At 45.5% G+C, this 110,448-nt stretch carries 71 protein-coding genes; 34 read left to right on the top strand and 37 right to left on the bottom strand.

Going from position 1 to position 110,448, the window contains the following annotated elements:
- The 3 genes from QUA03_RS04065 to ppsA all read right to left on the bottom strand — a co-directional run.
- A partial coding sequence (locus tag QUA03_RS04065) for a DUF4347 domain-containing protein (protein ID WP_333209885.1) occupies positions 1-4,910 on the bottom strand: 4,910 nt, incomplete at its 3' end.
- A 1,513-nt stretch (positions 4,911-6,423) separates the two neighbouring features.
- On the bottom strand, positions 6,424-6,744 hold the full coding sequence (locus tag QUA03_RS04060) for a DUF6464 family protein (RefSeq protein ID WP_333209883.1): 321 nt from the start codon (positions 6,742-6,744) through the stop codon (positions 6,424-6,426).
- 257 nt (positions 6,745-7,001) lie between these two features.
- Positions 7,002-9,479: a phosphoenolpyruvate synthase gene (ppsA, locus tag QUA03_RS04055; RefSeq protein ID WP_333209881.1), complete on the bottom strand. Its 2,478-nt coding sequence runs from the start codon at positions 9,477-9,479 to the stop codon at positions 7,002-7,004.
- A gap of 889 nt (positions 9,480-10,368) precedes the next feature.
- Here ppsA and QUA03_RS04050 point away from each other — a divergent pair.
- The 3 genes from QUA03_RS04050 to QUA03_RS04040 all read left to right on the top strand — a co-directional run bounded on the left by QUA03_RS04050 (position 10,369) and on the right by QUA03_RS04040 (position 24,027).
- Positions 10,369-16,857, top strand: coding sequence for a PAS domain S-box protein (locus QUA03_RS04050; RefSeq protein WP_333209879.1), 6,489 nt, complete (start codon positions 10,369-10,371; stop codon positions 16,855-16,857).
- A 266-nt stretch (positions 16,858-17,123) separates the two neighbouring features.
- Positions 17,124-18,329 (top strand): hybrid sensor histidine kinase/response regulator, encoded by a 1,206-nt coding sequence (locus QUA03_RS04045; RefSeq protein ID WP_333270584.1) that lies wholly within the window; start codon positions 17,124-17,126, stop codon positions 18,327-18,329.
- A 679-nt stretch (positions 18,330-19,008) separates the two neighbouring features.
- Entirely contained in the window at positions 19,009-24,027 is a 5,019-nt protein-coding gene (locus tag QUA03_RS04040) for a PAS domain S-box protein (RefSeq protein WP_333209875.1), read from the top strand.
- A gap of 339 nt (positions 24,028-24,366) precedes the next feature.
- Here the strand turns inward: QUA03_RS04040 and QUA03_RS04035 are convergent, their stop codons facing one another.
- The 9 genes from QUA03_RS04035 to QUA03_RS03995 form a co-directional block, all read right to left on the bottom strand.
- Complete coding sequence (locus QUA03_RS04035; protein ID WP_333209873.1) at positions 24,367-26,028, bottom strand: diguanylate cyclase domain-containing protein; 1,662 nt, start codon at positions 26,026-26,028, stop codon at positions 24,367-24,369.
- Between the two features lie 128 nt (positions 26,029-26,156).
- The gene (locus QUA03_RS04030; protein WP_333209871.1) at positions 26,157-26,609 is read right to left on the bottom strand and encodes a response regulator; all 453 of its coding nucleotides are present in this window, start codon (positions 26,607-26,609) and stop codon (positions 26,157-26,159) included.
- Positions 26,606-26,776: a hypothetical protein gene (locus QUA03_RS04025; protein WP_333209868.1), complete on the bottom strand. Its 171-nt coding sequence runs from the start codon at positions 26,774-26,776 to the stop codon at positions 26,606-26,608. Before QUA03_RS04025 ends, QUA03_RS04030 begins: the two co-directional genes overlap by 4 nt.
- 686 nt (positions 26,777-27,462) lie before the next feature.
- Positions 27,463-29,370: a PAS domain S-box protein gene (locus tag QUA03_RS04020; RefSeq protein WP_333209865.1), complete on the bottom strand. Its 1,908-nt coding sequence runs from the start codon at positions 29,368-29,370 to the stop codon at positions 27,463-27,465.
- Positions 29,371-31,311: a response regulator gene (locus tag QUA03_RS04015; protein ID WP_333209863.1), complete on the bottom strand. Its 1,941-nt coding sequence runs from the start codon at positions 31,309-31,311 to the stop codon at positions 29,371-29,373.
- A 296-nt stretch (positions 31,312-31,607) separates the two neighbouring features.
- Positions 31,608-34,766 (bottom strand): PAS domain S-box protein, encoded by a 3,159-nt coding sequence (locus tag QUA03_RS04010; protein ID WP_333209860.1) that lies wholly within the window; start codon positions 34,764-34,766, stop codon positions 31,608-31,610.
- On the bottom strand, positions 34,763-35,161 hold the full coding sequence (locus QUA03_RS04005; protein ID WP_333209857.1) for a response regulator: 399 nt from the start codon (positions 35,159-35,161) through the stop codon (positions 34,763-34,765). Before QUA03_RS04005 ends, QUA03_RS04010 begins: the two co-directional genes overlap by 4 nt.
- Positions 35,162-35,220: 59 nt before the next feature.
- The gene (locus tag QUA03_RS04000) at positions 35,221-37,764 is read right to left on the bottom strand and encodes a CBS domain-containing protein (protein WP_333209855.1); all 2,544 of its coding nucleotides are present in this window, start codon (positions 37,762-37,764) and stop codon (positions 35,221-35,223) included.
- 159 nt (positions 37,765-37,923) lie between these two features.
- Positions 37,924-38,091, bottom strand: coding sequence for an ATP-binding protein (locus QUA03_RS03995; RefSeq protein ID WP_333209853.1), 168 nt, complete (start codon positions 38,089-38,091; stop codon positions 37,924-37,926).
- Positions 38,092-39,729: 1,638 nt separating this feature from the next.
- Here QUA03_RS03995 and sds point away from each other — a divergent pair.
- Entirely contained in the window at positions 39,730-40,701 is a 972-nt protein-coding gene (gene sds, locus QUA03_RS03990; RefSeq protein ID WP_333209851.1) for a solanesyl diphosphate synthase, read from the top strand.
- 97 nt (positions 40,702-40,798) lie between these two features.
- Here the strand turns inward: sds and QUA03_RS03985 are convergent, their stop codons facing one another.
- Positions 40,799-41,263: a hypothetical protein gene (locus QUA03_RS03985; protein WP_333209849.1), complete on the bottom strand. Its 465-nt coding sequence runs from the start codon at positions 41,261-41,263 to the stop codon at positions 40,799-40,801.
- Positions 41,264-42,226: 963 nt separating this feature from the next.
- Between QUA03_RS03985 and QUA03_RS03980 the strand changes: the two genes are divergently transcribed.
- From QUA03_RS03980 to QUA03_RS03970, 3 genes are all read left to right on the top strand, one after another.
- Positions 42,227-42,577, top strand: coding sequence for a hypothetical protein (locus QUA03_RS03980; protein WP_006635783.1), 351 nt, complete (start codon positions 42,227-42,229; stop codon positions 42,575-42,577).
- A 107-nt stretch (positions 42,578-42,684) separates the two neighbouring features.
- Positions 42,685-44,205, top strand: a complete 1,521-nt coding sequence (gene ycf46 / locus QUA03_RS03975) for a stress-responsive protein Ycf46 (protein WP_333209848.1) — start codon at positions 42,685-42,687, stop codon at positions 44,203-44,205.
- 130 nt (positions 44,206-44,335) lie between these two features.
- Positions 44,336-44,689 (top strand): DUF1257 domain-containing protein, encoded by a 354-nt coding sequence (locus QUA03_RS03970; RefSeq protein WP_006635781.1) that lies wholly within the window; start codon positions 44,336-44,338, stop codon positions 44,687-44,689.
- 169 nt (positions 44,690-44,858) lie between these two features.
- Here the strand turns inward: QUA03_RS03970 and QUA03_RS03965 are convergent, their stop codons facing one another.
- The 10 genes from QUA03_RS03965 to QUA03_RS03920 all read right to left on the bottom strand — a co-directional run bounded on the left by QUA03_RS03965 (position 44,859) and on the right by QUA03_RS03920 (position 55,019).
- The gene (locus tag QUA03_RS03965; protein ID WP_333209846.1) at positions 44,859-46,109 is read right to left on the bottom strand and encodes a glycosyltransferase family 4 protein; all 1,251 of its coding nucleotides are present in this window, start codon (positions 46,107-46,109) and stop codon (positions 44,859-44,861) included.
- Positions 46,110-46,169: 60 nt separating this feature from the next.
- Complete coding sequence (gene epsE, locus QUA03_RS03960) at positions 46,170-47,414, bottom strand: exopolysaccharide biosynthesis GT4 family glycosyltransferase EpsE (RefSeq protein ID WP_333209844.1); 1,245 nt, start codon at positions 47,412-47,414, stop codon at positions 46,170-46,172.
- Positions 47,415-47,462: 48 nt separating this feature from the next.
- The gene (locus QUA03_RS03955; protein WP_333209842.1) at positions 47,463-48,758 is read right to left on the bottom strand and encodes a glycosyltransferase family 4 protein; all 1,296 of its coding nucleotides are present in this window, start codon (positions 48,756-48,758) and stop codon (positions 47,463-47,465) included.
- A gap of 46 nt (positions 48,759-48,804) precedes the next feature.
- Positions 48,805-49,818, bottom strand: a complete 1,014-nt coding sequence (locus QUA03_RS03950; RefSeq protein ID WP_333209841.1) for a glycosyltransferase — start codon at positions 49,816-49,818, stop codon at positions 48,805-48,807.
- 92 nt (positions 49,819-49,910) lie between these two features.
- Positions 49,911-50,432, bottom strand: a complete 522-nt coding sequence (locus QUA03_RS03945; protein WP_333209840.1) for a serine acetyltransferase — start codon at positions 50,430-50,432, stop codon at positions 49,911-49,913.
- Positions 50,433-50,569: 137 nt separating this feature from the next.
- On the bottom strand, positions 50,570-51,151 hold the full coding sequence (locus QUA03_RS03940) for a serine acetyltransferase (protein ID WP_333209838.1): 582 nt from the start codon (positions 51,149-51,151) through the stop codon (positions 50,570-50,572).
- 195 nt (positions 51,152-51,346) lie between these two features.
- Entirely contained in the window at positions 51,347-52,357 is a 1,011-nt protein-coding gene (locus tag QUA03_RS03935) for a glycosyltransferase family 2 protein (protein ID WP_333209836.1), read from the bottom strand.
- Positions 52,358-52,571: 214 nt separating this feature from the next.
- Positions 52,572-53,618 (bottom strand): glycosyltransferase, encoded by a 1,047-nt coding sequence (locus QUA03_RS03930; RefSeq protein WP_333209834.1) that lies wholly within the window; start codon positions 53,616-53,618, stop codon positions 52,572-52,574.
- A gap of 87 nt (positions 53,619-53,705) precedes the next feature.
- Positions 53,706-53,927, bottom strand: a complete 222-nt coding sequence (locus QUA03_RS03925) for a hypothetical protein (protein WP_333209832.1) — start codon at positions 53,925-53,927, stop codon at positions 53,706-53,708.
- Between the two features lie 186 nt (positions 53,928-54,113).
- Positions 54,114-55,019, bottom strand: a complete 906-nt coding sequence (locus tag QUA03_RS03920) for a histone deacetylase (protein ID WP_333209831.1) — start codon at positions 55,017-55,019, stop codon at positions 54,114-54,116.
- A 77-nt stretch (positions 55,020-55,096) separates the two neighbouring features.
- Between QUA03_RS03920 and QUA03_RS03915 the strand changes: the two genes are divergently transcribed.
- The 4 genes from QUA03_RS03915 to QUA03_RS03900 all read left to right on the top strand — a co-directional run bounded on the left by QUA03_RS03915 (position 55,097) and on the right by QUA03_RS03900 (position 64,129).
- A complete protein-coding gene (locus QUA03_RS03915; RefSeq protein ID WP_333209829.1) occupies positions 55,097-55,606 on the top strand; it encodes a hypothetical protein in 510 nt (169 codons plus the stop codon).
- A gap of 674 nt (positions 55,607-56,280) precedes the next feature.
- On the top strand, positions 56,281-60,981 hold the full coding sequence (locus tag QUA03_RS03910; RefSeq protein ID WP_333209828.1) for a response regulator: 4,701 nt from the start codon (positions 56,281-56,283) through the stop codon (positions 60,979-60,981).
- Positions 60,947-62,974 carry an adenylate/guanylate cyclase domain-containing protein gene (locus QUA03_RS03905; RefSeq protein ID WP_333209827.1) on the top strand — a complete coding sequence of 676 codons (2,028 nt, stop codon included), beginning with the start codon at positions 60,947-60,949 and terminating at the stop codon, positions 62,972-62,974. The genes QUA03_RS03910 and QUA03_RS03905 overlap by 35 nt, the downstream gene beginning before the upstream one ends.
- A 264-nt stretch (positions 62,975-63,238) precedes the next feature.
- Positions 63,239-64,129, top strand: coding sequence for an alpha/beta fold hydrolase (locus QUA03_RS03900; RefSeq protein WP_333209825.1), 891 nt, complete (start codon positions 63,239-63,241; stop codon positions 64,127-64,129).
- 562 nt (positions 64,130-64,691) lie between these two features.
- Here QUA03_RS03900 and QUA03_RS03895 read toward each other — a convergent pair.
- Positions 64,692-65,573 carry a Cof-type HAD-IIB family hydrolase gene (locus tag QUA03_RS03895; RefSeq protein ID WP_333209823.1) on the bottom strand — a complete coding sequence of 294 codons (882 nt, stop codon included), beginning with the start codon at positions 65,571-65,573 and terminating at the stop codon, positions 64,692-64,694.
- 373 nt (positions 65,574-65,946) lie between these two features.
- On the opposite strand from QUA03_RS03895, the gene QUA03_RS03890 reads away from it, so the two are divergent.
- From QUA03_RS03890 to clpP, 7 genes are all read left to right on the top strand, one after another.
- Positions 65,947-71,478, top strand: a complete 5,532-nt coding sequence (locus QUA03_RS03890) for an ATP-binding sensor histidine kinase (protein WP_333209821.1) — start codon at positions 65,947-65,949, stop codon at positions 71,476-71,478.
- Between the two features lie 48 nt (positions 71,479-71,526).
- Positions 71,527-72,939 (top strand): adenylate/guanylate cyclase domain-containing protein, encoded by a 1,413-nt coding sequence (locus QUA03_RS03885; protein WP_333209818.1) that lies wholly within the window; start codon positions 71,527-71,529, stop codon positions 72,937-72,939.
- Between the two features lie 114 nt (positions 72,940-73,053).
- Complete coding sequence (locus tag QUA03_RS03880; RefSeq protein WP_333209816.1) at positions 73,054-74,274, top strand: heparan-alpha-glucosaminide N-acetyltransferase domain-containing protein; 1,221 nt, start codon at positions 73,054-73,056, stop codon at positions 74,272-74,274.
- Positions 74,275-74,380: 106 nt separating this feature from the next.
- A complete protein-coding gene (locus QUA03_RS03875; protein WP_190741010.1) occupies positions 74,381-74,602 on the top strand; it encodes a hypothetical protein in 222 nt (73 codons plus the stop codon).
- On the top strand, positions 74,602-74,961 hold the full coding sequence (locus tag QUA03_RS03870; protein WP_333209812.1) for a type II toxin-antitoxin system PemK/MazF family toxin: 360 nt from the start codon (positions 74,602-74,604) through the stop codon (positions 74,959-74,961). The genes QUA03_RS03875 and QUA03_RS03870 overlap by 1 nt, the downstream gene beginning before the upstream one ends.
- A gap of 17 nt (positions 74,962-74,978) precedes the next feature.
- Complete coding sequence (locus QUA03_RS03865) at positions 74,979-75,194, top strand: DUF433 domain-containing protein (protein ID WP_333209810.1); 216 nt, start codon at positions 74,979-74,981, stop codon at positions 75,192-75,194.
- A 200-nt stretch (positions 75,195-75,394) separates the two neighbouring features.
- Positions 75,395-76,003: an ATP-dependent Clp endopeptidase proteolytic subunit ClpP gene (clpP, locus tag QUA03_RS03860; RefSeq protein WP_006635758.1), complete on the top strand. Its 609-nt coding sequence runs from the start codon at positions 75,395-75,397 to the stop codon at positions 76,001-76,003.
- 212 nt (positions 76,004-76,215) lie between these two features.
- Here clpP and QUA03_RS03855 read toward each other — a convergent pair whose 3' ends face one another.
- A complete protein-coding gene (locus QUA03_RS03855; RefSeq protein ID WP_333209807.1) occupies positions 76,216-77,193 on the bottom strand; it encodes a hypothetical protein in 978 nt (325 codons plus the stop codon).
- 876 nt (positions 77,194-78,069) lie between these two features.
- On the opposite strand from QUA03_RS03855, the gene QUA03_RS03850 reads away from it, so the two are divergent.
- The 5 genes from QUA03_RS03850 (at position 78,070) to QUA03_RS03830 (ending at position 83,965) form a co-directional block, all read left to right on the top strand.
- Positions 78,070-80,436: a ribonuclease R family protein gene (locus QUA03_RS03850; protein ID WP_333209805.1), complete on the top strand. Its 2,367-nt coding sequence runs from the start codon at positions 78,070-78,072 to the stop codon at positions 80,434-80,436.
- Between the two features lie 431 nt (positions 80,437-80,867).
- Positions 80,868-81,491 (top strand): flavin prenyltransferase UbiX, encoded by a 624-nt coding sequence (locus tag QUA03_RS03845; protein ID WP_333209804.1) that lies wholly within the window; start codon positions 80,868-80,870, stop codon positions 81,489-81,491.
- Between the two features lie 178 nt (positions 81,492-81,669).
- Positions 81,670-82,551, top strand: a complete 882-nt coding sequence (locus tag QUA03_RS03840; protein ID WP_333209803.1) for a LapA family protein — start codon at positions 81,670-81,672, stop codon at positions 82,549-82,551.
- 22 nt (positions 82,552-82,573) lie between these two features.
- Positions 82,574-83,125, top strand: a complete 552-nt coding sequence (locus tag QUA03_RS03835; protein ID WP_333209801.1) for a shikimate kinase — start codon at positions 82,574-82,576, stop codon at positions 83,123-83,125.
- A 711-nt stretch (positions 83,126-83,836) separates the two neighbouring features.
- Positions 83,837-83,965, top strand: coding sequence for a hypothetical protein (locus QUA03_RS03830; RefSeq protein ID WP_333209799.1), 129 nt, complete (start codon positions 83,837-83,839; stop codon positions 83,963-83,965).
- A 105-nt stretch (positions 83,966-84,070) separates the two neighbouring features.
- Here the strand turns inward: QUA03_RS03830 and QUA03_RS03825 are convergent, their stop codons facing one another.
- Both QUA03_RS03825 and QUA03_RS03820 read right to left on the bottom strand, forming a co-directional pair.
- A complete protein-coding gene (locus QUA03_RS03825; protein ID WP_333209797.1) occupies positions 84,071-84,514 on the bottom strand; it encodes a hypothetical protein in 444 nt (147 codons plus the stop codon).
- A 63-nt stretch (positions 84,515-84,577) separates the two neighbouring features.
- The gene (locus QUA03_RS03820; RefSeq protein ID WP_006635751.1) at positions 84,578-84,982 is read right to left on the bottom strand and encodes an NIL domain-containing protein; all 405 of its coding nucleotides are present in this window, start codon (positions 84,980-84,982) and stop codon (positions 84,578-84,580) included.
- Positions 84,983-85,160: 178 nt separating this feature from the next.
- Between QUA03_RS03820 and QUA03_RS03815 the strand changes: the two genes are divergently transcribed.
- The 4 genes from QUA03_RS03815 to QUA03_RS03800 all read left to right on the top strand — a co-directional run bounded on the left by QUA03_RS03815 (position 85,161) and on the right by QUA03_RS03800 (position 90,969).
- The gene (locus QUA03_RS03815) at positions 85,161-85,763 is read left to right on the top strand and encodes a thioredoxin family protein (protein ID WP_333209795.1); all 603 of its coding nucleotides are present in this window, start codon (positions 85,161-85,163) and stop codon (positions 85,761-85,763) included.
- 63 nt (positions 85,764-85,826) lie between these two features.
- Positions 85,827-86,036 carry a hypothetical protein gene (locus tag QUA03_RS03810; protein ID WP_333209793.1) on the top strand — a complete coding sequence of 70 codons (210 nt, stop codon included), beginning with the start codon at positions 85,827-85,829 and terminating at the stop codon, positions 86,034-86,036.
- 204 nt (positions 86,037-86,240) lie between these two features.
- Positions 86,241-89,465 (top strand): efflux RND transporter permease subunit, encoded by a 3,225-nt coding sequence (locus QUA03_RS03805; protein ID WP_333209792.1) that lies wholly within the window; start codon positions 86,241-86,243, stop codon positions 89,463-89,465.
- 322 nt (positions 89,466-89,787) lie between these two features.
- The gene (locus tag QUA03_RS03800; RefSeq protein WP_333209790.1) at positions 89,788-90,969 is read left to right on the top strand and encodes an RtcB family protein; all 1,182 of its coding nucleotides are present in this window, start codon (positions 89,788-89,790) and stop codon (positions 90,967-90,969) included.
- Between the two features lie 117 nt (positions 90,970-91,086).
- On the opposite strand, the gene QUA03_RS03795 is transcribed toward QUA03_RS03800, so the two are convergent.
- Complete coding sequence (locus tag QUA03_RS03795; RefSeq protein ID WP_333209788.1) at positions 91,087-91,452, bottom strand: DUF4278 domain-containing protein; 366 nt, start codon at positions 91,450-91,452, stop codon at positions 91,087-91,089.
- A 242-nt stretch (positions 91,453-91,694) separates the two neighbouring features.
- On the bottom strand, positions 91,695-92,039 hold the full coding sequence (locus QUA03_RS03790) for a BON domain-containing protein (protein ID WP_333209786.1): 345 nt from the start codon (positions 92,037-92,039) through the stop codon (positions 91,695-91,697).
- Between the two features lie 181 nt (positions 92,040-92,220).
- Between QUA03_RS03790 and QUA03_RS03785 the strand changes: the two genes are divergently transcribed.
- Entirely contained in the window at positions 92,221-92,421 is a 201-nt protein-coding gene (locus tag QUA03_RS03785) for a chemotaxis protein CheW (protein WP_333209784.1), read from the top strand.
- Here the strand turns inward: QUA03_RS03785 and QUA03_RS03780 are convergent.
- From QUA03_RS03780 to purC, 8 genes are all read right to left on the bottom strand, one after another.
- Positions 92,418-93,680 carry a DNA cytosine methyltransferase gene (locus QUA03_RS03780; RefSeq protein WP_333209782.1) on the bottom strand — a complete coding sequence of 421 codons (1,263 nt, stop codon included), beginning with the start codon at positions 93,678-93,680 and terminating at the stop codon, positions 92,418-92,420. The two genes, QUA03_RS03785 and QUA03_RS03780, sit on opposite strands and share 4 nt — an antisense overlap.
- A 136-nt stretch (positions 93,681-93,816) precedes the next feature.
- A complete protein-coding gene (gene lpxB, locus QUA03_RS03775) occupies positions 93,817-94,989 on the bottom strand; it encodes a lipid-A-disaccharide synthase (protein ID WP_333209781.1) in 1,173 nt (390 codons plus the stop codon).
- Positions 94,990-94,998: 9 nt separating this feature from the next.
- On the bottom strand, positions 94,999-95,601 hold the full coding sequence (locus tag QUA03_RS03770) for a Uma2 family endonuclease (protein WP_333209780.1): 603 nt from the start codon (positions 95,599-95,601) through the stop codon (positions 94,999-95,001).
- A gap of 41 nt (positions 95,602-95,642) precedes the next feature.
- Positions 95,643-96,437, bottom strand: coding sequence for an acyl-ACP--UDP-N-acetylglucosamine O-acyltransferase (gene lpxA / locus QUA03_RS03765; protein ID WP_333209778.1), 795 nt, complete (start codon positions 96,435-96,437; stop codon positions 95,643-95,645).
- 114 nt (positions 96,438-96,551) lie between these two features.
- Positions 96,552-97,073, bottom strand: a complete 522-nt coding sequence (gene fabZ / locus QUA03_RS03760) for a 3-hydroxyacyl-ACP dehydratase FabZ (protein WP_333163518.1) — start codon at positions 97,071-97,073, stop codon at positions 96,552-96,554.
- An 86-nt stretch (positions 97,074-97,159) separates the two neighbouring features.
- Complete coding sequence (lpxC, locus tag QUA03_RS03755; protein ID WP_333209776.1) at positions 97,160-98,017, bottom strand: UDP-3-O-acyl-N-acetylglucosamine deacetylase; 858 nt, start codon at positions 98,015-98,017, stop codon at positions 97,160-97,162.
- Between the two features lie 211 nt (positions 98,018-98,228).
- Positions 98,229-100,610 carry a BamA/TamA family outer membrane protein gene (locus QUA03_RS03750; RefSeq protein WP_333209774.1) on the bottom strand — a complete coding sequence of 794 codons (2,382 nt, stop codon included), beginning with the start codon at positions 100,608-100,610 and terminating at the stop codon, positions 98,229-98,231.
- 185 nt (positions 100,611-100,795) lie between these two features.
- A complete protein-coding gene (gene purC / locus QUA03_RS03745; RefSeq protein ID WP_333209772.1) occupies positions 100,796-101,524 on the bottom strand; it encodes a phosphoribosylaminoimidazolesuccinocarboxamide synthase in 729 nt (242 codons plus the stop codon).
- A 393-nt stretch (positions 101,525-101,917) separates the two neighbouring features.
- Here purC and QUA03_RS03740 point away from each other — a divergent pair, with 393 nt between their 5' ends.
- From QUA03_RS03740 to QUA03_RS03715, 6 genes are all read left to right on the top strand, one after another.
- A complete protein-coding gene (locus tag QUA03_RS03740; RefSeq protein WP_015177949.1) occupies positions 101,918-102,349 on the top strand; it encodes a response regulator in 432 nt (143 codons plus the stop codon).
- Between the two features lie 118 nt (positions 102,350-102,467).
- On the top strand, positions 102,468-105,884 hold the full coding sequence (locus QUA03_RS03735; RefSeq protein ID WP_333209771.1) for a response regulator: 3,417 nt from the start codon (positions 102,468-102,470) through the stop codon (positions 105,882-105,884).
- Positions 105,885-106,086: 202 nt separating this feature from the next.
- Positions 106,087-108,387: a DNA phosphorothioation-associated putative methyltransferase gene (locus tag QUA03_RS03730; protein WP_333209768.1), complete on the top strand. Its 2,301-nt coding sequence runs from the start codon at positions 106,087-106,089 to the stop codon at positions 108,385-108,387.
- Between the two features lie 119 nt (positions 108,388-108,506).
- Positions 108,507-108,992, top strand: a complete 486-nt coding sequence (locus QUA03_RS03725) for a GNAT family N-acetyltransferase (protein WP_333209765.1) — start codon at positions 108,507-108,509, stop codon at positions 108,990-108,992.
- Positions 108,993-109,281: 289 nt separating this feature from the next.
- The gene (locus QUA03_RS03720; RefSeq protein ID WP_333209762.1) at positions 109,282-109,698 is read left to right on the top strand and encodes a hypothetical protein; all 417 of its coding nucleotides are present in this window, start codon (positions 109,282-109,284) and stop codon (positions 109,696-109,698) included.
- A 90-nt stretch (positions 109,699-109,788) separates the two neighbouring features.
- The coding region (locus tag QUA03_RS03715; RefSeq protein WP_333209760.1) for a transposase at positions 109,789-110,448 on the top strand (660 nt) is incomplete at its 3' end.

The following is a 110,448-nucleotide window of genomic DNA, read 5'->3' as shown; positions in this document are numbered from 1 at the left end:
ATGCGTGGTGTGGGTGTTGGTTCTGGGATGCGTGGTGTGGGTGTTGGTTCTGGGATGCGTGGTGTGGGTGTTGGTTCTGGGATGCGTGGTGTGGGTGTTGGTTCTGGGATGCGTGGTGTGGGTGTTGGTTCCGGGACGGGTGGTGTGGGTGTTGGTTCCGCTGCAGGTGTGGGTGTTGGTGGTATCGGCGCGGGTGTGGGTGTTGGTGGTATCGGCGCGGGTGTGGGTGTTGGTTCCGCTGCGGGTGTGGGTGTTGGTGGTATCGGCGCGGGTATCGGCGCGGGTGTGGGTGTTGGTGGTATCGGCGCGGGTATCGGCGCGGGTGCCGGTGTTGGTGGTGTCGGCACCGGTGTCGGCGTCGGTATCGGTCCCTTAAGGGGAATGAGAGAGACAGTGGCGACTGCCGCACTGGTGGCGCCGAGGTTATCTGTAGCGCTGTAGGTGAAGTTAGCCCCTATGAAATTGCCCGATGCCTGGAAGAACAACTGGGTAATTTGCTCGGCTGTAAGGGTTTGACCTGCCGTGACCCGCACTCCTTGGCTGGGTTCGCCTAAGAACAGCGTACCTTCATTGGGTGGCGGCAAGGTGTTTACGGTAAAGGAAACCACCGTCCCGTCTGGGTCGGTTCCTCCGAGTCCGGGGATGTTCACGGTTGTTTCCAGCAACAAAGCGACGCTGGAGTTGTTGGCGACGGGTGGCTGGTCGATGGGAGGTAATAGTGCTAGCAGGGAGGCTGTAGCGGGGGCTGGACTGATGGCGCCGCGGCGGTCTGTGGCGCTGTAGGTAAAGTTGGTGGCGGCGAATTCGCTGGTTGCTTGGAAGAATAACTGGCTGATTTGAGTTGTGCTAAGTCTTTGGCCTGCCGTGACCCGGATTCCCTGACTGGGGTCGCCCAAGAACAGGACGCCTTGATTGGTCGCCGGTAGGGTGTTGATAGTGAAGAATTCGATCGAGTCGTCGGGGTCTTTGGCCGTCAGCCCTGTGAGGTTGACTGTGCTGTCTGGCGCCAGGGTCTTGCTGAAGTTTGTGGGTACCGGCGGGTAGTTGAACGCCAGCGACAGCAGAGAAACTGTGGCGGCAGGACTGCTGCCACCGAGATTGTCCTGGCTGCTGTAGGTAAAATTAGCTCCTGTGAAATTGCCGGCCGACTGGAAGAATAACTGTGTCATTTGCTCGGCTGTCAGGATTTGACCTGCTGTGACAGCGATTCCCCCCGTTGCGGGGTCGCCCAAGAACAGGACGCCCTGATTTGTCGGTGGCAGGGTGCTGATGGTGAATGTAACCACTGTGCCGTCAGAGTCTCCGCCTCCGAGTCCGCTAATTTGGACAACGCTGTTTGGCGCTAGCGCAGCGTTGCTGCTGTTGGCTGATGGAGGTTTGTTGGGTGTGGGCTGGGCGAGTAAAATGGCGGTGGTGACGGTGGCTCTGGACTCGGAACCGTTGTTATTGCTGGGTTCGGGGTCAAAAGTGGTCGATCGACTCTGGGAAGTATTGCTAATAGTGCCCGTCGCTGGAACGACTAATGTTACCTCGCGGTTGATGTTGCTGCCGCTAGTCAAACTGGGAATTGTTGGGAAGGTGACAACCCCTGTCACCGGGTCGTAAGTGCCGTTATCGGATGCGCTGACTCCCGTTAAACCGGGAATGATGCTGTCTGTAATCACTACGTTTTCAGCAGCATTCGGCCCATTGTTGGCAGTAGTTATAGTATAAGTCACGGAACTACCAGCAGGAGCAGATGTGAGACCGCTCTTGGACGTAACCAGGTCGGCCACAGGCTCGATCGAGGTAATGACTTGACCCCCCGCTTCACCCGGCACTGCGACTGTCGAGCCGTTGTTGTTTGTTAAGTCCGGGTCAAAAGTGGACGATCGACTTAATACAATGTTGGTGATGCTCGTCAGGGTAGGCGGGGGTACAAAAATTAGGCGGCGGGTGACACTGCTGCCGCTGGCTAAAGTCGCGATCGCTGGGAACTCGATCACTCCTGTGGCAGCATTGTAGGTTCCGCCATCGAACACGCTGACATTACTTAAGCCGGGAATCAGGCTGTCGGTGATGACTACGTTGGTCGCAGGACTCGGCCCGTTGTTGGTAGTAGTAATTGTATAAAGGAGGGTGTCGCCCACCTTGATGCTGGCCGGAGCCGTTTTTTGGGTGACAACATCGGCCACAGGCTCGATCGATGTGGTGACGGTGGCGTTGGGGTTTGTACCGTTGTTGTTGGCCGGAGTTGAGTCGGAAGTGATGGAGGTACTTCTGGCCGTGTTGCTGATGGAAGTTAGGGTGGGCGGTACTGTGAAGTTGAGCGTTCGGGTGACAGTCTCCGCGTTGGCGATTGCCACGGGCGCGAAGGTGACAATGCCGGTTAGTGGATCGTAAACGCCGCCGTTCGATGCCGTGACTCCGGTTAACCCAGGAACTATGCTGTCCGTGATGGTTACAGCTTCTGCAGGACTCGGTCCTAAGTTGACTGTGGCGATCGTATAGCTGACCGAACTACCAGCATTAGCACTCGTAGAGCCCGTTTTTGTGGTTGCGAGGTCGGCGTTGGGCGCAATACTTGTCGTAACCGTAGAGTTAGTGGGAGTGCCGTCTTTGTTGGTTGTCGAACCGTTGTTGTTAGTGACGATCGGATCGAAAGTCGCCGCGCTACTCCGGGCCGTGTTGCTGATGGCAGTAACGGTGGCTGGGGCACTGAAACTGACAGTGCGGGTCGCAGTAGCCGCATTTGCCAGCGCCGTCAGTGCTGGAAAGGTGACAATGCCCGAAACACGGTCGTAAGTCCCGCCGTCCGATACGCTGACTCCTGTTAAACCCGGAATAATGCTGTCAGTGATGGTCACATCGGCAGCCGGGTCGGGGCCTATGTTAGTGGTAGTCAATGTGTAGGTGACGCTTGACCCGGCCGAGGTAGTCACAGGGCCACTTTTGGTAGTAACTAAATCCGCGACTGTATCAACCACTGTGGTAGAGACTACACCAGGCCCCTCGATTTGCCCTGGCGCAAGTACACCGCTGTTGTTACTGAGGTCGGGGTCGAAAGTCGAGCTAGTGCTGAATGCAACGTTGGCAAAACTGCTACCGCTGGTTAAACCGGGCGGCAAATCAATTGTCAGGGTGTAAGTCACAGTCTCGCCGGCATTGAGAACCGGAATTAACGGCCAGGTGACGGCCTTGGTTTGGTTCACGTAAGTGCCGTTGTTGGAGGCACTGAGAATTGGCGGCAATCCGCCCGGACGCAGCAGTTCTAAAGGTATTTCGTCTTGAATCAGAACATTTGTAGCAGGCGCTGGCCCCTTGTTTACTGTAGTAATCGTGTAGGTAATGCTGCCTTCGGATTTGACGAACTGCGGACCGGTCTTGATAGTGGCAACCTCAGCGGCGATACTCGGAGGATTGATAGTTTCAACTACCAGGTTTTGAAGTTCGTGAATGTTGTTGGCGGCTCCTGTGGAACTGCCAAAACCAAATTTGAAAATTGGCGGTACTGGGCCGTTTTCAGTTGCTAAGTTGCGGATGTCGATCAATGTAGTTTCGTAGATGCCGTCTAAATTTTCATCGAAGGCAACGGTGAGGCGAGAAGGTTCCACCGGATCGTTAGATGGATTCAGCGTAATTTGAACGGATCTTTTGGCTAAATTGCGATCGCTCGTGAACGTATTGCTGAAGTTAAAAGTGGTGCCGGGAGGGCCGATAAAGTTAATACTCGTAGGAATGTTATCGATGCCGAAGGGAACGATCGCATTTGTTAAAAACCGATAACCGTTTGCTTGATTTCCTCTAACAGTTACTGAATCAGGTCTGAAAGAACCAATAGAGGAGCCGGGAATCGGAGGTGGCTGTGGGCCAGAGCGCCCTTCTGTAGACGTTGAAAAATTGCCAAACTCGTCGAGCCCAATGCCTAAATAACCTCCCTCAATACCGGGTATACCCGTTCGTGGAGCGTAAGCCACAGAACCGCCATAACCCCCAGTCCTGGTTGGGCTAACAGTGCCGTCAATCAGGAAGAAACCCAGCCCGTCCCCAGGCTGAGGGGTAATAAATGGTTGCGGAGTATTAGATTGCTGGTTTGAACCGTAAGAATAAAAATCAAACTGAACTCTGATACCGTCGGTTGAAGGAATGGGGTTGTTGTAGATGACGAAGGCTTCTCGAAGGTTTACTGCTGGAGTTAATAGCAGAGCGCCATCGCCGGGACTTGCACCGCCCAAAGCCGGAAGTACGCCGGATACAGTGCCTCCGGTAATGCCGGGGATACGTTGATTGGCTGCTGCAACCCCGTTGCTGGGATCAAACAGTGCCCCGTCGTTTCCCCCGTAAATCCAAGGCCCCCTAACTGTGGAGTTTTTGAAAGTTTCGTTAACTAATGTGCCGAGGGCGTAAGGGTAGGCTGCGAGCACTTCTTTTTCAATGGCGATTCTCGCTTTTATTTCCCCGGTCGCAAATTTTAATTCCCAGTCGCCACCGAGTGCCGCACTCCCCGTCAAGTTGTCGGAAGCTGCAATATCTGCACCGACTATCAAGCTCAGCCGCCGCACGAAGGCCTCGCCGCTTTCCCCTGCTGCGACGCTGCATCCGAATAACAAAATACCTCCTCTCTCGCTGAGGGCTTTTCCCCACTGCTGTAGGAAATGGCTGTAAGTTTCTAAGTTGTCGCTGCAGAGTTCGATCGACCCTAGCTGCACCCCCGCTTCTCGACCGTGAGAAACTATCTGAAGGCTGTCTAAATCGCTGTAATTAGCCAAAACTCTAGTAATTTGCTCGACTCCATCCCCCGTCGAGTCCAATACAAATACCTCTGTATCGGCTGTTCCTCCTCTTGCCAAGCTGTCGCAGTTCTCTACTCTGGCATCGAGGAACAGTACATTTTTTAGAGTCTGGACACCCAGAGACTCGGTAGCTCGCAAAAATTCTCTGTGGGGATGCCCAATTCCCCTGTCGCCACGCAGTTTCTGGGACAGGAAACACTCCTCTGTTTTTACTTGTTTTATGTTTTTTTTCTGATGATAAGTTGCGGTTGTTCGGGATTTTGCGACCGCAATCCTTGCGGTGGAGTCACATATTTTGGGGGTGATAAAAATTGGTTTGTTGGAGATGCTTCGCATGGTCAAATTGGCTCACGAATTGTAGATGATGTACCCATTTCCCGATGATCATTATCACTTCTTGAAAAGGTTTAATTGCAGAGTAAGAGGCGGTGCAGCTTGACTTAAATCAAGAGCAAAAAGCGAATTTTACTCAGCACAAAGCCCGGCTATCTTGATATTTAATAGCATTGCCAAGATCGTCGGCAGAAGCGCTAAGGATTTGGGGTTTAAATCCCCAGAATCTCTGTATCGGGTGATATTTGGCTTTCGACTTTTTTCTTTTCTGTTAGCGAGTGTATCTGTTACACGCTTATCTCTTACATCGCGCAGTAGATAATAACACCAGTTCTCAAAAATTTACTTAATGAGGTTTTCTGTAAATCGTCTAATGCACTTTATTTGCAGATAAAATTCACTATTTCTAGACCTATAAACCTGGTTTGAGGGACGAAAAGACTTCTTTGCAGCCCTCGCTCCCGGTAAAAAACTCGGTTTCTTTGCTTTTGGTGTGCAAGCCCTATTCACAATAGCAACCAGACATTAATTAGGGAGTGATAGTCGTCACATAATTATGCCGACCTTGCCCGAAGTGTCATTCAACTGAGATCTTTTACCATTCTCAATAACCTTTCTATGGGTAGTTCTGCTGCCCAGCCCATAAAAAAATTCACTTGTTGTGGAATAGGCCACAAAGCCTATTCTTGAAAATGGTGCAACATATGAGATTCAATTGAAATTGGCATACCCTGTATCGACGAAGCGTCTTAAAAATTCATGACTTGCAGTCTGGAGATAGCAATCTAGGTTTGAGATTGTTTCGCGACGATCGCAAAAACAGATTAGTGCTGCCCACAAGCAACTTCTCAAACTATCAACAAGCTAGTCTTGGAGCTGGTTTCTGTTTAAGATAAAAGCTCGGAACAATGTTTCGTGCAGAATTTTTCATGATGTTTGGGAGAAACTGATTTAGAGACTGGCCCCTCAGCTACTTACGATTTTTGTTGGCTAATTTTTTTAACTGCAGGAGTTACGCGCAGGAGACTAGAAACCCAATTTATTTCTAGATTTCTCGCCACCCAACCAAAATTTATTATCTAAACTTCGTTTCTGATCGTAAATCCTCAACTAAAAAAACACCGATCGCAATTCCCCTGTTATGGCAACTTTAACCACCAACTGTAACCAAGCAATAATGCTCGAATAGGTTTTAACTGCTGAGTTTGGGCGGGGTTCGTCCAAAACAAGCTTCAACCATAATCCTTACACGTAAGTACATATTAACTCATTGATTATTACATCCGCAAATAGGCGTAGATACAAGCACCAATATAAGCTATATCTTTTCACCACGAGCGTCAAGAGCTCTGGCTTGGTAGTACCGACAATCTTGACAGGGCCCAGAAGGATTGACCGCGCAGCGAATGTAATTAGAGCGGGCGTTATACTCGCAAGTGATATCGCCGATCGCATAACCGAGGCTTTGTATGTAAGTGCGATCGGCAGTTTGTAGTTGAGTTCGCATGGATCTATTCGCTACCGCCTGTCTGGCCGCAGCAATTCTATCGCGGGCTTGGCTTTGGGCAGAGCGCATCACCCACAAAGACAGCACCGACGGAGCTAAACCTATGAAAATAATCAGGAGAGCAGTTAGCACTTTTTCAGAGCTTATGTGGAGAATATTTGTTTTAATTTAGGCGATCGGCAACAAAAAATCCTCCTCGACAAGACGGTTTTAAATAAGAAAAGTTCCCGATCAAGTCTCAAACTATGCCGCCCCTGTGTTAACCGTTAGCTGGCGGCTGAGGAAGGCGAATTAAATAACTTACAATTTTAATTGTTATTGTGGGACGGGCGGGACGCCCATCCCACAAACTTTTTGAGAAACCCGGTTGCTCTTCAAAACCAAAACGGTTAAACCTTAGCAATATCCCCCGCTAAATCCATCAACGAACCCGCACCTTCCACCTTAGCAACATCCAACAAAGTCTTCAAAACCGAATCGGGATTCAAACTAATCGAATCAATTCCCAACTCAACCAAGAAACGAGCAAACTCAGGATAATCGCTGGGCGCTTGACCGCAAATCCCAATCTTGCGATCGTACTTCTTGGCCGCTTTAATGGCAATTGCTACCATGCGCTTGACAGCTTCATTCCGTTCGTCAAAAATGTGTGCGACCAAAGCAGAATCCCGGTCTAATCCTAATGTTAACTGAGTTAAATCGTTAGAGCCGATCGAGAATCCGTCAAAAACTTGGGCAAATTCGTCAGCAAATATAACATTGCTCGGCAATTCGCACATCACATACACTTGCAAGCCGTTCTCGCCCTTAACTAAACCGTGTTTTGCCATCTCGGCTAACACTTTTCGCCCTTCATCCGGGGTGCGACAAAATGGAATCATCGGAATCACATTTGTCAAGCCCATTTCGTCGCGAACTCGCTTTAATGCTTTGCATTCTAAAGCGTAAGCTTCGCGGTAATTTGGGTCGTAATAGCGAGAGGCGCCACGCCACCCGATCATCGGGTTTTCTTCCTTGGGTTCAAACTGCCGCCCTCCCAAAAGATTAGCATATTCGTTGCTCTTGAAATCGCTCATCCGCACAATAACTGGATTTGGATAAAATGCGGCGGCAATTGTGGCAATTCCGTGGGCGAGTTTGTCGGTGAAGAAATCGGGTTTGTGTTGGTAAAGTGCTGTCAGTTCTGCAATTTCTTCTTTGACTGATTCATCCACCAATTCGTCAAAGTGAATCAGTGCCAGCGGGTGTGCTTTAATGTGATTGGCAATTATGAATTCCAACCGCGCTAAGCCTACGCCGTCGCAAGGAATTGCGGATAAACCAAAGGCTTCTTCTGGGTTCCCGACATTCATTAAAATTTGAGTGCGGGTGCGGGGTAAATTCTCGATCGCAGTTTCTTGAATTTCAAAAGGAAGCAAACCGGCATAAACTTTGCCTTCGTCTCCTTCGGAACAAGAAACAGTGATTTCTTGCCCGTTTTTCAAGATTTGGGTGGCGTCGCCAGTGCCGACAATGGCGGGAATTCCCATTTCTCTGGCGATGATGGCGGCGTGACAAGTGCGACCACCGGAATTGGTGACGATCGCACTTGCTTTTTTCATAATCGGTTCCCAATCGGGGTCTGTTTTGTTGGTAACTAAAACTTCTCCTGATTGAAATTCAGCGATTCGGTGAACATCTAAAATTACGCGGGCTTTGCCTTGTCCGATTGATTCGCCAACGGCGCGTCCTTTTGCTAAAACTCCACTGCTACCTTGCAATTTGTAGTTTCGCAAAACTTTAGCAGATTTTTGAGATTGTACTGTTTCGGGTCGTGCTTGGACGATAAACAATTCGCCCGTATTGCCGTCTTTTGCCCACTCAATATCCATCGGGGTATAAGTCCCGCGCACTTTAGAGTAGTGTTCTTCGATGATGACGGCCCATTTTGCGAGTTGCATAATTTCATCATCTTGGATGGCAAATTTATTTTTTTCGGCTGCGATGACGGAGACGTTTTTGGTGTATTTAGAACCGCCGATATCGTACACCATTTTGAGGGTTTTGCTGCCGAGACGTTTGTCTAAAATCGGACGAAAACCTTGTTTTAAGGTTGGTTTAAAGACGAAGTATTCGTCGGGGTTGACGGTGCCTTGGACGACGTTTTCGCCTAATCCGTAGGCGGCGGTTACTAATACGGCGTTTTTGAATCCGGTTTCGGTGTCGATGCTGAACATGACGCCGGAGGATGCTAAGTCCGATCGCACCATTTTTTGGACGCCGACTGATAGGGCGACTTCAAAGTGGTCGAATCCCCGCTGTTGGCGGTAGGAAATCGCGCGATCTGTGAATATGGAAGCAAAGCATTTGTGACAGCATTCGAGGACGCCAGCGCAAGCTTGGACGTTGAGGTAGGTTTCTTGCTGTCCCGCGAAACTGGCGTCGGGTAAGTCTTCGGCTGTGGCAGAGGAACGCACTGCTACGTCTGTACTGTCGCCGTAGCGATCGCACAATTTTTCGTAAGCATCCGCGATCGCCGCTTGGAGTTCTCGCGGAAATGGTGTGTCGAGAATCAGTGCCCGCGCTTGCTTGCCTTTTTGTCGCAGGTTCTGCAGATCTTCTACGTCTAAATCGGCAAAAATTTCGCGCAATTTAGCTTCTAAACCCGCTGACTGGATGAAGTACCGGTAAGCATATGCTGTAGTTGCAAATCCGTTGGGAACTCTAACTCCTTGGGGGCTTAACTGTTGAATCATTTCGCCCAAAGAAGCATTTTTTCCCCCTACTAATGGGATGTCGGCGATGCCGACTTCATCAAACAACAATACTAAGGCTTTTTCTTTGGGAATTAAACCGGTTTTTTTTTCAATTGCTAAATTGTCGAGCATTGCTTTTTTCCTCTCAACTTCAGCTCATTTCGGTCAAAGGACAGTAAACAAAAGACAGTTTATTGGGAATTGTAATTTTGTTACAAAAATTCTCAATTTTTCTCCTAGGCTGTATCAACCGAATTTTCGATTGCCTCTATTTAAAGACTATCACTTTTTGGCTAAATAGCAAGGCCTATGGAGATATTTTATTTGATTGCAAAAAGTAAAGAAATTGCAGTAATGAGTTTATGTAAGGTATTATAAAAGAAGGGGTAAAAATATGAATAGCGAAGATATTTCCCACGGCTTTTTTGGCGTTGAGCGCTCATGGGTGTGGGGAGATAGCTTGGATTGTGTTGGTAGCGGAATCCAATGGCAATAAAGGGTGGGGTTCGATCGCGCGATCGGCTGAACCCGCCCAAAAACCGATACTTATTTTCCGAGAAGAGTCGTGAGTCGCCGAAAATTGGAGATTCTAGTTCCACATCCCCGATTCATCTGTGGACTAAATCTAAAATCTAACATCGTGTCACAGGGGCGATCGCCGAAAAAAATACTAAGCAGCTTAGTTTCCTCCTGAAACCCAGCGTCTAAAAACCTTAAAAAATTTCCCCCTGATTGCGTTAGCCTACTTAGAGGAAAAACACAATCGCATAGATATCAGATATTGTACCATTTTTAATAAGCCTTTTAAGGGCTGGTTAGAAGAAACCCTCCCCAGAAAATTTACTATTTGTGAAATCGGCAGGAAAACCCCTTCTTTAGAACCGTCCAACATCTGAGATAAAGTGCATTGTAATTGTTGAACCAAAGAGTTTTTAACTGGTAACGGCAGGATTTGTGGCTAGACAATTCTTTATATGCTATAATAGTTGGCTACACTGCCTTCTGACAAAAAATAAGGTATATGATATCAGTTTTGAGCCCACCCGCAAAGCGAAACGGCTTTAAAGTTCTTCTGGTCGAAGACAATCAAGCAGAAGCCGATCTGATCGAAGAATTATTATTAGAAACAAATGTCAGTAGAGCCGAACCCCAAAGGCTATCAGTAAGTTGTACAGACCGTCTCAGCAAAGCGCAGCAACTTTTGGTCAGCGAACATTTTGATGTGATTTTACTAGATCTTTCGCTGCCCGATAGCCAAGACTTAAATACAATTGTCAAAATACAAGAATATAGCCTAAATACTCCGATTGTCGTACTGACTGCCCGCAACGATGAAGAGCTTGCCGTGCAGTCAATCCAAGCCGGAGCTCAAGATTATCTAGTGAAGCGAAAAATCGACAGCGAAGTGTTAATTAGATCGCTTCGTTACGCAGTCGAGCGACAGCACAACCAAGAAGCTTTGCGAAAAAGTGAAGAAAAATATCGCTCGGTAGTCGAGAATTCTCTCGTCGGAATTGCCATTCTTGCTCCTCCTATTTCCCCCTCAGCACCAGAAAAATGCGAGTGGTTAGAAGTGAACGATGCTTTGTGCGATTTGCTGGGATACGATCGCCAGGATTTTTGGCATGAGAATTGGGAGATGTGGGTTTTTCCTGAAGACTTGCAGGCAAGTTTAGAACAGTTAAAAAAAATTTTTGCAGGGGAGAGTGAAGGCTATGTTCTAGACAAAAGGTGGCGCAGAAAAGACGGACAAACAGTTTATACTAGAGTTTCCCTGCGCTGTATTCGCGCCCTAGACGGCTCGATCGACCACCTGATTAAAGTAGTCTTGGACGTGAGCGATCGCTACCGTTACGAAGCTCAATTAAAAGCATCAGAAGAGTTTTTAAATCACACAATTAATTCTACTCCTGACCCGATTTTTGTCAAAGATGAGCAGCACAGATGGATCGTATTAAACGATGCTTTTTGCAATTTGATAGGAAAAAGGCGATCGGAACTGATTGGCAAGTCAGGATACGATTTTTTACCCCCAGCACAAGCGGCTTTTTTTGGGCAACGAGACGAGCAAGTATTGCAAAGAAGTTTTGCTGAGGAAACAGAAGAATTGTTTACCGATGGCGGCGGTCAAGAACGCATTATATCTACTAAAAAAACAGTATTTAAAAAAGCCGATGGGACTAAAATGTTGGTCGGAACAATGCGAGATGTGACTGACTACAAACGCCAGCAAATAGCGTTGCAGGAAAGCGAAGCTCGATTTCAAATAATGACGGACAACGTGCCGGGAATGATTTATCAATATCGGCTTTATGGAAATGGAAAAACATCTTTTACTTACGTTTCTTCTGGCAGTTGGCAGCTCTACAATTTAAAGCCAGAACAAATAGAAGAAAATGCCACGTTGGCTTTTGCAACTGTTCACCCGGACGACATCTCAGACTTGCAGCGATCGATCGCAAATTCAGCGACGACTCAGCAAGCTTGGCAACACCAGTGGCGGCAAGTTATGGGAGATCGAGTGAAATGGCTGCAAGGCGCGTCAAAGCCAGAAAAGCAAGCCAACGGCGATATAGTTTGGGACGGTTTGGTGATGGATGTTACGGAATTGAAACAAACCCAGCAAGACCGCGATCGATTTTTTAATCTCTCGCTGGATTTACTTTGCATTGCAGGTTTTGACGGCTATTTCAAACGATTAAACCCCGCTTGGTCAAATTTATTAGGTTATAGCAGTGATGAAATCTTAGCCAAACCTTTGATAGAATTCGTGCATCCAGAAGACCTAGAAATTACTCTAGCGGAATTAGAAAAGCTTAAAAAAAGCCACCCCGTTATTAGCTTAGAAAACCGCTATCTTTGCCAAGATGGTACTTATAAATGGCTATCGTGGACAGCATCGCCGTTTGCAGAAGAAGGTTTGATTTATGCAGTGGCTCGCGACGTTACATTTAGCAAGCAAGCTGAAGCTGAATTGCGTAAGAGCGAAGCCACCAACCGCGCTCTTTTAAATGCGATACCAGACATGATATTTCGCTGTCTGGCAGACGGCACTTTTGTAGACTTCAAACCGGCCAAATATTTCGAGAATATCCTACCACAACAAGCATTAATTGGCAAAAAAGCACAAGACATATTACCGCATGCTTTTGCTGAAAAAATCTTGTCCGGCAATCAACAAGCGATCGACACTGGCGAGATTCAAGTTGTAGAATATCAAATGCCAGTTAATGATGAATTGTACGATTTTGAAGCGAGAATTGTTTTCTGCACGGATGACGAAATTATCGCGATCGTCCGCGACATCACCAATCGCAAACGTTTCGAGTCAAAACTCCACCGGCAAGCAGCAGCAATGGCTGCCGCTTCCGAAGGTATCGCCATATTCAGTGCCGACCAAGAGGTGATTTATTGCAACGCAGCCCGACTCAAAATCTACGGTTACGACTCTCTCGAAGAAATCTTAGGTAACAGTTGGAAAATATTCTACCAAGGTGCAGAGCTGCAAAGGTTCGAGCAAGAAGTCCTGCCGAATTTAGTGCAGAAAGGTTCTTACAGCACCGAAGCAGTAGGATGCCGTCGCGACCGCTCGGAAGTCCCTATAGATGTCTCGCTGACAATGCTGCCCGACGGGGAAATCATTTGCATTGTTCGCGATATTTCCCAAAGAAAAAAAACAGAAGCAGCACTGCGGGAAAGCCAGCGGTTAACTCAACAAATTGCTGGGGCAAGTCCTAATATGTTGTATGTTTATGACTTAATAGAACAAAAAAACATCTATGCGAACGCTTCTATATACCACATTCTCGGCTATACAGTAGAGGAGATTCAGGCAATCGGGCCGTGGATGATGTCAACTTTAATCCACCCCGAAGATTCAATCAAAATGCCTGATTATTTACTGCAAGTAGAAACAGGCAGCGAAGGAGATATCTTTGAAATTGAATACCGAATTAGGCACAAAGATGGTTCTTGGCGCTGGATGGTCAGCCGAGATACTGTATTTGCGAAAACAGGAGACGGTAAGTTAAAACAAATTCTCGGTACGGGAACTGATATTACAGAAAGCAAGCAAGCAGAAGATGAAATAAAGCTGTTGCTGGCAGCAACTCAAGCTATTAGTCAGTCGGCAGATTTTCACAGCGCTCTCCCAGATATTTTGCGGTTGCTGTGCAATGCGATCGGCTGGAATTTTGCGGAAGCTTGGATACCGAATGCTAATGGTACTTTTTTGGAACACAGCGAAACTTGGTACGCTAGCGATCGCGATTTAGATAGGTTCGGCCGCGAAAGTAAAAAAATTAGATTCGCCGCCGGAGTGGCAGTACCTGGACGGATTTGGTCAACCAGAAATGTAGAATGGATTGAAGATATTTCTCTAGCCAAAAATCATCTTTTTGCCCGATCGCAAATGGCGAAATCAGTCGGATTGAAAGGTTGTTTCGGAGTGCCAATTCACGCTAGCTCAAAGGTGCTGGCAGTTTTAGTATTCTGCAAGCGCGATCGCTCGATTATGGAACCGCGTATAGTAGAGTTGGTCAAGGCTGTAGCGACTCAGTTGGGCGATCATATTCAGCGCAAACAAGCTGAAGAAGAATTGCGTAAAAGTGAAGAACGCTGGCAGTTAGTTCTCAAAGGCAATCAAGACGGAATTTGGGACCTGAATCTTCAAACAAATGAAGCTTTTCGATCGGCCCGCTGGCAAGAAATTATCGGTTACGCAGAGGGCGAAATCGACAGCAACAACAGCGCATGGATCGAGCGCATCCATCCAGACGATCACTCACGAGTGCAAGCAGCGATCCAAAGTTATCTCGATCGCCAAACCCCCAATTACGCCGCCGAATACCGCTTGCAGTGTAAAGACGGTAGCTATAAGTGGGTTCTCGCCCGCGCTCAAGCAGTGTGGGACGAAGCCGGAAACCCTCTGCGGATGGTGGGTTCAATGACGGATATTAGCGATCGCAAAGCAGCAGAATTAGCTTTACTGCAGGTCACTCAAGCCGTCGAAAGTACCAGCGACGCGATCGTGATCGCCGACTTGAAAGGGCGGTCTATTTACCACAATCAAGCCTTCATTCAGCGCTACGGCTACACGGTGGAAGAACTCAATGATATTGGCGATATGACCGCGTTTTATGTCCGGTATAAAAATTACAAACAAATCTATAAAAGCCTTCGCCAAGGTCGCTCTTGGTGTGGCGAAGTTGCGCTGCAAACTAAAAGCTACGAAGCAGTAACTGCTCTGGTGCGAGCCGACAGTATTCAAGATATTAATGGAAATTACATCGGCTTAATTGGAGTAATTACCGACATCACAAAACGCAAAGAAGCTGAACTGATTTTGCGGCAGAAGTTAAAGCGCGAACAGTTGGCAGTAGCCATGCTGGAACGCATTAGATCTTCTCTCAATCTTGAAGAAATTCTTACCAAAAGCGTCGAAGAAGTGCGGCATTTTTTGCAAGTAGACCGCACTATTATTTACCAATTCAATCCAGATTGGAGTGGATTTATCGCTGTCGAGTCGGTTGCCGAAAATGTCCGACCAATTGTAGGAATGGAAATTTATGACCCCTGTTTCGGGGCAGCCTACGTTCCTCTTTACCAAGACGGCAGAATTAAAGCCATAGAAGATGTTCACAATGCTGGCCTGGCCGACTGCCACTTGGCTTTGTTGACTCGTCTCGATGTTAGAGCGAATCTGGTAGTGCCGATTTTGCAAGGCGAAAACTTGTGGGGGCTGTTAATTGCCCACCACTGCACGGGCCCGCGTCCCTGGCAGCAATTGGAGGGAGAGTGCCTAAAACAATTGGGGGTGCAGTTGGCGATCGCCATTCAGCAATCAATGCTATTTGAACAAGCACAAAGCGAAATTGCCGATCGCAAACTTGCAGAAGCCGCCCTGCAATTAGCTAAAGAAGCCGCCGAATCCGCCAACCGCGCTAAAAGCGACTTTCTCGCCAACATGAGCCACGAATTGCGGACGCCTTTGAACGGCATTTTGGGATACATCCAACTGCTCAAAGTCGATAAAAACTTTACCGCAGATCAGCAGGAAAGCCTTAACAACATTCACCAGTGCGGCAACCACCTGCTGATGCTGATTAATGACGTTTTAGACCTCTCAAAAATCGAAGCTAGTAAAATGGATCTGTCGCTGACAAACGTGCATTTTTCTAGTTTTGTGAAAAGTATTATTGATTTGTTCCAGATGCGCTCTGCTCAAAAAGGAATTGCCTTTAATTACGAGCAGATGTCAGCGCTGCCAGACGGCATTTTGGCAGACGAAAAAAGGTTGCGTCAAGTTTTGATTAATTTGCTCAGCAATGCCGTTAAGTTTACGAACAGCGGCAGCGTTACATTCAAAGTCGGTTATGCAGAAACTTTCCCCGATAATTATCCTCAAACCAACTGCAAAAATTCTAGTTTGACAGCGGAAATTGCCCCTCCAACAATTAATTTGACCGCGAATATAGACGCGGAGCAAATGTCTAACCCGCCGCTAGGAACAACAGAAGCGCGCGAGGTGAAAACAGACAATACTGGCCGTGCCCCTACCCCTAAAATTCGCTTTCAAATCGAAGATACCGGCATTGGCATCGGGCAGAATAAATTAGAAGAAATATTTTTGCCTTTTCATCAAGTTGGCGATCATAAAAATTTCGTTGAAGGTACGGGACTGGGACTTTCCATCAGCCAAAAATTAGTCAAAATGATGGGCAGCCAAATTTGCGTCCAAAGTACCTCTGGCAAAGGCAGCATATTCTGGTTGGATCTAGACTTACCCGCAGTCGCCCAGTCTTCGGAACTCCCCTCCCGGCAAGAAAAAAGGCGGCTTGTAGGTTTTATCGGCCTCCAGCGGAAAGTGCTAATCGTGGATGATCACGAAGTAAATCGCGCCATGTTGCATAGGCTGCTTTTTCATTTAGGCTTTGAAATTGCAGAAGCTACAGACGGCGAAGACTGCTTGCACAAAGCACAGGAATTTCTACCGGATATAATTTTAATGGATTTGCTGATGCCCGTAATGAACGGTTGGGAAGCTACCAGGCGGCTACGACAGTTGCCGGAATTAAAAGATACGGTTATCCTTGCTTTGTCCGCTAACGTTTACGAGACTACCAAGCAAGAGAGCATACTTGCAGGTTGCGATAATTTTCTCACCAAGCCGATTCAAACTAATGAGCTTTTAGAATTATTGCGCCTGCATTTGAGACTAGAATGGGTTTACGAAGAAAGAGCACAAACCAAAAAGCGGACAGATCAAACTGCAAAAGCATCTTCTGAGATTGCTGCTGCTGACTCAACGATGGTGTCTCCTGCCTCAGAGTCAGTCTTGGCGTTGTTAAGATTGGCTGCAATGGGCGATATTGAAGCTATTCTGGAAGAAACTGCTAAACTCGAACATTCTGACCCGACATTAGTGCCTTTCGTTCATCACCTGCGCCAACTTGCTAAAGGATTTCAGCTCAAGCAAATTCGAGATTTTTTGAAGCAACATTTGTCCTAAAATTGACGGTAGCTAACAGACAACTCAAAATCAGTTAAATCTCGCGCCCAGAGTACCATTCTCAATTAGGTGTTGTGGCCTCCCGCGAAGCGACAACTTAATTTGCTTGGGCGGCCCGGACTCGCAGCCGGCTCCTCAAAGGGTTATTGCAAATAGAAGCATCTAGGAAGCAACCGGGTTTCTAGAGCCGCCAAAAATTCATTGAATCCGATTTAACGTCACAACCCACAACTCAAAAATCAAAAATTTGAATGTTTCCCTTGAATATGAACGATAAGAATTCCGACAGAAGCATCATACTAATTGTCGATGACAACCAAACAAATCTTGACGTGCTTTTCGAGTTGTTAAGGAATTACGGGTTTAAAGTATTAGTGGCTCTAGACGGCGAAAGTGCGATCGAGCAAATTGACTACATCCATCCCGACTTGATTCTTTTGGATATCATGATGCCAGGAATTGACGGTTTTGAAACTTGCCGACGGTTGAAAGCAGACCCGTCAACGCAAGATATTCCCATCATATTTATGAGCGCCCTTTCCGATACGCCTGATAAAGTAAAAGGCTTTCAGACAGGAGCAGTTGACTACATCACTAAGCCTTTCCAGCACGAAGAAGTTTTGAGCCGGATTCAAACCCACTTGACAATCCGCAGCTTGCAAAAAAAACTCGAAGAAAAAAACCTCGAACTTGCCCACCTCAACCAAAACCTTGAAAGACTTGTTGAACAAAAAACCAAGCAATTAATAAACCAGGAAAAAACAGCCATCATCGGACGTTTGACTCAGGGCATGGTTCACAACCTCAAAAGTCCCCTGCAAGTGATCCAGACTAGCGTCGATTTGATTGAAACAAAAGCCACACAAATTCAAGAAGACTCTCTGTTTAACTATACTAAGTATATTTTTCAAGCCGTCACAAAAATCAATCAGATCATGGATACCCTGATGATGAAAAGCCGAAACGAGCAAAAGCAAGATTTGCACCCGGTGAATATCAACGATTTAGTGCAGCGAGAAATTCAGCTATTGGAAGGCAACCTGTATTTTAAAAATAAAATTAGAAAAAAATACTTTTATGACGAAGAAATTGCCAGTATTCCATTAATTTATTCCTATCTTTCTCAAGTATTTTATAATTTAATCAATAATGCAATGGATGCTATGTGGGAAAAGAAAAGCAGAGAAATAACTATCGTGACTCGGCAAGACGACTCGAACATATACATGGATATTGCAGATACGGGATGCGGCATATCATCTGAAGATTTGCCAAAAGTTTTTGACCCTTTTTACACATCCAAGCCGCCTAAAGGCGAGGAAAAAACCGCAGGCGAACCGACAGGAACAGGTCTAGGACTTTATACTTGTATTGAACTTTTAAAGCCTTTTAACGGTGAGATTGCTATTAGCAGCAATGTCGGTCAAGGCAGCGTATTTACAGTTGTGCTGCCCAAACCGCAGACAAATTGAGCGACTCAACTGAGTTAAATTATGTCCGGTTAGACAACCATAATTAAGTTTGTAATTAAATTTGTAGCAAGGAATGCAAGTCTTGGTTACTCGATCAAGAGAGGACTTGCATTGCTCAATACAAGCGCTAATGGCGGGCAATTAACCGGACACAATCTCAGAGCGTATTTTGTAAATCAACGGTAATTCTCGTAGCTTAGTAGTAATACCATTTCACAAATAAATAATTTAACTTTAGGCGAGCTTTAAGCGGCAATTTAAAATCTAAAATTTCAAAGGCTATCAGCAATGCCAATCCTGATTACTCCGCGCTCTTTTGACTTGCCTCTTGCTATTCCCCTGCCAAAGGTTGTAAATTAAAATAGAGTAAAGTTGCAATATTTGTAAGACTATGATAATTTTGGCCCACTAGGTTTGGGGCCAGGCGGAAAACTTGCAGCGAACAACTCAATTCTACAAATAAATCTGGGTGGTCGGCAAGCACACAGCGCACTCTAAAGCGTGTGCTTCAAGTTCCCCAATCATGAGCTAGGTAGCTGCATCCGTTGCTGAGATTTTATAATTACTAAAAAATAGCAAAAGGATAGCAGTAAAAAAATGCTACTGTACGCAATAACCCAACTGCGATAGTCATCAGTCATTCCAAATCTCAAATCAAAAATATAAAATATAAAATGGTATGACATCTGTTTTTGAGTCAACTTTAACGCCTGGTTTAAAAATTCTTTTAGTAGAAGATTGTGCAGAAGATGCAGAATTCATTCAAGAACTGCTGTCTGAGCCCCAACTAAGACAATCAATTGATGTCACCAATGTAGTTCGCCTCCGGCAAGCGATAGAAATTTTAAGCGACAAAATTTTTGATGTAATTTTATTAGATCTTTCACTTCCTGACAGCCCAAAATTTAATACTTTTTTCCGAATTCAAGGTTGCGGTATCAATACTCCGATCGTCATTCTGACAGCGGCCGATGACGAAGAACTGGCTGTGGAGTTAATTGCCGCCGGCGCCCAAGATTATCTGGTGAAAAGACAGGTAGACAGCCGGCTGCTGGTGCGGACGCTTAGGTGCGCGATCGCCCGCCAGAAACGGCAAGCAGAATGGCAAAAAAGTCAAGAAAAATACCAGCAGGTTGTTGGCAATATCAAAGAAGTCGTTTTTGAAACAAATACTGCTGGCAATTGGACTTTTCTCAATCCGGCTTGGACAGAAATTACCGGATTTACCGTTGATGAAAGCTTAGGAACTTCCTGTTTGAGTTACATTTATTCTGAGGATCAATACCAATATTTAAATTCGTTTAGATGTCAAAGACAAAATCAAGAAATATCCTGTTGTTACCAAAGTCGATATGTTACCAAAAATGGGGAAATTCGGTGGGTGGAAGTGCAAGAATTTTTTATGTTTGGCGGGAACGGCGAGGCGCAGGGGACGACAGGAACTATCAATGATATTACAGATAAGATTTTAGCACTTTCCGAACTAGAAGCTAGTAAAAAGTTTTTAAATTATACAATCGATGCAGTTGCCGATCCACTTTTTGTCAAGGATGAACAGCACCGCTGGATACTGTTAAATGATGCTTTTTGCAAGCTGATAGGTAAGCAGCGCGAGGAACTGCTGGGCAAATCTGATTATGACTTTTTCCCAAAACAAGAAGCTGAAATTTTTTGGCATACTGACCAACAAGTGTTTAGGACGGGGAAAGAAAACGAGAGTGAGGAAATATTTACGGACGCCAACGGTACAAAGCACATTCTGTCTACTAAAAAAAATGTCTTTGAAAATACCGACGGCAGTAAAATTCTCGTGGGGATAATTCGAGATATCACTGAGGATAGGCGCAAACAATTAGCGCAGCAAGAAAGCGAAGCTAGACTTCGGCAACTTGCAGCCAATTTACCGGGAATAATTTATCAATTTCGTCTTTCAACCGACGGTCATAAAAGTTTTCCTTATATTTCTTCTGGCAGCCGCTATTTATTTGAATTGGAACCAGAAAATATTCAGCAGAATCCTCAACTACTTTTTGATTTTATTCATCCAGATGATCGTCAAAAATTTGAAGAATCTATTGCTGTTTCTGCAGCAGATATGCAGCCCTGGCAGCAGGAATGGCGGGCGATTGTACCGTCGGGAAAACTTAAGTGGATGCAAGGGGTTTCGAGACCGGAACGAGTTGATCGTCCGACGGAAATAGGACAGGAAGGGGATATAGTTTGGGAAGGCATGGTGCTGGACATTACTGATTTAAAACAGGCTGAAGCAGCTTTGCGGGAGAGCGAAGCCAGATTTCGATCGCTCGTTGAGAATATCCCAGGCGCTATCTGCCGCAGCTTGTACGATGCTGAGTGGACGATGCTATTTATTAGCGATGAAATTGAGGTAATTAGTGGGTATCCTGCTGGGGATTTTATTCGCAACAACCCCTTGAGTTTTGCGAGCATTGTCCACGAGGCAGACAAGGAAATGGTCGATCGGCAAATCAGCGCAGCAGTAGAGTCAAAACAGCCGTACAATCTAGAATACCGGATTGTTTGTGCTGACGGGGCGGTGCGGTGGATGTCGGAAAGAGGTAGACCAACTTACAATCTAGAAGGGCTAGTTTTGTGGCTCGACAGAGCGATTTTTGACATTACCGATCGCAAACAAGCCGAACTGACTCTGTGCCTGGTAACTCAAGCTGTAGACAGCGCTAGTGATGCGATCGCGATCGCAGATTTGGACGGTTATTCCGTTTATCACAATCAAGCATTTATTCAGCGCTACGGCTATACAGTTGAGGAACTAAATAATGCCGGGGGCCCAGCAGTAATGTACCCTAAATCTCAAGATTTGAGAAAGTTATTTAGGGTGATGCGGAAAGGTTTTTCCTGGGAAAGTGAAATAGAAATTAAGAGTAAAAATGGCGATATTATAGAAACTTTCTTACGAGCTAACTGCATAAAAAATAGCGCTAGTCAACCGATAGGAATGATAGCCATAATTGCCGACCTCACAGAAATAAAACGCACCGAATCGGCATTAAAACTTAGTCAAGAGCGATTGCAGTTGGCGGTTTCAGGTAGCTCTTTGGGGCTGTGGGATTGGAATATACCTACTGGCGAAACTTATTTCGACTTTTATTGGAAATCAATGCTTGGCTATGCAGAAACCGAAATTGAAAATAACCTCAAAGGTTGGGAAAGTTTGCTGCATCCAGAAGACCGAGTGAAGGTAATGGAATGTTTAAATTCCTATTTGGAAGGTGAGACTGATATCTATGAAGTTGAATTTCGGATGCTCAACAAAGCGGGCAATTGGCAGTGGATTCTGGCGATGGGCAAGGTAGTCGAGTACGACGAATGGGGTGCGCCGTTGCGGATAACAGGCACTCATAAAGATATCAGCGCCCGCGTTGCAGCAGAAGCCGAAAAAACGCAGTTAATCGCATCCTTGCAACAACTTGCCGAACAGTTGCAAGCAGCCCAAAAAATAGCCCGCATCGGCAATTGGGAATCCGATAGGGAGACAGGAATTATTACTTGGTCGGAAGAACTGTTTCGAGTTTACGGTCGAGAATTGAATCGGCCGCCCACAATGGAAGAACTTTTAGAGCAAATTCATCCCGATGACAAAGAAAGCTTTTCACAAGTTGTGCAAAAGGCAGTGACTGAAGGGACAGCTTACGACATCGACCACCGCATCTATGTTCCATCAGGAGAAATCAGGCACGTTAACGCTAAAGGACAATCTGTTAAAAATGAGTTGGGTCAGGTGGTGAGGCTGTTTGGCACGGCAATGGACATTACTCACCGCAAAAAAGCCGAAACTGCTTTGCAAGAAAGTGAACAGCGCTTTCGAGCTGTATTTGAACAAGCGGCGCTCGGTATTGTGAAAGTGTGGCCAGACGGTCAGTTTTTGAATGCCAATCAAGGGTTTTGCAATATTGTCGGATACTCAGAATTGGAGCTGAAATCACGAAATGTTGGGGATATTTCTCACCCCGAAGATGTAGCAGCCGATGTCGAGTCGCGTGACAGACTGTTAGCTGGCGAAATTTTTAATTATTCCCTTGAAAAACGCTTTATTCGCAAAGACGGTTCATTTGTTTGGGCTAATATGACTGTATCTTTAGTGCGGGATGGGTTTGGGGAACCTAGCTATGTAATTGCTGTGATTGAAGATATTAGCACTCGCAAACTTGCCGAGGCTATCTTGCGCCAGCAATTAAAGCGGGAACGCCTAGTGGTAGCGATGCTGGAACGGATTCGCTCTTCTCTCAATTTAGAAGAGATTTTGACAAAAACTGTTGCTGAAGTACGGCAATTTTTGCAAACAGATCGGACAGTTATTTATCGCTTTAATCCCGATTGGAGCGGTTTTATAACTGTCGAGTCTGTGGCTCAAAATTGGCAGTCGCTTCAGGGAATAACTATTAAAGATTCCTGCTTTGAAGAAAGCTGTGCTTCTGCTTACGAACACGGTCGCCCTCTAGCTGTGGATGATATTTACAAAGCAGGCCTTTCCGAGTGTTACATTAATTTATTAAGTCAATTTCAGGTGCGAGCTAATTTGGTAGTGCCGATTTTGCAAGGCGAGAAGTTGTGGGGGCTATTGATTGCCCACGAGTGCGCGGGCCCCCGCCACTGGCTGGAAATTGAGGTCGAGTGTCTCAAACAAATTAGCGTGCAGTTGGCGATCGCGATCCAGCAATCAATGCTGTTTGAGCAAGCACAAAGTGAAATTGCCGATCGCAAACAAGCCGAGTCAGCTTTGCAGGAATCGGAAGCGCGAGAACGTTCAAAAGCGCTAGAGTTAGAAGCAGCTATTAACAAACTCCGAACGACTCAAGCTCAGCTCGTTCAAAATGAAAAAATGGTGAGTTTGGGTCAGTTAGTTGCTGGTGTTGCTCACGAAATTAATAACCCTGTTAGCTTTATTCACGGCAATCTCAGTCCGGCTCGCAATTACACTTTAGATTTGCTGGAATTGATTAAAGTTTACCAGCATTACTGTCCTCATCCTCCCGCCCAAGTCTTGGAGAAAATTGATGAAATAGACTTGGATTATATTGCTGAGGATTTCCCGAAGTTGTTTAATTCGATGCAAGTAGGAACCGAGCGAATTGTCGAGATTGTGAAATCGTTGCGTAATTTTTCCCGATTGGACGAGTCCGCTGGGAAGTCGGTTAACATTCACGAGGGAATTGATAGCACTTTGATGATTTTGCAAAATCGGTTAAAATCTCACAGCAGTTATGGAGAAATTCAGATATTTAAAGATTACCAACTATTGCCGCCAATTGAATGTTTTCCGGGCGAGTTGAATCAGGTATTTATGAATATTTTAATTAATGCGATCGATGCTTTGGAAGAACGGGACAAGCAGCGTTCGATCGAGGAGTGCGATCGACATCCCAGCACGATCGCTATTCGCAGTTATCAGGCTGGTGCGGGCTTCGTAGCAGTATCGATTGCGGACAACGGGCGAGGGATACCGGAGTCCGTGCGATCGAGGCTGTTTGACCCGTTTTTCACGACTAAACCTGTGGGCAAGGGCACGGGTTTGGGATTGTCGATTTCTCACTCGATTATCGTCGATCGCCACGGCGGCAGATTGAGCTGTATTTCAACGCCGGGAGAGGGAGCGGAGTTTGTGATTGAAATTCCAGTGCGGTCGAATTTAACAGGTAGGAATTCAAATTTGGGGCAATAAATGAGCACTTGGTAATTGGAAAGCGGAAATGGGTAAACTATCACATTTTGCACCATTCTCAAGAACAGGCAAGATGCCTGTTCCACAAAGACTGAATTTTCTTGTGGAACAGGCATCTTGCCTGTTCCTAAACAAGTAATTGAGAAGGGTGCAACATCTCATTAATATCAAATACCGTAACATCGGAATTATACCCTATTACAAATTACCAATTATCTCAAATCCGTTAGCATCGGCATAGTAAATTCGAGTTCACTGTTGACGGTTGACAGTGAACAGTCAACCGTCAACAGTCAACATCATAAGGAGTGTAACCGGAAATGATATTACCTTCAACTTTTACATAAAAATCGGAGAAGATTCCGAGTTACTGCTGGCGTGACAAATGCGATTTTTGCCTTCGGTTTTGGCTTGAAAAAGGGCGCTGTCAGCGCTGCGAATTAGGGTGTTGGGAGATTCCTGGGCAGAAGGAATCGCTGTCGCAATGCCGCAACTGAGGGTAACGTAGGGGCCGATCGACGATCGCGCGTGGGGCAGTTTCAAGCTGGCGATGCCGTCGCAAATTTTCTGGGCGACAGCGTTTGCCCCTTCGGCGCTAGTGTTGGGCAGCACTAGCGCAAATTCTTCGCCACCGTAGCGGGCAGTCAAATCCCCAGCCCGGTTGGTGGCGCTGGCGATCGCCCCCGCCACTTGGCGCAAACAATCGTCCCCGCCGAGGTGCCCATAAAACTCGTTGTAAAGTTTAAAAAAGTCGATGTCAAACATAATTAAAGACAGCGGCAGTTCCTCTCTTCCCAATCTGCGCCACTCTAAGCTCAAAACGCGATCGAACTGGCGACGATTGGCAATGCCAGTCAGTCCGTCAGTAGTTGCCAGTTGCTGCAATTTTTGATTGGCTATTGCTAGCTTGCGGTAGAGTTGAGATTGTTCGATCGCGATCGCCACTTGATTTGCCAAGTGCTGTAAAAAATCTATTTCCCACTGCTGCCATTCCCGGACACCGCTGCAATTGTATGCTGTCAGCATTCCCCACAAACTATTGCTATTTTCTGCGATCGAATCCGGCAAATTTTTACCCTGCGCCTGCGGTTTGCCACTCGCCTGGTGCCAGATATAATTTTCCGCTGCATCTTGATTGTTCTCGACTTCCCAAACAGTAGCTTCTTGTGTTTCTTTTGCCGTTTCCCAATCGCCTGATTGCCAAATTGGCACGCTGATAACTGCTGCAATTTCACAATCTGTCAACAATTCTTTGCAACTGCCAGCCAAGGGGGCAGTGTTGACATCTGCTATTGCTTGTACCGACTGGGATTCGACTAAAACAAAGCATGACACCGCCAAAGCAGCACTAATATTTTGGTTTTCAATATAACCTTCTGGCAAACCGTCACCTGCGACGATCGCACCTTTTTGCTCTTCCCCGTCCAATTGAGACACCCAATCTTGACAGCGATAAATTAAAACGCGGTCTGTTTGGAGAAATTGGCGCACTTCTGCAACGGTACTTTGGAGAATGCTTGCCGGATCTATTGACGATCGAATATGTTCGATCATTTTGCCCAACAGCCGCTGTCGCAGAGCCTGCTGCCGCAATTGTTCTTCGATTTGCTGGCGTTCGATCGCGTAATGGATTGCCCGCACCAGCAGAGTTCGGTGAAATCTTCCCTTTACCAAACAATCTTGAGCGCCCCAGCGCAATACTGACCGGGCAATATTTTCATCGTTGATATCTGTCAGCACCACAATTGGCAATGTGGGCCATCGCCCTTTCAAAACTGCGATCGCCTCGCTTCCCTTTAAGCTGTCTGACAGTGACAAATCTAATAGTACAGCGTCAAACTTCTCTACTTCCAGACGCCCAACTCCTATCTCCAAAGACTTAACAGTTTGGAGAAGAAAGAGAGACTCGCTGAATGACCCTAGAAGGTCTTCGATCATTGTCGGATCTCCGAGGTCATCCTCAACCAACAAAATTTTCAGACATTGGTTACGTGTTAACACAACTATAGCGTTCGGAGCGAGTCGAAGGCAACTTTTTTGTTTTGAGAGCGATACTTGCGATCGGCAAATATTTCAGCTTATCAAATTCACTATACACTCTAACTAGACATTTAGCGCTCCATTAAAGCTTACATATCTGATGGGAGTGAAACGATCTCAAACCAATACTCACATAAAGTCTTCATGACTTCCAGCAATCCTTCAAAAGTTACTGGTTTGGATATGAAAGAATTGGCTCCCAATCGGTAGCAAAGTAAGACATCTCCTCTGCGGTGGGAAGTTGTGAGCATTACAACCGGAATTTGTTGCAAATGGGGGTCAGCTCTGATCAAAGTTAGTGTTTCTCGCCCGTCCAGCCTCGGCATATTCAGATCCAAAAGTATCAAGTCGGGCTGATGCAAATTGCTGCTACCAAGATATTGACCGCGACGGTACAAGTAGTCTAGCACTTGTTCTCCATTTTCCACAAATTCGCTCGTAATTGCTAATGAAACTTCTCGCAGTGCTTCCTTTACCAAAAAGCGCGTGTCCTCGTCATCGTTTGCTATTAAAAGAGTAAATTTTTTCTTTTGATAATTCACGGCTTTGTCTCACTACGAACGTCTTTTGTGAGGTTGCGGGACTTTGAGCCGTGTCTGAGTACCTGCAAAGAATCTCTTACCATCATCCGGTAAATCTGGCTGAGAACACTGAAATTGTGTTGCAGTAATTTACCGTTTTTCTCTATTTGCAAAGGTTTGCGAATCATGCTTGTTTCACTTGGCAGTCTTTCTGAGAACCTGCAAACTGCCAACACATCACAAATCCTTCTGGGCGAACTACTAGGGAAACTATTGCATCCCAAAGCAAGATGCTCTGGATACACTTGAAAAAAATTAACAAGTCTTGCGCGCACCGCTGATTTATAAGTTGTGTAAGGATAGAGCTAATAGATTTATATTGATAGATTTATAGCTCGATGTCATCAGTGAATATGCTACACTTTATAAGCATTTTTGTAAAGAACAGATAAAGATATTTAAAGCTTAAGTAAAGGACGGGTGACAATCAAGCAATTTGCTCACAAGCCCCCGGATTCATCCGTGGGGTCGCTTTCTTAAAATCTAAAATCTAAAATCTAAAATCTAAAATCTAAAATCTAAATTCTAAAATCTAAATTCTAAATTCTAAATTCTAAAATCTAAATTCTAAAATCTAAATTCTAAAATCTAAAATCTAAATTCTAAAATCTAAATTCTAAAATCTAAATTCTAAAATCTAAAATCTAAATTCTAAATTCTAAAATCTAAAATCTAAATTCTAAAATCTAAAATCTAAAATCTAAATTCTAAAATCTAAATTCTAAAATCTAAAATCTAAATTCTAAAATCTAAAATCTAAAATCTAAAATCTAAAATCTAAAATCGATTGGCTGCTTCAGGCGGACTGCTAGCTTCACTTTGGTATAGGAATAGAAAAATAAAAAGTTGAGCCTCGATTGGGTGCTGATTCTACCCACAGATTGCCGCCATGCCGATCGACAATTCTTTGACAAATTGCTAAACCGATACCGGTTCCCGAATACTGTTTTTGGGTGTGCAAGCGCTGAAAAATCTGAAAAATTCGCGGATGGTACTGTGAGGCAATCCCAATACCATTATCCTGCACTGAAAACACCCAGCTATCCCCCTGACGCGAAGCGTCCACCTGCACCACCGGCGCCTCACTGCTGCGGTACTTAATGGCGTTACCAATTAAATTTTGAAACAGTTGCAGCAGTTGAAAACAGTCACCTTTTACCTTTGGCAAATCTCCCCTAGTAACTGAAGCTTGATTCTCGCGGATGGCCAAATGCAAATTAGCACAAACATCCTCAAAAACCCGATTGCAATCTATCATCTCAAAAGGTTTCTGACTGCGACCGACCCGCGAATACTCCAGCAAGTCATCAATCAGCGCCTGCATCCGCTCGCAAGAAGTAACAATATTGCGGATAAATTTATTCCCTTGAGCATCAAGTTGGTTGGGAAAGCGTTTTTCTAATAGTTGAGCGTAGCCGGCAATCGTGCTCAAAGGCGCTTGCAAATCGTGAGAAGCCACGTAAGCAAACTGTTCTAGTTCGGCATTAGAACGAGTTAATTCTTGAGCGTAGCGGGTTTGAGTGTCTAAACTCGTTTGCAGCAGTTCTTGTACCAGCTTGCGTTCGGAAATATCCTCGATCGCACAAATCAAATACTGTAGCGTCCCCTTGACATCGCGCATTGCCGAAACAGTAACATTTGCCCAGCGCACAGCTTCATCTTTGCATAGCAAACGCTTTTCCACAGAAAAAGTTTGAATCTTCCCGGATAACAGCGAGCGCAGGTATTCTCGATCGGCTTCTCTGTCATCTGGGTGAGTAATTGCCTCCCAATTTTGCTGTAACAATTCGGATTGTGCATAGCGGACAATTTGACAAAAGCCAGGATTTACCCGCATAAATTTACCACAAAGTGCGGTTTTAGCTATGCCTACCGCAGCTTGCTCGAATATCGCGCGGAAGCGTTCTTCGCTGTCTCGTAGGGCAATTTCTGCTCGTTTGCGATCGGTAATATTGCGAAATGTTACTGCCAGACCGTCGTTTAATTTGACCGCCACAAGGTGCAGCCAAACAATTGGCTCTTGCTCCTGTTCGTAATAAAATTCTTGGTCTACAGTTTCTCCTGTTTCTACTACAGAAACATACAAATCAAATAACCCATTATTGCTAACTTGGGAAATTTCGGCTAACAAATTCTTGCCAAGGATCTCATTTAATAGCAGACCATAAAATTTTTCGGCAGCCGGGTTGATCAAGAGCCACTGGAAATCTACAATATTTCCCTCACTGTTGCGGACAGCAGAATAAGCCACCACACAGTCTAAGGAACTATTTAATATGCTAGCAAGCAGCGACTGTGACTGTTGCAGTTGATAATTTTGTTCTTTTAATTGCTGTTGCAGCTTTTGCAAGCGGACTTGCTTGTCTATGCGTGCTAAAACTTCTTCAACTTGAAAGGGTTTAGTAATATAGTCGGAACCTCCTACTCGAAAAGCTTGTAATTTATCATTCATTTCATCTAATACGCTTAAAAAAATTACCGGAATTTGTTCAGTTTCTGGTGTCGCTTTCAGTCTCCGACAAACTTCATAACCGTTCATTTCTGGCATTCTAATGTCGAGCAAAATTAAATCCGGGCAATGGGCGATCGCAACATTCAACGCCAGTTGACCGCTAATAGCTCGGTAAACTTGATAGCCCTGGGATGTTAGCAGTTTGGATAAGAACCGCAGATTGCTTGGTTGGTCATCAACCACCAATACTTTAATTTCGCTATTATCCATTTATTTTAAACTCGATTGAGTTAAATCCATTATCTTGTCGAGTCGGTAATCGGCAAGCAAATCTTTTAAAGCCTCAGCTAAGGTTGGATGACTTTCCCAGATGCGATCGACAAGTTGAATCGCCAGCTCTTCATTAACATCATTAGCTGCGTCATGGAGTTCCTTCACCCAGCTTTGAGGCATTTGAGCCAGCAGCCCTCCGAAAAATGAATCGGGTTTTTCGTTCACACAATAACGCCGTAAAGCCCCGACTGGGAGCCGGGGCAACTCTTGATAAAGATAGCGCACTCCCAAGTAGCAAGCCATCTTATCAAAAAGGATTTGTTCTTGAAAAGGTTTCCGCACAAAATCGTCGCAACCTGCGGCGATAATTTCGCCTTTTCTTTCCTCAAAAGTGCTAGCAGTCAGAGCAATAATTACAGTTCGTCGCTGAGTTTGTTTCTCTTTAGCTCTAATTTGTCTGACAGTTTCAAAACCGTCCATTACTGGCATTCGCGTATCCAGCCAAATTAAATGAGGCTGCCAACTTTCCCAAATTTCAACCGCTTGGTAGCCATTTTCCGCTTCTCGGACTTCAAAACCAATTGGTTGCAACATTTTAACCAGCAGCAGCCGATTTTCTTGATTGTCGTCAACTGCTAAAATCCGATAAACCGGTTGATCTGCTTCTAGTCCGATCGCGCGCTGGAATGTCGCCACGGTTATTTCCGACGAAATAGCGGCAAATACTCGGATATTAAATTTAAAACTGGTTCCCTCACCTAAAACACTTTTTACCCAAATATCCCCACCCATTATCTGCACGTATTTTTTAGTGATTGTCAAACCCAATCCCGTACCATCAGCCGCTTTTCTCCCCGCTTGTGTTTGCACGAAAGCATCAAATAAAGTATCAATTTCTGCTGCTGCTATGCCAATTCCCGTGTCTTCAACTTCAAACAAAATTAACAATGGATCGACGAAGGTATAGTTAAGATGACTTTCCGATTCTGCCGGCTGTTGCTGGTTGTTTTCCACGCTCACGCGCAGCCAAATACGGCCCCCGTCGTGAGTAAATTTCATGGCATTTCCCAGCAGGTTAATTAAGCAAACGCGCAGCTTTTTTTCGTCAGTTTTTATATATTGGGGAACATTAGCCTCGACGGAAAATCTCAGTTGCATTTTTTTTGTTTCAGCTTTAATTTGAAACATTTCTTCGAGAGTGTCGAGGAGTTGATAAAGGTCAAAGCTGCGTTGATCTAAGCCAATTATCCCTGCTTCTATTTTCGACAAGTCTAAAACATCGTTAATTAGTTCCAGCAAATGTTGACCGCTGCGGTTAATAATTCGGAGATTTTCGAGATTTTCGTGGCTGAGCAAAGAGTCGCGGCTCATGACTTGGGTAAAACCAAGGATGGCGTTCAGGGGAGTCCGCAATTCGTGGCTCATGTTGGCAACAAATTGACTTTTTGCGAGCGATGCAGCGGCCGCTGCTTCTTCGGCTTTTTTGCGTTCTATTATTTCTTCTTGCAGTTCTTTATTGCGATCGAGCAATTGTTTTTTCAGTCTCTGGATAGTCAGTTGGTGTTCGATTCGTGCTAAAACTTCTGCTACATGAAACGGTTTTGTTACATAATCAACCCCTCCCACTTGAAAGGCGGTTAGTTTGTCCAATACTTCATCTAAAGCGCTGATAAAAATAACTGGAATTTCGGATGTCTTCGGATCTTCCTTGAGCTGGGTGCAGACTTCGTAGCCGTCCATATCCGGCATTTTGATGTCGAGCAAAATCAAATCGGGACAACCAGAGCGCGCGGCCCTGATTGCCATTTTGCCGTTAATTACGCCGCGGACTTTGTAGCCCCGATCGCACAGCGTTGCTGATAAAACTTGTAAATTTTCTGGAGTATCGTCAACAATTAATATGTTGCCTTTATTTTCTTCTATTTGATTGTTGGTCATTGCTGGCTATTTTTTGTTAATTTAAGAAGTGTTGAAATTAGGAAAACTTGTTAAATAGTCACTATAGCACTCCCTCTTCAATCAACTGCTTTGATATTTACATAACTTATCGTAGTTGAGATTTTAGATTTGATATGTGAGATTAAAGAATTGGGAATGACTGATGATTAGCAGGGTGTGGAGCTTGGCTACAGGTAAATTAGTCTATCGCCCGCAAGCGAGTTTACAAATAGGCGATCGACCTACACGATCAACAATCCTGAACCTGCCCCTATTATCCCTTCTTCTTTCATCCTTCAACAATTTCTAAACTCGTCAATCAAATCGATAATCCGATCGCACCGGAAGTTATTCGCCAAATCGGCGATCGCGCTGCGGAAACTAGCATTAATAGGAGGAATCGACAACAACAGCCGAAAAATCTCCTCGTTATCAACCGCATCCGCCGCAGAATACAATTCATCAACCCATTCAGCAGGCATAGCTCGCAAAAATGAAGTATTCAGCGTAAAAGCCAAATCAGCCGTTTCAGTTGCCGTGGAAACCTCGGCGGACACCGCAGCATCAGAACTTAGCGAAGCTTCTCGATCATAAACATAGCGGACTCCCAGATACTTAGCCATCTTTTCCAGAATCACTTGCTCCCGAAAAGGCTTCGCTACAAAATCATCGCAACCAGCAGACAAAATCAGCGATCGCTCCTCATCAAAAGCACTTGCAGTCAGAGCAATGATTACAGTTGCTTGACCTTTCAAATGCGCTTTAATCTGTTTAGTAGCTTCGTAACCATCCATCACCGGCATCCGCATATCCATCCAAATCAAATGAGGTTCCCAACTCGACCACATTTCCACAGCTTGAACGCCATTTTCAGCTTCCTGCACCGCAAACCCAAGGGATGTCAGCATTCTGACCAACAGCAAGCGGCTTTCCAGGCGATCGTCAACAGCTAAAATCCGGTATTCTGGCTGTCCGGGTTCCAGACCCACCACTCGGCGAGCTGTTTGAGCCACCTGAATTTCCACTGCATTAGGGAGCGAAACTTTAACATCAAATCTAAAAATGCTGCCGCGACCGAGGGTGCTTGTTACCGTCATCTTCCCTCCCATTAACTTAACGAACTGCTTGCTGATTGGCAAGCCCAAACCGGTTCCTTCTTGAGCTTTTTTACCGCTTTCTGTTTGCGCGAAAGGTTTAAACAAATTGTCCATTTCTTCCGCAGAAATTCCTGAACCAGTGTCTTCCACTTCAAATAGCAACGAACAATTCTCACTTGGCGAAATTTCTGGAAAGTTTTGAATTTTTAGCAGCTCATGTTTGAGTCTCAAATTAACACCCCCTTCCGCCGTAAATTTAATAGCATTTCCGACGACATTAATCAATACTTGTCGCAACTTGCTTTCGTCAGTTTCTATGTATTGAGGTAGGTCTGGTGGGCAATCAAAAATTAACTGCAACCCTTTTTTATCGGCTTGCAGCTTCAGCATATTTTCAGTATTTTTTAGCATTTTATGCAAGTCAAAGGTACTGTTATTAAGTGTCACCAGCCCGACTTCAATTTTTGACATTTGCAGAATATTGTTAATCAGAACAAGCAAATGTTCCCCGCTCTGGGTAATAATTCCTAAGTATTGCTGTTGGTCGGCATCGAGGTCTGGGTAGCGGGCTAGCAGTTGACTGAAACCGAGAATTGCGTTGAGGGGAGTTCGCAATTCGTGGCTCATATTCGAGAGAAATTCGCTTTTTGCCCTGTTCGCTCTGTCGGCTTCTTCTTTGGCTTTTTGCAGGACTATTTCAGTTTGTTTGCGTTCGGTAATATCGCTAGCAGTGCCTGTTGTGCCGATGATGTTTCCTTCAGTGTCCCTGCGGGCGATCGCCTTCGTATTTACATCAATCTTTCTGCCGTCTTTTCCTAATACTATGTTTTCGTACTGAAACACAGTTTTGCCCGTCAGCAAGCGCTGCTGAAGTTCCCATTTCCAGTCTATTTCTCCTGGGGCTAAGAAATCGCTAAAAGAACAGCCTAGCATTTCTTCAGGCTCGTAACCGTAGATTTGTTTAACTGCTTGGTTCACAAAAGTAAGGTGTCCTTCAGCATCGCAAGACCAGATAATATCTTGGGAAGTTTCAACTAAATGACGGTATTTTTCTTCGCTCTCTGCTAGGGCTATTTCTGCCCGCTTGCGGGGGGTAATGTCCATCAAAGTTGTGAATAGTTTTGTCACTTTACCTTGTTGATTAACAACTGCTTCTCCTCTGGCTTCGATGTAGCGGATGAAGCCGGCTTCACTTGTTTGTGACTGGCAATTATCCGCACCCATTGTTGGTGCCAGTCGCAGGATTCGATATTCCAAACTGTAGGATTGCCCATTAGCAATAGCAGCGTCGATCGTTGTTTGCCACTTTTGTCGATCGTCGGGATGCACGTATTGCGAAAACTCAGTTAGTGTTGGCGCAGCCTGGGTTGGCTCGATCCCAAAAATCCGAGATAACTCTTCCGACCAAGTAGTTGTGTTGGCAGAGAAATCGCATTCCCAATTACCAACACGGGCGATTCTTTGCGCTGCTGCTAAAGAAGCCGCTACAGCTCGGAGTTTTTCTTCTGCTAATTTGCGATCGCTAATATCTTGAATCACAGAAATCACGCAGGTTTCGCCATGAATGTCAATGATTTCTGCTGACAGCAGCCCGGTTCTGAGTCCCCCTGTTTTAGTGCGAAAATCAAATTCATAGTTGAGAACAATTTTTTTTTCGTCTAACATTTTAAACAACTCAGCGCGGGCTTGTATATTTTGCCACAGATTCAAATCAAGCGCCGTGCGATCGAGAATTTCTGCGGCCGAATAACCGATTGTCTGGCAAAAAGCCTCATTAATTTCTAAATAACGACCGTCATTAAGTCGGGTAATAGTAATCGGGTTGGGAGAAGAACGAAAAGCTTTAGCAAACTTTTCCTCAGACAAGCGCAGTTGTGCAGTCCGCTCCTCGACTAAAGTTTCCAATTCTTGATTTAGCTTTTGGAGTTGAGCATTTTGTTGCGCTAATTGCTTCTCCATAAAATAGCTATTAATCGCTTCTTTTACCGTCAACTTCAAATCTTCTGACTGCCAAGGTTTCGATATGTATCGGTACAATTTAGCATATTTAATAGTATTCGCCACTGCTTCTAGATCTGCTTGCCCTGTCAGCATAATTTTGATAGTTTTTGGCGAGATTCTGTGAATCTGCTTCAGTAATTCGTCCCCTTTGATATTCGGCATCAGATAGTCGGAAATCACTGCTACGATTTCGCAGCCCTCTGACAGTAATTCCTCGATTAACTCTAAAGCATCTTCACCGCCTTCAGCGGTTTCTAATAAGTGTTCTTCCCCCAAGGTTTTTTTTAACTCAATTTTCAAACTTTCAAGAATTATCGGTTCGTCATCAACACAAATAATCACAGGTTTATTGTTCATATTTTTGTCCAACCAGATTTTATAGTTTCTACTAATTCTTTGCGTTCCCACGGCTTGTACAAACAACGGTGCAAGTTTGCTTGCTCTTTCACCCGTGCTATTGCTACTTCGTCTGCTTGCCCGGTCAGCATAACTTTCACAATTTTAGGATATTTTTGGTGAACCATAATCAAAAAATCATCTCCTTTAATCCCTGGCATTAACCAGTCAGATACTATGACTAAAATATCAGTTTCATCTTCTTTTTGAATTTCCTCCATAATTTCCAGAGCTTCATCTGCATTTTCTGCTACTTCATAGAGGTAAGCATCCCCAAATTCTTTTTTAAGTTGAATTTTTAAACTATTTAAGACTACAACTTCATCGTCAACGCACAAAATTACTGGTTTAGACATAAAACTTTACTTCTATTAAATTTTAACGATTGGGGCATTTCCCTCTTTTTTTATTGCTATCAAGGGATTCCGACGGGCAAGAATATAGTAAATTTTGTTTGACCAGGCACGCTTTCTACTTGCAGTTCACCTTCGTGTTTTTCTAGAATTTTTTGAACTATATCTAATCCCAAACCACTACCTTCCCCTGGAGGTTTAGTTGTGAAAAACGGCTCAAAAATTCTCGGCATAATCTCTGGAGGAATCCCGGGACCACTGTCAGTAATACTGACTGATATTGCGTTCGCTTGGTGTTTGACATCAATTTTTAACACGCCTTTATTGCCCATCGCTTGTAAAGCATTGTGAACTAAATTTGTCCAAACTTGACTGAGTTCATCAGGATAGCATAGCACAGAGGGCAAATTAGTACCATAGTTTCTGACTACTTCCACACCGTGTTTGATTTGGTAGTGGTAAAGCGTTAAAACAGTATCAATACCGTCGGTGATATTAGCGATTACTTTGGTACCCGACTGGTCGTAACGAGAGTAGCTTTTCAAAGCAAAAACGATTTTGGCTGCCCTATCCGTGGCGGTAGCAATATTTTTAGTGCTTTTTTGTACCGTAGCAAATTGGTAGGCGGTTTGTACAATATTTCGACTTTGGCTGTCTTTCAACAAAGGTAAAAAAGGTTCTACATTATTGCCGATGCCGATATCTAATAAAGTACAGGCAAGACTGGCGGCGTCGTCAATCTTTTCTGATTCTAATTGCCCCTGCAAAAGTTTTTTTAACTGACGTTTTTCTTTACTAGATAATGTATCTGTTTCTTGGCTGGACTTGTGTAGCAAAGCCAAGAAATCCTGCCGCCGTTCCGGGGATAGTTGTTGAAAAAATATCGGCAACTGCTGCAATTGTTCCGTCCAGAAGTCGGCGATGTTCTGCACAGAAGAGCGAATCGCCCCTAAAGGAGAATTGATTTCATGAGCAACTCCGGCAATTAACTGTCCGAGGGCTGCCATCTTTTCTGATTGAATAAGTTCTTTTTGAGTCCGCTTCAGTTCTTCTAAAGTATGAGATAACTCTGCATTTTTTTTGCACAGCGCTGACTCGGCTATTTTGCGGGCGTTGATGTTGCGGGCAACCCAAATGACTGCATCTTTTGAAAACAGAGAAATGCAGGCAGAAAACCAAATTGCGCGGCCACAAACTGTTAAACTATAGTCAAAATTTATAGTTTGTTGGGTTTCTAAAACTTGCTGAACTAACAGCCACCAATCATCCGGTTTGTCGTCATCAAAAAAATGTTCTATGGTCAAGCTGACTATATCACAATCTGGCTCAGAAGCCGCTGCCACATTCGTTGGCAAAACTTCTATGTTCCGCTGACTGTCTAGCACGAGAATGATGTCGGTCATCGCTTCAAAAACGGCGCGGACTTTCCTTTCAGAAAAGTGCAATTTTTCTTCGAGCAATTTTCTACCACTAATTTGTTGCTGCAATTCTTCGTTACTGGCTGCTAGTTGAACCGTGCGGTCTAGAACTCGCTGTTCGAGTTCGGTGTTCAGGCGGCGAACTTCAGCTTCTGCGGTGGTGCGGTCTTGTATTTCCTTTTTTAACTGACTGTTGGCATTAATTAATTCTAAAGTTCGCTGTTTGATTTGTTCTTCCAAATTATCATTTAATATTCGCAATTTTTCTTCTATTTCTGTTCTCCGCAACGCTTCTTTTTGCAATTCTTCGTTCATTTTGTTCAACTCCTGAATTTTGTCGGCAACTGTTTCCTGCAAAAGCTCGACATTTGCGTGCATTTCTACCGGATCTAAGGCCTGCAGCAGGCTAATTTCAGTCACAATTCCAGCTAAATATCCTTCCTCGTCCACCACCACCAAGCGCCGGATGCGGTGCTGCTGCATTAACTGGTGAGCCTGCCACAAGGTGGCTGTTACCTGCAATGCTATCAGCGGAAAACTCATGGCGGCGGTGACGGGAGTACGTGCGAAATCTAGTCCAGAAGCTTGGAATTTAACAATGTCGCGTTCTGTAATTATGCCCACAGGTTTTTGATTTGTGTTGTCGCTGTCAGTGCAAATGACTATGCAGCTTTTTCGCTGGGTTCTCATCTGTTTTGCGACTTCTAAAACTGAGGCGCTGCTTGAGGTAACTATTAATTGTCTAGTCATAATTTCTTCGGCACGCCACATTTTCAGCAAGTCTGCCGGTTTGAGGATTTTACGGATGCTTTCGCAGGTGATAGCGCCTAGCAAGTTCCCACCTTCGTCTAGGAGGGGTAAATGACGGATTCTTTTCGATCGCAATATGCTCAATACTTTGAAGATATTTCCCCCTTGATCTATGGAAATAGCGATCGGGTTTTCAGTCATCACCTCAGAAATTGCTACCCCCGCTAGCGGTATTTCGCTAGCAGTTATTTTCACAACATCGCGTTCTGTAAAAATTCCGAGCAATTGCTGCTCAAACGCGATTAAAATACAACTGGCACTCGCCTCAGTCATGGCAGCAATTGCGACTTTCACAGGTGTGTCTGGAGGCAGCACCGGTGGTTTGGCGTCGATCGCCTGTTCTAGCAAGCTTTGGGTATCAGAAACTGTTGTTGACATGGGCAAATCAAGGGGGATAGATGCAGGCGGAACCGGCACTTAATACCATTTTAGATTTCCGACTTTACAGTCGCGGTAGGCTAACCGCCATCCTGGTTTGACATCGGTCTAGAGGTTAATTTTTAGTCGCGCATTGGTATAATTTTTAGTGTGATCGCGCTAAACGGCGATCGGAATTGACACAATACACGTCCTTTGACCGATAACTGATGTTACTTCTATTTTACCCGAATACTTTTCCACACTTTTTTTAATAATCTCCAGTCCCAACCCGCTGCCTTCGTCGGCGGGTTTTGTGGTAAAGAAGGGAGCAAATATTCGTGGCAAAATTCCCGGCTAATTCAGTTGCCACTGACGATCAGGCTCGGATTTTCGGCTCTCACCTCTACTTTTAAAACTCGGCAATTCTCTATAGCTTGTAAAGCATTGTGCATCAGATTTATCGAAACTTGTTTTAGTTGGTCTGGCTCAGACAACAATTTCGGCAGTGGCGCTTGAGAATTTATGACAACTCCTACTCTCTCTTTTACTTATTTTAATCAAAATTTAATAGAGTTTTAATGGATCAGTAATATTGGCTATTACTTTTCTCCCACACAGTTATATCGAGATTATTTAAAACTAACAATTAAATTTGTGGCTATCTGTAGCCAATTCTCTTTCTCTTCTTGGGAAGCTGTGAATAAATGGCAGAGACTATCTGCCTGACTCAGCAAGTTAAGCACCCTTTAATGAAATATTTGATTGTAGTGCAAGTTTATGGATTCATTCAGTTGAGCAAGCAGGTTGCTAGAGTCAGCAATTTCGCGTTTTATTTCTCTAACTTATGGAGCTACAAAATAGGAATATTGAGATTTTGGGTACAATAACCGACCACTTCAAACTCAGCGTTTTTGAGAACACTTTAATAGCTTTCTCGGAATATTGGCTGGGTTTCCCTGACATGATATTTGCTGTGAGCGATACAAGCTGGTACTCAATCTAATATCTTGCCTCTGAGGCTTTTGGCATTGAACATCGATAACTGTAGCAACCTGTTGCAGTAACTAGCAGCCAAAAAAATCACCGTACCCGCAATTGTAAATAATAACCCTGCCTTTGCGCGCAAGCATTCAAGGCAGGGTTATTATTGAGTATTCCGAATTCTCAAGGGTGAAGCGAGGACGCTGCTGCCGACTTCGGCTGCCCAGCAGTGCACTACTCGCCCAATCGAGTTATTTTAGCGCTGCGTTCGGCCAACATCAGCACTACATAAATAGTCATTACATAGCCGGCGGCCAGAATGGGAATAATTAGAGGAATATCGCGATAAATCATAATTAGAACCAAAAGTCAAGGACGAGGAGGAGCAGGACAAGTTCAAGACCTACTACATTAAGTCAGCACGCAAGACCATGCCTTGGTTCTGAAGGCTGTTTTTCCATATCAAGCCTGCGGGAACATTTAGGCGTTCCCGGTCATCAATAATGATTTACTGCTTTACAGATGCTTAAACAGCCTAAAACTATCCACTTTAGCTGCTTTGAGCTACCGTGTACATAAGATGCGCTACTCTTAACTTCTGATAACTTTTAGCCGCGAGGAACTAAAAATCTGTCCCAGAAATTTTGGCTGCGATCGACTAACAAGGCTGGCTCTACGAAACTTTTACAGGCACCTAAAAGCTACCTGCCAGTCTGGCTGTACTTAATGTATAGAATTGTTTAAATCCTTAATACCCATAATAACACAGGGTTTTTGGGATTTAGAGATTTTTTGGCAGTGTCCTTAACAATTCGATACAATAGGGGCAACCCCTCTGAGAGTCGGCAACTCGCCGATGGCAGTCGGGTGACTCCCATCGGGCGGCAGATGACAAATAACTGCCGATCGCCTAGATTTTTCTTTTCTATTGCAGAGAATTACCTTAAAATAAAGATATGATATGTAAAATTTTGTTACTTTACGGCTTGAGTCGGCGTATCCATGATCTCTAGCACTCTCCTATTTTCCTCGGTTGAAGAAGACCTGCGACTGTTGACAGAAAACTTAAAACAGTTAGTGGGTGCCCGTCATCCCATCTTGTACGCGGCTGCAGAATACTTATTCGGCACAAAGGGAAAACGAGTGAGACCCGCGATCGTTCTGTTGATGGCCAAGGCGACTATGCCCGATCGGGAAATCACGGAAAAACACCGTCGCCTCGCTGAAATTACGGAAATGATCCACACAGCTAGTCTAGTCCACGACGACGTGGTGGACGAGTCGGATCTGCGGCGGGGAGTGCCGACGGTTCACAGTCGGTTTAACAACCGAGTGGCAGTATTGGCGGGAGACTTTCTGTTTGCTCAATCTTCCTGGCATTTGGCCAATCTCGACAACCTGCCAGTAGTCAAACTGCTTTCAGAAGTGATTATGGATTTAGCTGAGGGGGAAATTCAACAGGGACTCAATGGATTTGACACCAGCTTGTCGATCGAAGCGTACCTCGAAAAAAGTTATTACAAAACAGCGTCTTTAATTGCCAACAGTTCCAAAGCAGCGGGCTGTTTGAGCGAGGTGTCAGCGGAAATAGCAGACGATTTGTACAACTACGGTCGGAACATTGGTTTGGCATTCCAAATAGTAGATGATATATTAGATTTCACCGCTTCAACGGAAACTTTGGGGAAACCAGCAGGCTCGGATCTCAGAAGCGGTAATCTGACAGCACCCGCACTATTTGCCCTAGAAGAAAAACCTTACTTGGAAGTTCTCATAGAACGCGAATTTGCCCAAGAAGGAGATCTAGACCAGGCCCTGGCACTGGTAGAAGATTCTAGAGGCATAGAGAGATCCCGAGAACTAGCCACAAATCACGCACAGAAAGCCGTCGAATACTTAGCTGCGCTGCCCCATTCAGAGTCCCGTCAAGCTTTGATTGATTTGGCTGAATACGTTTTGAGTAGGCTTTATTAGAGGTTAAAAAGTTACACTTTATTGGTAATGGGGAATTGGTAATGGGGAATGCCCAATGCCTAATGCCCTGTTACCAATTAATAAAAAATTGAATTGTTTAGGCAATATCCGGCGGTGGAGCCGATCGATACTGTTGCAAGTAAACGTTAATTAAACTCTGTACTTGCTCGCGAGGGATTTCCGTCCCGACTTCCTGATTTCCGGGACTTTCAAAAAAAACAATGCTGTCAAGACCTTCCAGAGCTATCATCTGAAATAAAATGTGAGTAACAGGCAAAAGCACCGGTCTGAGACGATCGCCCCCAGCAGCCGCAGCCTGCGACGCATCTTTAATACTTGTCCAAGCATAAATCACTTTCTTCTCCCGTCCCGGTTGCTTGAGATTGCTCAAAACCACGATAGCCCAACTTTGGTCTACCGCTTGCAGGATCGAGTATTCGAGGTGCTGTAGCTGTTGGGCAATTAACACCAGGGCCGGGGCGATCGCCTTTAAGATTTCTGGCGTTGAACCGTCGGGCGGAGCTTTTTCGATCAATGCTTGAATCTGTTGGTGTAAATCCATCAGTCAGTTCTTTGATATCTAAAATTAAAAATTTCAGGTGAGCAGGTCCGCATCCAAGTATATATTACCCAGCACTGCCCGATTAAAGATAAGCTGACACCCATCTAAATTTAAGATTTTGCAGCCTAGAGTCCTTGTAGCGAGCATTTCGGCCAAAAAATTAAATGCGTAAAAGCTTACACAATGTCATCCAAAAAGTCTAACCATAGGGTGCTGAGCGCTAGCCCTGTCAAGGTGTGTTAAATCGGAGCCCGATAAAAAGCCGAAAACGGCTATTTCACGTTCGGATTTTTCACACTTAAAGCCATAAAAACTGTTTGGGGGAGTTTGGTTTCAAAATCAAAGCGCCCAAAGTTAGTAACTTCGTTGTGTATTCAGTCCACCGGTGCTTACCGCGCACTCATGAGCGGGCTGGGTGCTGATGGCGCACCTTACCCCAGATGGCGACTCAAAGAATTTGTTGGCCCCACTCCTATATATAGCGGTGCTCAAGCGTTGTGAGGTATGGGGGCGAGTCCTATGCCTATGCCCACGGAGGCCACGGAGGCCACGGAGGCCTATGAGCACCTCATGTTACTGAGAAAGGCTATATCTATTGTTGATATTTATAGTTGGTCGATCGTCCTTGACCAGGAATTTCAAAGGTGGTACCCGCCACGTGATTTATCCGTGGAATCAATCCAAAATCTCAAATCAAAAATTCTCAAGCCCCCGCATTTATCCGTGGGGTCGCCTCTAAAATCTAAAATCTAAAATCTAAAATCGATTGACGCTACCCATACCTGCCGCTGCACCTCGGACTCATCAGTTACACCCCTAACTTTTTCGTTGTTAACTGCCCCAGAGTCACATCCAATGTAACGAAATATTACAAGATGACGCTAAAGCAGCATAGAGGCTTGACAGCAAAGAATTAAGTGGCTAATCTGATATACATACCCGGGTAAGTCAATTCACTGTCATATGCAAGAAAAGCAAAAAGTTACATTGTATCTTCCACCAGAACTGCATCGCCAGCTCAAAATCCGAGCCGCAGTCGAAACTGAACCGATGTCATCAATTGCAGAAAGGGCAATTGTCTTCTACCTAGGAAATCCCGAACTGGTTGACGAAGTAGAAGCCTCCTACGGACAAACCCATCGGGTATACAACTGTCCAGAATGCACGGGTTCAGTAGTAATGCGAGATGGAGAACTGGCATCCGTAACAAGTCAGCCGAGCGTATTGGCTGAACAGGATCTTCCAGTAAAGCAGGTGTCGGGCGTCAGTGCCAGCACGGCCAAACCGGGAGAGGAAGAATTGGTTCCCTGCTAAGAATGCCTTGCTTCCCCAAAAAGCTAAAACTGAAATTTTCAGTAAGAGGGCTAAGGGCAGCATTGAGATTCAGCAAAGATAGCACCGTCTCTAGTGGGTCGAGGACTATGCAAGAAGAGATCAGTATTCTAATCCAAGCTCAATATCCTCTGATCTACCTCGTGACATCCGAGGAAGAGCGGTGTGAGCAAGCAATTTCGACAATAGCTCAAGCCAAACCACAGCGACGAGTATTTATCTGGACTGTAACTCACGGCATTGTGGAGTATGGTCAACCCCGCACCACCACCCAACACAACACCGTCTCGCCAGAGGCAGCAATTGAATGGGTGATCAGGCAGCGAGAACCCAACAGTAACGCTAGCATCTACATTTTCAAAGATCTGCATCCTTTCATAGATTCTCCTCCGGTAACGAGGTGGTTGCGCGATGCGATCGCCAACTTCAAAGGAACGCAAAAGACAATTATACTGATGTCTCCTTTGCAGCAAATTCCAATCGAGCTAGAAAAGGAAGTAGTGGTATTAGACTTCGCGTTGCCAGACATGAAGGAACTAAACCAAGTATTGTCTGGTCAGTTGGAGCAAACGCAATCGCGACGCATTACCACAGAAGCGCGAGAAAAACTTTTAAAAGCAGCCTTGGGATTGACCAAGGACGAAGCTGAAAAAGTTTATCGCAAAGCCCAAGTTTCGACTGGGCGCCTCACAGAAGAAGAAGTAGACATAGTTCTTTCGGAGAAAAAGCAATTAATTCGGCGCAACGGCATTCTAGAGTTTATTGAAGAAGACGAAACCCTGGATGCAGTCGGCGGTTTAGAAGAGCTGAAGCGGTGGCTGAGACAGCGTTCCAACGCCTTTACAGAAAGGGCGAGAGAATACGGCCTGCCCCAACCAAAAGGGATGTTAATTCTCGGCGTACCGGGATGCGGAAAATCACTGATTGCCAAGACCACCTCCCGCCTCTGGGGACTGCCCCTGCTGAGGCTAGATATGGGTAGAGTCTACGACGGCTCGATGGTGGGCCGCTCGGAAGCCAACCTCCGCAATGCCCTCAAAACCGCAGAATCCATCTCTCCAGCCCTCCTCTTCATCGACGAACTAGACAAAGCCTTTGCAGGAGGCACTGGTTCGGCCGACTCAGACGGAGGCACCTCCAGCCGGATTTTCGGTTCATTCCTCACTTGGATGCAAGAAAAGACTTCCCCAGTCTTCGTAATGGCAACAGCCAACCGAATCGAGCGGTTGCCGGGAGAATTCTTGAGGAAAGGCCGATTTGACGAACTCTTCTTTGTTGATCTGCCTACTAAAGAAGAACGCCAAGATATATTTAAGATTCACCTGTCAAAGCGCCGTCGGGAAATTACTCGCTTCGATTTAGAGCAACTTTCCAATGTTTCCGAGGGCTTTTCAGGTGCAGAGATTGAGCAAGCGCTAGTAGCCGCAATGTACGAAGCCTTCGCTCAAGATCGAGAGTTTACGCAGCTAGACATCATCGCGGCCATTAAATCTACAATGCCACTGTCTAAAACAATGACCGAACAGGTCACCGCCCTTCGAGATTGGGCTAGACAGCGTGCACGGCCCGCTGCGTCTTCCGTCGCTGAATACCAGCGAATGGAATTCTAAAAGCTTTCTCCTGGTCCAAACAGGAGCAAAGGCTAGCAACAGCTAGCAGTTCGATTCAAGAGCCGCCCAGCGGCACCGTTAAATCCAGACCGTTGTTGTTTCTCTCTCAGTTTTATTAGGAGGAAATCCAATGTCTCACTTTAGCACTCTGCGTACCAAAATCACCGATGCCGAAATCCTGAAAGCTTCCCTGCGCGACTTGGGCATTTCTGTCAAGTCAGAAGCTGATGTTCGTGGCTATAACGGTCAGCGCGTTCGCTCCGACATCGTGGCGATTCTCGAAGGCGAATATGACCTGGGTTGGTCTCGCAATAGCGATGGTTCTTTTGACCTGATTGCCGACCTCTGGGGCGTCGCCAAAAAGCACAATCAAACTGAGTTAATCAACTCCATCAACCAGAAGTACGCAGTCAACAAGACCTTGGCAGCAGTCAAGCAGCGCGGTTTGCAAAATGCCAACGTTAAGCTGGTAGTGCAAAACTAATTGAACTGCATGTTTCCAAGCTCGCGGGTTAACCCAAAAAACGGGTTAACCCGTTTTTAGCTAGTTAGGGTGTAGAGCGCGGCTTTGGGCCACCACATACTTTTTTAGCACCCCCAAGCAGCAGCTTTCAGGTTGAAAGCTGCTGCTTTATGCTTTAATGGTCGGCTACCTAATGCTTCGGGCAATCGTCGATCGTTTGTTGATAAATATCAAGTATTCGATCGACTTTGCGTTCCCAATCAAAATGCTGCTGGACTCGTTCCCGTCCCGTAGAACCCATACTCTGTCGCAATTCTGGTGAATGAGCCAGCTTGAGCATCGCATCTGTCAGTCCCTGGACAAATCCTTCTTTAGAAGTCGGTTCTACTAAAATACCGCAAGTGGAATTCAGATAATCTGCAGGGCCACCCCAGTTCGTTGCTATGACAGGCAAGCCCACTGCCATTGCCTCCATCACCACTGCCCCCCCGCATTCCCGCAAACTGGGAAAAACCATTGCATCAGCTTGTTGCATTTTGAGAGCGCAGTCTTCCTGAGACAGCCAGCGACTAAATACAACGTTGCTGTCGATGCCTAAACGAGCTGTTTGAGCTTCGAGTTCCCCTCGGATGTGCCCATCACCGATGATTTCCAAGACTGCATCAGTTTGAGCGACGACGGGTGCGAAGGCTTCCAGCAGCAAATCTACAGCTTTCCAGCCGATCAGCCTGCCTAAAAATATAAAATGAACCTGCCCGGTCGCTGCTCTTGATAAGCTAGAGTCCAATCGCCACACCGAGAAATCCACGCCGTTTTCCACAAGTTCAATAACTTTACCCTGCACTCCAGATGCCAGTGCCTGCTTCGTCCGATCGTTTGCCACTAACAGCGTCTCGGCTTTGATTTTACCGGGAAAAAGACGATTGAAGAAATCGACGCACTGGTAACCGATCTCGATTAAAATATCAATGATAGGACTTTGGCGCGATCGAAAAGCCAGAGGAAATTTAACCGACGTGTTCATCGGCCCGATAACTACCGGAACTCCCAACCCGAACATCAACGAAGGAACTGTTGCCGAGACTGGTGTCGGTTCGTGTACAATATCAATCTGGTGTTTGCTCACCAGCCACCGGACAATACGACGCTGTAGCACTTGGGTGTACAGGTGAGATAGCAGCCCAAAAGTAAACTCATTAACTCTTTCAGGGATAAATCGCCCGCAATTGTGAAGCAGTCGGTGCAGCCAAGTGTCCGGTACAAAGTGCATTCGATCGCAGTCTTCTGGAAACAGCCCTGTGAGTTCTGCCTGGGTGCGGGCGTGCGCCACTAACCATGTCTCTATTTGGCGCGATCGAAGTATCCGGAAATAGTTGACCGGCAGCAATGACTCGCCACCGAATTTAGTTGAAGCGTTCTGAGCAACAATTAAAATTCGCATAACTTGTTTGGACTCAACTGGATTTATGTAATCTGAGATTAAATTTGTTCTTTGGCATAACTAAGACGGGTTAGTTTTTCCAAGTTTTTCCAAACACTGAGCTAAAGTTTCTGCACTGCGGCCGTGGCTAAATTTCGCCATGATTTTTTTCCGGGATTCCTGACTGAGGCTCAAAGCAAGTTCGGGATTTTGCAGTATATTGACGATCGCATCGGCCATTTCTTCGGGTTTTTCTGATTGGACTAATACAGCATCCACGCCGTCATCTACTAGCTCAGAAGTTCCGCCTACATTAGTAACAACCGACGGCACTTCCATCGCCATAGCTTCCATCACAGCAACCGGAACTCCTTCATTCAAACTTGCCAAAGCGAAAATGTGAGCTGCTTCTAGACCTTGGCGAATTCGCTGTTCCGAAACAGCCCCAAGTAGCTCCACGAATTCGGACATCGATTTATCTTCAATGATTTTTTGTAGCTCTTGGTGATATCCGCTGCCCCCTTGTTCATCCTCGCCTGCAATTTGCAGCCTCACGTCAAATCCCCGATTTCGCAGCAATTCTACAGTCTCAATCAAGTATTTATGACCTTTCACCGGGTTGAGGCGGCCGCAAGCAAAAATCTTGCACGGACTTCCTTCTTGCCAAGGCTTGTAAGGGCTGCTGCGTTTAATTTCTGCAATATTAACTCCCATGGGAGCAACAGCTAATTGTTTGGGAAGAAAGTTCGCTAATTTATTTTTGACATCATTGAGAAGCAGTTGAGATATGACGATCGCAAAAGCAGCATTTTTCCACTTTTGTTCCTGATTTGACCCGTACACTTCTAGAGTAGGCCCGTGAAGAGTGATACTGTAAGTACAGCCTGTAAGAATTGAGTTAAATAAGGCTATATTGGCGGAATTGGCACAGGAATGAACGTGGATGTGAGACCAACCTTTTGTTTTTGTTAACGCGGCTAGTTTCCCAGCAACCAAAACCAGTGCTAAGAGTTTAACTTTTTCAAATAACGATGTATCTCTCGCTTTGGCAATAACTGCTAGGCACTGCCACCATGCAGCGGGACCTGCTTTGAGAACCTCTAGCAATGAGTTAATAAAATCTTTCGCAGCAAAGGGAAATAGATAAATAGTATTTTTTTGAGCTTCTTCTGCCCATACGTGAGAAGCGATCGCTCTGGGTGGCGGTTGAGTTGATACTAAATCTGTTTCAATTCCAAGTTCTGCAAGAAATTGTCGCTCCCGCCACAAAAAGATGTGTGTTTGTCCCGGAAATTGGGGAATAAAGTATCCGATTTTTGCCTTCATTTCTCACCTACTTTCTAATTTTTACTTCAAGAATATTTATCTACTCTACTATGCCGATGCACGAACACCTTTCTCACCGAGCATTTTTTCGTAAATCTCGACGATTTTTATGCCCTTGTTCTCCCAAGCAAATTCTCTGGCTTTTTCGATCGCCTTAGCTGACATACTTTCCCGCAGCCGATCATCTTCGACTAACAGCTTAATTTTACTTGTCAACTCCTGTGTTAGATACTCTCTAGAAATCGGCTCGATCTTAAAACCAGTTTCTTCATTCACGTATTCACCAATACCGCCGTTATTGGCAACTATGCAGGGGAGTCCGCAAGCCATAGCTTCCATTACCACTGCGCCCCCGAACTCTCGGATTGAAGGGAAGCAAAAAATATCTGCTTTCCTGTAATAATCCAGAGTTTCTTGTTGATTTACCCATCCGGCAAAACTAACTATTTCCCCTAGATCAAGCTCCTTTACTCGGTTTTCCAAGTTATTTTTTTCTGCCCCGTCTCCTACTATAGTTAAGCGGATTTTACTTTTAATTTCCTGCTCTAATTTCCCAATAGACTCAATAACAATATCGGCACATTTGTAAGGCACTAATCGACCCACAAAAAGCAGATTGATATGGTTAACATCTTTAATTGGGATACTTGTCTGGTTTAAGAAATCCTCCGAAATGCCATTTTCGTAAAACAAATCAATTTTTTGGTCCGGTATTGCAAACAAATCTTTTAGCATATTTAAAGTATATGTTGAACCTGCTAAAATTTTGTCGGCTTTTTTGTAAGTTTCTACATAACCTGGAATTAATGCTCGACCAACTGCTCTCAAAAAGTTGAATTGAGCAAATTCTTGTTTCGCCGTTTCTTGAAAACCTGGTGGAAAGGGAATGCCCCCATTCACAGGGCCTAGAATAAAAGGAGTCTGCTGGCAAACACTGACTACCTTAAACGGATACCGCGGCATCATCGGGGTAATTGCATGAACTATGTCATAATCTCCGTTAAGGATTTTTCCTTTAAATTTTTCATATACTTGCTGATTAAATTCTTCATAAATTGGGTAGCTCAAGGTATTATAAAGAGGCCAATTGACTCGCCCGTTTGCGGTGAGTTTTTCGACTATTTTATAATATTGTTTGGTTAACTTTCCTTCTTCAAGGTAGACAACTTTTTCGTATTCTGGGTGTTTTTCGAGAGCTGGTTTATTTCTAATATGGGTGACGAGGGTTACATCAGCTAAATTATTGATTTCTTGAAAAAAATTGTACCCCACCAAAGGTACTGATGCCCAGTCAGGATTGCACTGCTCTACAATTAGTAAAACTTTTAATTGTTGATCGCTCATTTGTTTGCTACTCAGGGGTGGACTTTCTGGGACGTTAGCTGTAATTCTAGCTGGCTGAATGAATAGAGTTGGTTGTTTTGTATTCGATCAACTTGCTCTGCTGCCCCAGCAATCGGCGCTGGTGAAACTGGATTTGACCTTGTAGCTGGGGAAATTTGGCTAATACGCAAGACAAAGCGTAGATGGCTGAGTCTTTAGTGGTGAGAGCCCGATGCTTTAGATAATAGTTATAGGTGCGATAGGTTGCTAAGGGGTAGCCACTCAATAGTAACAAGCTCCAGCCTTTTGTCGGCCATATCATTGCCAAGGCTAGGGCTGGCAAAACTAAGCCCCAAAACCAGGTGCTCCGGGTTTCTTTGACCCAATGGCGCTCTGGTTCGCTTCCGTGCATCCAGGAACCCTCGGCGTAGGCGTAACCAGCTCTTTGGGCGCGCTTCCACCACTGAACAAAACTGGTCATTTGCGCGTCGTGCAGGGTCATTTCTGCGTCTAAGCGGAGGATTTTCCAACCTTTTTGGCGAAGTCGCAAGCACAGTTCGGGTTCTTCGCCGGCTATTAGTGCGGGATTGAAACCTTCGACTTGCTGAAATGCCGTGGCGCGCATCATGGAGTCGCCACCGCAGGCTTTGGTTTCGCCAATGGGGGTATCCCACTCGATGTCGCACAATTGGTTGTAGATGCTTGCTTTGGGGTATCGTTCGCGCCTGCGCCCGCATACTGCTGCTACGTCTGGTTTGGCTGCGAGTTCGCTGTAGGCTCGATCGATCCATCCATCAACTACTTCGCAGTCACCGTCCACAAATTGGACAAATTCGATTTCTGGTGCTATTTCCAGCAAGCGGGCAAAGCCTTCGTTTCTGGCGCGGGCTGCGGTAAACGTTATAGATAAGTCTAGTTCTACTGTATCGGCTCCGAGCGATCGGGCTAACTCTAGGCTACCGTCTGTTGAGCCGGAATCGACGTAGACGACGCGGGCAACTTTGTCTGTGGCTGAGACTAGGCACTGGCGGAGGCGCTGCCCTTCATTTCGTCCGATCGCCACTAATCCAATTTGTTTCAAGTTTTACCTTTTGAATGCGACTACTGAGCAGTTCTTTTTATATTTTAATAAAAGTCCAGCTAATTTCATGATTTTTCTGCGACTTCTAGAAATTATTTGTCAGACTTCCTGGGTTTTTTTTCGATTATTTTTGCCGGTATTCCCACTGCGGTTGCACCGGGTGGCACGTCACAAATCACCACAGCATTGGCACCAATCAAAGCATGATCGCCGATCGTTACGGAGCGAATAATTTTAGCTCCGGCACCAATATCGACATGACCGCCGATTTTGACATCAGCAACAATTGTCACCTGCTGAAGAATCAGACAGTTAGGGCCAATGGAAGCACTGGGATGAATGACAACGCCATTAGGATGAGTCAGCAGCAGTCCTCCTTGTATTTGGCAGTTCAAAGGGATGTCTGTTGCAGTGACAACGCTCCAAAATCGATGCTGGATCACGTTCCAACGGCATAAAATATATCCTCCAATTCCACCCTGCTGCTGCCACTTTTGATAGTTGCGGATAGATTTGAGCAGTTGGCGACTGGGTTCCCACCACTTGCTAAGTTTTTCGCGGCTCCAGTCTGGTTCTGTAGCAGAAATGATTGACTTAGTGATTGACTCAACCATTGTTTGTACAATTTTTTGATGATGTAGACAATTGTGCCTATTTGTGTGGTTTATCTTAAGATTAATCTCTAACTTGACTAGGGAGATTTATTTAATCTCCGCAGAGTGCTAGCAGAATCTATAAGAAAGAAAATGATTTAAGCATTGTTTTCAGCAGGCCGGGATTTGATAATTTTGGCAGGGATACCAACGGCAGTTTGGCCTGCGGGAATATCTGATAAAACTACAGCATTGGCACCGATATTTACGTCGTCTCCTAGGTTAACCTTGCCGAGGATTTTTGCACCAGCGCCGACGTTAACCCGATCGCCCAATTGAGGGGATTCCAGCGGCTTGTCCAAATAGCGGTTTCCCAACGTTACACCTTGGCGGATAATGCAGTCGTCGCCGATCGTACAATATCCGTGAATAATAATAGCGTTTTGATGTTCAATCACTACGCGACGACCGAGCTTCACAGTGTAAGGCAAGTCTATCCCGTAACTATTGCGGACTTTTCGGTAGAGTGCTCGATAAATAATGCTCAAAGGAGCTCGCAGTAATTTCGGTTCTACCTGCATTCTCCAGACGCCAAAACGCTGCACTGCTACGGCGCGAAATCCCGGTTTTGTCCAATCTCGACCATGAGCAATCCAGTCTTCTTTAATTTGCTGCCACAATCCCAGGCCGGGGCTTTCTACTTGATTTTCACTGGTGATTAAGTTTTGCTCAGTTACCATAAGCTCTAATTCACGCTATTTCTTGTTTACTCTATTGCTAGATGCCGACGATATTAATGGGTCTGTCAGGTTTCTGAGGAAGGAGCAATCCGGTTTTATCGATCGAGAATACTAATTTCTCGGCTGCATCCTAAAATATTTTGCTTGCCTAGGTTAACCTGGTTTAGTTAGCTTTTACCGATTTACCAACTCCCTTTAAAAGTTTTTGGATTTTTCAATCTTACCCCCCTTAAAAAATACACTATTTAATACAAAATCCCTCAGCAATTCTGGTGGATCGCCATCGGGTTTGCCTTGAAGTACGCGGCGAACCCTCCACGCTGCAAAACCGGAAGCCCAGGATATATCAGTTAATGCTGTGTAAACCAAGCCGTAGTTTTTGATAAAGTACCTACGTCGGGAATCAAACCAATAGGTGGGCAGCCGCTTGGCGGGCTTTTTGGTGTCAGTGACGCCTGAGCTTTGGCCGACTAAGTGGACAACACGACTTTCGGGTACGTACCAGCAACTCCAGCCAGCTTTGTTCGCTTGCAGACAAAAGTCCATTTCTTCGCAGTACATGAAATAAGCTTCATCCATCAAGCCAATCTTTTCAAATACTTCGCGACGCACGATCATGCTGGCTCCAGCTACCCAATCAGTTTGACAGGTTTTTTGAGAAATGGGAGGCGCTGCGGCCCAGTTGGCTAATAACTTGGATATAAAGCCTGTCCGCCAACCAAAATCGAGTTCGGTAAAGAGGTTGTGAAACCGAAAAGCTGACTCTTGGGGCGTGCCGTCGGGGTCTTCCAAGCGGCTGCCGGCGATGCCGGCTTCGGGGTGGGATTCCATGAAATCGACGAGGGCTTTTAAGGCACCGGGGCGAACTATGGTGTCTGGGTTGAGCAGCAGGAAGTAAGGAGGAGGATTGGTGGATTGGAGGGCGGGACGGATCACGGCGTTGTTGCCGAAGGCAAATCCGCCGTTGCGGTTTAGGGGAAGGAAGGATGCCCATTCATTCCAGCCTTCTGAGGCGATCGCACTACTAATTTCTTCGACGGAGCGATCGCCTGAAGCATTGTCGCCAACTACAACTCGCATACCGGGCAGCGATTGAACTTCGCTAACTAGAGAGCGCAAGCAGTCTATTGTCAAACTAGAGGTTCGGTAGTTAACAATGACAACCAGCAGTGGATAGGGGTGATTGGACTCGCTGGCCTTCGACATAAGTACCGTTGTTGGTTTAACAACTTTTTAGCTCAAGTTGTATCCATCTGGCAAGCTGGAGCGATCGCCCGGAGTGCAGGTATCGCCTAAGTACATGAGTGGGAAAATACACAAGTAGTCAAAAGCGAGGGTCACTCCGTGAAACGAAGCAATCCCAAAGGTTCTGGCAGCTTTACATTCGGTTACACAGCCCGGTTTATTTGCGCCTACCTACTTACTTTTTTGATTGCTCCAACATAATTGACAAAAGCTGCCACCGCTGCCGGTGCATTTCTTCGTGAGTCAGGCGGTGAGCATATTTCAGACCTGCCATGCCCATATTTTGAAGTAGGTTCAAGTTTTCTCCCGACTGTTTGAGCAAGTTTGCTAAATCAACTGGGTCATTGCAATTACCGATCAAGCCTGTGATAACGTTTTCGATACAGTCGCGGAGTCCGGCGGTGTTGTTTGCCAGTACCGATACGGCCTGGGAATAAGCATCGTATACTATTCTGGGCTGTTCGTCTGAGGTACTGGGAACCACAACAGCATGATATTGTTGCAGCCGGCCGAAGAATTCTCTGCCGTAAGGAATAGTTCCCAAAATTTCTATCTGTACCGATTTTTGCATTGCCTTGCTGGCTGCTTGGCAGTTGCTTAACAGTTCGCCTTCACCTAGTATGTCCAGCTTGACGGGAATGTTTTCCTCCTCCAAGACTTTCATTGCTTCTAGGAGAACTAACAGGCCTTTCTCTGGAACCAATCTGCCCGCAAATAGAATTTTTAGTTGTTTGGGCGAGGCTGACAGTTTTTCGTGCCATATTTTAGTCGCCTCTGCTTCCGAAATAATATTTTCTTCATCTATCCACGAAGCATGAATTATCTGACTTTGCTTGTGTCGTTTGTTTAATAAACTTTGCTGATATTCTGCCTGTGTAAAGATTGTCAAGTCGGCGCTGTTGATGCACCAGCGATTATATGTTTCGTATATGTAAGCTTGAATTTTGGCTTTAATGCTAGCAGGGGGGCCCGGCAGCAGCAGCCACGGTGCGGACTCAACTATGAGCAGGTATGGTTTCCGCTGTATCAGGACTATTGGCGTCACTAACCATGCCATCGGAATCGGCCAGCCTGCTACGGCACTATGTACGATATCTGAAGATGCGATCGCGCCCCAAAGCTGGGCAACCGTTGCCGGCAGCAGCAATATTGCTTTGGCAAAGCTATTTGGGGAGGGAAGGTCAATAAATTTAGCATCAGCAAATGATGTTTCCGAATCCACCTTTATTGTATTTTTGGGGGGGGTTCTCGCACGCACGGAGATGCTAGCGTGAAGTTTTTCAAATACTTGAAGTGTTGGGTTATGTCTTTAGCCCACACACATTAAATCGAGATACCTGCTGCCTTTGAAATCGCAGAACAATGGGATGTTGAGGACTAGCAGGTAGCGCTTGTCTATGGGCATCAAAGTTGGTTCTTTATCTCCATCTTCTGTGATATTTAACGAGTTGGAGTTCATAAAATACACTACAATTAAATGCGATATATCTATTTTAATACCACTTTCAGCTAATCCGCATTTAAATTGCATAGTAAAATAAATTTTTCCCCTTTTGGGGAGTAGGGTTGGGCCCGAAAGCCCACCCTCAAAATACAAATTAAATGCACAACAGCTTAGCCAGTTTTTAGTATTAATTGACACCCTAAACACGGAATCATATCGCCAAACAATACTGAAGTCAATTTTAAACCTCGCCCCTCTGGATCAAAGTCGATACTACCTATAGGCTTGACTGGCAGCTCGGTGCAGCAGCGAATGCCGATAAACTAACCCCTTAGCGTCATCGCAATAGCCCCCGCCAATCACGCAGGCAACGGGATAGCCACCAGCCAAACACGCCATCAAAACTTGCATTTCCCGGCGAAATAAGCCCGTATCAGTTAAAGCTAATTTTCCCAGTTTGTCACCGTGATGAGGGTCTACTCCAGCATCGTACAAAACTAAATCTGGCTTGACATTTGACAGCAAATCTGGTAGGAATTTATCCAAGGTTTGTAAATATTCGTCGTCCTCCATACCTACAGGCAAAGGTACATCTAAATCGCCCTTTTGTTTGATGCCGGGAAAATTGACTTCGCAGTGCATCGAGAAAGTAAAAACGCTACTGTCATCTTGGAAAATTACAGCGGTTCCGTCTCCTTGGTGGACATCTAAATCGACAATTAAAACTTTGCGAACTAAACCATTTTTTTGTAAGACGCGAGAGGCGATCGCCAAATCATTAAAAATACAAAAACCAGACCCAAAAGCAGGGAAGGCGTGATGAGTTCCGCCCGCAGTATTGCAAGCCAAACCGTAGTCTAAAGCGAGCTTGGCAGTTAGTACAGTTCCTGCAACCGCAGTGTAAGTGCGATTAGCAAGAGCCCGACTCCAAGGCAGACCAATTCGCCGAGTCGCTTTGTTATCGAGCGTCCCGTTGCAGTAAGCTTGAACATAGGAGTGGTCGTGGACTAATTCAATCCATTCTTGAGGGGGAAGTTCGGGAGCGTGAAATTGCGATTTATCTGCTACCCCGTCCGCGAGCAGCATCTCGTAAAGCATCCGAAACTTTGCCATCGGGAAGCGGTGAGCCGATGGCAGAGGTGCAACGTAATCTTCGTGGTAAATAATTGGTAAGTCCATTAAAATTATTGTATAACGAATGAATCTCCAATTGAACACCTGCAATCTCAAATTAAAATTCGCTGGAGAACCTGTATATGCAACAACTAAAAACAGTCTGGCAGTCCGGCAGCACCGACCCCGAAAATGCTGACAATCTCGATAATATTAGTCAGTGGTGGGCAAACCTGAACGGGAAAGAAATTAGCTGGGTAGAGCGACTGATTCCGCAAATCGGCGGTCTGAGCGAAATTCACTGGCATCCCCAGCGTTTTGACGAAACATTTGTGATAGTCAATCCTGAAATTCGGGAGGAAACTCTCTATTGGTACATACCCGATTCTCCTGTCCAACGTAACAACACTGTTGACAAATTAGAACTTGACAACTTGCAACAGCAATTGTACATCTATCCTCAGTTGGAAGCGGAACTGGTAATTCGCGTAGGAATTCCCGAAGTTAAATATCAAACACTTGAATTAAACAATCCCGAAATCGCCTTGGGCGAAGATAATCTGCTGCTGCTGTGGGAATCCGATCAAGAACTAGAAATTAAAATTTACTTAAGCAATGAAAATATTGCTAAACTTAAGGAATTGCTGGCATAGAAAAGACAGAGAAAATATTTTATATGGTAGGCTGTGGGTGCCAATGGATGGATCGCATCTATACTCTTAGTTACCTATAAATATCTTAAGACTGATGGGCGGCTGGGTCAAAACCAAGGTTTTTCACAGCCATACTTTGTTGCAGCGACAAGAGTAAAAAAAACGGTTTCTTTGCCTCGTGGTATGTCCAGGTGTGTATCTCGGCTAAAACCCTTTGAATGTGGCAGCAGAATGTCCAGAAAATTGCGTTATCCTCCTGGGAGTTTTAATCCTAAAGTCAAGCAAAAAACAGTCCTGGGCGCATCAACCGGGTTATACCAAAATACTTTGTCGCAGCCATTGAACAAAGTTAAAACACCCGGTTACTTTGGTCTGGAGTGCCTAAGCAATGATGGTTTTTTTGGCAGACTTAATTTGTACAGAAAATCAGGCGATTTTTGGGGGCAATAAAATGTGGTTAAGTACGGTTAGTTTCAGTGGCAAACTTAAGACAAGCAACCAATAAGTTTAAAAAATAGAAGGTGCGTTAGTTGATGGCTACTATCTAAAGTTAATCCTCTATTTGCTGAGTTTGAAAAGGTTTAATAAATAATTAGGATCGGAAGGAATCGCTAAATTTATTAAATCATCAATCTGCTGCTATTACTAAAAAAATCACCATAACCCGACAAAAAATGATATTTGACAAAGAAAGTATTCACATTTTAATTATTGATGATCAGCCCCAAAACCTGCGCTTTATATCAAACATATTGACGAAAGAAGGGTATAAAGTTCAGCGGGCGATTTCGGGAGAAATGGCGGTCAATGCTAATTTAACCGTTCTCCCAGACTTGATTTTGCTAGATATTGCTATGCCAAAAATGAACGGCTATGAAGTATGTGCTAGACTTAAATCCAACGAAAAAACGAGGGAAATTCCGGTTATTTTTTTGAGTGTGTTCGAGGAAACTTTTCACAAAGTTAAAGCTTTTGAAGTCGGCGGTGTTGACTACATTACTAAGCCTTTTCAAGTGGAAGAAGTTTTAGTGCGGATCGAAAGTCAACTGACTATACAACAGCTATCAAAACAATTAAAACAGCAGAATGCCCAACTGCAAAAAGAGGTAGAATTCCGCAAGCGAACAGAACAATCACTCCGGGAAAGCAAAGCGCGTTTGCAGAAATTGGCGGTCAATATACCGGGAGTTCTTTATCAATTCATGAAGAAGCCTGATGGAAGTTTTAAGTTTGAATATATTAGTTATGCTTGTCGAGATATTTACGAATTAGAGAGTGACGAAATTTTAAAAAATCCCGACTTTTGCTTCGATCAAAATCATCCAGATGACCAAGAATATCTGGTGAAACAAATTGCTACTAGCGCCCAAACTTTAGAACCTTTTGCCTGTGAATGGCGGATTGTTACACCGTCGGGCAAACTTAAATGGCTGGAATCTAATTCTCGGCCAGAAATGCGTGATAATGGCGATATTGTTTGGTATGGCGTACTTTTTGATATCAGCGAGCGCAAGCACGCAGAAATAGAAATGGCTGGAGCTAAAGCTGCTTTAGAACGGCAAGTGCAGCGAGAATTGCTGATCGCAAAAATAACTCAAGAAATTCGCTCCAGCTTGCAGCCAGAACAAATATTTCAAATAGCTGCTACTCAAATCGGTCTGGCATTCTGCGTCAATCGGTGTTTGATTCATACTTACGTTACTAGCCCTCAAGTTGATATTCCTCTGGCGGCAGAGTATCTCGAACCCGATTGCGAATCTATTCGGAACGTACCTGTTCCAATTTGGGGTAATCCTCACGTCATACAAATGATGATACAAGATCTGGCGATCGCCTCCAACAATGTTTATTCAGACCCTCTGTTGCAAGCGGCTCAACCGATTTGCCAGAAGGTTGGGTTAAAATCGATGCTGGCAATTCGCACTTCTTACCAAGGCAGGGCAAACGGTGCTATCTGTTTGCACCAGTGCGATCGCTACCGGGAATGGACTTCCGAGGAAATCGACTTATTAGAAGCTGTGGCGGCTCAAGTAGGGCTCGCTATCGCTCAAGCTAAACTGATCGAACGAGAAAAAAACCGAATTCAGCAGCTCGATCGGCAAAATAAAGTGCTGCAAGCAGAAATTCGCACCCGTGTCCGCGCCGAGCAAGCTCTGCAAGAATCGGAAACAGAATTGCGGGCGATTTTTGCCGCCATGACTGACACAGTTTTAGTGAGAAATTCAGAAGGGCGCTGCATCAAAATTGCCCCGACAGCATCAACAAATTTGGTGAAACCTCCCAGCGAAATGATTAACAAAACCGCTCATGAAGTCTTGCCTAAACCTGTAGCAGATTTAGTATTAAATGCCATCCAACAAGCTCTAAAAACTAAGCAAAGCATTAATGTTGAATATAGCTTTAAAGTCGGAGAGCGCGACGTTTGCCTCGACGCTAAAGTTTCTCCGCTGACTGCAGATTCAGTGATTATCGTGGCGCGAGATATTAGCGTTCGCAAACAAACAGAATCCGCACTCAGAGAGAGCCAGCACTTCATTCAAGCTATCGCCGATTCCAATCCCAACCTGTTGTACGTTTACGATCTAATTGAACAGCGGAATGTCTACAGCAACCGACAAATTTCGACGATGCTCGGATACACAGCCCAAGAAATACAAGATATGGGTACAGCAATGATGCCAATTCTGCTCAACTCCGACGATTTGCCAAATTTTTTTGAAAGCATCCAAAAAGTAGATCAAGCCAAAGACGGTGATGTCATTGAATGTCAATACCGAATGAAACACAAAAACGGTGAATGGCGGTGGATGCACAGTTGGGATACAGTATTTCTCAGAACAAGCGATGGTAAACCCAAACAAATTCTCGGCACTGCTAATGACATCACAGACCGCAAATTAGCCGAAGAAAAACTGCTAGAATCCCAACAAAGAATCTCATTTTTATTGCAGCAAACGCCGATCGCAGTTATCGAGTTAAACCTCAATTTAGAAATTATCACTTGGAATCCCGCAGCCGTGGCTATTTTTGGCTACAGTGAGCAAGAAGCGATTGGTCGAGTCGCCTCCGATTTGATCGTACCTGAAAGCTACCACCCGCAATTATCTGAGATTTTCAATCATGACTTGAATGCCAAATCCAGCGGCACTACCGAAAATCTGACCAAAGACGGCAGAATTATCATCTGCGAGTGGTACAATACTCAGCTAATTGACGATAACGGTACAGCGATCGGCATTGCTTTAATGGCTGTAGATATTACCGAACGCAAGCAAGCAGAAACCGAACTGCAAGAAAGTGCTTTACGACAAAGAGCGATCGCCCGCATCATTGAAAGAATGCGGCAGACTTTAGATATCCGAGAAATTTTTCACGCCACAACCCGAGAATTGCGCCAAACAATGAAGTGCGATCGAGTCGCTATTTACCGTTTCAATCCAGACTGGAGTGGCGAATTTGTAGCCGAATCCCTTGACCGCAAGTGGGTTTCTTTCATCCAATCACAGGAGATCGATTCTCACCTTACTGAAGGCGCTTTAAACAGCGACCGTTGCGTCGTCAAAGAATTAGATAGCCCCTCACAAGAAGTACGCGATACCTATTTGCAACAAACCCAAGGCGGAGCCTACAGCCGAGGTACAACTTACCTTTGTGTCCCAGATATTTACCAGCAAGGTTTCGATAATTGTTATATCCAATTGCTAGAAAAATTTCAAGCTAAATCCTACATTATTGTACCAATTTTCTCCGGCAAAAAGCTCTGGGGATTACTAGCATCCTATCAAAATTCTGCTCCCCGCCAGTGGAGTGAAGCAGAAATCAACGTTGCAGTTGATGTAGGTACTCAGCTAGGAGTAGCATTACAGCAAGCGGAATTGCTCGCCCGCACTCAAAGGCAGTCCATGGAACTGATTAAATCCAAAGAAAACGCCGAAGTTGCCAACCGCGCCAAAAGCCAATTTCTAGCTTCCATGAGCCACGAACTCCGCACACCTCTCAACGCCATTCTCGGTTTTTCCCAAGTCATGGCCCGCAACAGTTCTATCACGGAAGAACAAAAAGAATACATAGAAATCATTAACCGCAGTGGCGAACATTTGCTAGAGCTCATTAATGATGTTTTGTCAATGTCCAAAATAGAAGCAGGTCAAATTACCATCAATCCCAGCCGCTTCAATCTCTACAACCTTCTCAACAGTCTCAAAGAAATGCTGCAACTAAAAGCCAACTCAAAAGGTTTGCATCTAATCTTTGAAAAGGCCGATGATTTGCCGCAGTACATTCAAACAGACGAAGCTAAATTGCGGCAAGTTTTAATTAACCTGGTCGGCAATGCGATTAAATTTACTCAGCAGGGAACCGTGACTTTGCGCGTCAGCAGCCAAGCTGAAAAAGACGCTACAGAAGAAAAAAAATCCCAATTGTATTTTGAAATTGCCGACACAGGCCCCGGCATTTCTCCCTTGGAACTTTCCACATTATTTAAGCCCTTTGTACAAACTGAAAGTGGTCGCAAATCCATGCAGGGAACAGGTCTGGGGTTGCCGATTAGCCAACAGTTTGTCCGAATCATGGGAGGTGATATTGCTGTTGCAAGCAAACTCGACCAAGGCACAATTTTTAGCTTTAATATCTGGGTTAACCTAGTAACAGAAAGTGATGAACAAGAAAAACCGCCGATTAAACAAGTTATTGCTTTAGAAGCCGGACAAGATACTTATCGGATACTAATAGTTGAAGATGTAGCGGAAAATCGACAACTGCTGCTTAAGCTGCTGGTACCCCTGGGATTTGAAGTCCGCGAAGCAACTAACGGTCAAGAAGCAATTGCTTTGCATTCAACTTGGAAGCCACACATGATCTTAATGGATATGCTGATGCCCGTGATGGATGGGTATGAAGCGACAAGACAGATTAAGAAAACTCTACAAGGTAAAGAAACAATAATTATTGCTTTGACTGCCAGTGCTTTTGATGAGCAGCGACAAATAATTTTATCTGCTGGTTGTAACGATTTGATATGTAAACCATTTCGGGAAGAGGTACTCTTTGAAAAGATAGCGGATCATCTCAACCTGCGTTATATTTATGAGAAAGAAAACTTATCTACTTCTTTTTCAACACCGACGCTGCTTAAAAGTTTGACCACCGAGGATTTGAGCGTAATGCCCACAGACTGGGTGGTCGAGTTGCACCAAGCAGCACTTTGTGTTGACGACAACCGCATCCTCGAACTGATCGAGGAAATTCCCGAAACTGAGGCAAATCTCGCTAACGCTTTAACAGATTTAGTCGATAATTTTCGGATAGATATCATTATCGATTTAACTCAATTATATTATGATGAACGACCATCCCTTACCAGCGACTCCTAAAGACATTCTAATAGTTGACGATATGCCGGATAATTTGCGACTTTTATCCACTATGCTGACATCTTACGGGTATCATGTCAGGAAGGCTATTAACGGACACTTGGCTTTGCAAGGGGCACAAATATCTCCTCCCGATCTAATTTTACTAGATATTAATATGCCGCAAATGAACGGGTATGAAGTTTGTGAGCAGTTAAAGTTAAGCGAAAAAACTCAAGATATTCCGGTAATTTTTATTAGTGCGCTAGATGACGTGCTGGAAAAAGTTAAAGCTTTTCAAGTAGGAGGAGTGGATTATATTACTAAACCGTTTCAAGTAGAAGAAGTTATAGCCCGCGTCCAAAACCAACTTTCCCTTCGTTCGCTGCAATCCAAACTGCAACTGCAAGCTAGGGAACTGCACGATCGCAATTCTAGATTGCAGGAAGAAATTGCAGAACGGCAGCGGGCTGAAGAATCAATCCGGTTTTTGCTGGAAACTACGCGGGCGATCGGCGAAGCTGTAGACTTTCACTCAGCTTTAGAAGTAATTTTGCACCAAGTTGGGGAAACAATCGGATGGGATGTAGGAGAAGCTTGGATTCCCGATGCAGAAGGAACTGTGCTGCAATCTGCCAGGGGCTGGTATGCCAGCAACGCGAGGATGGATGCGTTCCGCAAGCAAAGCGAACAACTGACATTTGCCATGAATATAGGGCTGCCAGGACGAGTTTGGGCATCCAAGCAACCGGAATGGGTAGAAGATATTACCCGCGGATACCCCCATTTTCTCCGAAGTCAAATAGCACTAGAACTTGGATTCAAAGCGGGTTTTGGCGTGCCGATTTTGGTAGACGATGAAGTATTGGCAGTCCTAGTTTTCTTTAAAATTTCGTCTGGCCGGAAAGATGCACGATTTATAGACGTTTTTAATGCGGTAGGCACTCAATTAGGTTCTTTGATTCAGCGCAAACAAGCAGAAGAATTGCTGCGTATCGCTCAAGAAAAATATCACAGCATTGTAGAAAATGCGATGGAAGGCATTTTTCAAAGCACGCCTTCAGGAGGCTATCTCAGCGCTAATCCAGCTTTGGCAAAATTATACGGTTACGAATCCCCAGAAGAACTGATGTCCGAGATTAAAAATATTGCTCAGCAACTTTACGTTGACCCAGAACGCCGCCTCGAATTTGTGGCTGCTATGGATACTGAAAATGCCGTTTCGGGGTTTGAATCTATGGTATGTCGCAAAGACGGGCGCCGGATTTGGGTGTCAGAAAATGTTCGGGCTGTTCGAGATTCAAAAGGTAATCTGATCTACTATGAGGGTACTGTTTCTGACATTACAGAACGTAAATTAGCGCAAGAAGCGCTAAAAGTTCAACAAGAACAAAGCGAGAAGTTGCTGTTAAATATTTTACCCAAACCAATCGCAGAACGCTTGAAGGCAGAGCAAAGCACGATCGCCGACAGTTTTGCCCAAGTAAGTGTTTTATTTGCTGATATTGTTGGCTTTACTGAGTTGTCGGCGAGAATGTCTCCCACCGAGTTGGTAAAGCGCTTGAACGTAATTTTTTCGCACTTCGACCAGTTAGCGGAAAAGTACGGTGTGGAGAAAATTAAGACTATTGGCGATGCTTACATGGTAGTCGGGGGATTGCCTACACCGAGACAGGATCACGCCGAGGCGATCGCCCAAATGGCCCTGGGAATGCAGGCAAAAATAGCAAAGTTGTGCGCTGAGACAGGGGAAAAACTGGCAATTCGCGTTGGCATCAATTCCGGGCCGGTGGTTGCGGGAGTAATTGGTGTGAGCAAGTTTACTTATGATTTGTGGGGAGATACGGTGAATGTAGCGGCGAGGATGGAAGCTACGGGTTTTGCCGGCAGAATTCAAGTTACTGATGTTACTTATGAGCTTTTGAAAGATAAATATTTGTTTGAGAGGCGAGGCGTCATTCCGGTAAAAGGTAAGGGGGATATGATGACTTATTGGTTGCTAGGAAAAAAGTAAAAATTGGGAATTGGGAATTGGGAATGGGGCATGGGGCATCGGGCATGGGGCATTGGGCATGGGGCATTGGGCATGGGGCATTGGGCATTGGGCATTACAACAAATAACCAATAACAAATAACCAATAACACATAACCAATAACCAATAACCAATAACCAATAACACATAACCAATAACACATAACCAATAATTCATGACTACTGACTACTGACTACTGACTACTGCTATGATGAAAGTAGTTAACGAAACTTTACATAATAGCCGTGACTGCACAACAATTAGTATCTGCAACAAGTTTTGAAAAGCTAATTTGGACTTGGAAAGGTCACAAAATCCAATATACCGTCCAAGGAACAGGCCGCCCTCTGATCTTGATTCACGGATTTGGGGCTTCGATCGGACATTGGAGGCAAAATATCCCCGTACTCGCGGCCGGCGGCTATCGTGTATTTGCGCTGGACTTGCTGGGATTCGGTGCTTCCGCCAAACCAGCCCTAGATTACACTCTGGAATTGTGGGAAGAATTGCTGACTGATTTCTGGGCGGATCTGGTACTAGAACCGGCGGTATTTGTCGGGAATTCGATCGGCGCTTTGCTGAGTTTGATGGTAGTCGCCAACCATCCAGAAATATCAGCCGGCGGTGTCTTAATCAACTGTGCTGGCGGGCTCAACCATCGGCCAGACGAACTGAATTTCCCGCTGCGAGTAGTGATGGGGACTTTTACTAAATTAGTTCGATCGCCCCTGATCGGCCCCTTTGTATTCAACAACATCCGCCAAAAACACCGCATCCGCAACACCCTGCGCCAAGTCTACGGGAACCGCGAAGCCATCACTGACGAACTCGTAGAACTCCTGCACGCCCCCTCCTGCGAGTCCGGAGCTCAACAAGTGTTCGCCTCGATTCTCACAGCCCCTCCAGGCCCTCAACCCTCAGAATTGCTGCCCAAAGTCGATCGTCCGTTATTGGTACTTTGGGGCGCAGATGACCCCTGGACGCCCATCGCCGGCAGCCAGATTTATCAACAATTGGCCGGCAACGATAAACCAGTGAAATTTGTTTCAATTCCCAACACAGGCCACTGTCCCCACGACGAGCGGCCGAGTGAAGTCAACGCTCTGATTTTGGACTGGCTGCTGGAATTGAAGTAAAATTTTTCTGCTCAACCCAACCCTGGGGCGATCGAGTCAAACCCTTGCAGTGCAGGAGTTTTGCCTTGCTCCACCGCACCGACACCCCGGCAGCAGCCGACTCAAAAAACAATTTTTGTAAAAAGTATTGACACAATTTACTGAGTCAGCTATATTGATGGACGTGTGAGGAGCGAACCAGAAAAAGCACCGAGACGAAACACGGCCAGTCGTCGGTGCTTTTTCTGTTGCAAGGCATTTTTAAGAGTTTTAAATTATCTATAATTTACATCCAGAATATCTGTAAGCCCGCCCCGCTTTCTTCCATTCTTCCTTCTCGTTCTTAGCGTCTTCGCGGTTCGTTAAATAAATATTCTGATGTTGCAAAAAAAGTAATTGACTCCACTTGATCGGGAAAAATCTGAAAATGTGGATCTTTTTAGATCATCAAAATTTGATTGCATAGAAGTCAAAACTAGACAGTTATATAATAATAAATTGTCGCTGGGTCGGGGCGGGTTGATATACATTTTTTTCAAATGTCGCCGCTAAACCCGCCCCTGCGGTATTTGTGCTACAAATATCAACGATCGCCCAAAACAAATTGTTCGATCGCAGCCGCCACCCCATCTTCCTCCACATCCGGCGCCACCCAATCAGCAGCAGCCTTCACGCCATCAGGAGCATTGCCCATCGCCACGCCCACGCCCGCGTAGGCAATCATTTCCACATCATTAAAATTGTCACCGATCGCCATCACATTCGCCGCCTGTAAACCCAAAAGTTCCTCCGCTAAATACTGCACCGCATCTCCCTTATTTGCCAAAGGATGCGTAGCTTCAAAAAAAGTAGCAACGGATCGAGTCAAATAAAGCTCCGCAGGCGTGTAGCGCTGCCGCATACTGCTGAGCAAGCCGTCAAGTACCCCCGGATTCTCGCACAATGCCAAAACTTTCGTGGGTTCCCCCGGAAGATCTCGCCGCAAATCTTTAATCACCATTGGTTCAATGCCCGATCGTTCGGCATAAATTCGGGTAGCTGGGGTAATTTCCGGCACGTAAAGTTGGTCGTCAATGTAGAAATGGATCGAAAGCAGCGGTCGCAAATGCGGTTCTTCAAAATGGTCTAACAGTTGCAGAGCAGTTTGTTTCGACAGCGGCAAGTGCCGCAGCCGTTTTTGAGTAGCGTGATCTTGAATCCATGCGCCCTGGTAGCAAATCAGTGGCAAGGTTGAGCCGATGTCGCGGTGAAAACGCAAAGCTGAACGGTACATCCTGCCCGTAGCGACGGCCACTTTCACTCCCCGCGACTCGGCAGCCAAAATTGCCTGCTTGACTGGTTCTCGGATGGTATTTGACAAACCTGCGATCGTGCCGTCTATATCCACTACCAGCAATTGAATGTCTGCGGTGCCAAAAGCGCGATCGGTCGCATTAGCTGGATTTGAGGCAGTTATATTCTGCATGATTTTTTTAGATTTTAGCTGTTGATTTGCACGCACCCGTTTATTTTGGCACTGGCGGGATAGCAAAGTGCGACTTCTGATTTTTTGAAGACTAAAATATAGATAACTAAATAAGCGACAAAAAAAGTATCTAGGAGGACTCTTTCGGGATGAATTTAGTTAAGCTATAGAATAGTAGCCAGTTTACTGCCGTAAAAACCGCACTCGACAGACGATATGTATTTCCACTTACTTAATAATACTTGTGGTCAAAAAGAATGCAACTCTCAGCCCGCAATCCAAACCCTTATATCATCAATCATTTCCAATCTAAAATCTAAAATCTAAAATCTAAAATTGTATAACCGCATCTTTGAAATTACCCCCAACTATCATGATTTCTATTCCGGGATACCGCATTGACGGAGAACTTTATACAAACTCTCACACAGTTATTTATCGAGGTCTGCTGCTTGAGGAACAAAAACCCGTCATCCTCAAAACTCTCATGCCTCCATACCCTAGCCCAGCGCAAATCTCCCAACTGCTGCACGAATCCGAACTTCTTAAAAATTTGAATTTACCCGGAATAGTCAAGCTTTACAAAATAGAAACCTACAATCACTTTCCTGTTTTAGTTTTAGAAGATTTTGGTGGGATTTCCCTAAAAGACTTTCTCAGCAACAACCAGCTAGAGTTACAACAATTTCTGCATATTGGCATCAAACTAGCAGAAACTATTGGGCAACTCCACGAACACCACATCATCCATAAGGATATTAAACCCAGCAATATTATTGTCAATATCGAGACAGGAGATGTCAAGATAGCTGATTTTGCGATCGCCTCCCTGCTACCGGGCGAAAACCTCGCCCCCAGCCATCCCCATTTACTCGAAGGCACTCTCGCCTATATGTCTCCTGAACAAACGGGACGCATGAATCGGGCGATCGACTACCGTACCGATTTTTATTCTTTAGGTGTCACCTTTTATGAGATGCTTTGTGGCGAATTGCCTTTTCAGGCGATCGATCCTATGGAATTAGTACACTCCCATATTGCCAAAACGCCCGTTTCTCCTTGTGAAAACAGAAAGCAAAAAGTACAAAGCAGAAGCATCGAAGGCAGAATCAATCAAGTAAAAACCAAGGAGATTCCTCAAGTCGTTTCCGATATCGTCATAAAACTCTTAGCAAAAACCGCCGAAGACAGATATCAAAGTGCTTTTGGACTTTTGTACGACTTGGAAAATTGTCTCGATCAACTGCAAACTACAGGCGAAATTTCCCACATAACCCTCGGCGAGCAAGATCAGTCAAGTCACCTGCAAATTTCCCAAAAATTTTACGGGCGAGAAGCAGAAGTTAATATGCTTCTCAGTATCTTCCAGCGGATGAGGCGAGGCAATACAGAAATTGTGCTGATTGCTGGTTCTGCAGGTGTGGGCAAATCGTCGTTAGTATATGAAGTTTACAAGCCGATTCGGCCGGAAAACTGGTATTTTATTGACAGCAAATTTGAGCAATTTAAGCGCGATATTCCCTACGCTTTTTTGCTCCAAGCTTTTCAAGATTTGTTGCGACAAATTTTCACCGAAAATACCGCAGAAATCCATGTTTGGAAAGAAAAAATTTTAAAAGCACTCGGCGGTAACTGCCAAGTAATTATTGAAGCTATTCCCGAATTAGAACTAATTGTTGGGCCGCAGCCCCCCGTCCCAGATTTAGGAGCAAATGAATCTCAAAATCGCTTTAATTTAGTATTTCAAAACTTCATCCGCGTCTTTGCTCAAAAAGAACACCCCCTAGTAATTTTTCTGGACGACTTGCAGTGGGTCGATTCAGCATCTCTCAAGTTAATAGAACTGCTAGCAACTGACCTGGGAACTCAATATTTATTAATAATTGGAGCTTATAGAGAGCAAGAAGTAGATGCAAATCATCCCCTAACGCTGACCGCCGAAGCAATTAAAAAAGCAGGCGGGACTGTGAGGGCGATCGCCCTTTCGCCTTTAGATATAAGTAGCGTCAACCAATTTGTTGCCGATACTTTGAACTGCGGCCCAGAAAAATCCCTAAGTTTAGCAGAATTGCTTTGGCAAAAAACCGCTGGAAATCCCTTCTTTTTAACTCAATTAATAAAATTCATTTACTCAAAAGGTTTAATTCAATTTAAACTTTCATCCTCTGAGAATTTGGTCGAGTTAGCTGAACCTAAACTGTCGGGATTAGCGCAACCAATCTCAGAGCGAATTGTGAAAAAATGCCAAATTATCGGCGAGTGGCAGTGGGATATCGAACAAATACAAGAAATGGGAATAACTGACAATGTTGTAGAATTAATGATAGATAACATTCAGAAGCTTTCAGAGAATACCCAAGAACTGCTTAAATTAGCCGCTTGTATCGGGAACAAATTTGATTTAAAAATTCTCTCGACAATCGCCGATAAACCTCTGGCGTCCGCAGCAACAGACCTCGGGGAGGCACTTCAGTCCGGTCTGATTTTGCTCGTGAATAACGCCTACAAAATTTCGATAGCACTAGCAGCAAGCACAGAAGTAACAGACACAATATCTAGAGACTTTACCGATAAATTTTCCCTACCAGTGGCTGATATTCCTAGCGCCACTTACAAATTTTTGCATGAGCGAGTGCAGCAAGCAGCTTATGCTTTAATATCCGATTATGAAAAACAAAAAATCCATCTCAAAATAGGCAACTTTTTCCTGCATAATTCACCGCCAGAGCAATTAGAAGAGCATATTTTTGATACCGTAAACCAACTAAATTTAGCGAAAGAAATTATCAGCAGCCAATTAGAACAATTTCAATTATGCCAATTAAATTTAATTGCTGGCCGCAAAGCAAAAGCAAGTGCAGCTTACGAACTTGCCCTCAAATATTTAACTGCAGGTATTGAACTGCTTCCTCCCCAAAGTTGGCAAACTGACTACGACTTAACTCTGGCACTCTACGAGTCAGCAGCAGAAGCTGCTTACCTGAATACCGACTTTGAACCAATGGAAAAATGGGCGATAATTGTCCTGCAACACGCAACAAATGAACTAGACAAAATCAAAGTGTTTGAAATCAGAATCATAGCTTGTGCGATGCAAACCAAACTCCAAGAATCGGTAAAAATTGGTCGGGAAGCACTAAAAATGTTAGGAATCCAATTTCCCGAATCGCCGATTCCCCTCCACATTCAGCAAGCAATGGCTAAAACTGCAGCTTATTTAACAGAAAAAAAAATAGAAGATTTAATTGACTTGCCAATTATGACAAATCCGCACAAATTAGCAACTATGCGCGTGCTTTCCAGTATGTTGTCAGCTACATTTATAGTTGAACCTGTGCTGCTGCCACTGATTGTGTGCGAGCAAGTTAATTTATCTATTAATTACGGAAACTCTACTTTTTCTGCCTTCGGTTATGCTAATTACGGAGCAATTTTAAGAGGAATAGTTAGAGATATTGAATCGGGCGATCGCTTTGGTCAATTAGCTTTAAATTTGAGCGATAGATTAAATGCGTTAGAATTCAAAAGCAAAACGCTTAATTTAGTAGCATTTATTTTGATGAACGGCAAGCATCACGTTAAAGACTCATTGCCACTATTAGAGGAGGCTTATCAAAGCGCGCTAGAAAATGGGGATTTAGAATCTGTTGGATATTCAGCCGTAAATATTTGTCAGTCTTTGTATTTCATCGGTCAAGAATTGCCACAACTGGAACGGAGAATGGTAACTTACAACCATTTGTTGTTTCAACTCAAGCAAGACACTGTATTGACTTGGAATCAAATATATCGGCAAACTATTTTGCAATTGATGGGAAAATTGGAAAGCCCACACCTGGTATTAGGTGAAGTATACAGCGAAGAAAAATTGCTGTCGCTGCTGTTGGAAGCTAACGATCGGGTGGGACTACAGCACTTTTATTTGCAAAAATTAATACTAGCCTATTTATTTGGAGATACCGCTACAGCGCTAGAAAATTCAGCGCAAGCCGAAGTATATTTAGACGGAGTTGCAGGCTTTATTAATGTTTCTGAATACCAGTTTTACGATTCTCTAGCCCGCCTAGCTGCCTATCCATCGGCAACAGAAGAGGAACAAGAAGAGCATATTTTTTACGCTGTGAGTAACCGAAAAAAACTGCAACAAAAAGCGCTTTCTGCGCCGATGAATCTTCAGCCCAAATGCGACTTACTTACGGCAGAAAAAGCGCGTGTTTTGGGCAATGTTGAGAGAGCAATGGAATATTACGATCGCGCAATTGACGGAGCCGAAGAAAACGGATACATACAAGTACAAGCACTAGCAGCAGAATTGGCAGGAGCATTTTATCTATCCATAGGACGAGAAAAAAATGCTAAAACTTACTTGACAGAAGCGCGTTATTGCTATCAGCGCTGGGGAGCAACAGCCAAAGCAGCGCATTTAGAATCGAAATACTCGCACTTGCTAACTTCCGGCTCGATTTCAACTAATATTGAAACTCACAAATCTACCAGCAGCGCTTCTTCCACTACGAACGACGCTGCAGGCGTGCTAGACTTGACTACCGCAGTGAAAGCATCGCAAACCTTAGCCGGCGAAATAGTTCTAGACAAACTGCTGGCAAAAATGATGAAAATTGTTATTGAAAATGCCGGGGGGCAACGAGGGTTTTTAATACTAGAAAAAGAGGGTCAATGGGTGATTGAAGCATCAGGATCTGTAGATGTCGATCGCGTTGCTGTCATGCAATCAATTGCGATAGATTTTGTAGCCGACGATCAAGAAGTAACTTTGCTGGCAGTTGCAGTTGTGAATTACGTCGCCCGCACCCAGGAAAGTATAGTTTTAAACGATGCCAGCCGCGAAGGACAATTTACTCGCACACCCTATATAATGGCGGTTCAACCTAAATCAATTCTTTGCACTCCGTTAATTAATCAAGGTCAACTCACTGGGATTCTATATTTAGAAAACAATCTGACCGCAGGCGCTTTTACCCAAGACAGGTTAGAAATATTAAAACTGCTGTCTTCTCAAATTTCTATCTCCATCGAAAATGCCCAACTTTACGCCAACTTGCACCAATTCAATCTGAATCTCGAAAATTTAGTACAGCAGCGTACCTCCGAACTCTCCCAAACTTTAGAAGACTTAAAATCAGCTCAAAATAAACTGGTAGAATCGGAAAAAATGGCTGCCCTCGGAGGGTTGGTTGCAGGTGTTGCCCACGAAATCAATACTCCCATCGGCATCGGCATCACCGCCGCCTCCCTGCTTGCGGAAAAAGCCACAAAGTTTTTTGAGGTTTACAGTAACGGTCAAATCAAACGTTCCGAGTTAGAAAAGTTTCTGGATACCGCCATGCAAAGCAGTAATATGATCTTATCTAACCTCACGCGGGCAGCAGACTTGATTCACAGTTTTAAAGAAGTAGCTGTAGATCAGTCGAGCGAGTTAAAACGCACGTTTAATGTTAAAAACTATCTAGAGGAAATTTTGACATCCTTAAGTGCCAAACTCAAAAGAACTAAGCACAAAATAGAGATTAAGTGTGATGAAAATATTGTAGTGGACAGTTACCCCGGCGTAGTGTGTCAAATTGTGACAAATCTGGTGTTGAATTCCCTAATTCACGCCTACGATGGAGAAGATGAAGGAGTTCTGGCTTTTGATTTCAAACTAGAGGGCGATCGGCTAATATTTGAATATGCCGATAACGGCAAAGGAATTGACCCAGAAAATCTCAGTAAAATTTTTGAACCGTTTTTTACCACCAAAAGAGGTCAGGGAGGCACGGGATTGGGACTGCACATTATTTATAACCTTGTTACTCAAAAACTAAAAGGCACAATTAGCTGCACAAGTCAACTAAATAAAGGGACAAGATTTATGATTGAATTTCCCGCTAAAATGAGCAGTTAGTTATTAGACCGCCAACATGGATATAAGTTTTATATAGGAGAACGATATATGTCAGAAGCTAGTAAAAACCTGTTGGCTGCAGGCGATGACGAATTAATCGCGGCGGGCGACGATGAATTAATATTTGCCGAGGAAGACGAGGCGGAACAACAACCGCTAGAAGAAAGTTGGAAAATATTAATTGTAGATGATGAAATAGAAATTCATAATATTACTAAACTAGCGTTAAACGATTTTAAGTTTGAAGGTAAAAGTATAACATTTATCAGCGCGTACTCAGGAAAAGAAGCCAAAGAAATAATCCAAAATAACTACGACATAGCATTAATTTTACTCGATGTAGTTATGGAAACAGAAGAAGCAGGCTTGGAAGTAGTTAAATACATCCGCGATATTTTAAATAATCAAATTGTGCGAATTATTTTACGCACTGGACAGCCCGGACAAGTGCCAGAAGATGTAGTAATTGTCAGCTACGATATCAATGATTACAAAACAAAAACAGAACTTACTAATAAAAAATTATTTACCACAGTAGTCACCGCACTGAGAGCATTTAGATCACTCAATCAAATCGAGTCCAGCAAAAGCGAACTAGAAAAAATAGCTGCTGCTTCAGCCCGTTTTGTACCCCGTGAATTTTTGAAATTTCTCAAAAGAGAAAGCATCGTTGATGCCAGACTAGGAGACTCTGTACAAGCAGAAATGACGATTATGTTTGCCGACATTCGCTCATTTACAAGTCTGTCAGAAAGTATGTCTCCCCGAGAAAATTTTGAATTTCTTAACTCTTACTTAAGTCGAGTTGGCCCAGTTATCCGCGAGTATAACGGTTTTATAGATAAATACATTGGTGACGGGATTATGGCTTTGTTTCCTAACAGGGCTGAAGATGCTGTGCAAGCAGCAATTGAGATGCAGCATCAAGTGAAAATTTATAATAGACACAGGCAAAACAGTGGCTATCAACCTATTTCGATAGGGATTGGTTTGCATACGGGGACTTTAATGTTAGGTACGATTGGCGAAGCGGAACGAATGGAAAGTACGGTGATTTCTGATGCCGTTAATTTAGCTTCCCGCGTGGAAGGATTGACAAAGCTTTATGGAGTTGCTATTGTAGCTAGTGTCCAAACCCTTTGCCGAATAGACGATCCTCAACATTACAAGTGCCGGTTTCTCGATCGCGTTCAAGTCAAAGGAAAACAAACACCTGTTGCTGTATTTGAAATTTACGATGGCGACTCGCCGACAATGATCGAACTAAAAGCACAAACTCAAACTTATTTTGAACAGGGAATTTTTTTTCACTACCAGCAGCAATTCGCGCAAGCAAGGCAAATGTTTTTGCGCGTTTTGCAAATCAACAAATATGATAAGGCAGCATCTTTTTATGCAGAACGCTGCGATATGTTGATGAAGAATGCAGTCATTATGACTCTGGAAGGGATAGAGATATAGGGAATAGGGCATGGGGCATGGGGCCAAAAAGAATTAGGGAATGGGCATCAGCTAAGATACTGAACAGTGAACAGTGAACAGTGAACAGTGAACAGTTAACAAATAACTTAATTTATGCGCTTCACATCCCTTGATGTTTTTCGCGGAATTGCGATCGCCTCGATGATTCTAGTGAACAACCCCGGTAGTTGGAAACAGGTATATCCGCCGCTAGAGCACGCAGAATGGCACGGCTGCACCCCGACAGATTTAGTATTTCCGTTTTTCTTGTTCATCGTTGGCTGCGCGATGTCTTTCTCGCTGCCTAAATATCTTCAAAATTATCCAAAAACCGGAATAGAAACCTCAAAAATTACACAAACAAAGGAAAAATCAGAATCCGCCAAAAACCCTCTTCCTTCTTCCTTCTTCCTTCTTCCTTCTTCAAATATTTACTGGCGAATTGCGCGCAGGGCCGCGATTCTATTTCTATTAGGATTGCTGCTAAATACATCTTCGATCGCCCTTGACGTACTTCTCAACAGCGCCCCAGTGGAAAACTTCGGTAAAATCCGCATCATGGGAGTATTGCAGCGCATCGGCTTAGCTTATTTCATCAGTGCGATCGCTATTCTCAACCTTCCCCCCCGCAATCAAAAACTGCTCGCTGTGGCCGTGCTTTTGGGCTATTGGGGCGCACTAACCGTATTTGCTGTAGGGGGGTACACTGCAGGCGAACTCACGCCAGAAGGGAATCTAGGAGGATATGTCGATCGGCTAATTCTCGGTAGCCAACACCTGTACAAAGGCGGCCCCTTCGATCCAGAAGGATTGTTGAGCACTTTACCCGCAGTTGTCACAGTCCTCACAGGCTACTTTACCGGAGAATGGCTGCGAGTACAGCAAATCAAAACCCGCACCAGTATCAACTTAGCAATCTGCGGTCTCAGTTGCGTGGTAATCGGCCACTTGTGGGGATTTTTATTTCCGATAAACAAACAACTTTGGACAAGTTCTTATGTAGTTTTTACTGCTGGTTGGGCTTTACTATTGCTAGCATTTTGCTACGAAACAATTGAAGTGCAGGATTGGAAATGGGGGAAACCGTTTGAAATCATGGGATTGAATGCAATTTTTCTGTTTGTTGCTTCCGGTATTGTCGCCAGAATCCTGTTGAAAACTCATATCGGTACTGGTGAAAATGCTCCAACAACTTACAGTTGGATTTATGAAAACTGGTTTGTGCCGTGGGCGGGGCCGCTGAATGGTTCTCTAGCATTTGCGGTGACTGCGGTATTATTTTGGTGGTTAATTTTGTATGGAATGTACCGCCGTCGTTGGGCGATTAAAATTTGAGTAGTTTCGTCTGTAGTGGATATACCTCTTCTAATGATATGAGAAAAGGGATATCTTCCGATCGGGACGCCTGTTTAGGTTACAATTTAAGGCAGGAGGATTTTTTATGCCGACTACAGCTCAAGAAATCTATATTCAAGTTGTCCACACTTTGTCACCAACGGAACGGTTACGCTTGGCAACTCTGATCCTCAACGAGTTATCACAGCATAATGTCGCTGTCGTCGAACAAAGTGATACCTGGAGTGAGGAAGATTGTTTCGATGTAACAACCTTTTCTTTGCAATACGCAGCTACACTTTTCCCGGAGAGTGAGGAGATGGATTAGTGAAATTCAATCCTGGTGATGTAGTAACAGCAGATTTTCCTGGTGTCACAGGTGTTAAACGTCGCCCTGTTGTGGTTTTGTCCTCGACTACTTATCATAGAAACCGCCCTGATTTCATAGTTGGGTTAATCACTACCCAGACAACAAATCTTGGCTCTACTGACTATACTCTGCAAGATTGGGCATCCGTAGGTTTGAGAATTGTATCTGTTTTCCGCAGTTTCATTCTTACTTTACCGCCTTCTGCCAACCTGATTTTGATAGGGCATTTATCCGAACGTGATTGGAGTGCTGTTCGCGCCTGTGTAAAACTAACTTTAGTAGAATTGGACGATCGCCCACCGTCATCAGATTCATGACTCCCAAAAATTTTTATATGACATCCACACTACCTATCATTCATAGCGACCCCGATATTTTAGGGGGAAATCCAGTCTTAATCGCCACTCGCGTCCCGATCGAGACTCTACTTGATTATCTCGAAGCTGGTGATTCGGTCGATGAATTTTTAGACCATTTTCCTAGTGTCAGCGGCGATCGAGCGATTTCAGTTCTGGCAATGATACGATCGCCACATAACAACGTTTATTGATGTCCGCTTCCTCAACATCGATCGCCTGCAGGATCGGATTTCCGATCGCACCCCCGCCACAATTTCCCCAATGACCGCCCCAATCCGTTCCAAATAAAGGATTTTGCCGATTTCTCGATCGCCCGCCACCGATCGCTAACTATAACTGAGCCCTAATCGCTAAAATTAAAAAAAGATACGTAATAGGCAGGCAGGCGTCAATGATCCCAACAGTTATAGAACAATCCGGTCGCGGCGAACGCGCCTTTGACATTTACTCGCGACTCCTGCGCGATCGCATCGTCTTCTTGGGCCAACAGGTTGACTCAGATTTGGCTAACCTGATCGTTGCCCAATTGCTATTTTTAGACGCCGAAGACCCGGAGAAAGATATTTACCTCTATATCAACTCCCCAGGGGGTTCGGTAACAGCAGGTATGGGCATTTTTGACACGATGAACCACATCCGCCCCGACATTTGCACTATTTGTCTCGGTTTGGCAGCCAGCATGGGCGCTTTTCTGTTGAGTGCCGGCGCTAAAGGCAAGCGGATGAGTTTGCCTCACTCCCGGATTATGATCCATCAACCTCTAGGCGGAGCTCAAGGACAAGCAACCGATATTGAAATTCAGGCCAAAGAGATTTTGTACCACAAACGTCGCCTGAACGAACATCTTGCCAACCATACCGGTCAGCCGCTTTCCCGCATTGAAGAAGATACCGAACGGGATTTCTTCATGTCCGCTGAAGAAGCAAAGGACTACGGATTAGTCGATCAAGTGATCGATCGCCGTCCTTCCGCCAGCCGCCCGATCGCCGCTGTGGTCTAAATAAAAAGTTAAAAATCAAAAATGAGGAAATATTCTTCATTTTTGATTTTTAATTTTTAACAGTCATATAGCAGTTTTCAGTGGAGTGAATTACAGATGCTGGGGCCCATGATACGGCATCATAGTTAAATCCTTACTGTTTTTCATACAATTGAAAACTGCTATATGTAGCTATTTTTTAAAAAAATCACACCTAGAAACCTACAGAATTACTAAGGCAAAGATTCGAGATATTGCAGGAAGTCGAGCAATTCTACTTGATTTAAGAAATGGCGCGCTTCTTTGCCATAACCTTGTTTGAGATAATCTTTTCCTTGGTTGGGAGTCCAGTTCAACCGCTTGATTTCCTCAGTAGTTCTGCTGTAGATTTCCAGATATTCTAGGAAATCTACCAACTGTTCGGTAGAAAGCTCTCTCTGAGACGACTTGCCGTAATTGTGTTCGAGACAGTCGCTTTCCTGTTTTTTCTTCCATTGCAGGCGTTTGAGGATGGCATCTATTTGGGCGATCGTATCAGAATTATCCTCGATCGCATCGCTGGGGATTCCCACCGCGATCGGTTGCAATTCCCTGACTTCGGCCGCACCCTGTAGCAGTTCACTTTCGCTAGAAGTCGGTACATCCAGTTCCTGAAGGGGTTCGCCGTAGCTAGAAGAAAGCCAAGCGTCCGAGTCTAACTGCTTTGGTACAAATCCAGTAGCCTCGACGCGATCAACCGTTGGCGGCAGCGGTTCCGGTACAGGTGCGATCGGCTCTTCATTTAATTTCGTTTCAGTCTTGACAAAATTGCTTTGATATGTTTCAGGCAATTTGTCAGCAACAGGCATTTCTAGAATCGGAAGAGGAACACTTGTCGGCCCAACAGGAACCGGAACAGCAGCAGGAGGGGGAGGGGGAGGAGCAACTGGAGCAACGGAAGCAACCGGAGCAATCGGAGCAACTGGTGCAACCGGAGCCGGATCAAAACTCGCGATCGCACGATCGGGCGCAGCAAATCCAAGGACAGCGATCGCTCGCAACCGGGCGCGGTCTTCAGCATCCTCAACAGACTCAGCAGCCGACATAGCCGTAGCCAGAGTTTTGCCGTCAACCTGAACCAGACAGCGAACAACAAACTTACCGTGATGAACAGTCAGCAACTCACAAATTAACTGTCCAGCGGGATAAAGGGCGCGAAATTCAGCAAACATAATTTTTTGACCCCGAAACCAGAGGGGGCTTATGACTTAAGTGTAGTACAGCCCTGAGAAAACAATTTTCTGAAAGCACCTATTCAACATACAATAAATTAAAGGTGAGTCATCCGCGCAACCTTAAACGCCACTAAACCCCATGCCACATCCAGCGGTTTAAGCTAACAAGCATCGGGCGTCATTTCTACCTATAGGAGATGACACAGCAACTAAGCAAAAGTAGTAAAAGTCTCCGGTTTGCGTACCTGCACTTTCTACAGCACAGATTGCTCCCGGCCCGCTCGTTGCACCTCCGTCCGCAAGGACAGATCGCGTGCAAAAAACAGGGGCATCGCAGCGGCGAGCTACTAGCAATTTTGCCTTGATCCGGTAAGTTCTTTGCTAAAGCAAGAGGCAAGAGGCACTTCAAAAGGAAGAAGGAACAACGCAGAAGGAAACAAGGCAGAAGCGAGAAATGCACATTTTCTCCCTCTCCATCCCTCCATCGGCTCATCCTCGACTCAAGCCGTTGCTTTCAGTATCGAGCCATCTTTTAAGAACCGACAGAGGCTTTCTAATTCGCGAAGTGCTCGGCGCTGCTGACCTAAAAGCAAACAAACCAACGCTAAAAAATTGTATTGGGGAATAGCGTGCGGGACAGTTTTCTGCACCGTCAGCAGTCAGTTCAATACAGACAGCAGACAATTAGCACGAAGCCGGTGTCGGGAGAGAATCTCAAAAAAAACTCGCGATGAAACAAGGTGGCTGTGCTCGCGTCTCCACCTATCAACCCGCGCATTTGTTGGGAAGCAGGCACTGCGAGGGCCCGAGGGGGTGCGGCTGATTTCGCCAAAATTTAGACTAATTGCTGGAAACAAGAGGATCGATCGCTACATGGAATTTTCTATCGCTGCACTGCTGGCAAATTTTACAGAAGACAAATTAGTGGCCCCTAAAGCATTGGAGAAAAAACTCGACTGCAACGACGCCACCAGTCAACTCAAACTTCAAATCGCATTAGAAGCTCTAGAGAAAATTGGCATATTAGTCAAAGACAAAGGCCGATATCGCCGAGTAGCTGAAGACGACGTAGTAGAAGCAAAACTGCGCTGTTCGAGCAAAGGATTTTGCTTTGCAATTCAAGACGCCGAAGGCTCAGAAGACGTTTATGTGCGGGAAAGTCACCTCTCGACAGCTTGGAATGGCGATCGAGTCTTAGTCAAAATCATCAAAGAAGGTAGCCGCCGCCGATCGCCCGAAGGCGAAGTCATGCTCATCCTCGAACGCGCCAACCCCTCGGTACTAGCGCGAGTCAAGCAAACCGCCACCCCCACCGGCCGCGTCAGCTACAGAGCAATCCCCCTGGACGATCGCCTGTTGTTTGAACTAGACTTGCTCGCAAATGGCACAAATCTCCAAGAGGCGATCGACCACCTAGTACACGTCGAAGTCAAACGCTACCCCCTCGGCACCCATCGCCCAGTCGGCAAAGTAGTACAGGTACTCGGTTCCGACGCCGAAGCCGCTGACGACCTCGACATCGTATGCTGCAAACACGACTTGCCGCGATCGTTCCCCGCCGCCGTCATCAAAGCAGCCGAAAATTTGCCCAGCAAAGTCAAAAAAACCGACATCAAAAAACGCCTAGATTTGCGTAACATTCTGACTGTTAGCTTCAGCAAAAACGAACCGGGAACAAGCAACAGCGAAAACAATGCTCCTCAAGCCCCGGAGGAAAATCTCTCCGAAGGAGGAGGCGAAAACGAGTTTGATCCGACATCATTTCTCTCCGATCCGCCAGTGGAACGCGCTTTGTCGATCGAAACCCTGAAGCCCGGCCGCTGGCAAATAGGAATCCACATCAGCGACGCCGCCGAGTACGTGCAGCCAGAAACCCCGATCGACCGCGAAGCCCGCAAGCGAGGAACCGCCGCCCATCTGGGAGAAAAAATCATCGCCGTACTGCCAGAAACCCTCAACGAGCGCTGCTCCCTGCTGCCTGACAGCGAACGGCTGGCCTTCAGCATACTGCTCACCCTAGATGAATCAGGAGAACTCCTAGAATACGAGATTCAAGCCAGCGTCATTCAAATTGACTACCACCTCACCTACCAGCAAGCTCAAGCAATTCTCGAACCAGGCGATGCCGAAGAGCACCCTTTATCCTCCGCCCTCCGTCCTTTCCTAGATCAACTCGGTGCCGCCTCACAGGCTGCCAGACAGACAAGGCTCAAGCGAGGAGCTTTTGAACTAAATTTGCCCGATGCTAACTCTCACTTCGACGACGAAGGCGAATTAGGAGCTTTTGCAACAGCTCCCCCCGCTCAGTCGGCTGTCTCCGAGTTAGTCGTACTCGCCAACCAAGCTGTCGCCGCCCACCTGCAAGCCTTGGGAGTCCCAGCAATTTACCGCGTCCAGCCGATGCCAGACCCGGCAGACATTCAAGAGTTCATCAAACTCTCCAACAACCTCGGAGGCGAACTGTATCTCGAAACCGAAGAAGAAGTTTTGCCCTTGGACTTTCAGCGATTTACCCAGCAGTTTGCCGGCCTGAAGTCCGAAAGAGTTCTTACCTACCTGCTGGAAGACACCATGAAGCCCGCTGTTTACAGCACAACTCCCAAGCCGCACTTCGGTTTGGGGCTGTCAGAGGGTTACACGCGGTGCACTTCGCCGCTTTCCCGCTACGCCGATTTGCTGGTGCTGCGGGTGTTGCAAGCGGTGTTCGAGCAAGGCCGCAGCAGCCGCACAACACGGGCTAAGGAAAAAGTTGACTTGCACCATTCCTCCTGTCACGGTCAAATTACTTGGAATGTTCTCCCTCCAGATTTGCACCACGAATTTGAGACGGAGTTTGCATCGGTAGTAGTACACCTAACCGAACGCGAAAGAGTTGCTGAGGATGCCGAAAGCGATTTGCAGGGATTGAAGAAAACGGGATTGATGAAAGAACGCACCGGGCAAACTTTCCAAGGTTTGATTACAGGTGTGCAGTCTTACGGTTTCTTTGTGGAAATTGAGGTGCGGCCACCCGAGAGCGACATCCTGCGTGTTGAGGGACTGGTACACGTTTCTTCGCTCAAGGATGACTGGTACGAGTATCGATCGCGCCAGCAAACTCTGGTGGGCCGCAAAAACCGCAATCAGTACCGTTTGGGCGATCGGGTAGAAGTTCAAGTCAAGAGTGTTGACTACTACCGCCAGCAAATTGATTTAGTTGCAGTTGGCGGCGGCAGCCAAGCTTTTGATGATGATGAATAATCTGTTGACAGTTGACAGTTGACAGTTGACAGTTGACTGTTAACTGTTAACTGTTAACTTTTCTAAATACTTAGTTGTCATTGTCTGGCAACTAAGTATTAATAAGTGGGCTGCCAACTATACTCAACAATCATCAAACAATAATTAAGGACTAATATCAAATCCGATAGCATCGTCGGGCGTCAAATCCAGTCAACAGTCAACAATTACGGACGGTGCAACCGGAATTTATATAACTTATTTGCGTTAATCTGTGTTAATCTGCCCTCATCTGCGGTTAAAAAAAGATAATTTATTAACCGCAGATGACAAGGGATTGACGCTGATTCACGCAGAGGTCGAGAAGAGATATATGAATAATTCCGATGCTAACAGATTGGATATAACAACTAATTACTAACAACAGTCAACTGTAAACTAACAAATAACTAATGACGAATAACTACCCCCTCATTGTAGGAGTTACTGGTGCATCGGGACTGATTTATGCGGTGCGAACTTTGAAATATTTGTTGGAGGCCGATCGCGCGATCGAACTGGTCGCTTCCAAGTCTACTTACATGGTTTGGCAAAGCGAACAGAACACGCGAATGCCCGCCGAACCGACGCTACAAGAGGAATTCTGGCGGGAACAAGCAGGAGTAGCCACAATGGGTAAACTTCGGTGCCATCCCTGGCAAGATGTCGGTGCTAATATTGCTAGTGGCTCCTTTCGTACCCAAGGGATGATGATTATTCCCTGTAGCATGAGTACGCTGGGCAAGTTGGCGGCTGGCTTGAGCTCGGATTTGCTCGAAAGAGCGGCCGACGTTCAGCTCAAGGAAGGGCGGAAATTGGTACTCGTGCCTCGCGAAACGCCTTTTAGCTTGATTCACCTGCGGAATTTGACTACCTTGGCGGAAGCTGGAGCTAGAATTGTACCAGCGATTCCTGCTTGGTATCACAATCCGCAAACTATTGAAGATTTGGTAGACTTTGTGGTGGCTCGCGCTTTAGACCAGTTGGGGATTGATTGCGTTCCTCTCAAACGCTGGAAAGAAGAAGAAGGGAGTTAGTTGACAGTTGACAGTTGACAGTTGACAGTTGACGGTTGACAGTTGGCAGTTGGCAGTTGACAGTTGACAGTTGACAGTAACAACCAATAACCAATAACCAATAACCAATAACTGACAACAAACAACTGACAACAAACAACTGACAACTGACAACAAACAAATTACCAATATTTTTAATATGCGACCTGTATTTTTGCTAGTAATTGTGGTGGGGCTAACTATTTTTGCCCTGCAAAATGTGGAGCCGGCCTTATCGCTGGTGTTTTTGGGAGTTCGATCGCCTGCTGTGCCCTTATCTATCTGGATTTTGCTGAGCATGGCGGTGGGAGCTCTCACATCTTTATTGATTTCTGGTTTGCTGGCTTTTGCAAATTACCTATCTCTAACGGCAGACCGCGCCGGCAGATCCAGTCGCAGCCGTCCCGATACTTTCCCAGAGGACAGGAGAACGCCTTACACGCCGCCTCCCCCTCCTAGAAAGCTGGAAATTGACCCGGATCTGAATAGGGAAAATAGTCAAACTCAGGCTGCTGGTTCCTACCGAACTGAGTACGGCACGTCGGCTGGTTACAGTGCCGGGACTTTCCTGCAAGAAACTCCGAACCCGGATGGGGCGAAGAATTACGCTCAACCGGGGGCTTATGCAGCAGACGATGAGGACGATTGGGTCTCAGATGGCTCAAAATCCGGCTCTCAAGGGGGTGATGACGATTGGGGGGACGATCGCGATTTTCCCGATCGACCGCAGGTAAATGATGTTCCAGCGGCAAATCCGAGGGCTTACGAAGCTCAGCAGGAACCGAAAAGCAAGTCTTGGGCTGGCTCAGTATACTCTTACGGCTATCGAGATCCGAGCCAGTCTGGGGTGGGACAAACTGAGTCTGTATACGATGCCGAGTATCGAGTGATCGTTCCTCCGGGAGGGGAGAGTCCTAAACCCGCTGATGAACCACCTATAAATCCTCTTGCAGAAGCAGAGGATGATTGGGGATTGGATGAGGGTGATGAGTTTGATGACGATGATGGCGCCAGTGGCAGATCAATTAACCTGAAAAAATAGAAAAATATCGGAGGATTTGGCAGTGGATGGGTTGAGGGGAGTAAATATCTATCTTGTCGGGATGATGGGTGCGGGGAAAACAACGGTAGGGCGGATTTTGGCAAAAAAATTAAAATACCGTTTTTTTGATACTGATGAACTAATTGTTCGAGTTGCTAATCAGTCAATTGCTGAGATTTTCGATCGAGAAGGGGAAGAGGCTTTTCGGGAACTAGAAACTAAAGTGCTCGGCGAATTGTCTGCGTATCAAAATTCGGTCGTGGCTACGGGCGGCGGTATTGTGACGCGATCGATGAATTGGGGTTACTTGCACTACGGTGTCGTGGTTTGGCTGGATGTGCCTGTAGATCAATTGTACGATCGACTGCGTTCAGACACCGCTCGACCCCTACTGCAGGAGGGCGAGATCAAATCTAAGCTGCAAAGCCTTTTGAAAGAGCGAGAGCGTTTCTACACTCAAGCAGATGTCCGAGTCTATGCTGGTGTGGGGGAAAGGCCTGAAGCAGTGGCGACTAGGGCGATCGAGGAAATCCAAAAAGTTATCAAATCAGAAACCGGGCCTGATCTCAATTGATACATTCAGAAACCGGGTTTGTGGGAAAATAACAGGTTTTTGAAGACTGTTGATATTAGTTCCCAAAAATAATGCAACCCTAAGCAAGCTCCAAACCACCAGCTTCATCAGTTATTCCCCAAATCTAAAATCTAAAATCTAAAATTGTATGACTTCGGTAAAAATACTGATTTTTGTCTGAGTGTGTCCGTTTAACTACCCCATATTTTGAAATCCACCGGGTTTGAGTGGATGTAATGCGTAAGTTTTATAGGTATGAGGATGTGGCGATGCGGAGATTTTATACAAGAACTAATGCCAGAATCATCTGATTCGTTAAAGCCGGCTATTGAGTTATCCCTAAAAATAAAATGGCCCCACCGCTGAAGGGCTGTAGGGCGCAAGGACAGTTAAACGCTAACTTGATTGTCGGGAAATTTAGCATCAATGATACCCTGCTATGTGACGATTTTACGATCGTCCATTCACTCATCAACTCTCCCGTATCAAAAAATGTAACCCAGCACCGATCGAATTCAACCTGTCCTATTCTAAAAACAATACCTCATGCATTCTGACTAGCAGCTCCCGAAAGCTGCTTTTTTATTGCCATAAGTTTTTGGCTGCGGGACTTCCGGATCTTGGCAATAACATTTTGAGCACAAGTCGGCTACAGTTCAATACAACCCTAGGGGTTTTCAGTTCCACTCCCGGTTTGTCGGTAATTAGTAATTGGTAATTAGTAATTGGGAATTAGTAACGCCCAACGGGGAATCGGCAATTGAGATGCTGTACCTCACCAGGCTTGAAAACTGCTATGATTACGGCGCGGAACGGGGAATTAATCCGGTGAGGGATTGAAAAAAAATAAGCTGTATTTATTGAATTGATGGGCGATCTGATAGTTTTTGGCTAAATATCAGTTGCGAGTTATAGAATTTGGTTGGATGAATTTCCCGTTCCTCATTAAGAGAATACGAGCCTGCCTGTTTTTAACCAAAACTCCAGAGTTCCGCCCAGCCCCACACCTGTTAAAGCAATGGTAGCTAATACCGCAAAAGCCCGCCAATTCTTCCAACCAGACATTTGAATATCGAGTCTTGCCAAAGCTCCGGCTGAAATCAAAAGTAAACAAGTAGCAAAAAGGTGCATCCAAGCAAAAACTACCACTGCCACAAAAGCTCCTACAATAATAGAAAGAAAAGCACCAATATCACTCGAAAACCACCGAAAAATTAAGGCTTTTATGTCTCTCAGCGGGAACGACAAGGCGGCCGCCAACACTAGAATTGAAGCTATGGCTAGAAACCAAGTCAGGTGCGGGGGAACATCAAACTCCGATAATTTCCAGCCAAAAGTGAAATAAGTAACAAAAAGTAGAGTTAGGGAAACCCAAGAGTTTTTTTTCATCCAATGGCACAATTAGGAGAACCAGGGAAAAAAGATGATGCTTCCGATGAGTGTGTACAGTTTCTAGAGGTTAGTAGAAATAGCTTGCACCGGACAAGTAGGGATGCACTGCTCGCAAACGATACACCGCGATCGAGCAAAACTTAGTTTAAAGCTTTCTGGGTCAAGGGTCAAGGCTTCCGTCGGGCAAACTCCCGTACACAAACCGCAGTGAACGCAGATATCTTCGTCTATGAGTATTTCCCGACTGGCTAGGGAAACGCCGATATTTTGCGATCGCATCCAGTCGATCGCCGCTTCTAGTTGGTCGATGTCCCCTGATAACTCTAGCACCAGTTTGCCCACTTGATTAGGAGCTACCTGAGCACGGATAATGTTGGCTGCAACATTAAAATCCTTTGCCAGTCGATAGGTGACAGGCATTTGGATCGATCGTTGGGGAAACGTCAGTGTTACCCGTTTTTTCACCCTGCAAGTCCTCGGTAATTTACAAACAATCTTTGTTATCTTCTGTTTTAGCGCACTTAATCTAATTACTGCCTTTAGCACAAATTTTTATGAGATGGGTCTGATTATCTCAAAATGTGCTATAATCTGAATCTATTATTTAAAATAAAAACATAGAAATCAAAGCGCAATTTATTTTATGACCCAGAATTCGCCCAAGTCAACTGTCGCCCCCGTCGCCAAAAATCCCGAAACAAAAGTCGCCACGCGCATCAGAAACTTATTGATCGTGTTAACAGCGATCGCCCTTTCAATATCCATCTTCTTCGGGCTGCAAACCCAAACGCCGTCAAGCAGTCTCACCGACATGGCAAAAGCTTCAACGCCATTAGAAACAGCTTTGGTAAATGGGAAACCGACACTCATGGAATTTTATGCTAATTGGTGCGGTAGCTGTCAGGCAATGGCTAACGATTTGAGCGAAATTAAACAGAAATACGCCGAACCGCTAAATTTTGTGATGCTGAATGTAGACAATGACAAATGGCTGCCAGAAATCACCAAATATCGAGTAGACGGCATTCCGCACTTTGTCTACTTGAATGATAAAGGCAGCGCCGTTGCTGAAACGATGGGCGAAATGCCGCGCAGTATTATGGAAGCTAACTTAGAAGCTTTAATTGCAGGAAAACCTCTGCCACACGCCCAAGCTGGCGGTCAAGTTTCTAATTTTACTCCCCCCACAGGGCCTGTGAAAACAAGTAGCTCCGACCCCCGCGTCCACGGCTCTCAAGTACAGTAAAAGAAGGAAGTTCGGCAACGGATTCGCTCCACGAATGTAACGGATGTAACGGATGTCAGTTCGATGGAAGTCGGAAGTCGGAAGAAGAAGAAGAAGAAGGAAGATAGAAAAGGGAAGAAAACTTTAGGAACAGGCAAGATGCCTGTTCCACCAAAAAGTTTATTTGTTGTGGAACAGGCATCTTGCCTGTTCCTGATGGCGATAACTTATAGAGATTCAAAATCCCCTCGCAATTTCTGCCAATCTGCATTTTGGGCGATCAACTACCTCTAAAGGAATATTCAAAAAAACATTTTTGACAATTTATTAAAATTTATTATACTACTTGTCAGGTGCAGAGCGTAAATATTCTCTCACTGCCTATACAAAATAAAGCCTGAGCGAAAACAATTTGGTCGCCAGCCCCGCGATTCATTCCTTTGCAGGCTGGCTGACTGGGTAAACTTTTCAATTCAAAAATCTAAAATCTAAAATCAAATGACCCCCGACAAACCCGGATTCAGCATTAGCGCGACCGCCATCCGTCGCCATATTGGCACCCTCATGCTGACACTTGCTATTATAATCGTGGGCTTTTTCTACATCACCCAACTGCCCGTTGACTTGCTACCATCCATTACCTATCCCCGCATCGGCGTTCGCTTAAACGCCCCAGGCGTCTCCCCAGAAGTAGCAATAGACGAAGTTACCCGCCCACTTGAACAAGGACTTTCCGCCACTGAAGGCGTCATGCAAGTTTTCTCGCGGACTCGCGAAGGACAAGTCAGCGTCGATTTATTTTTCAAACCCGGGGGCAACATCGACCAGGCCCTCAACGACGCCACCGCCGCGGTCAACCGCATCCGCAACCGACTTCCCGATACAGTTGAATCGCCCACTCTCTTCAAAGTTGACCCTTCCCAGCAGCCGATTTACGAATTTGCCCTCACTTCCAACTCATTGCAAGGAGTTGATTTGCGCGTATTTGCCGACGAAGAATTATCCAGAGAATTAAACGTAATTCCAGGAATCGCAGCAATTGACGTTGCCGGCGGCGTGCAAGAAGAAATTCAAGTAAATATTGACTTAAATCGCTTGCAATCTTTAGGGGTCAGTATTTCCGACGTTTTATCAGCCCTCGAATCCCGCAACCTCGACACTTCCGGCGGGCGGCTGCGGCAAGAAGCAGCGGAACCTTTAACCCGTACCGTCGGGCGATTTAAGAACGCCAAAGAAATTCAGGCAATTTCCTTTCAAGCATCGGGTTCTAATCCACCCAAACGAGTGTTTTTGCGCGATTTTGCTCAGGTAATTGACGGTACAGAAGAAGAGCGAGTTAAAGTATTTCTCAATCAGAAATCCGCCGTAAAAATTAGCATTCAAAAGCAGCCGGACGCGAATACAATCTCAGTTGTAGATGGCATCAAAAAGCGGCTAGAAGAATTAAAAGCATCCGGGGCAATTCCCGAAGGCACGACTATCGTCAATACCTTCGACGAGTCTAAGTTCATCCGCGATTCTATTAGCAACGTCCTATTTTCTGGTTTAACCGGGGCTGTTTTAGCGGGGGCATCTGTATTGCTGTTCCTCGCTTCCCTTCGCCAAACTTTGATTATTGTCGTGGCAATTCCCCTCGCAACTTTAATGGCGATTATCCTGATGGGAGTTTTTGGCCTATCTCTGAACGTTTTCAGTTTGGGCGGTTTGGCGCTGGGTGTGGGAATTGTGGTCGATAACTCGATCGTGATGCTGGAGAATATTGTCGAAGGAACCAGCAATAAAAAAAGTGCCAACGGTCAGCGCTTCAGTAACAAGCAGTTGATGCAGCAAGCAGAAAAAAGCAGCCAAGAATTAGAATCAGCTTTATTTGCTTCCACCATCACTAACTTAGTTGCCGTACTACCATTTTTGCTAATAGGCGGCTTAGTTTCCTTACTTTTCAACGAATTAATCCTCACGATCACCTTTTCCGTCGCCGCCTCTCTGATTGTCGGATTGACAGTAGTACCGATGATGGCTTCTCGACTGCTAGCGCTGCGGCTATCCAGCGGTTTGAGCAACTTTTGGCCGCTGCGCGCATTCGATCGAGCTTTTACTAATGCTACCGCCGGTTACGGTAAATTTTTATCGGGCATAGTGCGGTGGCGATTGATTATCATTGCAGTAGCGATTATTGGATTGGGCGGCGGCAGTTGGCTGATGGCCGGTCAAATCCCCCAGGAAATATTGCCCAGAATTAATACCGGTCAAGCGAGATTGTTCGCTTTGTTTCCTGCCGGCACAAATTTGGCAACCAACCAAAGAATCATGGCAGAAGCTGATAAAATTATCCTCAGCCAACCAGAAACTCAATACACTTTGACGACAGTGGGCGGGCTGTTGTTCGGCAACAATACGGTTGAGAATGTGCTGCGCGGCGGCTGCAACATTACGCTGAAACCTGGCACCAATACATTGGATTTTGTGCAGCGAGTTACGCAAGAATTGAATAAAAAAATTGACTTGCCCAAAAATACTCGTTTGCGTCTGAATCCAGAAAATGTGCGAGGTTTGGTTTTAACTAATTCGCCAGTGCGTGGCGCGGAAGTTGATGTCCTGCTTCAGGGCGAAAACGAGCAAATATTGCAGCAAGCCGGCCGCGAGATATTGGCAACTTTGGATGAGAAGGTAAAGTTAGCTACTTTTCGCCCGGATGCAGACCCGCAGCAAACGGAAGTGCAGATTCGCCCCAACTGGGAACAAGCGGAAATCTACGGCTTGAATGCGAGGCAAATCGGAGAGGCGATTCAGACAGCTATTCAAGGTTCTGTTCCTACGCAATTGCAGCGGGGAAACCGTTTGGTTGATGTGCGGGTACAATTCGATCGCGCTGCTGTTCAATCGATTTCCGCACTAAAATTTATCCCTTTAACTGCTAGGGATAACAGCATTATCCGCTTGAGCGATGTGGCGAATATTGAACTGGGAAAAGCGCCTGGGGAAATTCAAAGGCTTAACCAGCGGCAAGTTTTCATGATTGCGGGGAATGTTAATAAGGGCGCGAGTTTGGGCGCTGCTTTGCAACAAGTGGATACAGTTTTGTCGGAAATCAAATTGCCGCCGGGAGTGCGAGTGATACCTAGTTCGGCGGCGGAAACTAACCGGGAATTGCAAAGTTCGCTGATTGTTTTGGGCTCTTTGGCGGCGTTTTTGGTATTTGTGGTGATGGCGGTGCAGTACAATTCGCTTGTCGATCCGCTGGTGATTATGTTAACGGTGCCGCTGGCTTTGGCTGGGGGGATTTTCGGGCTGTATGCGACTAAAACTGCGATCGGCGCAACGGTGATTGTGGGGGCGATTTTGCTGGTGGGAATTGTGGTAAATAATGCGATTATTATGGTGGAGTTGGCGAACCAAATTCTGGAAGATGAAAAGGTCGATCGCACGACAGCAATTCTCAAAGCGGCACCTCAGCGCTTGCGTCCGATTTTGATGACAACTATTACCACAGTTTTGGGTTTATTCCCCCTAGCTTTGGGCATTGGAGACGGTTCGGAATTCTTGCAACCTTTGGGGGTGGTGGTGTTTTCCGGTTTGTCGCTGGCGACTTTGCTGACGCTGTTTATTATTCCGTGTTTTTACATTTTGCTGCACGATTTCTTCGGAATATTTGCAGGGAATAAGAAACCGCAGGCGGTGGCTATTCCCTTGCAGAAGGCCGGGAGAAAAAATGCGAATTTGTAAAATGTAGCGTCAGCAAATACGCACTTTCCCGCAATCCGGCAGGGGTTTAAACCCCTGCCTCATAGCGAAAGTCGGTTAAAGCCGATTGCTGATTGTGAGGGAAAGCCTTATCGATTTCAGTCCTCTTTTAGAGGACTTTTGCTATGAGACAGGGAATGAATTCCCTGTCGGGCTGTCGGACTTACCAACAATATCGGTGCTGCATTTGATGTTAAGCTGACCCACCGTAATAAAATCAGCCAGTAAGGTGAATTTGACATCAGAAATTATTTATGCTACAATATATACTACATAACAATAAGCAAAATAAATCTCAATAAAAATGCCCTACGAAAAATTAGACATATCAGCCCCAAAACCAGTATTATCTTGGGCAAATCACGCCCTAGGTGAAAAAGAAACCAAGATGACCGCAAACGTAGCATCCTTGCCCTTTGTATTCAAACACGTCGCACTAATGCCCGACGTACATTTAGGAAAAGGCGCTTTAGTCGGTTCAGTAATTGCCACAAAAGAAGCGATTATTCCGGCTGCTGTCGGAGTTGATATTGGTTGCGGGATGGCTGCCATTAAAATGCCATTCAAGGCTCACAAATTAGAAGGTAAACTCAAACAAATTCGCCTCGATATCGAAGCCGCCATTCCCGTGGGATTTGCGGAAAATAAAGAAGTAGAAAAAACAGTCACTAACTGGCAAAAATGGGGCGAGTTTAAGGAACTTCATCAAGGCGTGCAGCACCAAGACAATAAAGCCTTAAAACAAATGGGTTCCCTCGGCGGCGGCAATCATTTTATTGAGGTTTGCGTTGATACTGAAAACTTTGTTTGGCTGATGCTGCATTCCGGTTCTCGCGGCATTGGAAATTTGCTCGCACAGCAGCATATCGAGACTGCTAAAGATTTAGCTAAACTGGCAGAAATTAATCTGGCTGACAAAGATTTGGCTTATTTTGTAGCGGGCACGCCGGAGTTTGCGGCTTACTGGCACGATTTGCAATGGGCGCAAGATTATGCTCGTTTTAATCGCGATGTAATGATGAATCGGTTTAAGCGAATTGTGGAAAAGCACGTCGCGGGAGGCAAATCTGTTAAGCCGTTATTAGAGGTGAATTGCCACCACAATTACGCGGAAAAAGAGGTGCATTTTGGCGAAGATGTGTATGTGACTCGCAAGGGTGCTGTACGCGCGGATGTAGAGGATTACGGGATTATTCCGGGTTCGATGGGGGCGAAATCTTTCATTGTTAAAGGGAAGGGAAATGCTGAAAGTTACTGTAGTTGCAGTCACGGTGCGGGGCGGTTGATGTCTCGCACTCAAGCTAAAAATGTATTTACTCTCGATGATTTGGTGCGGCAGACTGAGGGGGTTGAGTGCCGGAAAGATGAGCAATTTTTAGATGAAATTCCGGGGGCTTATAAGCCGATTGATGAGGTGATGAGTCAGCAGTCGGATTTGGTCGAAGTTGTGGCGACGCTGAAGCAGGTGGTTTGTGTCAAGGGGTGACAGAAACTGGTTTATTTGTACTTCTACCTGGAAAGTGCTTTATGGGAAGAGGGGGAAAATCAAGCGGCTGTTGATTTCCCCCCTCTTGACAAACGCTTTGTTTTCTGAAGCTTTTCTCTAACACACCATGTGTCTCGACTCAATTTCTAGCAAGCGCAGCAGTGTTTCATCGCCCTTGGCCTTGGCTGCTTCCTTTCTACGATCGAGAATATTGCAAAGATTCGCCCGGTGCACTTGCGCCACTTCCACAACTGTTGGGTAATAATCCACCCTCGCTGAGGCGCTAGCTGCTGCGACATCGCCAGCTTGAGCATCTCGCTTTTTGGTATAGTTTGGGCCGCCGTATTTTCTGGGGTTGGGAATGTGTCTCGGATACCGATAGTTCCAGTTTTGCCCCCGGTATTTGCCCGCGACTTCGCCTTCCACCATATCAACTGTCGGAATGTCGTACTCGTAGTTTGAACCGCGATAAGTCAGTTTCATATTTTTTGATCCTTATATTTATGGAGATAAAAAGGGCAGTCAGGTCAGGGTTGGTTTTCTTTGCTAAAACTTTTTTAGTTTCTGTATTCAATTATACTGTTTTTTGAGATAAATCGGTTTTATTTACAATAATTAATATTTTGAGGGGGTGACGGCAACAAAAAACCCGCCGCAGCGGGTTTAATCGAGTTTTTGGCTAATTTGAGCAGCACCCGGAGCGAGACTGCTTCGGTTCCCAAGAACTAGCCGACTGTCACCTGATCGGTTTGCACGTTTGTGGCACCTTCTTCAGCAGAGGCGATCGCCACCAACTTGTCGAGAATTGCCTGACTAGGAACTTGACCTTTGAGAACAACGGTGCTGCTGAGCTGAGCTACATAAACAGTCTCGATATCAGCAACTTCTGCATCGGCGTCAAAAGCTAAAGCAACCCGCTTCGCTAAGCCGCTTTCGTCAAAATTTCCGTCTGGGCCGACTTTAGCAGGAGCGATGGATTGCGCTTGTGCTGCTTGCTGTACTACTTGTGCCATCGGTTCAGCCTGGGGTGCAGGCTTTTCGAGTCCGAACAGTCTTTTAAACCAACCCATAGTAGTTGAGTCTCCTGAAAATACACTTTTTACACAATAGCTCTAGAAGTCCAAAAGACTTGTAATTGTTGCAAAACTCAGTGAAATTTCTCACAATGTTTTCCGGCAGACTTTCACAATCTCAAATCTCCTCTGATATCCAGATGTTGATTTTGCTATTTTATGTATAGGACGCTACGCCTTGGATTGCAGCCCAGTAGTCGAAATAGTTCCCACTTTTACCTTGAAAAAACTTCACAGCGCCCCGGAATACATTCCCGGTTTGTTGAACTACCGGGGACATCTCGTGCGGGTAATCGAACTGTGTTCACTGATACAGGGGACGCTAAACCCGCGCTTAATGGGGGTAGCCCTGGATATACGCTGTCAATCTAATTCTTAACTTTTTAGATAATATTGTTCTGCTTCCGACCAATTGAGTTTAAGCAACGAATCATCTCCCCATGTCAGTTTGAGACTGGGCTTAAAGGCTGTCACCCCTAAAGCGCTAATAATTTGCGCTGCGACAGCTTTCGCCAGTAGCGGTGGTACAGAATTTCCGACTTGGCGAAAACCGTGCCATTTTGTGACGTGAAATCTAAACCAGTCAGGATAGGAATGCAGTCGCGCAGCTTCTCTGACTGTAATGCACCGAGGGGCGATCGGGTGAATCGGTCTCGGCGAAGTATAAGCCCCCCTCGCCCTGTCGGTTCCGGCCCTGAGTGTGTTGCAAACTCCGTCAGGGTGAAGCTTGTAAAAACGGCTGATCGGCTCTTTTTCGCCGTGTTTGGCCGCCTGAAACCTTTCTATACATTCCTGAGAATGTTTAGTTCGCAAACTACCAGAGAGGATTTGTCGATCGTATTCGCGATCGTAGGAATAATCATCATCCAAACCCTCAATTCCGCGCATTATACTCCCATAAGTGCTGCACTTTCCATACTCCGCCATCACCCAATCTCGATGCAGCAACTCGCTGTACTTTTCCACTTCCGGCAAATCTCCAATCGCATCCCAAACTGTCGGGACAGTAGGTAAATTAATTTTTTTATAGCGTTTAGGAATTTTAATTTTTGGCAGTATCGTAGTTTGCTGAGGGTATTTTGGTAGCTCATAACCTTCTTTGCACCCAATCAAAAACAATCGTTTGCGAGCTTGCGGCACTCCATAGTTAACAGCGTTGAGAACTTGATAATTTTCTTCTACTTTATAGCCACGTTTCATAAAAGAGCTAATTAAAACATTCAGGAGTTCTTTGTGTTCTCCTGATGCAATTCCCGGCACATTTTCCATTACAAAAAACTTGGGTTTTAGCTCCAAAACTAAACGCTGAAAGTGAAAAATTAAAGAATTTCGTGGGTCGTCCACATCACGCTTGCCCATCATGGAGAATCCTTGACAGGGCGAACCGCTGATTACTACGTCTATCTCGCGCCGCCCGATCGCCGATTTTTTCCGAATTTCTGAGCCCGTAAGCTGTGTGACATCTTTGCACAGAATAGAACACAGCGGGAAATTAAACTCGTGTGTGGCGCAGTGAATAGGGTCAATTTCGACTGAGGCAAGTACATCAAATCCTGCTTGTTCAAAGCCCAGGGTCATGCCACCCGCGCCTGCAAATAAATCAACAGCGATCGGTCGCTTTTTCCGATTGCTTGGCATAACATTTCAATAAAAAAGTTGCTTTAATAGAAATTAAGGAAATCAACCGCGTTTTTGGTAATAAATCGTGGGTTTGTCCACGAGCCAGCCACAAAGGAACCAGGTTTATACATAACCTTTCAATACCAAAATTGCTTTAAGAAGCTGTATTTAATTTGACATTTTTCATTATTTCCGCAGCAGCCCGATCGCACACACCCACATCTCCGAGATTTTCGCGCATTTCCCGATAACCCGCCAAAGTTTGCTGGCGTCGATCGGCATTTTGCAGCAATTCCAGTGCATGGTTCACTATATTTTCCGCAGTCGCCTCGTCTTGCAGCAACTCCGGGACGATCGGCTTCATTTGCACCAAATTGGGCGGAGACATAAAAGGAATCGAAAATTTCAGGACGTGGCGAGCAATAATCGCCGTAATCGGACTGACGCGGTAGGCGACAACTTGCGGAACGTCGAGCAAAGCTAGCTCCAGATTAACAGTACCAGATTTAGCGATCGCCAGATCGGCAGCAGCCAAGATTTCCAGAGTTTGATTTTCTAACAAAGTAGCCCGCAAACCGTAATTCTCGATCGCCTGTTCAATTTTGCTGCGGAAAGCTTTGTTAGCAAGCGGAATCCAAAAATGAACTTCCGGCAATTTAGCTTGAATAATTTGAGCTGCCTCAAATATAACCGGCATCAGGTACTTGAGTTCTTGGTGTCTGGAAGCGGGAATTAGGGCGATCGACACCTGTTCCGGCAAAATTCCCAAAGTTTTGCGGGCAACTTCCCGGCTGGGCGCAGATTGCATTCTATCCACCAAAGGATGACCGACCCAACTCACTTGGGCTCCTTTTTTTTGATAATAACTAGCTTCCTCTGGGAAAATTGCCAAAAGTTGGTCGCAAATACTGACAATCAGATCAGTATTGCGAGGAGAAATCGACCAAACCCATTCTTGAGGTGCGATGTACCAAACCACGGGCAAATCAGGCAAACAGCGACGGATATAGCTGCCAATACCGAGATTAGGAGTCAAATAATCAATCAATACAACAGCATCCGGGCGGAAGTTTTTGAGATATTGTTTAGCTTTTTGCTGAACTTTGATTGTGGGCCAAATGTACGGCACTGATTCTATAAGGCCCATAGAACCAATGCCCAAAGTATCGCCTAAAATAGTAGCACCCGCTTCCGCCATACGAGGGCCGCCCAATCCGGTTATTTCTAACTCCAAACCAGCGGCGACAGCGTAGCGTTTTAAGGCTGCAACTAACAAAGCTCCTTGCAAATCGCCCGAAACCTCACCAGTGCTGATAAAAATTTTCATATTTTGAATTTATACAGGTGAGATGTTTGCTAATAACTCGGTAACAGCATCATATTGATCGGGCATATTAGCACAGCGTAGCAGTAATTCTAAGTCCAGATCGGGAATGAATGTACTCCGGGCCATCTCCTGATAATTTTCACCTGTTAAGTAATAGATAGATAACTGACTATTTTGCCAAAACCAGACTTCCCGAACGCCCAATCTTTTGTAGAACTCTAGAGTATTTATCCCACCACTGGTAATTACCACTTCAATAGCAATATCTGGGACTATTTTTTGCGTTCCTACATCATAGGAATCATCCGGCTCTTTTCTACCGCCTAATTCTCTGTTACCCAGAGTCGGGGCGCCCTTGCCGTAAAATCGAATCCCATTTGCTCTCATATATGCCTCTAGCAGCATACAGAGAGTTTTCTTGATGATTTCGTGTTCGGGCGAGACAGTCATAATTTGCAGTAGTCGATCGAGATAGAAAAATTTCACACCTCTGAAATCTTTAAAAGCTGCTTCTATCGCTTCAAATTGCTCCCAACTAACATCTGAGAACCTGATGCAGCCATCTGGTTCTGTTTCAGGGGATGTAGATTTGACTGAAGTATATACATTCATAGGGCAACAGTCGCTTAGTTCATAGGTTTATTCTACCTGATTCACTTTTTGCCAGGAATCAAACCTCGCCGCCCTTTGGTTATAGACTGCTGCACAAATCTCTGCAGGTGCTGCAAGTGGGGGTTTTCTGGCAACAAATCCAACTGTTCCAAAGCTTGATTTAGAGTGTAGCCAGAATGGTAGAGAATACGAAAAGTTTTCTTCAAAACTAGCAAATCTTCTGGGGTAAAACCAGCGCGTTCGAGGCCTATTTTGTTGATTGCTCGCACTCTCGAAGGATTTCCCTCGACTAGCATATAAGGAGGTACATCTCGATCGATCCTGCTCAAGCCGCCCACCATAGACAAGCGGCCGATTTGGACAAACTGGTGAACCCCCAAAACACCGCTCAAGCGGGCTTGAGACTCGATTTTAACGTGTCCGGCTAAGGCTACAGCATTGGCGATAATTACTCGATCGGCGATCGCGCAATTGTGTCCCACATGAACATAAGCCATCAATAGATTATGATTGCCAATAGTCGTGCTTTCTCCGGCTCCAGTAGCGCGGTTAATTGTCACGTATTCCCGAATGAGATTGTTGTCGCCAATTTTCACCCTAGTCAGAGAACCCTCGTATTTCAAATCTTGAGGTTCCAAACCAATCGCCGCACCGGGGAAAATTTGATTGCGAGCGCCTATTTCTGTTAGCCCGTCGATAATTGCATGAGCGCCAATCTTAGTCTCCGGCCCGATTTTCACTCTTTCCCCAATTACAGCATAAGCTCCCACTTCTACAGTCGGGTGAAGTTCAGCGCGGGGATGAATCACAGCAGTTGGGTGAATCAAAGTAAGCATTTTTCAGTTGTCAGTTGTCAGTTGGCTGTTGTCCGTTGTCTGTTGACTGTTGGCTGTCGTCTGTTGGCTGTTCTTAGTTATAAATTACCAATTACCCGTTACCAATTCCCCAATTTAATCTACCATCGAAAACGTCAATTCCCCTTCACAAACTTTTTGTCCGTCTACTTCAGCCAGAGCCTGCATTTTTGCAAAGCGGCGGCGTTTTACCCACAGCAATTCTACAGTCATCAGCAACTGATCGCCCGGTACAACCTGACGACGGAACTTGACTTGATCAATTCCGGTAAACATCCACAATCCTTGCTTGATGTCAGGCAACTGAGCCAGAACAATACCGCCAACTTGAGCCATCGCTTCGACAATTAATACTCCAGGCATAATCGGCCGTCCGGGGAAATGCCCTTGAAAATGTGGTTCGTTGAAAGTCACATTTTTAATTCCTACAGCCTTCTCGGACGGCACGTAATCAACAATCTTGTCAACCAGTGCAAAAGGATAGCGATGAGGCAATAATTTCTGAACTTCTTCGAGAGTAAAAGTAGATTTAACCGCTGGAGAATCTTCACCGTTTTTGGTGGAGACGGATTCAGAATTAGCAGTATTGAGGGTGTTAACTTCAGTCAGCGTAGACATTTCTTGAAGAATTTTGAGTGTGGTATTGCAGAAGGCAGAAGTCAGAAGGAAGATGCAATCTTAACAGAATATCACCTTGTTTTTTCCTAACTTTTATCTAGGGTAGCTAGAGCTTCCGATTTCAGGGCTTGGGCGAGTTGGACGTGCAGGTTGTGACTGGCTTTGTAAGCCAAGTAGTGAGCTTTTGGCCAAGTTCCGAGCAGACTGAGGTCGCCTACTAAGTCTAGGATTTTATGGCGCACTGGTTCGTTGGCAAATCTCAAAGGCGGGTTGAGCCAGCCGGATCGATCGCAAACTAGGGCGTTCTCTAGGGTACCACCTTTGATCAAACCTGCTTGTCGCAATTGGTCAACTTGGCGAGCAAGTCCAAAAGTGCGGGCTGGGGCGATCGCGCTAGCAAAACTTTCTGCTTCTGGCGACCAACTGTACCATTGATTGCCGATCGCCTGTTCCTCAAAATCAATTCCGTAACTAAATCGAGTTTCGGCTGAGGGTAAAGCCGCTGCAAAAGCATCCCCGTGGCGCACCCAAATTGGCTGTTCTAGGACGCAGGAGGGAGTGGGGGCTTGCTTCGATTCTTGAGGAACTAAGCCGGTATGGGCGATCGCCTCTACCCAAACCAGAGCCGAACCGTCCAGCAGCGGCACTTCCGGCCCATCAACCTCTATTCGAGCATTATCCGCTCCCATCCCCGCTAAAGCCGCTAATAAATGCTCTACAGTGCGAATTTGAGCATCGATACCTGCCAGTTCAGTTGAAAGTGCAGTCTGAGAAACCGCCTCAATTTTTGCAGGAATTATCGGAGCACCAGGCAAGTCAACTCTGACAAAATAGCGGCCTTCCCCAACCTCCGCAGGCAAAACTCGGACGCGAGTTTGTGTGCCGCTATGCAAACCGATTCCCGACAGTTCAAATTCAGATTTTAAGGTACGTTCAATAGTCATTAGTCATTAGTTAGTAGTCAGTAGTTAGTAGTCAACTGTCAACTGTCAACTGTCATTAGTCAGTAGTTAGTAGTCAACTGCCAACTGCCAACTGCCAACTGCCAACTGCCAACTGTCAACTGTCAACTGTCAACTGTCAACTGCCAACTGCCAACTGTCAACTGTCAACTGTCAACTGTCAACTGCCAACTGTCAACTGTCAACTGCCAACTTAGAATCGTTCACCAATCCCAAAGTGAATTTGATTGTCGCCAGTGTCGTTGATACCGTAATCGATCCGGATCGGCCCTAAAGGAGATTGAATCCGCACGCCGAGGCCGTAACCGTAACCGCTACCGGGCTTTTCGCGGATACCTGCCGGGTCGCCTGGGACATCTTTGCCCGTACCCAAGTCAGTGCCAGCATCCAAAAATAGCGCTCCGCCGAGAAACGAAATAATCGGGAAACGGTACTCAACGCTGGCTTCTAGGAAGCTGCGGCCGGCTCCCATGTCGCCTTCGTCGTATCCGCGCACCGAGTTGGCGCCGCCCAAGGCAAAGGCTTCGTAGGGAGGCAAATCTCCGAATACGGTGCCGCCCCTAAAACTGAATGCCAGGGTTTGAGGGCCGGGGGTAAAGTTAGTGTACTTGACTGGTAGGTACAAGCTGTAGCTGGCCCGCAGGCGGTTTAACAGGATGCTGCCGGAACCTACAGGAATCGATTGTTCCATCCCAAACCTGAGCAGGGAACCGCTAGTGGGGCGGAGGGGGTCGTTGCGCCGATCGCGCACAACACCTGCTTGCAAAGTTGTCAAGTCATCCGAGCCCGAATCGCTAAAACTCAACAGGTTGCCGAGTTCGTCCTCGGACTCGCGCCTGCCTTTGCGATCGGTAATTGAGACTCGCTGGTACTGCAAGCCGACTGAAGCAGTCCACTCAGAATCGGCAAAAGGATTGCGCGACAGGGGACGGGTGAAATTGATGCCGGCCCCGGTGCGATTGATGCGGGGTCGATCGTCGTTGGGCAATCTAACTTCCCGTTCGCCGCCGTCAAAAATCACGCTGATCGATCGTCTTCTAAACGCATTAATCGTATAAGAAGTCCGGTAAGGATCGCCCGCAATCCAGGGATCTGTAAAACTCAAGTCAAACAGATTTTGGCGTTCCCCTATTTGCACCTCCGCGCCCAACTTTTGGTTCCTACCTCTGAAGTTTTGCTGCTGGTAACTCAGCGTACCGAACAAACCCGTCGCAGAACTCAAACCCGCACCCGCCGCCAGAGAACCGGTATTTTTCTCAATGACGTTGACAATTACCCTTGCCTTGCGGGGGTCAGTCGTTCCCGGTTCCAAGGCAAGTCGCACGTCTTCAAAAATTCCCAAACCAAACACCCGTCTCAAATCCCTTTCCGCCTTGGTGCGGTTAAAGATGTCTCCGGGCTTGAGTTCTACTTCGCGGGTAATGACAAACTGACGGGTGTTGCCTCCGATGGGCTGACCCGTGGGATCTGTTGCCTCTCCCTCCTTGTTCAGGAAGCGGACATCAACGGATTCGATCTGGCCTTCTGCCACTACCAGGGTGACAGTGCCGTCGTCTGCTACTTGCGGGGCATCAGTAATTTGGCCCAAAACATAGCCGTTCTCTTGATACCACGCATTAATTTTTTTCACTCCCTCCTCAAAGCGGCGGAGGTTGAGAATTTTGCCGTATTGATCGCGGAAGCTTTCGTCAATTACGCTTTGGGGCAGGACTTGCTGGCCGGTGATTGTCACTCCCTGCAGCACTGGATTTGGCTGGACAATAAAAGTCACCCGGACGCCCAACGGGGTGTCTTCCGGTACTGCCCGCACGTTTCTGAAAAAGCCTGTGGCAAAAATGGCGTTGATGTCTTGTTGCAGTTGGCTGCGGTTGGTCGTGCGTCCTGGTTGGGTGCTGATGACTCGGTAAATTTCCGTTTCCAAGTCTTCCGTCGCCCCGGTGACTGTCACTTCTGCAACTAGCACTTGCGGTTCTGCCGCCCCGGCGGGTGCAGGGGCTTGTCTCGGCTGCGGTGCTGGGCCAGGGGGCAAAGAGGGAACGGTGTTAGCGGGTAGTCCCGTCGGGGCCGGTCTGGGCGTAACTTGGGCGTTTTGAGCGATCGCCCCGGATTCATCTGGTTTCCCTAGCTCTGCTGCGATCCAGGCGGGCATTACCGCCGCTTCCGATGGGGGGAGCGAGCTTTCCTGTTGCGCCTCTGGCAGGGCGTTTTGGCTGCTAGAGGCGGGGGAAGGGTTGGATGCTAGCTCGGGTTTGAGTTCAAGGATCGGAGGTGAAACCGGGGAGGGCGGGTCTGTGACTTGGTTTGGGGGTTCCCGGTCGTTCCCTCCTCTGGCAGGGGCCTCCGCTATTTTTAGGGCTTCCCCTTTGCTGGTTTTAGCGGCTTTGCGGTTTTGAGGAGGGTTTGGGGTTAATTCTGGAAGGGGGCGATCGGGTAATTCGATCGGCGGGGCGGGCCGGGCGGCAGCCAAAGCTTCCTCTGCTGATTCAGAGTAGGATGTTTGGCCGGAAGCAGAATTTGATAACCCGAATGTTGCTGAGGCAGTAAAAACTGCCACCAATACAGCAGATAAACGCATTTTTGTTCACTTTTTTGGGCAATCCACACACCACATTAGTCATTAGTCATTAGTCATTAGTCATTAGTTATATAAGTCGGTGGAATTTCGCGCTGACCGCTAATTGATGACTGTTGACCGCTGATTGCTGACATTGAAAGCAGAAGGGTGACAAACTGTGCAATTCTAGCGCATTACCAAGGCCTCTAGACTTTCTGAGCGAGAACGCGTTGGAGAACTTGCTGGTAAGCGGTTTCTACCGATCCTAAGTCGCGGCGGAATCGGTCTTTGTCCATAACACGGGCGTCGGGGTCGGCTTCTGCGTTGTCCCAGAGGCGGCAGGTGTCGGGACTGATTTCGTCGGCGAGGATCAGATTTTGATGTTGGTCGATACCGAATTCTAGTTTGAAGTCTACCAGGGTGATGCCGCACTGGCTGAAAAATTCTTTGAGTATTTCGTTAATTTCGCGGGCGGCGATTTCTAGTTGGTCTACTTGTTCGGGGGTGGCTAGCTGCATTAGCAGCAGCCTGTCGCGGGTCAGTAGCGGATCTCCCAAATCGTCGTTTTTGTAATAAAACTCCACCAGCGGCGGATTGACAATTGTGCCTAGGGCGAGGCCTGTTTGCTTGCACAGACTGCCGGCGGCAATGTTTCTGACTACGACTTCCAATGGCAAGATTTGGACGCGACAGACTCGCATTTCGTTGGGGGCCGGCGTGTCGATGAAGTGGGTGGGAATGCCTTTGGCTTCTAGCATCCGAAACAGGTGGGCGGATACGGCGCAGTTGATTTCGCCTTTGCCGACGATGCTGCCGCGTTTCTGAGCGTTAAAGGCTGTGGCGTCGTCTTTGAAGTGGGTCAGCAAAATTTCGCTGTCTTCGGTGGAGTAGAGGATTTTGGCTTTGCCTTCGTAGAGTTTGCGATCGGCTGACATGGCGATTAATAATAAGGTAGATGAGTTTTAGATTTTACCGTAGCTCGATCGGGTGTTATTGGCGAGTTTTTGGATCTCCGCTGCACCGCTCATGCTCTGACCAAGAATTTCGTGATGGTACAAGCTCCCGGATTTATCCGTGGAATCAATCCCAAATCTCAAATCTAAAATCCTCAAGCCCCCGCATTTATCCGTCGGGTCAATCCAAAATCTCAAATCTCAAATCGAATGACGGGCAAGTACGCCTGCAGGTAGATACTGTCATCGACCCCGGCATAAATGATTCTTGACAAAGGACAATAGATATTAAACCTGCTGGGTTCGCGATCCGTGCTGACAAAACCTCGCAAACGAGACGGGCGCTTAAAAAAACATCTAGAAAATGGCTGATTTATGCAAGACAAAAAAATTCATATTCTCTTGGTAGAAGATGATGAGGTTGATGTGATGAACGTCCGGCGAGCTTTCAAAAAAAATAACATCGTCAACCCCCTCTACATTGCTGCCAATGGATTAGAAGCTCTAGCTATATTACGTGGAGAAGGAAAAATAGATCCTCCCATGCCTAAAGCGCGCAGGTTGATTTTGCTGGACTTGAATATGCCAAGAATGAGCGGGATCGAGTTTTTGCAAGAATTGCGACTAGATGAATGTTTGAGGTCGATTCCGGTAATCGTCCTCACAACTTCTAATGAAGATAGAGATAAAGTAAAAGCTTATAATTTGAATGTAGCGGGCTATATTCTTAAACCTGTTACTTTTTCTAACTTTGTGGAAGTGATGGCTACCCTAAACAAATACTGGATGCTGAGCGAAATTCCCTAAAATAGGGAAATTTGAATATTTTTTTTCAAAGAAGATTTATGATTTTTCAGCGATGCAGTTGTTTGAATTCCTTTTTCTCGACAGCAGCTTTTTCGGAGTAATCCACAATTCGGTTTTTATGGACAAAATTCTCACAATTCTGATAGTTGATGACGATGCAGTAGATCGAATGGCGATCAAACGCTCGCTCAAGTCCGCTGGTGTTTCGGCAGAAGTTACTGAGGCAGAAGACTGCGCGGATGCCCTGGTCCAACTCTCGGTCAGCAAAAATTCTACGCAGGCTACCGCGAAACTCTCCCAACAAAATAAATCTCAACCTTTAAGCGAGCTTGAGGAGACAGAACAGGGGCTGCTATTAAATCAAATATTTGAGTGCAAATTTGACTGCGTATTCCTCGACTACGGATTGCCGGACGGAGACGGACTGAGTTTGGTAAAACATCTACGAGAAGCGGGACTGAAAGTTCCCTTAATTGTACTCACAGGTCAAGGCGACGAACAAATTGCTGTGGAATTGATGAAGGCAGGAGCTTCTGATTATATCGCTAAAAATAAGCTTTCTCCCGAAAGTTTGTCTCGCAGTTTGTCCAATGCGATGCGGGTTTACCGCGCCGAATTTCAGGCGTTTCATACCAGTCAAAAGCTTAAGGAAAGCGAAGAACGGTACAGGTTAGTTTTAGAGGGAGTGAACGACGGAATTTGGGATTGGGATTTAAGTAAAAATGAGGTTTATTGGAACGATCGCCTTTTGGAAATTATCGGTTTGTCGCGCAAGCAATTTGGCAGGACTATGGAAGCTCTATATAACCGCCTGCACCCGGATGACAAGGAGGGAATTGTCGCGGCGATCGCAGCTCACTTGGAACAAGAAATAGATTACAATGTAGAATTTCGGCTGCTGCACTCAAACGGTGTTTACCGCTACTGCACTTCTCAGGGAAAAGCTCAGCGCAATTCCCAAGGAAAACCGCTGCGAATGGCCGGTATGATTAGCGATATTACTGAGCGGAAACAGGCGGAAGATGCTCTGGAAAGGGAACGGCAGCAACTGAGACAAATTATTACTTGCGTGCCTGTAGCAATGGCGATGTTAGATACACAAATGCGCTATATGGCTAACTCTAAAAAATGGGTTAGTCAATTTAATTTGGGCTTGCCGTCCCTAAATAATCTCAGCCATTACGAATTGTTTCCAGATACGCCGAATCGCTGGAAAGTAATGTACCAAGAAGTGCTCCAAGGCAAGGTAGTTTCTGTCAGCGAAGATGCTTGGGAACGAGCAGACGGCTCTGTTATCTATCTGCGCTGGGCCGCTCACCCTTGGTACAATCCAGACGGTAAAGTAGGGGGAATTGTGATGGTTGCCGACAAGATTAATGAGTTGGTGGAAGCGCGCGAAACTGCCTTAGAAGCTAGCCGGGTGAAGTCGCAATTCTTGGCGAACATGAGTCACGAAATTCGCACTCCGATGAATGGGGTTTTGGCAATGGCTCAATTGCTGCTGCGCGCTCCTCTGGAACAGAAACAGCGGGACTGTGCTCAGACGATTTACCGCAGTGCTGAACATTTGCTAAATGTTATTAATGATATTCTCGATTTCTCTAAGATTGAAGCTGGAGAGATGCGGCTGGAAAAAGCTAATTTTGATTTGGATACTTGCGTTGAGTCGGTGATAGAAATTATAGCGCATTTGGCAGAAGAAAAAGGTATTGAATTGAATATTTTAGTTGACAGCTCAGTGCCGAAAAAGTTAATGGGCGACTCGGGAAGATTGAAGCAAGTTTTGCTGAATTTGACGGGTAATGCCATAAAGTTTACGGATCGCGGTCAAGTTTTAGTTCACGTAACGGTGAAACAAGGCAACCGAATGGCAGAGGGTAGACAAGGGGCAAGATTGCTATTTTCCGTCCGAGATACTGGCATTGGAATTTCGGCCCAGGGGCAAACAAAGTTGTTCCAATCTTTTTCTCAGGTAGACGATTCTCCTACTAGGCCTTACGGCGGGACGGGTTTAGGTTTGGCTATTTGCAAGCAGTTAGTGGAGATGATGGGAGGGGAGATTGGAGTCCGCAGTTTGCTAGGCAGCGGTGCTACTTTTTGGTTTACTGTACCTTTGGAAAAACAGTTGGCAGTTGAGCCTCATGATCCCGAACTAGCGGGCAAGAAGTTATTAGTAATCTCTGGAAGCGCTTTGAGGAGGGCAGCGGTGCGCTCGCTCGCTCAAAGTTGGGGTGCCCGCTGCGACGAGGCAGAAACTGCTGCTGAGGCTTGGAGTTGGTTGAAAAATACCCAGGGTGGGATTTCTCAGAATTCGGGAGAAGGGGGAAAAAGCTGGGATGTGGTGCTGGTGGACTTGCAAATGCCGGAGTTGGATGCGGAGGAATTTGCTAGGAAAGTGCGATCGACCTCGACAGTTGGCTCGTTAATCGCCATGACTGCTTTGCGGGAACAGCCGAAGGCTGAATCGCTTTGCAGTCGAGGTTTTAACGGATATTTGATCGAGCCGGTGCGACCAAGCCGCCTGCTTGAGGCAATGCTTGCGCCGGTGAAGGGAACGGGAGATTTTGGGAGAGTGGAGGCTGCTAATACTTACAAGTTGCCACCAGTTAATACTCAATATGTTACTCCCAATTTGCTGTCATCGCTAAGGATTTTGGTGGCGGAAGACCACCCAATCAATCAACAAGTTCTTGTCGAACAGTTGGCAGTTTTAGGCTATCAAGCTGACTGCGTGGTCAACGGTCAAGAAGCGCTGGATTTGCTGGCAAAAAAAAGCTATGATTTAGTGCTGATGGACTGTCAAATGCCGATACTTGATGGTTACAAAACGGCGCAAAAGTTGAGGCAAATTGAAGGAAGAGATCGGCATACTTTTGTGATGGCTTTAACGGCTCATGCTATGCCGGGTGAACGAGAAAAGTGTCTGGCAGCGGGGATGGATGATTATCTCAGTAAACCTGTAGATTTAGATGCTTTGGCGGCGGCTCTGAAAAAGTATGAAGCCCTAAATGTTCAGGGTGACAATAAGTATGGAGTTAAAAGTATAAATTCGGCAAATAAATCTCAATTAGCAACAAATTATACAGAAGTTATGGAAAAAGCGCAGGTTGTGGCTGGGCCGACACCAAGGGCGATCGCACCTCAAACTTGGGAACATATAGACTACGACGGACTGTTCGACAAGAGCAGATTGGAGCAACTCGGACGAGTTAATATTAAATTGCCAGAGCGACTTTTGCAAGCTTTTGTGGCAGGCGCGCAAGCTGATGTAGCTGCTGCCAAAATAGCCGTAGAAGCTAAAGATTGGCAAGCTGTGGAATATCAAGCCCACCGTCTCAAAGGAACTTCTGCTAATGTAGGAGTTGCTCTGATGTCGGATTTGGCCGCACAATTGGAGCATCAAGCGCGAAGCTTTCAATCTGAATCACCCGATGTGGAATTGTTAAATATTGAGAGGGTTGAAAACATATTAGTAAGTTTGTTCAGTCATCTAGCTAGGGTTCAAAAATTTGTGGAAACACGAATATTTGGTTAATATCTTACTCGATCATAGTTGCTCGTAGTCGGCAATTAAAATCGCCATTACAAAAACGAAGTTTCTCTCTAAGAGACTAAGAAATAGAGCGGTAAGGTACGGAGTGTCCATCCTAAATAGAAAAAATCTAGGAAAATCTTCTTTCTTTCTTTCGTCACTCCGTGTTCTCTGCGGTTAATTAAAAATAATAATTAATTTAGCTATGAATTACGATACCAGTACAAACACTATTTTAGATAGCAATTTATTAAAAAACGATGAAAAAATGCTAACGCCTTTGAGGGTTTTTGCTCGGGAAGTTTTATTGTATGAAAACGAGGCTATCTCTGAGCAATATTCTGTAAATGTTGTGCCGTACCCGCAAGATGAAAACAATAATTTATGTGTTGACAATCTCCTAGCAAAAGTGGCTCGCTGCTGTCGCGAAAGCAAGGTGGGCAAAAAATTACCGACGGCTTTTTACGTTCACGTTTCGGCTTTACAGACACTCCACCCTGTCCTCGGTATCTACGAAAATTGTGCCAGACACACTCTCGAAAATATTGATAAAGCAACTTTAGTGAAATTTTTGCTCCATCAACCTAAAATATCTTATCTTTTTTACCCTGATTTCGATACTGACGCTCATCCTGCTTTGCAAACCAGCATCCAAATTAATCTAGCAACAGGGGAAGTTAAATATTTCGATTACAGCAACAGCGAAAATCCTCCTGTTTTGCACCGTAAGGAAACTTTTGTAGCTGCCGATTATCCCAATTACGAAAAGTTTGCAAGGCTGACTCGCTGCGAGGAAAAGTGGGGGCTGCTTGATAACACTAGCGTGATCGGCACTCGCGAGGGTTGGCTCAAATATTTGGGATATTGCGGTGTAGACATCCAAGATCATACTGTTGTCGAGCGTTTGAAACAGGAGAATAGTGAGCTATCAATTCCTAAGATCGAGCGACACAAAGCTGCAATGGTACGCAACTCGCTTTCTAAACCTCTGCGTCTGGTTTTAGAAGCTGATTTAGTGAGGGACGGGGCGACTTTTTTTGATTACGGTTGCGGTTACGGTGGGGATGTTAAATATATTGCACAAGAGGGTTATGCTATTTCTGGTTGGGACCCATACTATCAGCCGGATACTCCGCGAATTTGTGCTGATATTGTGAATATTGGTTATGTGATTAATGTGATTGAATCTTTGGCGGAACGCCGAGAAGCGTTGCTGAATGCTTGGGAATTAACTAAGAATTTATTAGTTGTGGCGGCTCAGGTTTTGATTGATGATAGCGATCGAGGTCAAATTGCTTATGGGGATGGGGTGATTACTTCTCGGAATACTTTTCAGAAGTATTACGAACAAGAAGAGTTGAAGGTTTATATTGACCAAGTTTTGAATGTTGATGCGATTCCCGTGGCTTTGGGGATTTATTTTGTGTTTCGGGATGCTGCGGAGGGTGAAGGTTTTCGCGCTTCTCGGTTTCGATCGCACTTATCGACTCCCAGGGTGCGATCGCAAGTTAAGCGTTTTGAAGATTATGCGGAAATGTTGGCTCCTTTGATGGCTTTTGTGAGCGATCGAGGCCGGCTTCCGGTTAAAGGCGAACTAGCGGAAGAATCGGCGATTAAGGGGGAATTTCACAGTTTTAATCGCGCTTGGAGGGTGATTTTGCAAGCAACGGATGCGGATGATTGGGAGAGAATCGCCGACAAGCGCCGCCAGGATTTGCTAGTATATCTCGCTCTCAATGGTTTGGGAGAGCGGCCTTCAATGCGCCGACTCCCGGCTCAAATCCGCAACGACATCAAAGGTTTGTTTGACAATTATCAAAAAGCTTGCACTTTGGCAGATTTAATGTTATACAGTTTGGGCAAACCTGATATTGTTGCCGATTGCTGTGAAGATAGTGCGATCGGCTACAAACAGCATGGTTCCCTGTCAGTTCACGTCTCTGCATTAGAAGAACTCGACCCTTTGCTCAGGCTCTACGAAGGCTGCGCCAACCGCACAATCGGCAGGCTTGACGGCGCGACAATAATCAAATTTTACGCTCGCAAACCTCAAATTTCCTATTTATTTTATCCAGATTTTGACACTAACCCGCATCCAGCCCTTCACACTTCGATGCACATCGATTTGCGCGACCTTTCTGTGAGCTATCAAGACTATTCTGATGTGTATAATCCGCCAATTTTAGTTAGAAAAGAAGCTTTTGTTACTGCTAGTTATCCCCATTACGACAAGTTTGCGAAACTCACCCGCCAAGAAGAAAAGTTAGGGATTCTAGATCGTGGCGTAGTTAAAAAGCATCGGGAATGGGTGAAGTGTTTGGAGGAAAATTGCGTTAAAATTAAGGATCATAAGTTGTTTTGGCGATCGAATGCTGACCCAGAAAAATTGAAAATGCTGCAAAAAGCTGCGTCGGAACGTCACCAGAAAAAGATTGAGTTTAATGCAGGAAAGATTGAACAAACCGCAGAGAGCGCAGAGGATGGAAAAGAAGAGGGAGAGGAATAGGAATATTTATGGAAGCGAAGTATGATTTTAGTTAGGGTACGCCCGAGGCGATCTATCTAACATTACCTCGGAAAACTCGGATCTCAGCTATTACAAGTGTGACGTTCAAACGTGAAGTTATGATTAATCTACGCTCCGCGACTTCCGCTGATTTGGATCTGTTACGACACTGGGATGAGCAACCTCACGTAATTTCGTCAGATCCTAACGATGACTGGGCTTGGGAGGTGGAACTTGAGCGCGCGCCCGATTGGAGAGAACAATTGATTGCTGAAATTGATGGTCGTCCCATCGGATTTATCCAAATCATCGATCCGGCACGCGAGGAGACCAACTATTGGGGTGATGTGGCGGCGGATCTTCGTGCTATTGACATTTGGATTGGGCAAGAAGCTGATTTAGGCAAAGGCTATGGAACACAAATGATGCAGCTTGCAATTGTCAGATGTTTCGCAGATCCGGCGGTGAAGGCTGTCCTCGTCGATCCGCTTGCCAATAATACTCGGGCCCACAACTTCTATGAACGTCTTGGCTTTCAATTTATCGAGTACCGAAAGTTCGGTGATGATGATTGCTTCGTTTATCGCCTGAACCGAGTAGATTGACACTATGAATTGATCTCGCATTGCTCTAGCAGCAGTCCGTGAGCGATCGCACAAATCTACAAGTTATTTTTTGAGCCGTGATTTGAAAATATTAGATGATCCTTACAGTACCTTTCGATTTATTTCGGGCAGTGTGTGGAGTAGAGATCGCCTAAAATCCATAAACCGCCGAAAATTTAAACCCCCTTCCTAGACTGAGAATCGTTTTTTGCAAAAAGCTTTAACAAATATATGTAAAACTTTAGCCCCAAAATTGGTATCATCTAAAGTTTGAGAAATGGATATTTTTATGAGCTACAATGAATCGAAAAAGATTTACGCTGCATACGAAGCATTTATACGTTCACTAAGTGAGAAGTCTAATATTTTTTGTTCAGAGATATGGGCTGGTCTCGGTTTAGCTATTTTATCCCGTGTGATTGGAGTTGTTGGGATAATTATTAGTTTGTTATTGCTGGCTTTTACACTATTAGCAATAGTTCCATTAATTGTTCCATTGAGCGTGTTTTTAATATGTGCAATGATTGCGTTTTTTATTGAATGGATGGCAGAGTTCACAACGAAAAATCAGAAGCCAAATGTGATTAATGTAGCAATATGTTCTAAAGAACAAGTCATTTATCAATCTCGGAGTTACCGTCAAGATGTCTATTATCTCCATGTGTATATTAAGAGTGGCTATAGAGTTGACTGTAGTTTAGACTAACCAAAGATGAGAACGGTGGCTTTCAGAAGAACTAGAGCCACCGCGCTAGGAGAGAATAAGGGTGAAAAATAAAACCTATCCACTCCTTAAATGAACAGTGAACGATTAAAGGACTTTCGTCAAGCAGCATACGAGTTATTGGTGCAAGCGAAAGATGCGACATTTGAGCTGATGGATGCAGTGATGACCACTCCGAATGCGTCATGTTTAGCGGAATTTTCACTAAATCCATTATTCAAGCGTCAATGGCCAAGCATCTATGAAGCATTACAAGACTGTAGACCAGACCGAAAAAAACTGATGGAGTTGTATCTGGAGCAATTACAGAAAGAAGTACCCCCAACAGAACACATATTAGTAGCAATCGACCACACTGCATGGGCTCGACGAGATGCCAAAACATTAAAAGACAGAACCCATGAATATCAGAGGGGCGTAATTATTGGACAGGGGTACAGTACCATTGCGTGGATACCATTCGCACAAGGAAGTTGGGCATTACCCCTACTCCATGAAAGAATTAGTAGTGGGTCTTCACCGATACTTCCAGCAGCTTCCCAACTTAAACTTGTCTGTGAACAGAGCGTCAACCCAGTTTTAGCAGTTTTGGATCGAGAATATGGCAATGCAACCTGGGTATTAGCGCAAGCAGATATTCAAGCTGATTGCTTAATAGACCTCTTGCGAAAGTCTCAGACGAGCGCTAGTTTGTCTTCAAAAAAAGTTCATAATTATAAATACCAGCGATCA

It is taken from the genome of Microcoleus sp. S36b_A4, from assembly GCF_036700645.1.
Taxonomy (GTDB): Bacteria; Cyanobacteriota; Cyanobacteriia; order Cyanobacteriales; family Microcoleaceae; genus Microcoleus.
This window is presented reverse-complemented; position numbering and strand designations above follow the sequence as displayed.

Bases quoted from the DNA above. Each gene is read 5' to 3' on its own strand.
- ppsA (WP_333209881.1), bottom strand. From the start codon at position 9,479: ATGCTCGACAATTTAGCAATTGAAAAAAAAACCGGTTTAATTCCCAAA.
- QUA03_RS04050 (WP_333209879.1), top strand. From the start codon at position 10,369: ATGATATCAGTTTTGAGCCCACCCGCAAAGCGAAACGGCTTTAAAGTT.
- QUA03_RS04045 (WP_333270584.1), top strand. From the start codon at position 17,124: ATGAACGATAAGAATTCCGACAGAAGCATCATACTAATTGTCGATGAC.
- QUA03_RS04040 (WP_333209875.1), top strand. From the start codon at position 19,009: ATGACATCTGTTTTTGAGTCAACTTTAACGCCTGGTTTAAAAATTCTT.
- QUA03_RS04025 (WP_333209868.1), bottom strand. From the start codon at position 26,776: ATGATTCGCAAACCTTTGCAAATAGAGAAAAACGGTAAATTACTGCAA.
- QUA03_RS04020 (WP_333209865.1), bottom strand. From the start codon at position 29,370: ATGGATAATAGCGAAATTAAAGTATTGGTGGTTGATGACCAACCAAGC.
- QUA03_RS04015 (WP_333209863.1), bottom strand. From the start codon at position 31,311: ATGACCAACAATCAAATAGAAGAAAATAAAGGCAACATATTAATTGTT.
- QUA03_RS04010 (WP_333209860.1), bottom strand. From the start codon at position 34,766: ATGAACAATAAACCTGTGATTATTTGTGTTGATGACGAACCGATAATT.
- QUA03_RS04005 (WP_333209857.1), bottom strand. From the start codon at position 35,161: ATGTCTAAACCAGTAATTTTGTGCGTTGACGATGAAGTTGTAGTCTTA.
- QUA03_RS04000 (WP_333209855.1), bottom strand. From the start codon at position 37,764: ATGTCAACAACAGTTTCTGATACCCAAAGCTTGCTAGAACAGGCGATC.
- sds (WP_333209851.1), top strand. From the start codon at position 39,730: ATGATCTCTAGCACTCTCCTATTTTCCTCGGTTGAAGAAGACCTGCGA.
- QUA03_RS03985 (WP_333209849.1), bottom strand. From the start codon at position 41,263: ATGGATTTACACCAACAGATTCAAGCATTGATCGAAAAAGCTCCGCCC.
- QUA03_RS03980 (WP_006635783.1), top strand. From the start codon at position 42,227: ATGCAAGAAAAGCAAAAAGTTACATTGTATCTTCCACCAGAACTGCAT.
- ycf46 (WP_333209848.1), top strand. From the start codon at position 42,685: ATGCAAGAAGAGATCAGTATTCTAATCCAAGCTCAATATCCTCTGATC.
- QUA03_RS03970 (WP_006635781.1), top strand. From the start codon at position 44,336: ATGTCTCACTTTAGCACTCTGCGTACCAAAATCACCGATGCCGAAATC.
- QUA03_RS03965 (WP_333209846.1), bottom strand. From the start codon at position 46,109: ATGCGAATTTTAATTGTTGCTCAGAACGCTTCAACTAAATTCGGTGGC.
- epsE (WP_333209844.1), bottom strand. From the start codon at position 47,414: ATGAAGGCAAAAATCGGATACTTTATTCCCCAATTTCCGGGACAAACA.
- QUA03_RS03955 (WP_333209842.1), bottom strand. From the start codon at position 48,758: ATGAGCGATCAACAATTAAAAGTTTTACTAATTGTAGAGCAGTGCAAT.
- QUA03_RS03945 (WP_333209840.1), bottom strand. From the start codon at position 50,432: ATGGTTGAGTCAATCACTAAGTCAATCATTTCTGCTACAGAACCAGAC.
- QUA03_RS03940 (WP_333209838.1), bottom strand. From the start codon at position 51,151: ATGGTAACTGAGCAAAACTTAATCACCAGTGAAAATCAAGTAGAAAGC.
- QUA03_RS03935 (WP_333209836.1), bottom strand. From the start codon at position 52,357: ATGTCGAAGGCCAGCGAGTCCAATCACCCCTATCCACTGCTGGTTGTC.
- QUA03_RS03925 (WP_333209832.1), bottom strand. From the start codon at position 53,927: ATGCAATTTAAATGCGGATTAGCTGAAAGTGGTATTAAAATAGATATA.
- QUA03_RS03920 (WP_333209831.1), bottom strand. From the start codon at position 55,019: ATGGACTTACCAATTATTTACCACGAAGATTACGTTGCACCTCTGCCA.
- QUA03_RS03915 (WP_333209829.1), top strand. From the start codon at position 55,097: ATGCAACAACTAAAAACAGTCTGGCAGTCCGGCAGCACCGACCCCGAA.
- QUA03_RS03910 (WP_333209828.1), top strand. From the start codon at position 56,281: ATGATATTTGACAAAGAAAGTATTCACATTTTAATTATTGATGATCAG.
- QUA03_RS03905 (WP_333209827.1), top strand. From the start codon at position 60,947: ATGATGAACGACCATCCCTTACCAGCGACTCCTAAAGACATTCTAATA.
- QUA03_RS03895 (WP_333209823.1), bottom strand. From the start codon at position 65,573: ATGCAGAATATAACTGCCTCAAATCCAGCTAATGCGACCGATCGCGCT.
- QUA03_RS03890 (WP_333209821.1), top strand. From the start codon at position 65,947: ATGATTTCTATTCCGGGATACCGCATTGACGGAGAACTTTATACAAAC.
- QUA03_RS03885 (WP_333209818.1), top strand. From the start codon at position 71,527: ATGTCAGAAGCTAGTAAAAACCTGTTGGCTGCAGGCGATGACGAATTA.
- QUA03_RS03880 (WP_333209816.1), top strand. From the start codon at position 73,054: ATGCGCTTCACATCCCTTGATGTTTTTCGCGGAATTGCGATCGCCTCG.
- QUA03_RS03875 (WP_190741010.1), top strand. From the start codon at position 74,381: ATGCCGACTACAGCTCAAGAAATCTATATTCAAGTTGTCCACACTTTG.
- QUA03_RS03865 (WP_333209810.1), top strand. From the start codon at position 74,979: ATGACATCCACACTACCTATCATTCATAGCGACCCCGATATTTTAGGG.
- clpP (WP_006635758.1), top strand. From the start codon at position 75,395: ATGATCCCAACAGTTATAGAACAATCCGGTCGCGGCGAACGCGCCTTT.
- QUA03_RS03855 (WP_333209807.1), bottom strand. From the start codon at position 77,193: ATGTTTGCTGAATTTCGCGCCCTTTATCCCGCTGGACAGTTAATTTGT.
- QUA03_RS03850 (WP_333209805.1), top strand. From the start codon at position 78,070: ATGGAATTTTCTATCGCTGCACTGCTGGCAAATTTTACAGAAGACAAA.
- QUA03_RS03845 (WP_333209804.1), top strand. From the start codon at position 80,868: ATGACGAATAACTACCCCCTCATTGTAGGAGTTACTGGTGCATCGGGA.
- QUA03_RS03840 (WP_333209803.1), top strand. From the start codon at position 81,670: ATGCGACCTGTATTTTTGCTAGTAATTGTGGTGGGGCTAACTATTTTT.
- QUA03_RS03825 (WP_333209797.1), bottom strand. From the start codon at position 84,514: ATGAAAAAAAACTCTTGGGTTTCCCTAACTCTACTTTTTGTTACTTAT.
- QUA03_RS03815 (WP_333209795.1), top strand. From the start codon at position 85,161: ATGACCCAGAATTCGCCCAAGTCAACTGTCGCCCCCGTCGCCAAAAAT.
- QUA03_RS03810 (WP_333209793.1), top strand. From the start codon at position 85,827: ATGGAAGTCGGAAGTCGGAAGAAGAAGAAGAAGAAGGAAGATAGAAAA.
- QUA03_RS03805 (WP_333209792.1), top strand. From the start codon at position 86,241: ATGACCCCCGACAAACCCGGATTCAGCATTAGCGCGACCGCCATCCGT.
- QUA03_RS03800 (WP_333209790.1), top strand. From the start codon at position 89,788: ATGCCCTACGAAAAATTAGACATATCAGCCCCAAAACCAGTATTATCT.
- QUA03_RS03795 (WP_333209788.1), bottom strand. From the start codon at position 91,452: ATGAAACTGACTTATCGCGGTTCAAACTACGAGTACGACATTCCGACA.
- QUA03_RS03790 (WP_333209786.1), bottom strand. From the start codon at position 92,039: ATGGGTTGGTTTAAAAGACTGTTCGGACTCGAAAAGCCTGCACCCCAG.
- QUA03_RS03780 (WP_333209782.1), bottom strand. From the start codon at position 93,680: ATGCCAAGCAATCGGAAAAAGCGACCGATCGCTGTTGATTTATTTGCA.
- lpxB (WP_333209781.1), bottom strand. From the start codon at position 94,989: ATGAAAATTTTTATCAGCACTGGTGAGGTTTCGGGCGATTTGCAAGGA.
- QUA03_RS03770 (WP_333209780.1), bottom strand. From the start codon at position 95,601: ATGAATGTATATACTTCAGTCAAATCTACATCCCCTGAAACAGAACCA.
- lpxA (WP_333209778.1), bottom strand. From the start codon at position 96,437: ATGCTTACTTTGATTCACCCAACTGCTGTGATTCATCCCCGCGCTGAA.
- fabZ (WP_333163518.1), bottom strand. From the start codon at position 97,073: ATGTCTACGCTGACTGAAGTTAACACCCTCAATACTGCTAATTCTGAA.
- lpxC (WP_333209776.1), bottom strand. From the start codon at position 98,017: ATGACTATTGAACGTACCTTAAAATCTGAATTTGAACTGTCGGGAATC.
- QUA03_RS03750 (WP_333209774.1), bottom strand. From the start codon at position 100,610: ATGCGTTTATCTGCTGTATTGGTGGCAGTTTTTACTGCCTCAGCAACA.
- purC (WP_333209772.1), bottom strand. From the start codon at position 101,524: ATGTCAGCCGATCGCAAACTCTACGAAGGCAAAGCCAAAATCCTCTAC.
- QUA03_RS03740 (WP_015177949.1), top strand. From the start codon at position 101,918: ATGCAAGACAAAAAAATTCATATTCTCTTGGTAGAAGATGATGAGGTT.
- QUA03_RS03735 (WP_333209771.1), top strand. From the start codon at position 102,468: ATGGACAAAATTCTCACAATTCTGATAGTTGATGACGATGCAGTAGAT.
- QUA03_RS03730 (WP_333209768.1), top strand. From the start codon at position 106,087: ATGAATTACGATACCAGTACAAACACTATTTTAGATAGCAATTTATTA.
- QUA03_RS03725 (WP_333209765.1), top strand. From the start codon at position 108,507: ATGATTAATCTACGCTCCGCGACTTCCGCTGATTTGGATCTGTTACGA.
- QUA03_RS03720 (WP_333209762.1), top strand. From the start codon at position 109,282: ATGAGCTACAATGAATCGAAAAAGATTTACGCTGCATACGAAGCATTT.